Origin of the sequence: Bifidobacterium scaligerum, assembly GCF_002802865.1 — a bacterium.
GTDB classification, from domain to species: Bacteria; Actinomycetota; Actinomycetes; order Actinomycetales; family Bifidobacteriaceae; genus Bifidobacterium; species Bifidobacterium scaligerum.
On the sequence record NZ_PGLQ01000003.1, the window covers coordinates 115343 to 230685 of the forward strand.

A 115343-nucleotide genomic window follows, 5' to 3' on the forward strand; every position below is an offset into this window, starting at 1 on the left:
GCTCAGAAAGTGGCCGAATGTCTGGGAACGGAAATCCTGGAGACCACGTCATACGACTTTGCCAACGGGGAGATGTACGTACGGTTCACCGAACCGGTGCGCGGTGCAGATGTGTTTGTACTGCAATGCCACGCGGAAGACATCAACAAATGGATCATGGAACAGCTCATCATGATCGATGCCTTGAAGCGCGCTTCTGCACGCTCCATTACTGTGGTGGCACCGTTCCTCGGTTATTCCCGTCAAGACAAGAAGCACCGCGGCCGCGAGCCCATCACCGCCCGCCTGATCTTCGACCTGTTCCGAGCCGCGGGCGCGGACCGCATTATGACGGTTGATTTGCACGCCGCTCAGGAGCAGGGCTTCTTCGACGGCCCGGTCGATCATCTGACCGCCATGCCGGTGTTGCTCGATTACGTGCGCACCGCACTCGATCTGAACAACACCACTATCGTTTCCCCGGATGCCGGCCGCATCAAGGTATCCGAGCAGTGGGCTGCCAAGCTCGGCAATCTGCCGTTGGCCTTCATCCACAAGCAGCGTGACATCACCCGCCCGAACCATGCCGAGGCACATGGCATTATCGGCGACGTGAACGGACGCGACTGCGTGGTCATCGACGATATGGTCGACACCGCAGGCACCATCTGCGAGGCCGTGCGTACACTGAACGAGTCCGGTGCCAAGTCGGTGACGCTTGTGGCCACTCACGGTCTGCTCTCCGGTCCGGCCGTGGAGCGGCTCAAGGGATGCGGCGCACATGAAATCGTCTTCATGGATACGGTCCCGATTCCCGAATCCAAGCGTCTGCCGAACATGACGGTGCTGTCCGTGGCACCTCTGCTGGCCGCCGGCATTCGTTCCGTATTCGAGGAAGGATCCGTGGCCATTCTGCTGGAAGGCCTGCCAGAGGATATGCGTCCGCGCAACATCTACGCGTGATTGCACTTACGTGATCACATGCAATATGCGTTACAACAATGCCGCCAAGAGTTCAGCTTGGCGGCATTGTTGTATCTTATGGGCAGCACTCAGATAAACGCACGCGCGCCAAAAATAGCGGTGCCGACGCGCACAATGGTGGACCCTTCCTCGATGGCATAGGCCATGTCCTGAGTCATCCCCATCGACAGTTCCTTGCAATTGGCGGTACCCTCAGCGCCCGAGGCCAAAATCTGATCGCGCGTGCGGCGCAGATGGGCGAATCCCTCGCGGATGGTGCGCTCATCGTCCACATGGGCACCGATAGTCATGAGACCCTGCAATTCCAGACCGCCCATGGCACCAATGCGCTGGGCCAAATCGATGGCGTGGCTTGGCGCGCAGCCGGACTTGGATTCCTCTCCGGACTCGTTAACCTCCAGCAGCACGCCTACGGTGATGCCATGCATGGTGGCCCGGCGAGCGATCTTCTCCGCCAGTTCAATCGAATCCACGGATTCGATGGTGTTCACCACCGGCAGCACCTTGCCGATTTTATTGGACTGGAGCTGGCCGATGAGATGGAACGGGATATGATCCGCAGCTCCGGCAACCGCATGACCGGCCGCCGCCACTGCATCGTCGCCGCCGACGCCCAACGCAATGCCGCGATCGGCCAGCAGACGCATCAGCCCCGGTGCCTTCACCGTGACCTCTTGCGGACGATTCTCCCCGATCATATGAATGCCGGCGTCGATCGCGGCCATGATCTCGCCCACATCACGGGTTTTGGTGGCCGCCAGCAGTTTGACCGAACCGGGCTCGCGGCCAGCTGACGCCTCCGCCTGCGCGATGCGGTCCAGTACCTTATGAACGCCGTCTGCAATCTCCTGTGCGCGCGACTGATCAATGACCTCGTTTGCGAGATCCTTATGGTCCATATAAGCCGTCATAGTGTTCTCCCCGCTGAATCGAGACCCCATCTTACCCCGGAAATGCGAGAGCCTTCCGTGAACGTTCACGGAAGACTCCTATTTGTTTGTATCGCCTCGCTCAGGCTGCGCCTACGGAAAGCCCACCGGGCTTTCCGCTTAACGGCATTCCTCCGGCCCAGCAATCACCGACTCGCGCTCACGCGCGAGACCCAATCCGACCTTCACTCGGACTATCGCCTCGCTCAGGCTACGCCTACGAAAAGCCCACCGGGCTTTCCGCTTAACGGCATTCCTCCGGCCCAGCAATCACCGACTCGCACTCACGCGCGAGACTCAATCCAACCTTCACTCGGACTACCGCCTCGCTCAGGCTACGCCTACGAAAAGCCCACCGGGCTTTCCGCTTAACGGCGTAGCCACACACGCATCTGTCCTACTTCACGGTTTGCCCATGAATAGTATGGCACCAGCGTCAATGTGGCGGGCTCAGTGGCGGGCTCGTCATCGGCCGGAGCATATAACGGGGCATCCTCCGCGTCTTCACCCATATGCACGGCAGACAGCGCAATCGTCTCCACACCGCCCAGCAGGTCGGACTTGAACTCGGTCTTGGCATCGGCGGCACGTACGCCATCGGCCAGTCGATAGTTCCACAGGTCGCCGGGATTGTCCGCCTGCTCCGCGCAGTAGACCAGCGGACCACGCATCACGGCTACCTGACCAGCGTCAGAACGCACACGGGAGTTGGCGCGCACAAACTTCACGGACATGTCCAGATCAAGGGCGATCTCCAACGTGTCGCCGGCGTTGACCACCAGATACACGAATCCGTCCTCGACTTCGGCGGCGGCGGGCTTGCCGTTCACCGTCAGTGCATAGGAGCCCAGCGACCAACCGGGAATGCGCAAACCGAAACGTACCGAGCTCAGCGCCGCGGAAGTCGGCAGCCCCACCGTGTACTCCACATGGCCGCTCCACGGGAAGTCGGAACGCTGCTCAACGCTCAGGCCGGAATCGAACGATGCGGTGTTGGCGATGAACTGATGGCTCAGCACGGTCGCGCCGCCATCGCGCTCGGTGTAGATGTAACGATCCACGGAGGCGATGAGTCGTGCGATATTCGCCGGGCAGCAAGCGCAGCCGAACCAGTCCACGCGATGGGAGAGCACGTGGTGACGGTCCGGATTCGCCAGGCCGTCCGGAGTGGATTCCAAGGCGTTGACGTAGTAGTACTGCTTGCCGTCCAGGGAGATGCCGGCGATGGAGCCGTTGAACAGCTCCTTTTCCAGCACGTCGGCATATTCGCCCTTGGCTTCGATGTCAAGCATCTGCTGAGCGAACATGCTCATGGACACGGCGGCGCAGGTCTCGCCGTACATCGTGTCGTTCGGCAGATCGTAGTCGTAGGTGAACGACTCGCCCACGTGAGTGGAGCCGATGGCACCGGTCACGTACATACGCTTGGTGACGATGTTCTTCCAGAACCGCTTGGCCGTGGCGATGAGGTCCTCGTCGCCAAGCAGACGGCCGACATGCGCCACGCCGGTGCACAGGTAGCCGACGCGCACGGCATGGCCGTCAGCGGTCTGTTGATTGCGTACAGGCTGCGCAGCTTGGAAGTAGGTGGGCTTGTAGAAGCCGAGGTCCGGGAAGATGTTGTCGCCGTGCATGGCTTTGAGCTGCTTGGCGTAGAACTCGGGATCCTGGCCGCGCACGTCGATGAGGTAGAGGGCAAGCTTCAGATAGCGCTCCTCATGGGTCTCCTCATACAGCTTGGCGAGAGCCAGCTCGATCTCCGGATGGCCGTCGGCTCCGTGAATCTTGCCTTCCTCGGGACCGAAGTTCGCGTCGAGGCAGTCGGCCATACGACGGGCCACATCCAAAGCCTGCTCGTTGCCAGTGACCTGATGGTAGGCCACGGCAGCCTCGATGTAGTGACCCATCACATACATCTCATGGCTTTGCTGGATAAGGCTGAAGCGCGGACGATCGGCCCAGACGCCGGACTTGATCTGGTATGGGGTGTCCAGATAACCGTCTTCCTGCTGTGCACGTGCGATGAGATCCACGGTCTTGTCGCACAGGGCCCGCAGTTCCGGGTCCGGATGGTAGGCCAGCGCGTAGGCGGCCTCCTCCAGCCACTTATAGACATCGGAATCCTGGAAGACCATGCCGTGGAACTCGTCGTCAAGTTCGCCGGCCGCGACCTTCAGGTTGGCGACCGCATGGCTTTTGTTATCGGAGAGCTGGTTGCCGGCGGGATCGTCCGGAACGACGGTATCGATTTCGTCGTTCATCACGCCCCACTGATACGGAATCACCGATTCGACGATCTGGTCACGACGCTGCTTCCAGAACGGAGAGGTAATCGTTACTTTCATGATCATCCCTTCACCGCGCCCGCCATGAAGCCCTTGACGTAGTACTTCTGAAGTGCGAGGAAGAGGATGGCGCAGGGGATGAGCAGGACCACGACGCCGGCTTCGGTGGCACCGTAGTCGATGACGCCCATGGTCTGCTGACGCATGTTCACCATCGCGAGTGGCAGGGTGGACTTGGCGGAGGAGCTCAAGTACAGCGGAATCATGAAGTTGTTCCATGCTTCCAGGAAGGCCAGCAGACCAACGGTCACCATGGAGGGCTTGACCACCGGGACCAGGATCTTGAACAGCGCTTGGAAGGAGTTGCAGCCGTCCACCATGGCGGCCTCCTCCATATCCTTCGGGATGGCATCGAAGGCGTTGCGCATGATGAAGGTGCTCATCGGCAGCTGGAACAGCGTGATCACGAGGCCCACGCCGAGCAGCGTATCGTTCAGACCAATGTCCTTGAACCACACCATCAGCGGGATCAGCAGGGATGCGTACGGCACCATCAGGATGGACAGGGTCACCATGAAGCCGAGGTTGCGGCCCGGGTAATCAAAGCGGGAGAAGGAGTAGCCGGCCAAGGTGCACACCACCACGGAGAACACCACGGCGACCAGCGAAACGACGATGGAGTTGAACAGGTACTTCGGCAGACCTTCCTGATAGCCGAACAGCGTCAGGTAGTTGGCCACGCCCCAGCCCTTCGACTGGGCGGAACCGGGCTGCGGACTGAAGGAGCAGACCACGACCCAGATCAGCGGGCTGATGAAGATCAGGGCCAGCAGGCCTTCGAGCACACGAGCGATGACACGCTTCCACAATGGGGTAGTCATAATGAATTACCTCCCCTTTCTCACTTGGTGTTGTCGCGCATGCCGCGCATCTGGATGGAGTTGATAATCACCAGGGCGATGAGCACGATCAGCGAGAGCGCCGCGGCCATGCCGAGGTCCTTCTTGGAATCGAAGGCGAAGTTGTAGATGAGCTGCACCACGGTCATGGTGGAGTTGTTCGGGCCACCCTTGGTCAGAATGAAGAACTGATCGAAGGCGAGGATGGAGCCGGTGACGCAGTAGACCAGGCACATCACGATGGTGGGCTTCATCAGCGGCAGGGTGATGGAGCGGAAGATGCGCCAGGTGCCGGCACCGTCCATGCGGGCGGCTTCGTACAGATCGCCGGGGATGGCCTGCAGACCGATCATCATGAGCAGCATGTAATAGCCGGAGAAGCGCCAGACGATCACGATGATCGTGGCCCACAGCGCAGACTGTCCGGTGGCGAGCACGGAGCCGCCGTCTTGCATCAGTCCCAGCGCGGACAGCATCTTGGTCACAGGTCCGACCTGCGGCGAGTAGAGCGCGTAGAACAGCAGGGATGCGGAGGCCAGGCCGGTTGCGGAGGGCAGCAGGAAGCAGGTCCTCAGCACGTTGTTCCACTTGGTGGATTCCTGCACGATCAGCGCCATGCCGAGGCCCAACACCAGCAGGAAAATCGTCACGATCACGGTGTACTCAAGTGTGAACCCGATCGACGGCCAGAACAGCTTGTGCTGGAATACCTTGACGAAGTTGTCCGGGAAATTGGTGCCGCGGTTGCCGCCCAGCAGGCTCCAGCGGGAGCAGGCCATGATGACAAGCAAAACGATCGGCACGAAGAACAGCACGATGATCATCACCCAGTCAGGCAGCGCGTACATAATGCCGCGCCGGAATGCCTGGGCCTTTGCCGTGGACTTGTGCTCGGGCACGGCCGCGGCGGACTTGGAAACACTCGACATGTTTCACTCCTTTGTGGGGAAATAGTTGGAACCAAACGATCGGACACTGATCGATAATTCGGATGCGATTCGCGTGATGCAAGGATGAATGCAATCCGTTATCAAGGCCGATTCCTGTGAAGGAGAAAGGAAGGAGAGTACTACAGGAAACCGGAATCGACCTTGGCAGCAGACCACAGTCAGGAAAACCAACACTGGTGATTGCGGGTGACGGTTCCCCTCAATCTCGCCTGAAGTGGGTCGAGGGGAACCGTTGTTCAGCTATCGATGATTATTGGACGCGATTCAGCCGAATCACTGGGCGGACAGAACGTCGGTCACAGCCTGGTTGTCGGACTTCAGGTCACCGTTGCCCCAAACGGCGTTCTGGACGAGCAGCTGCCACGGGGAGCCGGCGGCGTTGAAGGCCTCATTGAAGGCTGGGGACTTCGGGGTCTTGCCGTTGCCGTCGATGATCACGGAGTTGATAGTCTGGACGCGAGGATCGGCGTCGTTGTAGGCGGTCTTCAGGGTCTCGACGTTGGAGGCGGTGTCGCCCTGATCGGCGAAGACTTCCTTCTGGGTGTCGGACTGCATCAGCCAGTAGAGGAAGTTCCAGGCCTGAGCGACATGCTTGGAGTCCTTGGAGATGCCCATGGCGTCGCCACCGAGGAACGTGGAGGACGAGCCTTCCTTGGTGCCCGGGATCGGGGCCACGCCGACCTCGAAACCGCCATCCTTCTCAGCCTCGAACAGCGCGGTGGTGGCGGTGTTCGGGTAAGGCATCACACCGATCTTGCCGTTGGCGAACGGAGCGGTCCAAGTGGCACCGGTCTCCTCCTTGGAGCCTGCGCCGAGGCCGTTGGTGGTGTTGGCCAGCTCCTTGTAGGCGTCCAGAACGGCCTTCATGGAGTCGTTGTTCAGGGTGGCCTCGGTGCCGTCATCGTTCATGACGGACTCACCATCGGCCCAGACGGACGGGAAGAGGTCGAACACCAATGCACCACCGGACTGGCCGGCAAGGTAGGAACCAGCGACGTCGGTCTTGTTCAGAGCGGCGACCTTCTTGGCTTGCTCTACGAACTCATCAATGGACTTCGGGCCCTGCTCCGGGTCGAGACCAGCCTCCTTGTAGAGGTTCTTGTTCCAGACCATCACGGAAACATCAGTGATGAACGGCAGCGTGTGCTTGGCGCCGTCCACCGTACCGGCCTCGATGTGGCCCTGCTGAAGATCCTTGAGGTTGTCGAGTCCGTCGATCTGCTTGGTGAGATCAGCGAAAATGCCTTCGGAGGACCAGTACGGAATACGGACCACGTCGCCGGCGAGGAGGTCAGGCAGGGAGTCGGTCTGCGAAGCGCCACCGACCTTGCCTTCCATATCGTCGTTCGGGATGATCTCCAGCTTGACCTGGTTCTTGTGGCTCTTGTTGTAGGCCTCAACCACGTTCTTGGCCTGGCGTTCCAGCGGGGAACGGGTCCACAGGGTGATTTCGGTGCCGTCGTCGGTGCCCTTGGCCGGGATGCCTTCGGTGGAGGCGGTACCACTGCTGCCAGAACCGCCGCAGGCGGCCAGCGGGATCAGCATTGCGGCGGCTGCGATGCCGGCGAGTGCACGAGTGACCTTGTTGAAGGACATAATCGCTTCTTTCTCTAAAATGTTCCGCTCATCTCTGAGAGGCGGTGGCGGAGTTTCCGCCTCCGGTCCTTCGCTCGTCCGCCCCATCCTCCTCGGTAGAACGAAACTCTGCGAAAGCCTTTTCTCAATATAAACGAACTTCGCCGTTTTTGCAAAAGCGCTTTCGCATTTTCTCTTTCTTTCGCACATCGAACAGGTTCGATACATCAAGCCCGCAAATAATCACCACTAAAATCGGCCTATTTTCAACGTTTTATCGGCGTGTCTCACAAGACAAACAAAACCTTACAGAAACCAAACGTTTTCACTCGTTTCTTGAAAAATCAAACATTTCTGTTATCATTTCGTTATAAACAACAACACACAAACACACTTTGCGAAAAGTTTTCGCACTCTGCGCTACAATGCGATATAGCACAGCGATGTACTTGAATGGCAACCTCGCCACGCAACTGGCTTTCCGCAGCACATCCGGTATTCTTGGAGTGCCCCGAACCAGTGCGCAGCGATAACCTACGCACACACTGGAATTACAGCAGTACAACGAGGAATCGAGGCATGATGATGGCTCAGGCACCTACCGGACGTTCGGCGCGACTTGAGGATGTTGCAGCGCTGGCCGGCGTTTCACTGGCCACTGCCTCCAAAGCATTGCACAATAAGCCCCGCATCAGCGAAGAGACCAAACAGCGCGTGCTGGACGCCGCCCGTCAACTCAACTACTCCCCCAACAAACTGGCCCAATCGCTGGTCCGCGGCACATCCGGGCTCATCGGCCTGGTCACCTCCGACCTGCAAGGCCGATTTTCCACACCTATTCTCATTGGCGCGGAAAACGAGCTGCGCGCACAATCCACATCCGTACTGCTGGCCAACGCCCGCGGCGATGCCGCCCTCGAACGCCAGCATGTGGAGAAGCTGCTCTCACTGAAGGTAGACGGACTGCTGATCGTACAGCGAGAAACCAACCCCCGACCTTCGCTCGGCCGAGACTGGGGTGTGCCACTGGTCTATGTCTACGGTCCCTCCACCGATGCCGACGATTGTTCCGTGACCTGTGACAACGTGGACGCCGGGCGTATGGCCGTCAACCATCTCATCTCCTGCGGCCGCCGGCATATCGCCATTATCGGTGGCGACGAAACCTACACCGCCGCCACCGACCGCACCAAAGGCGCGCTTGAGGCGCTGTCCGAACTGGGCATCGAGCCTGCCGGGCCGATTCGCTACGGCAAGTGGGACGAAAGCTGGGGCCGCGCCGCCACCCGTCTGCTACTCGATCAGGGCGTCAAGTTCGATGCCGTGGTCTGCCAGAGCGATCAGTTGGCCCGCGGCTGCATTGACGTACTCAAGCAGCATGGGCTGCATATCCCGGACGACGTAGCCGTCATCGGCCACGACAACTGGGACGTACTCACCAAAAGCTCACGCCCGGCACTGACCTCGATCGACAACGAAACCGAACTCATCGGCCGCCGCGCCGCCCGCTACCTGATGGATGCCATCGACGGCAATCCCCATCACGGTACGGACTACATGCCCTGCCGTCTCATCCAGCGCGAGTCCACGCTGCCGCTGGACTGAGCCGTTGAACTTCGCCGCCGGACCAACGGAGCGTTACATCCGTGGAGCAGCGGCAGAGCTGCGCACGACGAGCTCGCCCTGTAGCTCCACGAAGCGGGGAGGCAGCTCCTCGCCCTGCTCGCGTGCCTCAAGACGGGACAGCAGCAGTTCCACGGCTTTGCGGCCCGCGGCGGGGAAATCCTGCCGGTAGGTGGTCAACGGCGGCGTCCACACGCAGGCAAGCGGATGATCGTCGAAACCGATCACGCTGATATCGTCCGGCACGCTTTTGCCTTCGTCCTCCAAACCGCGGATAAGACCCATCGCGATCTCGTCATTGCCGGCGAAAATCGCGCTCAGCCCCTCGATGCCAGCCATGGTACGCCCGAGCTCTCGGGCGTCGCTAGGAAGCCACGAGCAGTGACGCATATCCGGAATGGGCTTGTCATTGGCGCGCAGGGCGGCCTCCCAACCGGCGGTACGGCTGTAACCGCCGCCCCCGCCCGGAATGGTCACGTGGTAGACGTTCGAATGCCCAAGCGACAGCAGGTACTCGGTGATCTCACGACCGGACTGATTCTCACGCAGATCGACCTGGTCGAGATCGGGTTCGCGGTCGCCGGCGATGACCACCTTGGTGACCGTATCCGGCAGCATGTGCAGGGCCTTGGCGGCGAGTTCGTCGTATTTCATCACGATCACGCCGCTGGGATTCTGGTCCATCACCATGGTGATGGACGCCCGCAGACCCTCGGCCGAATCGTCGTCGAGCTTCGAGATGCTGACCGGGTAGTTGCTCGCGCGGGCCTCATCTTCGATGCCCTGGATCGTCATGGCGGAGCCGTAGAGCGTGGTATCGCTGGTCATCACGGCGATGGACTTCATCGCGGCGTTCACCAAACCGCGAGCCACACGGCTCGGGTGATAGTCCAACAGTTTGATGGCGTGGGCGATGCGCTCCCGGCTTTCGTCGCTGATGCGGGGCGAATCGTTGAGGTATCGGGACACTGTTGACACCGATACGTTGGCGAGCGCGGCGACGTCCTTGATCACCGGCGCACGCTTTTCCTTAGGCCTTGGCATATGTACCTGTCTATCTTCCATCACGGCCCAGTATAACTGTATGCGCGATAGACGAGTGGGAAAGTGAACACCCCGGCCTCCCATAGGGAAGGAGAGGAACCTTATGGGGGCCGGGGTGTCTTTTCAGGAGGAAGGGATGGGATGGATTGAATTGTGCGCTGTTTACTTAACGGCTCCGCCCGTGATACCAGAAATGATCTTGCGCTGGCCGATGACGAAGACGATCAGGAGCGGGAGGGTCATCAGGATGATGTAGGCGAAGATGAGGTGCCAGTTGTTGAGGTACAGGCCCGCGCTCGCCACATTGTAGAGGTTGAGCGGCAGGGTGCTCATCTTGCCGGAGAGGATGAACAGCGAGTAGAAGATGTCGTTCCAGATGTAAAGCACCACCAGAATCGTGGAGGATGCGAGCGTCGGAGCGAGCAGCGGGAAGATGATCGTGAAGAAGATCCTCATCGGGCTGGCGCCGTCGATACGGGCCGCTTCCTCAAGCGAGGGCGGGATCGTGCGGATGAAGCCGGTGATGAAGAAGATCACCACGGACAGGTAGATGCCCACGTACACGCAGATCATGCCGGGTGCGGTACCGGACAGGCCGATCATCTTGAGCAGCATCATGATGGTCACCACGGACGGCGGCAGGATGACGCCGGAGATGAACAGCGCATAGAGCATGGCCGTGCCCTTGGAGGTGCGGCGACCGAAGATCCATGCGGCCATCGAGCCGAACAGCAGGCAGACGAACACGGAGGGGACCGTGACGATGAGCGAGCCGAGCAGGGCGGGGAACACCTTGCCCTCCACGATGACTTCCTTGATATTGTCGATGAGGTGCCATTGGCTCGGCAGCGCCATGCTCGGCACCACGGCCTCGGCTTGGGTCTTGCCGGCGGTGACGATGAGAATCCAGAACGGGATCGCCAAGAACACCAGCATCAGCAGGATGACGATCGCGGCGTGGATGATGTCGCCGGCCTTGGACTTTTTGCGTACGACGGTGAGGTTGTTGGTCTTGACGCCGGATTCGCTGTAGGTTGCGCTACTCATAGGATCTTCTCCTCACGCTTACGCAGGTAGATGACAAGCGGGATGGCGATAACCATCACCATCACGAAGAGCACGAGGCTCATGGTCGTGGACTGCGAGTACAGGCCCTTGCCGAAGGTACGCCAGATGAACAGGTTCAGGATTTCGGTGGAACCGCCGGGGCCGCCATTGGTGGTGGCCTGGACGATATCGAAGGAGTTCATCGAACCGAGCAGTGCGGTGGCCACGTTGAAGGTCATGGCCGGGGCGATCAGCGGGAACTTGACCTGCCAGAAGGTCTGCCATGCGCTGGCGCCATCGATGGAGGCCGCCTCAAGCACCTCGGAGTCGATAGTCTTCAGGCCGGCGAGGTAGGTGAGCATTGCGAAGCCCATCCATTTCCAGCCATGGATGATGGTGACGATCACGATGGTCCATGTAGTAGAGCCGAGCCACTGGATGTCCACGGTGTGGCCGGCGAAGAAGCCGAGGATCTGGTTCAGCACGCCGTCGGTCTTCAGAATGGCCTGCCAAATGTAGCCGGCGCCGAGGGCGGACATGATCACGGGGATGAAGAACATCGTGCGGGCGAAGCGGTTGAGCGGCGTGTCCTTTTCCAGAAGCACGGCAAGCGCCAGGCCAAAAGTATTTTGGAAGAAGGCCACCAGAACGGCGTAGATGAGGGTGACCTTGATATCGGACATCAAGGTGCCGCTCTCGAAGAGCTGCTGCAGATTCTCCAGGCCATTGAAGTTGATGGTTTTCTTGAATGCGGACCAATCGGTGAACGCATAGATGAAGTTCATTACCGTAGGCAGGAAGAAGAACACCAACAGCATTGCGCCCGCGGGAACGACGTAGCGCAACGGATAATTCTTGCGCTCCAACGTCCGTGTGCCCTTGATCGGCTTGACGGACTTCGAGACATGAGTCGTCGTCATTGTTTCGTTTCCTTATGTTTTTATGGCTGAACGGCCGGGCCCGGGATGGCGGATGACTTGCGACATACTGCGCGCATCCCGGGTGCCGCCCGGCCGAAAGCCGGTATTGGAAGCTCGGGACCGTTCGACCCGGCGGGGAAGAGGAGAGATTCTCGCCGGGGCGGACGGTCAGCCGATCAGAATCCTTCGACGCCCTGAGCCTTGGCGATCTGCGCGAACTGGTCCTGGGTGGTCTTGGCGACCTGCTCCGGGGTCATGGTGCCGTTGACCATGTTGGCGAGGTTCAGGTAGAGATCCGGGTTCGCCACGGCCTGGGACTGCATGGAGCCGACGGCGTCCTTCAGAGCGGCGAAGGCATCGAGCTGAGCCTGCGGCACAGTGTCCGGGGTCTCAACGTCCTTCATGATGGACACGTAGTTCTGATCCTTGATGAAGGTCTCATATTCGGAGCCAAGCCAGAAGCTCATGAACTGACGGGTGGCGGCCTCCTTCTTGGAGTCGCCGGTCTTGAAGGCCACGATGCAGTTGCCCTGCTGCGGGATGGAGGTAGCGACGTTGCCTTCCTTGGAGATCGGGAAGAAACCGACGGTGTCGTCCAAAGTGGACTTGTCGTTGTTGGCCAGTGCGGCGATGGCGCTGAACATCGAGTTGGTCTGGATGATCATGCCGGCCTTGCCGTCGAGCAGGGCCTGGGCCTGATCGGTGTCCTTGGCGGAACCGGCGTCCTTGTTGTATAGGCCGTCATCGAGCATCTGCTTGTATTCCTTGATGGCACCGAGGATGTCCTTGCCCTCGAAGCTGTCCTTGTTGGAGTTGACGTTGTCCCACAGACCATTCTTGGCGGCTTCGGCGAGCTGGACGTTCACGGCCCACTGGGTGCCCCACTGGGAGCCGGCCATCTCGAAGAATGCGGAATCGGCGGCACCGGAGTCCTTAATCTTGTTGGCGGCCTCGATCAGACCATCCCAACCCTTCGGAGTATCGGTGATGCCAGCCTTCTCGAAGACCTTCTTGTTGTACCAGACGCCTTCGGTGTCCGGGGCGGAGACAAGAGCGCCGTAGTAGGTGCCGTCGTACTTGCCGCCAGCGTCGGCGATGCCGTCGGCGTAGTTGTCGAGCCACGGGGCGTTGTCGAGCTTCTGCAGCTTGCCCTGAGCTACAAAACCGGCCAGGGTGGACGGCACGGCTTGCCAGAACATGAGATCCGGGGAGTCACCGGTGGTGATCTTGGTCTGGACGTTGGACTCGTAGTTGTCCGGGATGGTCTGCAGGTCGATGGTTGCACCGGTCTTGGATTCGAAGTCCTTGATGACCTTGACCGGAATCTTGTTGGAGTTCTGGGCGGCCCAGAAGGTGAGTTTGACACCGTCCAGCTTGGTGTCTTCGGCCGGCCAGTAGTCGGCAGAAGAGGTGTCCGTGTTGTCGTCGCTGCCTGCGGCGGCGGGGTTACCGCATCCTGCGAACATCATGCCCAGGGCCGCGATGCCGGCGATGGCTGCGGTGGTCTTCTTCCAGTTCCTCATCATTGAGCCTTTCCTTTGATGATTCCTCGCCCCGCCCTCCAGCGGGCCGATTACCGTCGGGTTCACGTAGTTCCGGTGCCCTCCACTGCGGCATCGCAGCTGTTGAAATCCGATGCCATCAATCATATGTGGTATCGATTCCACGTCAACCACTCACGGCGTGTCGCTATCCATAAAGTTCAATTCAACATAACCGAACAAAAGTTATCAAATGGCTCTATTTCAACGTTTATCCGCCACAAATCTTCCCTCAAAGCACCTGTTTGTCTATAAACGCGATTTTGTGGTATCGATTCCACGATGTATGCTGTTTGGTATCGATTCCCCTTGAGATACGACGAGGTATTGCCATGCGTATGAACGCTGTCTCCATCATCCAACCGACTGCACGGGAGGCGGAGGACGGACGGGTCGTCCGGCTTACCGTAGGCCTGTGCGAGGGCCGTCTGCCGCATATCGTGTCCATCACCACAGCAGCTCGGCAAACTCCTGGAACATCGACATCGGACATGCAGAAAGGATGCACAACAGACGCGCAACCGGACGTCTCCCCCGCATCCCCCGGCACCCACGGCGATGCGGACGCCATGGTCGATCCGCAATTCCCGCAGACCCTCGACGCAGGACTGTCCATCAGCGAGTTCCCGACCATCCTGCCCACGCAGGCGGAAGGCTGGACCGGCACCCCGTCCATCCAAGTCAGCCGTGACGGACGGACCGTTTTCCCCAAGCTCACCGTGGTTTCCTCCTCGCATACCGGCGATTCGTTTACGTTCGAGGCACGGGACAAGTCGGCCGGACTGACGCTGAACGGCACGCTCGCCATCGGCCCGGAAGGCCTTATCCGCATCGATACGGCCTTGACCAATACCGCGGAAAACGCGCTCACGGTGTCCCGGCTCACCCCGGTCATTCCCCTGCCGCCGCAAATCGCCGAAATCGAAACCTGCACCGGACACCACCTGCGCGAGCGCGCATTGCAGCGGCAGCCGCTCACCGAGGGACTGTTCGCCAAGAACTCCCGGATGGGCCGCCCCGATTTCAACTCGGCGACGCTGATGACCGCCGGCGAGCGCGGCTTCGGTTTCGAACACGGCCTGGTGTTCTGCGCGCATGTGGCGTTCAGCGGCAACAGCACGGTCTTCGCCGAACGCACGCCGTATACACATGGGGTGATCGGCGGCGGCGAACTGCCCTATGAAGGCGAGCTGACGCTGAAGACGGGCGAGACCTACCATGCACCCAGGCTGCTGGTGTCCGTAGGCTACGGCCTCAACGAGGCATCCGCCCGGTTCCATGCCTATCTACGTTCCTTCCATCCCGAACTCGCCAAGCCGCGCCCGGTTACGCTGAACACCTGGGAGGCCATGTATTTCGGTCAGAGCGAGGAAAAGGTGCTGGCCTTGGCGGACCGGGCCGCCTCTATAGGCGTCGAACGGTTCGTCATCGACGATGGCTGGTTCACCGGCCGGCGGGACGACACCAAGGGACTCGGCGACTGGCAGGTGGACGCCGATATCTGGCCAAACGGGCTCACCCACGTGGCCGACCATGTACACGAGCTGGGCATGGAGTTCGGGCTGTGGTTCGAACCAGAGATGATCAGCCCGGATTCCCATGTGGCGCGGGAGCATCCCGAATGGATGCTGGCCCCGAACGCCGAACGACTCCCGGTCGAGGCGCGCAGCCAGCAGGTCATCGACCTAACAAATCCCCAAGCCGCGCGATATGTCGAGGATTGCATCGATACGCTCGTCGGGCGGTACCGCATCGACTACATCAAGTGGGATCACAACCGGTTTCTCACCGAGCCCATGTCGCCGACGTCCGGTCTGCCCGCGGTGCACGGCCAGACCGAAGCGTTCTACGGCATCGTGGACCGGCTGCGCGAACGGCACCCCGGCCTGGAAATCGAATCGTGCTCCTCGGGCGGCGGACGCATAGACGCCGGCGTGCTCACCCGTTGCAGTCGCGTGTGGGCCTCGGACTGCACGGATCCCATCGAGCGCGCCGACATCCAGCGCGGAACCTCGCTGCTGGTGCCCCCGGAGATGATCGGCGAGCATATCTCCGAATCCCCGAATCACGCCACGAAACGCGCCACCACGCTGACCACGCGCGCGGCCACGGCGTTCTTCGGCCATCTGGGCATCGAGTGGAACATCATGAAGCTTGACGACGCCGGACTGGATCGTCTGAAGCGATGGATAGACCTGTACAAGGCGCGTCGCACGGACATTCCCCAGGGCGATGCGGTGCATGCAGATTGCCCCGATCCGGCGATCCGGATCGACGGACTGCTGGCACCGGACCGGTCGCATGCGGTGTTCCGGTTCGCGGCCGTGTCCACGTCCCGCGAATATCCGTATGGACTGGTGCGGTTCCCCGGTCTGGACGAATCAGCGACATACCGGGTGCATCCGTTGGGCGGCACCGCGCCATATGACGACGAGCTGAGCCCCGCCTGCCGCACCAGCCTCGATTGGTGGAGCGACGAGGGCATCACGGCAAACGGCGCCCTGCTGACGCAATGGGGCATCCGTCTGCCGCAGCTTGCCCCCGAGCATTGCCTGCTGATCGAATTCGAGCGGATCTGAGGCTTCGTTTGCGCCCCCGCATCGGTTTCGGGATTGATTCGGCTTCCCTTGTGAGGGGAAGCCGTTTTCATATGCGCATCTCATATGAGAAGAGGGGCTTCAGCCGGGCTCAGTGCAACTGAACCTGTCCGAAGCCCCTCTTGCTGGCCATGCGGCGTGCGCCGACGCGGTGCTATGCCTCGCGGAACTCGAAGGTGCGGGAGATGTATCCGCCGCCGTTCGGCACGCTTACGGTCGCCGTACCGTCATCGGCGTTCCAGGAAACCGGCCATTCGACGAAACCGTCACCCACCGGCAGCAGCGTCTCCGTCTCGACGGACTTTCCGCGCAACTGCGGCAGGGCGAGCGTCACGTCCCCGCCTTCGCCGTCACGGGACCAGACGGTCACGAACGAGCGGTCACCGGCCTTGAGGCCCAATGCCAGCACCGTATCGTTCCAGCCGGGCAGGCCGAGCGGCCAGAACGGCACGGAGGAGCCGATGACCGGCTGCACATGCCGCTTGTACGCCTCGACCGCGCGCACGATGAGCTCTCGCTGTTCGGCACTCATCCGGTTGATGTATCCGGACAGGAAGAACCGGCCCAGGAACGTGGTGTTGAGATTGAAGACGAATTCCTCCGGGTTGTCGTTCGCGTTCGGGTACGCCCAGTTGCCGGCCTGCTCGGGGGTCATGAGCATGGGCGCCGCGGCGGCGATGGCCGGGTAGAGACGGAAGTCCTGCTGGTCGGACGTGGACTGCACCTGGAATCGCGAGGTCTGCGCGAAGTCCATGCGCATGCCGCCGGAGGAGCAGTTCTCGATGATGAGCTCCGGATGACGCTGATGCAGACCCTCGACCCATGCGCTGTAGGCACGGTTGTGACCCAACAGCCCATCGCCGGCGCTGTCGGCGTTGAGGTCCGTGCCGGTGTCCGGCGAGACGTTGTAGTCGAACTTGAAGTAGCCCACACCGTAATCGTTCACCAGACGGTCCACGGTGTCGTCGAGGTGCTTGCGGGCAGCGGGGTCGCGCAGATCCAGCAGGTACCGTTCCTGTTCGACCACGCGACGGCCGTAGCGGTGGAAGAACGCCGTTTCGGGAAGGCTCTTGGCCATGGGGCTTTTGACGCCGATTACCTCGGGCTCCAGCCACAGGCCGGCGATCATGCCGGCGCCGCGGATGGCATCGATAACCTCGGTGATGCCGCCCGGGAAGCGCTTCTTCGAGGGCATCCATTCGCCCACGGATGGCCACCAGTCGCCGGTGTCGTCGTACCAGCCGGCGTCGATGCAGAAGATCTCAGCGCCGGATTCGGCGGCGCCTTTGACCAGCGGCAGCAGCTTGTCGGTGGTCGGGTCGCCGTTGATGGTGTTCATGTAGTCGTTGAAGATCACGCGCGGGCGCGCGTTGTCGGCCTTGGCCAGGCGCATCGCACGGCGGTAGGCGGTGACGTTGGCGATGGCGCCGTCGAAATCGGGGGCGATCGTGGCGGAGGCCGGAACCGTGTCGAACGATTCGCCGGGGGCCAGACGCTTCACCCAATCGTGATCGACGTTGGTGGGGCCGGCGAGCGCCAGATAACCATCTTCGCTATCGCGGCCAACCTCCCAGCGCCAGGCGGCGTTGTGCTCGATCTGGAACAGCCAGGCCAACCCCAGCGTCTTCGATTCGAGCAGGGCGAGCGGCGTATGGCGTCCGGTGGACCAGGTGCCCGTGTTCACCACGGAATGCGCGCCACGAGGGTTGTGGCCGGTCATCTGCTGGGCCAGCCGCGGGAACAGGTCGGAGGTGGGCGTGGCGTGCCAGCGGCCTTCACCGAGCCATTCGTTCTCGCATTCAAGCAATCGCCAGGCGTCGCAGTCGGCGGATTTTCCTGACGGGGCGCCGAATGCGGAGACGAGGCTGGTCACGGATTCCAGCACGATCGTATCGTCCGCGCCAAGCACCGGGGATGCGGCATCGGCGGGATCGCCGGTGTTTGCGACCGTGACCCAGGTACGGAACATCGGCACGCCCTGCGGCAGCTCGTAATGGACGGTGACGGTCAGTCCGAGCGCGGCTTCGGCAAGTGTGACGTCAAGCCTGTGGACGCTCCCGTTCACGGACTCCTGATGGGAGACATACCGCAGCGACCGGCCGATGTCGGTGTGGACCAGGCGATCGTTGGCCAGCCAGTGGCCGGTACCGGTGGCGAGAATCTCCGTCAACGGCATCCGATGGTCGAAGCACACATCCAGATCCGTCGTGCGCAGGCCCGCAACGGCGGCCGGCCCGTCGTCCGGCGTCTCGAATGTCAGGGCCAATGCGTCATTGCCCCAAGTGAAGGTACCCATGCCACTCCTTACATCGCAATCGGGCGGCCACTGACGCCTTTGTCGCCGCGCCGCCCGCCAACAGCAGTCCCGCCACATAGTGTGGTATCGATACCACATCTTACAAGCAGAAGGTTAATGCAACAAATCAGACACACTGGATGCCACTTATCTGCACAGTGGAATCGATACCACATAATACGCACTACCCCGGGGACAAGCAGATTGAAGCGCAACTGACGATGGTGCAATCCTGACGAACCAATATGCGTTGTCGCCATCCGCATTGCAACAGTATGCCCAAATTCCTGCATACAGGAAGTTCATGCCCGGATTAAGACGTATTTCTTGTATACACGAAACACAAACTGGCAATATACTCACCCAGCCGAAGCCGCATGGCTATCCGGCCGGCCGCCGCTACCGCTTCTTGGACTTACGGCCCTTGAAGTAGATATCAAACACAATCCATACGCCGAGCACGAAGGCCACCACATAGCCCATGAAACCCACGATGGGGATGCCGAAGATAATCGGCTTCATGCCGGCGTAGTACACAATGGACGAACCGATGAACAGGCCCACAACGATCAGAGCCATGGTCAGACGGTTCACCATGTCGGAAAGCAGTTGGAAGGGCTCCTGCGAACCGACGAGCTCCATGTTCATCCGCAACTGGCCGCGTGTAAGCATGCGGGCGGCCACATTGAGCTCGCTCATCGCATCCAACGCACTGTGCATCGCCGCATGGCTTTCCAATCCCAGCGATTTCAGCTCATCCTTAACGGCCTGCTTGGCGCTTTTGGACGTGGCGATGTGCTGGGAGATGATCTCGATCATGTTCACATCCGGAATGAACTCGTCCAGCAGTCCTTCCAATGTCACCAACGCACGCCCCACCGTGGTGACGGTACTCGGCACCTCGATGCCGTGACGTTGCGCCAGCGAAGTGAGTGCAGTGATGAACGCCGCAAGATCGAGATCCGCAAGATCGACGGTACCGTATTCCTTGACGATGACGTCCAGATCCGCCAGTAGCGACGGATAGTCGGCAGGATCGGCTTCCGCACCGGCGAAACGTAGCAGGCCGTCCGCAAGTTGCGGCGAATCCTGCTTGGCCACGGCGAAGATCATGTCCTTCATCACCGAGCGGGTTTTGGCATCGAGCCGGCCGGTCATGCCAAGGTCGATGAGTACGATCTGGCCGCCGCGGATGATGATGTTGCCCGGATGCGGGTCGGCGTGGAAGAAACCGTCGTCCAGAATCTGCGTGGCGTAGTTGTCCACAAGCTTGGTGCCAATGTCTTTGAGATCGTAACCGGCGGCAACCAGTTCACCGGCATGCGAAACGGATATGCCGTCCACGTAGTTCATCACCACTACATGCTCGGTGCAGAGGTCCGGGTACGGCGTGGGGCAATCCATGTATTTGAAGCGGGATGCGAACCGCTTGAATTCGGAAAGGTTGCGAGCCTCGATAAGGAAGTCCGTCTCTGATTCGAAGGTGTCCCACAGTTCCTCGACCACGCCTTTGAGGTCCACGATCTGCGAGGTGCGAATCACCTTGGTGGCCACTTTGGCGATGGAGCGCATGATCGACACATCCTGTGCCATGGTTTCGCGCACGCCGGGGCGCTGCACCTTGATGGCTACATCCTCACCGGTTTTCAGCGTGGCGCGATGCACTTGCGCCAACGATGCGGAGCCGAGCGGCTTGGGATCGATATGCGCGAACACTTCTTCCGCGGGACGGCCGTATTCGGCGGCGAGCACGTCCAGCACAGTGGCATACAGCATGGGATCGGCGTCGGCGCGCAGTTTGGCGAGTTCGTCGCAGAAGCTTTGCGGCAGAATCTCGGAGCGCATCGAAAGAATCTGGCCCACTTTGACGAACGTGGGCCCCAGCGCCTCGAACATGAGACGCATTTTGACCGGCGTCAGGCCCTTCAACGCATCAAACTGATTGACGATACGCGTAATCTGAGCGAGTCGTTTTACCTTGCCGCGACGCGTCAGGTGATAGCGCGTGGAAAAATCATCGCGCCGGCCGCCGAACAGGCCGATGGTTTCGGTATCGGCCGGATTCCAAGCGTACGACGACCAGCCGGGCTCTCCGAACTCCGTTGCGGACTGCCGGACCCGTTGGCCGGACTGCTCGGACTGCCCTGAATGAGCCGACTCGGACTTGGTGGTCGATCCGGTCTTCTTGGCCTTTTCCCGAGCCTGCGGCGAGGGCGATGCGGGCATAGACGACCTGCCGTCCTGCTGCTCGGACGAGGACGGCTGGTCGTTTGCGGTATCGTTCAATGTCGTCGAAGACTGAGTCACGAATCAACCTATGGTTGTGAGCGGCTTTCCGGTTTCAGGCTTCGGCAGAGTCGCCGGAGTCCTTGGCTTCGGTCGTATCCACAGGTTCGGCCTTGGCGGCGCTCTTATCGGCATCGTTGACCAGAGCCTCGCCGACCTTGCGCTTGAGTTCGGTGTTCAGGCTTTTGCCCTGCTCGACGGTCAGTTCGCCCTTCTTGACGAGATCATCAACGATCTCACTGCTCTTCTCGTAACCGGTGGCCAGGGCGCCGATGCCCGCCAGCAGAACCTTACGCAGGCCGTCACCCAGATCGAAATCTGCCATAATAACCCCTCCTTCGAGGTTCGCCCGTGGCCGTATGCCACGGTTCCGTACTTGTTAGCCTAGCGCAACCAGAGGCCGTGCGCGCTAGGCCTTGCGAACGATTCTGTCGCATCTGCCGCGAATATGTTCCACTGATCGCCGGCCAGTGGAACATATTCGCGGAGAAAGGTGACGTCAGCGAGGACGGGCGGCGGCGGCTTTACGGGCGGCGGCGGCCACGGCATCGAGTCGTGCCAGCTCGGCGGCCTGTTCCGGAGTCTGATCGCCCATATCGAAAGTGCCATAACGCCGCGTTACGGCGGTTTCGATCAGAAAATCGCTGATGGCGGGATTCTTGGGCAGCAGCGAACCATGCATATAGGTGCCGATCACGTTATGCACGCGCGCCCCTTCGGTATGATCCTCACCGTTGTTGCCGCAACCATCCTGGTCCACATGGCCTAACGGCTGTACATCCTTGTTGAGGAAGGTCTGGCCGGAATGGTTTTCATAGCCGATGATGTCGCCGAACTGGTCGGAATGTTCCACCAGATTGCCGATCATACGAATATCCTGCCCCACGGTATGCGCGCCGATAATGCCGATGCCTTCCAGACGGGTACCGTCTACAGTCTCGAAATACTCGCCGAACAGCTGGTATAGGCCGCAGATCATCAACATCGGCACGCCGTCAGCAGCCAGCGAGCGAAACAGATCCGCCCGTTTGAAGAAATCGTCGATGATTTTCTTCTGACCGGTGTCCTGACCGCCACCGCCCAGAATCATATCGATATGGTCCGGCCATTCGTCGCCTTGATTGTACTGGTGGATGCGCGGCTCGTAACCGTATAGTTCCAGTCTGCGGCGAATGGTCAACACGTTGCCGGAATCGCCGTAGATGTTCATATCCTTGGGATACAGGGACATTACATCGATTGTCTTGCCCATGATGCGTTCTCCTTGGAATCCTTGCGTCGTCTGCCGGCTTACTTGCCCACGCCGGCGTCCGCGACGTTCGCCACTTGCGCGAGGGCGGAGCGGACCTTGAGCATGGAGGTGTACGTGCAGTAGATGTGCTTCGGTTTGCCCGGATTACCTCCGACGAATGCGGCAAGCGCGGACTCGATGCTCGTATCCGTGGCGTCAACGGGAACCTGATCATAGCCGAGACGCAATGCCATATCCCATGCGCGCACGCCGGAGACCATGGCCACGCCCGAGGAACGCAGGGAGGTGAAGTCCACATCCCACAGCCAGCTCATGTCGCGGCCGTCGGCGTATTCGTCGTTGATAACGATCATCGTATCCGCGCCGGCCGGGTCGAAGCTGGCCAGCGAGAGACGGAAGCCCATCGGGTTTTTGACGAGTAGCAGCTCGACAGGCGAGCCGTTGACCTCAATAATCTCGCCACGACCGAATGCCGGCGTCACTTGAGAGACCGCGGCGATGAGTTTGGCGTTGTCCGCATCGGCGAACGCGCGCTCGCGAGCCGCAAGCGAACCGATGCGTATGGTGGTCTGCGGAGACAGCGCGAGGTTTTTCGCATCCTTCTGCACCGCGCGCACCACGGCGAGCGCGGCGGCGGCATTGTAAAGGTTATAGACGCCTTCCAGCTTGACACCGGTGGCATAATCGGCATCGTCCATGCGGAATGTGGCGCGATGGTCGCCCACAGCCATAAGCGTCACGTCGGCGGATATGTTCTTCGACAAAGCACCATCCTTGTCGACTCCGGTAAGCGGCTCCTGCGATTCGTTTGCCGGCCCGACGCTCTCCTCCGACTCCCCTGCCAAATTCGATTCCACGGACACGGTGGTGGCCATGTCGTCATCGGAAGGGAAATAGCGTTTAAGCTCGTCGGCCAGACCAAAGTACCCCACTTCGGTACCGATCGGCACCTTGGAGGCGAGGGCAGCGATGCGCGGGTCCTCGCGATTCAGCACCACAGTGCCGGTGGTCACTTCGGCTACATGACTGAGCAGACGCGCGGTAGTGTCGATTTCACCGAAACGGTCCAGCTGATCGCGCATCACGTTGAGCAACAGCGCATAACGCGGCTTGACCTGACGCACGAAATGCACTGCGTAGGCTTCATCCAGCTCCAGCACAGCGATATCCGCATCCAACTTGCCGGCGAGGTTCACCTCGGTGAGCAGCGCGGAGACCACGCCGCGAGTGAAGTTGGAACCGGTGGGGTTGGTGAACACCTTGAGTCCTAGATCGGCGAGCATCGAGGCCACCATGCGCGTGGTGGTGGTCTTGCCGTTGGTGCCGGATACCAGCACCACGCCTAACGGCAGCTGGCCGAGCGTACGGGCCAGAAAGGTGGGATCGAGGCGTTCAATCACTTTGCCGGGGAACGCCGAACCGCCATGTTTGGTCACGCGGGCCGCCCAACGCACTCCTTTGCCGATCAGCGGCGTGGCAAATGAGTTCCACGGCATGCGGATCGTCGGCACGTTCGCCGCCAGCGGCTGTGAAACATTTCGTGAAACACTCTTTGAGCTTTGCGAAACATCCCGTGAAACATCACTCGCATTACGCGACGAGTTATTCGTATGCTGCCGCTCACTGCTCAAATCCTGCGAATCCTTCCGTGAAACACCCCGTGAAACGGATTTTGCTTCCTGTGGAACATTCCGTGAAACATCGTCAGCCATAATCACACCCCCTGGTTGTAATCCTGTGGCATGTCCTTGAACTTGGACGTGGCGCCGAGGAAGGCGAGATGGAAGGTTTCGGTAGGACCGTTACGATGCTTGGCCATGATGATATCAGCCTCGCCCGGGCGGTCCTCCTTGTCGTAGAAGTCCGGTCGATGCACCAAAAACACCACGTCGGCGTCCTGTTCGATCGAACCGGATTCTCGCAGATCAGACAGTTGCGGCTTCTTGTCGTTGCGCATTTCCGGACCACGGTTCAGCTGGGACAGCGCCACCACCGGCACCTCCAGCTCCTTGGCCAACAGCTTCAACGCACGAGAGAACTCGGAGACCTCCTGCTGACGAGACTCCACCGCCTTGCCGGAGGTCATCAGCTGCAGGTAGTCGATCACCACCAGCTTCAGATCATTGGTTTGTTTGAGCCGACGGCATTTGGCACGAATCTCCATCAGCGACATATTCGGGCTGTCGTCGATGAACAGCGGCGCGTTCTGCATTTTGGTCCAGAACTGGTTCAGCGTATTCCACCGCTCAGGCGTAATGTCGTCCGCACGGCGAAGCGCCGCCATCGGAATATTGGTTTCGGCGGAGATGATGCGCTGAGCGAGCTCCACCTTGCTCATCTCCAAGCTGAACACCACCGAAGTCATATTGTGATGCAACGCTGCCGCGCGCGCGAAATCAATGCCAAGCGTGGACTTACCCATGGCCGGACGTCCTGCGACGACGACCATCTGACCGGGCTGCAAACCCTGCGTCACATCATCAATATCCCTGAAGCCAGTGGGCACGCCCTTATTGACCAATCCCTGCTGAAGCTTGTCGAGCTGATCGAGCGCATCATGAACCACCGGCCCGATGGCGGAATAATCCTGACGCACCTTGCCCATCGACATCTCGTAAATCTCGGATTGGGCGAGGTTCACCACGTCTTCGGCCTGCGAACCCTCAGCCGAATAACCCAACTGGGCGATTTTGGTACCCGCCGCAATCACATTGCGCAAAATGGCGCGCTGATGCACGATTTCCGCGTAGTACAAAGCGTTGGCGGCCGTAGGCACCGAAGCCACCAAGGAGTGCAGGTAGTCTGCACCGCCCACCTTGTCCAGATTGCCGTCAGAGAGCAACTGGTTGGCCACCAGCACCACATCCACCGGCTGGCTGGCGGAGAACAGGTCGATGATTGCGTTATAGATGGTCTGATGCTTCGGCTGATAGAAATCGGCCGAGTCAATGGTCTGCGACACCTCACCAATGGCGTCCTTGCTCATCAGCATGCCGCCGAGTACCGCCATTTCGGCGTCGTCATCATGCGGCGGCACACGATCGAACAGCGCATCGCCTACCGCTGCGTTCGCGCCGCCGGCCGCATCCCGGCCGCGCGAGGCGGCCGAGGCACTTGCCCCGCCGCCCGAGTACTGATATGAGGTGTCGCTTCCTTCTGCCATAGCTCAACAGTATAGAAGGCGTTGTTTCGGTCGGTAAAAATTTACCGACTGCACATGCTCCCTCTGCGACAATCCCGATCGGCGACGCCAGCACTGGCTTCGTGCCCCCCCGAATCCCGTAAACATTCACCTCCTGTTCATCGCGCAGACAATTCCACGACACGCTGAGGATGCAAATGTGGATAGAAAAATAAGTTATCCACATTTCGGGGATAACCACGTGGATAATCCACCAAGTTATCCACAATATGGGGATAACTTGGTGGATAGTCTGGGGATAACTTCAATCGCACTTGCTAACCGGTTGCGCGACGCAGCCAATCATGATATGCAATCGGACGTGCATACGGACCATACCCCGCAACGTGATTCGGTTGAGCCAAACAGCCCGGCCAATCATCGAGATACCAACCCGAGTTCCATCAACCGAACGATGCTGTCACTGGCGCTGCCGACTTTCGTGCAGCTGATTGCCGAACCGGCCTTCATCCTTATCGACACGGCGATCGTCGGACACATCGGCGACGAGGCGCTGGCGGGACTATCCATCGGCTCAACCATCATCCTCACGGCAGTCGGACTGTGCATCTTCCTCGCATATTCGACCACCGCACAGGTAGCCCACCTGCTAGGCGCGGGCCGCAGACGTGAGGGGCTTCAAGCCGGCATCGACGGACTGTGGCTGGCACTCGGCATCGGCATCGCGCTGGTAATCGGGCTGTTTGCCGGTGCCGAACCGTTATGCCGTGCGCTGGGAGGCGAGGGCGAAGTGCTGCAACAGGCCGTGACCTATACCCACGCAGTAGTGCTGGGCGCGCCCGGCATGCTGCTGGTGTATGCGGCCAACGGTATTTTCCGCGGATTGCAGAAAGTGCGCATCACACTGGTGGCGGCTGTCAGCGGCGCGGCACTCAATACCGTGCTGGAAGTGCTGTTCGTCATGGTGTTCCGCTGGGGCATCGCCGGTTCGGGCGCGGCGACAATGATCGCGCAATGGTATATGGGACTGTTTCTGACGATTCCCGCAATCCTATGGTCACGAGCGGATGGCGCAAGCCTCAGGCCCCGACTGGACGGCATCCGAGCCGCCGGCAGCGACGGCATACCGCTGTTCATTCGAACGCTGGCGATTCGCGCGGCGATGGTGGCCACAGTGGCCAGCGCGGCGCATATGGGCACCAGTGTGCTGGCCGGGTTCCAAGCCGTGAATTCGTCATGGAATTTCGCGATGAACATGCTCGATGCGGTGGGCATCGCAGGGCAGACGCTGGTGGCCGCGGCATTGGGTGCAGGCAATGCCGATCAGGCAAGGCGATTGACACGCGCTGCCGGCCGCGCAGGACTGGTCACGGGAGCGGCAATCGGGCTGGCCTTTGCAACTGTAGGCCTGTTCGCCGGTCATTTCTTCTCCCCAACGCCGCATATTCAAACGTTGATCGCCGCCGGCATGGTGACCATGGGCGTGTTCTTCCCTCTGCAAGGCTGGATGATGGCGATCGACGGCATTCTCATCGGCTCTCGCGACTACCGTTATCTGGCCGCGACCTGCACAGCGACGGCTGCGGCATATATTGCAGTCCTCACGCTGTTGGACGGCGCAATCATGAACAGTGGGGCGCCGACTGGTACAGCGACGACGCTTGCCAGCGGCGGACTGTCAAACGACACCATGCGCACAGTCGCGCTCTGGACGGTATTCAACGTCGTGCTTATGGGCGGGCGCGGCCTGTGCAACGGACTGCGCATCCGCACGGATCGATGGATGCGGTAAAAAGCGAGCATCACATGGCAGCACGCACGGCGGCATACATGGTGTGCACAATCGAGGCGCGCCACTTGGACCAGCCATACTGTTTGGTGATGGATTCCCCGGCGGTGGCACCAAGCGATGAGCCGTCGGCACGGGTCAGGTCGAACAGCATGTCCAGCAGCATCTTGTCATGCCCAAGGCGATCGGCAAGTTCCTGTGCGACAGCCGGATCATTGGGGTCACGGCCCGAGGCGAACTCCGACAACGTCAGATGCTCGCGCACCAGCGTCGTGGACCATTGCACGATCTCAGGCGCGAATCCCATACGTTTGAGAATCACCGGCACATGGCGAGCGCCTTCGGCGGCGTGATCTCGCACGAATGCGCGCTTGCCGATGTCATGCGTGATGCCGGCCAACAGCAGCGCAGTGTAATGCTCATCGTCATACCGTCCGCCGGAAGGTGTCTGACGGCCCAAACGCGAGGTGACCTCAACCATATGCCGGTCAATCGTGTACCGATGCGCCGCCGACGCGGACGGGCGATTGCGAATACCCAACCACTCCGGCATCCAACGGCCCGGAATATCCACGAAATCAATGCTTTCCCACACATCCATCAGTTCCGGACCGCATGCCAGCAGTCGGACGAACAGTTCGCGCGACTCCTCATCCCACTGGTTATCCCGAATCGGGCAGCGTTTGAGGTTCATCAACGTGGATGGATTGATCGGCAACCCGAATTCGCCGGACGCTACAGCCATGCGCAACGCCAGTTTGGCGTCGGCGGTCGGGTCCACACCGGGGGCCAGCACCAATTCGCCCTCATGCTTGGCCACCCCCGGAGCCACCACGTCGAACTGCGGCGCCTCACGCTTGCCTCCGGCACGCTGCGAGAACATCTGGAAGAACGCGAACCGGGGCTTTTCATGGGTCAACGAGTGTTCGGCACGAGAAGCGGTGGAATCGAGCGCAAAGGAAATACGACGGCCGACGCGGGCGAGCAATGTCTGCAGATCGTCAATCGAATACGCGGCCCTCTCGTCCGCAGGCCAAGTAGGATCGGCCAGACCGAGCATCGCAGCGACCTTGGCCTGATACGGCGTCAGCAGCAGGTTCGTATCCTTGCCGGCCACCAGATGAATGCAGTCGCGCACATCCAACAAGCGTTCCACGGCCTCGTCGTAACTGCCGTGAGGACGGTCCGCAAGCCAAGACGCGGCCAGCGCGGAAACCAGCACCGAGTCTCGCAGACCGCCTCGCGCCTCCTTGATATCCGGCTGATTGACATACTGCAAGCGGGCAAATTCATTGAGACGCGACGTGGCGGAATCCAGCAGTTCTGGCAAACGCTTGCGCGCAGCCTTGCGCCATCGCTCAAGAATTGAGCGGGAAGTCGCCACGATGAGATCGGTGTCTCCTGCGATCGGACGCACATCGAGCCAGCCCATTGCCGCCGGCAAGTCGTGATCCGTCACTTCTTCGCACTGGGCGCGCGTGCGAATGGAGTGGTCGAGGTCCAGGCCGCTGTCCCACAGCGGGTACCACAGTTTGTTCGCCAGTTCATTGAGCTGCTGATCGTTCAACGCGCGGGGCTCGTAGATGATCACCAGGTCGAGGTCGGAGCTGGGGCCGATCTGTCCCCGGGCCAGCGAGCCGACCGCCGCAAAACCAATGCCTGACTGCGGCACGTCGAAGGAGACGCTGGCACAGGCTTCATCCCACAACCGCGTGAGACATTGCATAGCCAATTCGGTGCGCGCCTTGCGCTTGGCCGAGCCGTTGCGGTACACGCCGTCATCGTCCGGCTGGCTCATCTCCATGAATCGTTGCTTCAAGCCGTCTACTGCGCTGGTCATTGCCTAGCCCTTCATACGAAATCACCGGTTTGACGCGTCACCGTCGCGTCTCCAGTCTCCACTGCGCTGCCAATGTGCTATTGATGCGTTACCGAGGCGGCATCCGCTGCAATAATCCACATCATCGCCTATGAAAATCCCCGCACGGCGAACAACGCAGCGTGCGGGGACCTTGTCTTATTGATTGCCCGAACCCTCAGGCCGAATGCCGAGGAGAATCGGACGCCTTATCAGATGGCGGCGGAACCGGTCTCACCGGTGCGCACACGGGTCACGGAGTCAAGCGGCGCAACCCAGACCTTGCCGTCGCCGATGGTGCCGGAACCAGCGGACTTGACGATCACACCGACCAGAGTCTCCGCATCCGCATCGTCGGACAGCACTTCGATGCGAATCTTCGGAATCAGGTCCACGGTGTATTCAGCGCCACGGTACACCTCGGTGTGGCCGCGCTGACGGCCGTAGCCGTTGGCCTCGGACACGGTCAGACCGTGCACACCGGCGGCTGCAAGAGCCTCCTTGACGTCGTCGAGCTTATGGGGCTGGATGATAGCGGTGATCAGCTTCATCTCACTTCACCTCCTTGAGGACGGAGCTGGCAGTACCAGCAAAATCGTAAGCACGTTCGCCCTGATCGGCAAGATCGATGCCGCCGACTTCCTGAGCCTCGGTGACGCGCCAACCGATCGTCTTCTCCAGAGCGAAGGCGATGATCGCGGTGATCACGGCGGAGTACAGGATGGCCACCAGAGCGATGACAATCTGAACAACCAGCTGCTTCCAGTCGCCTCCGGCCAACAGGCCGGTGCCTTCGCCGAAGAAGCCGATCAGCACGGTGCCGGTGAAACCACCAACGCCGTGGACGCCAACCACATCAAGGGAGTCGTCGTAGCCGAACTTGAACTTCAGACCGCAGGCGAGGCAGGTGAGCACACCGGCGATGGCACCCATGACGATGGCCCACAGCGGGGAAACCACATCGGCGGCCGGAGTGATGGCGACCAGACCGGCGACCATACCGGAGGCAGCGCCCATGGCGGTGTAGTGGCCGGAACGAATCTTTTCAGTGAAGCCCCAGGAGAGCATGGCGGCGGCGGTAGCGGCGGAGGTGGAAACCCAAGCGTAGCCAGCGGTGCCGTTGGCGGCGAAGGCGGAACCTGCGTTGAAGCCGAACCAGCCGAACCACAGCAGGAAGGCGCCGAGCATTACGAACGGAACGTTGTGCGGACGGAACGGCTGAGTGCCGAAGCCCTTACGCTTGCCGATGATGAGCACGATGATCAGGGCGGCGACTGCGGCGTTGATGTGGACCACGGTACCACCTGCGAAATCGTGGGCTTGTGCGCCGATGGCGGTGGAGATCGCGCCGTCACCGGAGAGCAGACCGCCATTCCAGACCATGTGGGCCATCGGAGCGTAATCGAAGGTGATCCACAGAGCTACGAAGATCATCCAAGTGCTGTACTTGACACGCTCGGCGATGGCACCGCAGATCAGGCCCACGGTAATCATCGCGAAGGCGACCTGGAAGGCCACATCCACGGAAACCGGGTAGTTGTTGTCGTTCAGACCGGTGGCGGTGAAGATGCCGTCATCGCCGGCGACCATCGAATCCTTGAGCAGGAAGCCGGAAGCCGGATCGCCGAAGATGCCGGCGACATCGGAACCAGCGTACGCGATGGACCAGCCCCACAGGGTCCAGATAATCATGGTGACCGACAGCGCGGCCGCCTCAAGCATCAGCATGTTCAGAACGGCCTTGGCACGAACCATACCGCCATAGAAGAACGCCACACCCGGCGTCATGAGGAAAACCAGGGACGCGGATGTCAGAATCCATGCGGTATTTCCGGAATCAAGCGCTTCCATGTCTACCTCCCTCTCTCTTTGTTCGTGGCGCCGAAGCCGTAGCCGGCCGGCGTCGAAATACTCACTTGTGCCGTCCCCCGTTGCGGGGGCTAACAGTTCGTCAGTAAAAGCCCGGCTCGTTTTGATTTCGTTACGGCAAGTTACGCGATTGTTAAGCATGATCGGGCTGCGTACGCGCGATTGATACCCACGCACGGCCGGTTTTCCGGGAAAACAACAGGGCCTCGACCCATGTTTCGAATATGAGTCGAGGCCCTGTTTTGTGGGTTGGGACGGCGTTTGCACGTCCACGTTGTGAACGTGCAAATATGTGATTCATCAGGATAGAATGCCGTCCACAAAGCCTTCCGGATCGAACGGTGCCAGATCGTCCGGACCTTCGCCGAGTCCTACGAGTTTGACCGGCACGCCGAGTTCCTTCTGCACGGAGATCACGATGCCGCCCTTGGCGGAGCCATCGAGCTTGGACAGCACCACGCCGGTGATGCCGATAGCCTCGGCGAACACCTTGGCTTGAGTCATGCCGTTCTGTCCGGTAGTGGCGTCAAGTACCAGCAACACTTCGTCCACCGGAAGATTCTTCTCGGTGACGCGGCGAATCTTGCCGAGCTCATCCATCAGGTTGGCTTTGTTCTGCAGTCGTCCGGCAGTGTCGATGATCAACACATCCACGTTCGACTCCTTGGCCTTTGCGGAAGCCTCAAACGCCACGGAGGCGGGGTCGGCCCCGTCTTTGTCGGAGCGGACCACAGGCACGTTGACGCGCGCACCCCACGTTTCCAGCTGGTCGGCGGCCGCTGCGCGGAAGGTGTCGGCCGCGCCCATCATCACCTGCTTGCCTTCGGCCACGAACAGACGGGCCAGCTTGCCGGCGGTGGTGGTTTTGCCGGTGCCGTTGACACCCACCATGATGATCACGGACGGCTTGTTCGCATCCGGTTTCTCGGCGTTGAGACGACGGTCCGTATCCCGGCCGACCAGATCAAGCAGCTTCTCCTTCAGCGTGGCACGCACCGCCTCAGGGTCAGTTTTGCCGGTGATGCGAGCGTCGGTACGCAAGTCGTCCACCAGCTGGGCCGAAGCATCGGCACCGACGTCGGCCAGCAGCAGCGTATCTTCGACGTCCTCCCAGTCGGATTCGGAAAGGTTGTCTTTGGCCAGAATGTTGAACAGGGCCTTGCCGAACGGATTGCCGGATTTGGCCAGTTTCGCTTTGAGTCGAGTCAATCGAGAACCGACCGACTCCGGAGTTTCAGCGGCAGACGGCTGAGCTGCCGGCTGGGCCTCGGACCGCGACGCCGACTGGGCAGGAGTCTGTTCCGCTACTTTGTCATGCTCTTCAACGGCGACGGCATCATCCGCTGAGACGGATGCGGCTGCCGCCTCAGCCGCCAGCCGCGCATCCGCGGCGGCCTTGGCCTCGCGGGTTTTGCGATCATCGGGAGCCACTTGTCCCAAAGCACGGTCCAGATCGCGCTTGCGCGACTTGGACCACCACACACCGGCGGCGATCAGCACGACCGCCACCACAATCACGCCGATAACGGCCAACACAGTGTTTGTATCCACGTTTGCCAAGTCTAGTCCGCGCCTCGAATCGTGCGGCATTACTTGGCTCATCCACCCTGATTCCCGGCGGCGGCTAAGCTGGCATACATGGCACATTCTTCACGTATGACATCGCTGCAGCGACGCGAGCAGCTCATTGAAGTAGGACGCGCACTGTTCGCGTCCAAGGGCTTCGAAGCAGCGAGCGTGGAGGAAATTGCCGCGCACGCCAAGGTGTCCAAGCCGATCGTATACGAGCATTTCGGCGGCAAAGAGGGACTGTACGCGGTAATCGTGGATCGCGAGATGCGCGCGCTGACCGCCACGCTGGCCGCCGCGCTCGATGACCCGACCGTGCATCCGAGGCAGATCGTCGAGCGTACGGCACTGGCCCTGCTCACGTATATCGAGGAGAACGCGGAGGGCTTTCAGGTCTTGGTGCGCGACTCCCCCAGCACGGACCCATCCGGTTCGTTCAGCTCGCTGTTGGGCGATATTTCGATGCGCGTGGAGGATATTCTCTCCGCCGCATTCAAACGGCAGAAACTTTCCGTCAAAGGTGTGCCGTACTACGCGCAGATGCTGGTGGGCATGACCGTGTTCACCGGCCAGTACTGGGCGGATCGCCCGAAGGTCAGTAAGGAGCAGCTGGCTGCGTACATCGTGGATCTGGCATGGCATGGATTGAGCCGACTCGATTCCAAACCGCAGCTGCTGTTCGAGGGAGAGAAAGCGCGCAAAGAGGCGGAACGCCGAAGCAGAGAGGATGCGCGTCAGGAGCCCGAGCAATCGGCCGCGGCGTTCCCCGCCGACGTCATCTCTGATGCATCAGAGACATCAGACGGCGAACGCTAAAGTCCAACCCAAGTCCGGTCCGGGAAAAATCACATGCAAAACGTGCGCTCAAGGGCGCAGACTACGCAAGTTTCCGGCAAGTCGGGCACCCAAGTGCTACGGTTTGAGCAGGAAAACGAACACGACGAATGATACGTGAGGACGACAAACGGCTATGGTCAACCCGGCGAAAACAGCGAAGACGCTCACTTTCGTAATTCCCGCCTACAACATGGAGTCCTATCTGGACCGGTGCGTGAACTCCATTCTCTCCGCGTCCGACACGCGCGACGTCGAAGTGCTGATCGTCGATGACGGTTCCAAAGACGGCACGCTTGCCTACGCGCAGAAGCTAGAGCGCACGAATCCGGGCGTCGTACGCGCGATCCATCAGGAGAACAAGGGCCACGGCGGTGCCGTGAACACCGGCATTGCGGCGGCGAACGGCATGTACGTCAAGGTGGTGGACGCCGACGATTGGGTGGACCCGCAGGCCATCAACACCGTGCTGGATACGCTGCGAGCGCAGCAGGGTATCACCGAGCCGATTGACATGCTGGTAACCAACTATGTCTATGACAAAGTGGCCAAGCGGCATAAGCACACCGTGAACTTCCGTCGTGTCATGCAATCTGACCGCGTGCTCGGATGGGATGATCTGGGACATTTCGGCCTGGCGCAATACATCATCATGCATGCGCTCACCTTCCGCACCCAAGTGGTGCGCGATTCCGGCCTGACGCTGCCGGAGCACACGTTCTATGTGGACTTCTACTACTCCTATCAGCCGTTCCCCTGGGTACATCGCATTCAGTACTTGGATGTGCCGTTCTACCACTACTTCATCGGGCGTGAGGGCCAGAGCGTGCAGACCGATGTGATGATCCGTCGCGTGGACCAGCTGCGACTCGTCAATCGTCTGATGACCGAGGCCACGCCCGAGCGCGGCACGGTGCCCGAGGGCCTATACCGGTATATGATTCACTTCTTGGCAATCGAGTCCTCAGTGACGTCCGTGTTCCTTATTCTTTCGCGCGATCAGGCCAATTACGCCAAGAAACGAGAGCTGTGGGAGGCCATCGACGCCTATTCGCCAGCCATCGGACATGATGTGCGGTCCAAGCTGATGTCTCGCGCCATCAACCTTCCCGGCTCGGCCGGCCGCTGGCTGGTGCGCAACGGCTATGTCATAGCCGAAAAGGTTGTGGGCTTCAACTGATTGCCCTATTCCCGGCTCAACATCGGTTCCAGTTCAGCCCGGTTCAGGTCGGCCTGGCTCTGTTCAGCCCCGTCCTGTTCACCCCTGTCCTGCCCGGGTTGGGCCTGTTCAGCCCGGCCCTGCCCGGCTGAACCAGTCCTGCCCAACCTAACCCGGCTGAGCCCTGCCCGGCTCAGCCTAGCCCTTTCAGCCTAGCCTTGTCCCATCCTGCTCAATCCGGCTCAACCTTGCCCAGCCTAACCCGGCTCAGTCCTGCCTGACTCAGTCCTACCCCAGTTCCAAAGTTCTGGGCATCCACCCACCACAAAGCCACGCCCAAAAATCATTCTGGGCATATACGTATCAACAGGAGCCATTTTTTGGCCATTCAGCGTACGTATATGCCCAGAATCTCGTAATTGTACCGTTGATGCCCAGAATAACTGGTACTGGTATGCCCAGAACTCAGCAGCGTACAGAACTCAGCTATGCCCAGAACTCAGCTATGCCCAGAACTCAATGACGTAGCGGCTTTGTGCCTGTCATACCCAGCGATCGGACATGGCGAAACTGTTATGCATCAGGTTGCTGGCCGTGTAGACCACGTCATTGAGCAGCTTAGCGGTGTGTACGCGCAGGTAGTCGGCCATCTGCTGGTTGGCTGATTCCAGAGCGGACTGCACAGCCGGCCTCGCATCGGCCGAACCTGCGACGGCGGCTGCGCCACCGGCCTTACCTGCATCCACATCAGTCTCGGCCCCCGCTGCAGACTCGGAAGCAGATTCCTCCGCCGCAGCATCCTCCAGCTGAATATCGGTCTGCTCCACCAGCCGATGTCCGAACGCGCGCACGCCTTCCGCATAGCCGGCGATCGCATTATGCGTCTCAAACCAATGCGCATCCGCCACCACAGCAATCAGCCGGTTCGTCCAGTACAGATTGTCCGTCGAGACCTCAGGCGTCGTGTCCCGCAGATAGGCGGGCGTATCGTTCACATTCGCAAAGAACGGCGCGGCCGTGGTGAATGGGCCTGAGCCGAACGACACCCACATCACCGCACGATTAGCGGCCGGAACATATGGACGCAACTGAATCGCCACCATATGTCCGGTGCGATTGACGCCGATCGGACGATACCGGTGACGCGATTCCGCAGTGCCCTTGGTTCCATACGGATCGTACGGCGTGCCTTCATAATGGCTGGCCAACAGGAAATCCACATCCTCGATGGTCACCTTGTCTTCCGGCACACGGCACCACGGAATATCGTCGGATTCGGGCGTATACCGGGCGGCCGGGGAATCCCAATCCTCGCTCGGATTGAGGTAGCGCTGCATGTACCAGGCGCGCGGCGTGTTGTAGATGTGGTCCTTCGGCGTGGAGACACCGAACACCTTACGCGGGTTAAAGCGGTTCGGCAGAGCGGCGGCACGGGCTGCAATACCCGCGGCTCGGGCTGCGGCGGCCGAATCGGAGGACGCACCGGACGTTGCAACCGATGCGCTGGCAGCGGCACGGCGGGCATGCGAACCATTGTGAGGTTCAACGCCGAAACCGGCACCATGCGCGTGACGGCCACCGGTCGGCGACGACGCTCCCATCGTACGGTCCAGATGATGCTCGGCGATGAACTCGCGCAGGTCGGCGCTGCACAGGTACTCGCGCTGCCGCCCGAACGCATCCGCCAGATTGAAATCGTCGATACCCAGCTGATTGGGAATCGTGGCATAGCAGTCGTCCGGCACACGACGAGCGATCCAATGATGGCCGCCGATCGTCTCGACATACCAGATCTCGTCCACGTCCGAAATAATCACGCCGTTCGACTCGTACGTACCGTACTGTTCCAGCAACGCACCAAGCCGGGCAACGCCCTCGCGCGCAGTGGTGACGTACGGCAGCACCAGCGTGATAATGTCTTCCTCGCCGATGCCGCCGGGCTGCTCAGGCAGGTAGTCCGGCGCTCCGGGATTACCTTGGGCGGCACGGAATTCGACGAGGGGATCGGCCGCCAGCACACGCTCGTTGACGGCGATGGTTTCGGTGGCGCTCATCGCCACGTTATGTTCGTTGGCGCCCGCTTCCGCCAGCACACCACGATTGTGCAGCACGTTCGGGGCGATGGTGTAGCGGCAGGGGTTATCGGGCAGATCGATTGCAACATGGCTCAGCACACTGGTGTAATGCCGGGGCTGATCGTGAGGAGCCACTGCGATCAGACGTTTGGGATCATACCGACCGGAACCGGAGTCGTCATCGCGGGCGATGATGGTGGAACCGTCATAACTGGCGTTTTTACCGATGAGGATGGTAGTGCATGACATGCCGTCCCACTCTAGGCGCTTCGGGAGGTGGAGGCAGGCTCCGGCGCGATATTCTCATGAAATTCTCAGCCAACGTACACATCGCACTGAGACTCGTGCGGTTATATGGAATCAGGCCGCAAGCCTGATAACTGAAACTTCTTCTCTCTCTTCCTCTTCTCTTTCTTGCAAAGCCCGGTTTCCGCCGGGCTTTGTTTGTTTGGTTTGATTTGGTTTGCGGGCCGCTATGGGTCTGTCATGCGCTGCTACGCCGTTGGCGACGTTTGTGGCACGACGACGAATTGGCTAGGAGACAAGGCTCCGCGTGCGGAACGCAACGCCGATTTGGATTGTCCGGCACTCGCGTGTATTTTAGAAACGTTGCCCCTCTAGCTCAACGGTTAGAGCAGCGTCCTTTTAAGTCGTGGGTTTTTCGGGGATTAAACGTACTGCCCCGACCCGCTTCACGGATTAAATTTGAACGGTTCCCGGTCATGGAAAGCGTGTTTCCATGTCTCGGACCAGTGCCTCCGCCGCGTGCGCGTTGCCGCCGGTGTTTGCCGTTGACGGCTTCGCCGATGCCTCGCGCGTCCTGTTCGGGCGTGGTGTCGTTCCTCAATCCCATGATACCCGTTTTCTGCTGGTTCCCGCCTCGAACCGTGGCATAAGCGTGCCTGACGGGCAGGGTGCGGCAAGCGAACGCGAGTTGCGTCGTGACGGCGTGACCACGCGCCGCGTGCGCATGCTGATGGGCGAGCCGAATTATGTGAGCTACGCGGCGCTGGCTCGTATCATGCGGCTGTCGAAGTCGTCGGTGACGGGCAAGCTTAACGGCGACATCAACTGGACGTTGCCCGACATTCGGCGCATCGCGTCGCATTTCCGCGTTTCCAGCGACTGGCTGCTCGGCCTGTCTGACGATCCCGTTCCTTCGACGGCGAAGGAGGTGGTCGCCTTCACATAGAAGAAGCCCTCTCCTTGCGGGAGAGGGCCAGGTCCGTTCGGGATCCGTGGAGGCGGCCGGTCAAAACCGTTTCCCGGATTCCAATCAAGGTAACCAAGAAAGCCCGAATTTTGTGAAGAGAAAGGAAGGCTTTCGCGGTGCAGACAGAGATTGGATTCTTATGTCTTACAAGCAGGATTGTATACCCGCGCGCGTGACCGTCATCGTGTGCGGAAGCCCGGAAACCCACGGTTTTGAGGGAAAGTCTTATATCACGGTTTCACCGTATCTCGACGAATCGGTCAGCCGCGCTGACCGGTTGCGGCGTGCCGTGGCCGCGCATCCGGCGGGAGGTGAGCGCCGATGAGCATCCAGGCATTGAGCCGCGTGTTCACGCTCAAGCGGCTGATCGAGGACCCGTACGCCCAGCTCGTGCTCATCAACCTCGCCGACAACGCCGACGAGCACGGGCGCAACTCCTTCCCCGGCATCAAAAAGATGGCCAGGAACTCGTGCATGTGCGAACGGTCGGTGCAGCGCAAGCTGCGCTGGCTGGAGGAGAACGGCTTCATCCGCAAGTCGGAAGCCACTGAGGTGATCCAGTACCTGCCCGAGTATAAGCGGCCGACCGTGTGGGAAATCTGCATGGATCGCGACGAGACGCTGCCCGCATCATCCGATCGCAAACCACGCGGGTCCCGAAAGGGCGAAGACCCGACGCGAGACGGTGCAACGGGCGATGATACCGCGCAGGAGTTCAATACCGGCGGCTCAGATGACGAACCCGGCGTATCACAGACACCCGGTGCATCACAGTCACCGGGTGCAGGAGAAGCACCGGGCGGCAGCAAGACGCCCGATGCATTGAGGGTCACCAGCCCGGTGACCGTGCAGTCATCCAAACCATCCTATGAACCTATTACCCCTCTGTCCCCTAAAGGGGACATCTCCCCACGGGGAGATTCGACCGAGAAGGTCACACCAACCACCAGTCAATCATCCGACGCATCGAACCGCGATTTTGGTGACGACAACGTTTCCGCATTCGATTGCGATGCGCTGTTGCACGGTTTCGCCGAACTGCTCGCCAGCGAACAAGTGATGGCCAAGCCAGTGCGGGCACGAGATCAACGCGCTGCGGCGAAACTGCTTACGGAACACTCTCAGATGGAAATTCTGGAGCTGGTGCTGTGGACCGTCAAGAATCCGTTCTGGCGTGCGAAAACGCTGAGCATGACCGAGTTCGCGCGTCATTGGGAACGCCTGCGGCAGGAGCGACGCGGCGAGATCGAACAGCGACAGATCAGGGCCAAACGCATCAAAGCCGGGACCATGCCGGCGAAAGACGAGGAGGAGAAAGACCCGCATGCCGCGGTGCTGGTCTCGTGCGAAACCGCCACACGGTGCCCGGTGTTCGGCTACTCGTCGTTCCAGCACGGCAGATCGAACAGTCGAATCGCGTTCGCGCAGAACCATCTCAACGGCTCCATTCGCCGGGACAAGTGCCCGGTATGCGCGTACGACGAACGCAACCTGGCGCTGCACGGCAACGCGCGCACCACGGAAGCCGTCAAGCGGGCGCGAATCGAGGCCGACGAACAGACGAAACGCTGGAAGGAACACCTGCGGCGGAAGGAAGAGCAGCCGGCCGAGTTCGACAGGATGCTGAGCATGGAACGGAACGCATGATGAACGGGTTCCGTCCCACCGGCAAGCCGGCCGGCAAACCGGCACGCGACCCGGGCGGCGACGAGTGGATACACACGTCGATGCTGCCGCCCGGCGGCCTGTGCGCGCAGGCGCAGCTCGACCTGTACGACATGATCTGGATGGAACTCGACGCCGCCGGCAACTCACGTCCCGACCAGATGCTGCGCGGCGCGGCCAAACGCCTGTGTGCGCAATGCCCGATGCTCATGCCGTGCCTGGCCCGCAGTCTGCTGCGCCCGGTCACGCACGGCATCCTCGGCGGCATGACCTACAAGGAACGCCAGTACGCGATGCGTGTCGTCATCGTCCACGACGTCCTGCCCGGCCGCAAGGCCGCGGACATCACCCAACCGTACCGGCTGCTGCTCGACTGGCTCGACGCGCACCCCGAAATCCACAGCATCGTACGCAACCGGCGACGCAACGAACGCGCACGCAAAACCGGCAACGGCGAACCGCTCGGACGGCCACGCAGGCTCACCCGGCTCAAACCAGGCGAACGCGATCCACCGGACACGTCCGACGAACAGGCGCAGCCGGACACATCCGCAAAGAAATAAAGAAATAAAGAAAAACACAAAAACATACACAAAGGGAGACCACCATGAGAATCGCCATCGCCAACGCAAAGGGCGGGGTCGGCAAGACCACCATCGCGCAATACCTGTGCCACGCGCTCGTCCGCGACGGGAAGAGGGTCACACTTCTGGATGCCGACCCGCAGTACTCCGCGACCCTGTGGGACAGGATCGCCAACCTCAGCAACGAAACGCTGCCGTTCAACGTGCGGGCCGCTTCCGGTGACGAACTCGCCGCAATCCGCACCACGCCGGGAGAATGGCTCGTCATCGACGCGCCGCCCACGCACGCGGGCCTCAAGACCGCGCTCGACATGGCCGACTTCGTGATCGTGCCCACCACCGAATCGCCCGTCGATCTGCAGCAGGCATGGGCGACCGTCAACGCGGCCGGACGCACGCCCGCCGCCGTACTGCTCAACCGCGTCGAAACGAACACGGTCGCGTTCCGGCAGGCCATGCACGCGCTCGAAACGCAGGATACGCCGCGATTCGACACAATCGTGCCCAAACGGCAGGAGATCAAGACCAGTTTCGGACACCGGCCGACCAAACTCTGGGAATACGGCCTCGTCCTGCACGAGCTGAGACGGGCGGTCGGACGATGAAGGGGAACCTGAGCTATCTGCCCGCCGAACGCGAGATCACGTCGGTCGACGACATCTACCGCGAGGAACCGGCCAACGACCCCTACATGGTCACCAGCATCAAGATCCGCACCTCGCTGCGCAACCGCATCAAAGCGGCCGCCGGCATCAAGGGCATCCGCATGCAGGACCTCGTCGCCCAAGCCCTCGCCGAATACCTCGACCGGCACGAGTGAAGTTATTGCTGGTGCGCCGCAGCGGAGACATTCCTTGCAGTCGTACCAGCAATACAGCCAATCGTGATGGATCAGCGTCTCGCCCATAGGTTGAACACGAAGCCGTGACGATCCTTCTCATATGTGCGGATGAGCTGGTATCCGAACGAGGCGAACAAATGAGCGCTGGCACGGTTGTTTTCATCAATAGTGGCGATGAACACCGGGTTTAAGTCACGTTGGACGGCATCGCGGGTCGCAACCGCCATCGCGTCGCGTAAGGCCTGCGTACCTAATCCCAGGCCTCGGAGCCTGCGGGATACAGCGATCACCGCGATTTCGTACACCCCGTTACCCTTATGCGCTACCGCACAGTATGAAGCCAGATTGCCGGTCTCATCGTCCACGCCCACGCGAATCCAGCAATCCTTGTCGTGATATATCGGACTGTTATGGATGAGACGTTGCACCAAAAGCGCCCACGGTTCCGGATGAAGCTGTGATCCTTTGACCCATCGTCCGTCAATCTGACGGTTGGCCGGTACGGGATCAGTGCAAGAGAAACTAGTGAACCGCGACTGATCGGACTTGTCGGCGAAACGAAAACGAACCGGCACTCTGCTGCTCCGTCAACGGCTCAAGCGTAAACCTGTTCACGAGGAGACGGGACAGCGCCCGGCTCCGCTTCAGAGGATTTGCCGAGAAATTCCAACACATCCTGCGGCAGGGGCGCATCGCACAAACGCAGATAGTCGCATTCGGCACTGTCCTTATCCACCGTGTACAAATCAACGAGTTTTACCATGACACGCCTCCTTTCGTAAAGATATGCTACCGCACGTCATGGTCCGGCATCAAGGGATTTTTCCTGAAAGGAAGTCATGCCAGATCCACATAAACAAAGAAATACGAACATAAAGAAATGCTACGAAACTACCGGCTGATGGGTGGTATCGGGGACGGTGACGATTATCGTGGTGGGACCACGAAGCCGTGGCGGGCGGCGACAGGATGAGGGGTGTGCGGTCGGGCCAAGGGTGGTTCGGGTAAACGTTCCGCACCTTCCCTCTCATGACATGGCCGCGCCGTCGGGTTCTCTTCCTTTCTCTTCCCCGTCGGCGCGGTTCGTGCCTTGGTCTCGGGGGATGCGGATAGTGAAGGATTCCGATCATGTTCTCTTCCCGCAGGTTCGGCCGGCTGCTGCGCGTGACGATGGCGGCCGCGCTGCTGCTGGCCACAGTGTCGGCCGGAGGCATCGCCCATGCCGATGAAACCGGCGAGACGACGCCCGTATTGGGTGATTCGATCACGCTGAACGCCGGTCCGGGCTCGTCGCTGAATGGCGCGAACTTCAAAGTGGTCAAACTCGCCGGGTTCGCGATCCAGGGGTCCGCTGTGACGGTGCGCACCGAGGATACAGTGCGCGGCGATGTGATCGCCTCGCTGCCGAAAGTCGGCGACAGCGAGTACCCGGCCGGCGCAGGCGATGCCGACGGCGAAACGGCCAGCGGGACGACACGGGGCAACGGTGGCGCGGCGGACACGGGTTCCGGCGGCGAGGATCCGATCGTGTGGCTGGCACGGCAGGGCGATGCGAAGGATTCCCCGGTTTGGCGGCTGTTCGCCGATCGCATGGCGGCCACCGTTTCCGTCACGGATGCGCCGGTCATGTCCGGCACGACGACGCCCGCCGACGACGGCACGATTTCCTCGGTCATATTCGCCGGATTGCAGCCCGGCCTGTACCTGCTGGAGGATGCGAACACCGCGTTGACCGGTACCACGCGTTCGGCGCCGATACTGGTCGGCACGGCGATCACCGCCGCGAAACCACCGATCGGCAACGCCGACGGCACAGCCGAGATCAAGAACCAGCGCGTCACGATCGGCAAGAACATCATCAACGGCGATGATGCGACGCTGACGGACGACCGCAATGTGGGCGATATCGTGGACTATCGTATTGAAACCCTCATCCCCGATACCACGAAATACACGAATGATGCGGCCAACCCGTACGTGTTCCGCCTGGCGGACACCCTGTCGAAAGGCCAGCGGTTCAACGATGACCTGTCCGTCACGGCCAGCAAGGACGGACAGGCATGGCGTCCACTCGACGGTGACGATTACACGTTGCAGGCAAGCGAGTCCGATGGCGGCACGGCAACCACGATCGATCTCGATCTGAGCGCATGGGTTTACACGAATGGCCGTGACGGCATGGCGGGCGGTTTGCTGCGCGTCGACTATTCGGCCACGCTCACCGAGCATGCGACGATCGACGGCGACGGCAACACAAACACGGTCATGCTCACGTACTCGAACGATCCGAAAACCAACCAGACCGGAGAGCTCACGCCTCCGGACACCACCGTGTACACGCACGGCTTCCAATTCGACAAGATCGGCGAAGACGGCAAGACGCCGCTTGCCGGCGCGACGTTCACGCTCTACACGGCGGACACGTTCGCGGACGACGCCAAGTACCGTCGCGCCGACCGTCCCGACGAGGACGTGACCGCCACGTCCGACCGCAACGGCCTCGTGAGGTTCGACGGTCTGGCCGCCGGCACGTACTGGGTGCGCGAAACCGGAGTGCCGGACGGCTACCGTGACCTCGACGTGCGGTTCAAGGTCACGATCACCGCAGATCCCGGTAAAGCGGCGCTGGTCGTGTTCGAGCGCGTGCCCTCACTGGCTGATTCGCTCGTGCAGATCGAGAAGAACGGCCTGCTGTTCGTGCTCAACGTCACCACGATCACGAATCTGCCCTTGACCGGCAGCGGCGGCATTGTCCTGTTTCTCGTCATCGGCGGCCTGCTCGCCGCCGGCGGCGCGGCCATCGCCGTCATGACCCATCGCAAGGGACGTCTGCTCAAATAAACGCTCCACGACCGCCCCCGTTGCGCAACCCTACGGAATCGCGCGACGGGGGCTTTCGTGTTTTCTCAAGGCATACGGCACTCCAATATCCGCTCGGGACCACGGGCGACGGATGCGGGGCCGGATACTGGCTGGCGTGCGGTGGGGCGCCAATGGTGGGCTCCGGTCAAATGATCCGCACGGGCTTTCCGGTTCGTCGTTCGCCGTCGCGGGTTTCTCTCTCCCTTTTTCTCGCGGCGGCGGCCTTCGGCCGGGGCTGGCTCCTCGTGAAAGGGAGTGTTCCATATGGGCGTGTTGGGAAGGAAATGCTGTGTCTCGGCGGCCATCGCCGCGGCGGTGTGCCTGCTGGTGTCGCCGATGCTGGCGTTGGGGTCGCCGGACGGCACAGCCGGCGCCGGAAGCGGCGGCGTGGTCGGCGGTACGGCCGGCGGGCGTGGCAATACGGCGGATACGGCGTCGCTGGGCTGGTATCTGCCGAACAAGGCATGGGTGCGCATGGACGACGACGGCGTCTGGCAGATGGTTTCCGATCCCGAGCGGGATAATCACGTCGGCGCGGACGGCATGTCGTTCCTTGACGGCGACGTGGTCGCGGCGGCGGTGAATTTCACGGTGCCGTGGTGGGATGAGCCCACCCGGTTGGAGCTGGTGGACGATTGGACGCTGGTGGACCGGTATCTCGATGTGCGGGACGTGTCCGAGGTACGCGTGTACGTGGCCGAAATGGACGAATACGATGCTCCCTCGCTGGATGGCATCAACGTGACCGGCGAGGATGTGACCGACCGTTTCGACATCGTCTCGGAGGGCATGACGGTCACGGCGAAGGCGACGGCCGAGTATCTGGCGTCGCTGGACCTGAGGGAACGTCGCAAGTCGTTGCAGTTCTCGATGCTGGTGCCGTTCGACGTGAGGTTCGACGTGCGCGAGGATCTGCAGCGGGACATCGACGCGATGCGCACGCGCAGCGGGTCGATCGACAATACGTGCAGCGATGGCAAACACGAGCTGGTCAACCGCGGCGGCGTGTTCTGGGCCGATCACGAGTATTGGGAAACGAACGAGCCTCGCCTGTGCATCGTGCGCCCGGAGTTCGACAAGGATGTGACCGCGAGCGAAACGGAGGGCGGCGACGGGTCGAGCATTGACGGACGCAGCGTGCTGCCCGGCCAGACGGTCACCTATGAGCTGGAATTGCAGGTGGGGGCCGCATCCGACTACACGCTGCGCACGCTGGAGTTCGTGGACGAGTACGACGTGCGCACGACGCCGGTCAAGGAGAGCCTGACGGTCATCGATGCGCGTGATGGTGTGACGGTGCCGGCCGAAGCGTACGACGTGGAGTGGGACGACGCCGGGCACAAACTGTCGGTCTCGTTCCGGCGCGACTGGCTGGACGAGCATTGGGATCCGTACACGGGTCATCGGTATCGGTTGGAGTTCGACGCGACAGTGTCCGAGGATGCGGCCACGGACACGGTGATCTCGAACCGCGGCTGGGTGACGTTGAACAATTCCGGATTGGAGTCGAACGAGGTGACGAACCGGCCGGTCGACCCGCAGCCGGTCAAGCAGGACACGCAGGCGGACGCGTCGGTGGACATCGACGGCAGGACCGTACTGGTCGGCGACCGCCTGTACTACCGGATCACAATCGACGCGGCAGGTTTGGCCGACCCGGCGTATCCGGTGCGCCGGCTGGGCGTGATCGACGACTACGACGAAACCGTGCTGGACGTGGACGAGGCCGGCATCCAGATGCTTGGCGAGCAGGGCGCGGACGTGACCGACCTGGTGAACGTGCAGGTCGCCGATGGCGTCGTCTACGCGTTCTTCAAGACCGTGGACACCACGCTTGCCGACGGAACGGTGCTGCCGGGCGATCCGCAGCCCGCCGATCTGGCCGAATACGCGCGGCGTGAACTGTCCGCGGAACGTGACGCGGGCATCGACCAGTCGCTGCTCGGCAAGACGTACCAGCTGGTACTGCCGATGACGGCCATCGCGGCGGCGGACGGCGGCTCGGTCGAGAACACGGCCGTGCAGGTCACGAACAAGCGCCGCGCGGTGTCGAACACGGTCACGAACGTGCTCGCACAACTCGACCCGTTCAAGGACGTGACGGTCGACGTCGGCGCGGACAGCGCGGACGGCATGAGCATCTACAAGGATCAGCTGTTCCTCTACCGGCTGGACTCCTCCCTGCTGCCCGCGAACCGCGCCTACCCGCAGGTGACGCAGTGGCGCATCGACGACGATTACGACGAGTCGGGCGATGAATACGCCGGCCAGTGGGCCGTGTACGCGGCCGAGGACCTGCACGACGCGGCCGGCAGTGTGATCGCGGCGAAGGGCTCGCGCATCGCGGGCAGCGGCTTCGATTCCGCAAGGTTCGGCGGCGACCTGTTCTCTCTGGACATGCGCGACGGCTCGTTCACGGTCGCAGCCACGCAGCGCTATCTCGACCTGGTGTCGGCCGACGGCGCGCATGCGCAGGCATGGCGCGCGTACGTGCAGTTCCGACGGGTGAAGGCCGGCGAGTTCTCCAATACGTTCACGGAGACGCTGAACGGCGTGGAACGCCCGTCGAACACGGTGACCACGCGCACGTCCGAACGCTCCCCGTCCGTGGGCGTGGAGAAGTTCGACGAAGCGTCCGGCCTAGAGGCGGGCGACCGCGACGACACGAAGGACGCGTTGGAGATCACGGGCGACGGCACGGTGATCGTGTTCCGCATCACGAACACCGGCGACGTGCCCCTGACCGGTCTCGAACTGTCCGACGAGACGATCGCCGGCGACGGCACGGTCACCGACCTGAAATACCCGGACGGTTGGGCGACGCTCGTATTGCAGCCGGGCGAATCCGTGGACGTGACCGGCATATTGACCGGCGTCACCGACCTGCACACCGATCGCGCGACCGTGCAGGCCGCGCCGGTCATCGAATGCGTGCCGAAGGACGACGACCCGTTCGACGACCAGCCCGCGCAGCCGGTCGAACCCGGCACGGTGTGCACGGACACGCCGATCACGAGCGAACCGGACGACTGGAGCGCCTACATGAAACGCATGCTGCCGCACACCGGCGTCGATCTGACCGGCATCATGGCGGCCAGCATGCTCGTCCTGCTGATCGGGTTCGCCATGCTGCGCATCGCCCACGCGCATCGCCGGAACCCGGTTTCCGACAGCTGACTTCCGCTGCGGCCACGGCATCATCCGCATGACCGCAACGGTTCCTACGGGGATGCCGTCGACCGTCAGACAGGGTCGGCGGCATCCCGTCGCCAAGGCCGTCCGGCTTTCGACAACACCGAACGGCCGTCCACTCACCGTTGAGTCCCATCACCGCAAAGGAGCCGTCATGGACACGATCACCACGATTCTCGAACTGCTGCAGAAGGCCGCGCTGCTGGGCGGCGGCATCTGGAGCGTATGGGGTGCGATCACCCTGGCCGGAGGTTTGAAGGACCATTCCGGCCCGCAAACCCAGTCCGGCATATGGCAGCTGGTCGGCGGCGCGGTCATCATCGCCGCGGCCGCCCTGTTCGCCAACCTCAGCTTCTGAACCTTCATTGTTCATCGAACACCCAATCGGCAGCGGATGACCGTATGGAACGGGAGGTTTGATCATGGCGGACTTGGTGGAACCGTGCGTGAACATGCTCAACGCGATCGGCGGCGGCATTGACGGCAGCATACTCGACCGGCTCGCATTGGGGCCGGCCGAGTTCAACGCGAGTCTGTACGGCATGGCGGGATCGGTGCATACGAGCGCGGTCAAACCGGTGTCCGCCACCATCGCCAGCATCGTGTTCACGCTGGAACTGGCCCGCGCGGCGACCCGCGCGGACGGCGACCGCGAACTGGGCGTGAAGATCATCGGCGGCGTGCTGCTCAAATGCGCGCTCGTGCTCCTGTTCGCGTCCAATGCGGCGCTGATCCTGCAGGGCATCGACGCGGTCGTCTCGCAGATCGTGTCCGCCGCGTCGGGCGTGCTCGCTGCCGCGCCCGGCAGCGAGACGCAACTGCTGGGCGATCAGATGCGCTCCGCGATCGAGGATGCCGGCCTCATCGGCCAGAGCGGGCTCATGGTGCTGGTATTGATCCCGTTCATCGCCTCGCAGATCGCCGGCGTGGTGCTGCTGGCGGTCGTGTACATGCGGTTCATGCAGATCTACATGCTGACCTGTTTCGCGTCGCTGCCGATCGTGTTCATGGCCTCGGAGCATACGCGCATGATGGGCGTCGGCTATCTGAAACGCTACGGGCAGGTCTCGTTCCAGGCGATCACCCTGACGGTCGGCGTGATCCTGTACCGCACGTTCGTCGGCGAGGCGCTGCGGCTCGACGGCTATGTGGACGGCGGCGACCTGTGGCAGTACATCATCGCGAACTTCGGCACGCTGCTGTTGGGGGCGATCATGCTCGGCTGTCTGGTCATAGTGTCCTCGGCCACCGCCAAGGCCGTGTTCGGCGAATAGACGCGAGATCAGGGAAGGCGGCGGCGATGGCGTTGGAGATCAGGATCTACAAGGAGATCACGGCCACCGAGGCGCGGGTCATGTGGGGCATGAGCTGGCGGCAGCTCGCCGCGGCCGCGATGATGGGCTGCCTGTCGACGGGCGTGTGGCTCGTGTTCTGGCGCCTGCTCGGGCTCCCCGACATAGGCCAGTACGTGGTGTTCCTCGTGAACCTGCCGTTGGCCGCATGGGGTTGGCTGCGCCCGAAGGGGCTGAAACCGGAGGTCTGGTTCGGATACGTGATCGCATGCCGGTTCGGACAGCAACGGTATTTCATCGACGGGCCCGCACGGCCTCGCCGACGGGAGCGAAAACGAGGCAGGAAGGCCATACGCGAACGAAAGGACGGATGATCATGGCACGACGCAAACCGGCAGACAGGCAGGGGCGCAGGATTCGCCGGCGGCGGGAGCGAGGGTATCGCACGGCGAAGGAGCTGATCGGCTACGAGGCGATGCTCTCCAACGGGATCGCGTATCTGGGCGACGACCGGTGGAGCGTGACCGTGCGCATGTCCGACATCAACTATGAGACGGCCACGCGCGAACGGCAGGCGCAGCTCATCAACGCGTGGGCGGAGTTCCTGAACACGTTCGACGGCTCCACCCGGCTGCAGGTCACCTGCGTGACGCGCACGCTCGACGCCCATGACGTGATGTCGATGGTCGGTATGCGATTGGACGGCGGCCCGTTCGACGCGCTGCGCGCGGAATCGAACCGGATCATGCTCGCCAAGCTCGGAGAACGCTCCCGCAACGCGGTCACCGACAAATACCTGACGATCACGATCACGGAAGAGGACCCGGAACGCGCGCAGGCCACGCTGAACCGACTTGTCAAAACGTCCGAAAGCCAGCTTTCCACGTTGGACGGATGCAAGATCACGCCGCTCGGCCGAGGCGAACGACTGCGCCTGCTGGCCCTGCTGCTGCGTCCGGGCGAACCGTTCCGCTACGACGACAAGCTGGTCGAATCCGGCCGCGCCACGTCGAAGGACTTCGTCACGCCGTGGTGCGTGGACGCGACGGACGCGCGCGTATTGCGACTGTCGAACGCCGCGGGCGACACGCTGCGCTCGACGTTGTGGATACGCGACTTCCCGCCGATCATGTCCGACCGGCTGATCGCCGAACTGACCGGTTTGAAGACCGAAGGCACGGTGTCGATTCATCTCGCGCCGTACGATCGCAGCGTCGGCGCGGAACTGGTGGACCGCAAGATCGCCGAAATGGACATGCAACGCCTGGAGGAGCGCCGCAGGAACATGCGCCGGCACATTCCCGCCGACGAACTGCCCGCCGACCTGCGCGACTCGTTGGAGGAGGCGCATAATCTTCGCGACGAGATGCGCCGGTCGAACGAACGGCTCGTGGAGGCGCTGGCGGCGGTCACGGTCTCGGCCCCCACACGCCCGCTGCTTGACCAGCGGGTCAAGGACGTGCTCGCCGCCTGCCGCAAGCTCTCCTGCACGGCCGAAACCCTCGCCTGCATGCAGCTCGACGGGTTGAACGCAAGCCTGCCGTTGGGCGTGAACCCGCTGCCGATGCGACGCACGCTGACCACGAGCAGCGCAGCGATCATGATGCCTTTCACGAATCAGGAGATCATGGACGAGCAAGGCGTGTTCTATGGGGTCAACGCGCGCAGCGGCAACGCGCTCATGGTCGACCGCACCCGCACCACGATCAACGCGAACGGGTTCGTGCTCGGCACCACCGGAAGCGGCAAATCGCAGGCCGCGAAGGCCGAAATGACCGCCTTGTTCCTGTCACGGCCCGACGACGATCTGATCATCGTCGACCCCGAACATGAGTACGCGCCCCTGTGCGAGGCGCTGCACGGCGCGAGGGTGATCGTCAGCGCCGGTTCCGCCGACCGCATCAACCCGATGGACATCACGCTCGACGCCACACTGGACGGCGACCCGATCCGCACGAAGGCGAACGCGGTCATCTCCATGATCGGCGCGCTCATCGGCGGCTCCGACGGGCTGAACGCCGCGGAACGCTCCATCGTGGACCGGTGCACACTGGGGCTGTACCGCGAATACCGCAACAATCCCTCCCTGCCGCAACCCACCTTGGCCGACCTGCATCGCAGGCTCGTGGCCAGCAGCGAGCCGGAGGCGCGGGGGCTGGCGCTGAGCCTCGAATCGTATACGCTCGGCAGCCTGTCGGGCTTCGCCGGCCAGACCACCGTGGACACGTCCAACCGGTTCACCGTGTTCGACGTGGCCGCGTTGGAAGGCGAATTGAAGACGTTCGGGATGATGGTCGTTCTCGACCATCTGTGGAACCAGGTCGCCCGCAACCGGAAAGCGGACCGGCGCACCTGGATCTATGTGGACGAGTTCCACCGCATGTTCTCCAACAGGTACGCGTCCGAACAGTTCCTCGACATGTTCAAACGCGCCCGCAAATGGGGTCTCGGCATGACCGGCGTCACCCAGAACATCGAGGAACTGCTCGCCAGCAAGGAGGCGCGGTTCATGCTCGCCAACTCCGCGTTCCTGCTGCTCATGAACCAGACGCCCACCGACGCGGCGAAACTGGCCGACATGTGGCATCTGTCGCCCGAACTGAAGGAACGGTTGGGCGGCGCACGCCCCGGCGAGGGCCTGCTCAAGGCCGGTGAGGCGTTCATCCCGTTCGACGGGCGCATCCCGACCGATTCCACGCTCTACCGGCTGTTCACCACGAAATTCGGGGAGACCTGATGGTCGAACTCATGGACCCTCGGACCGGCACCGCCGGCAAGCTCACCTCATACACCGGCCGCATCCGCGAAGGCGAAGGACTGACGGGCCGACTGCGCTCGACCACGGTCAGGCTCGCCGGCGACGCCGCCGCGCTCGGCCGCAACACCATGCAAACCGCGACAGAGACAACGGACGAGCATGAGGAAAACGGTATCGACCCGGCTGACGCGATCCTTGATGTCGGGCAAGGGCTGCGTTCCGCCGGCCGACTTGTACCAAACACCGGCAGACGCGGCGGGCAACATGTTCGGCGACCGACGACCACGACGGAGCCATTGAACGATATCGCCGATGCCGAACCGACCTTGGATGTCTTCGCGGAACCGGCAGACGGCGGGCCGATCATGAACGGTCCGGCTCGTCATACGCCTGTCACGTCGTCATCCGGCACGGCTCCGAGCCCCACTGCCACGCTGAGCACGCCGCCCGGCAGCACCCGCGGCGTCGCACGCCGGCTCGCGCAATCCGGAACAACAGGCGGGATGCGCCGTGCGGGGAACACGGCGCACGGAACGGCCGGAGGCATACGTTTCGCGTCGCCATTGTCCAGATTCACGCCCGGCTCCACGGGTTCCGCGACGCGTGGCACCAGAAATACCGCCAAGGGAGTGGCGAAGGCGGCGGACGGCTTGTCCAATCTCATGCGGGCGGCCGTCGACGGCGCGCGCAGGATCATGGCATCCGTCGTTTCGGCCGTGACGGGCGCGGTCGGCATGCCGGTGTTCCTATTGGCGACGGCCGCGATCATGGTGCTCGCGACGCTCATGGCGCTCCTGTCATGGCTGCCCGGCTTCAACGCCACGCAGCAGGGCTGCGCCGGCGGCGACTGTTCCGTCACCGGCAGCGTGATCGGCTCGCTGGAACCGCCATTGGTCATGAACGGCGACGATTCGGCCGTGAACGTGGACGCGATGAACCTGCCCGAAATCGTCTCGTACGAGCGCTGGCAGTGCACATGGTGGGGCGCGTCCCGACGCGAGCAGATCGGCAAGCCCGTCGACCCGTGGATGGGCGACGGGCACATGTGGCGTGCCAGCGCCGAACGGTTCGGTTATCCGATCGACAAGGCTCCCCGCCCCGGAGACGTCATGGTCTTCCAAGCGGGCACGCTCGGCGCCGACGACTACTACGGGCACGTCGCCATCGTCGAGGAAGTCAACGAAGACGGCGACATCATCATCTCCGAAAGCGGCGCCGCAGCAGCCCGCGTCACCCTGCGCACGCTCACCGCGCAGCAGCTCGCGGACAACCGGGCGAACATCGACTTCATCCACTGACCGAACCACATCATGCAAAGGAGCATCCATGAACAATCGAGACCCCAAACGCAATCTGATCATCATTGTCACGGTCGCGCTCATTCCAGTCATCCTGCTCGGAGCGGCATGTCTGCGCACGCTCATGCCCGCACGGCATACGGTCGCCCCGATCGTCGTGCGCAACGATCAAAACCGGACGGTCGAACCGAAATCGGATACGACGGTCAACGGGCAGAGGATCGACGTCTACCGCACGGACGAAGCGTGCGTGCTGATGGCGCCGCTCGCCGTGCAGGCGTACGTTTCCGACCGGGACGACCGCGACCGGAACCTGAGCGACCTGTTCACCGAGGACGCGGAAGGCCTGCAGATACCGGTCGAACGCATACGCCACGACGACGCCGGTTCGCTTGGCAACGGCTACGTGAAGGTCGCCATCAACGACGACGCGGCCGCATGCGTGGTCGAGACCGAGTCCGGCGTGATCTGGGAGGTCTACTACGCGGACTTCGACCGTGACGGCTACAAGGCCAGCAAGATCATCAGCCACGACAGGGAACGCGCCTACGTTCCCGACACCGACGCCCTGTAACCGGCCACGCGTCACGGAAAGGAACAAGATCATGACCGACGTACCGTTTAATCTCGGCCCGTCCAGCTTCCCCGCCATCGATGACGAAGATCCGGGCGCGACCCAAGTCCTCGGTATGGATGCTCCGCCGCGACGATGCGAAGGCTCCACGGCCAACATCGCTCATAATGCCGCCGATGCCATGCCTCTGAACCTCGGACCGGACGGATGCCATGACCGCAACGATGACGAGAACGATGACGGGTATCCCGGTGCCGACAGCGGTCGGTTCGCGCCACGATTGCCGGAAAACGCCGTCAAACCGGCGGTGGTCGGATTGGCCGCGCTGCTGCTGGTCGGCGGCATGATCGCGGGCGTTCGCGTCATCACCGCGACGAATCATGTCGCACCGACTATCCAACAACCGACGCAGGCGGACAACGAACGTAGGCAAGCAGAACGTCTGCATGATGCAATGACGGTCGCAAAGGCGCTGCTCGAACGCATCAGGCGCAGTCCCATCGCCGATCGAATCGACCCCAGCCAGCTTGAACAGGCTATGGACGATCAGGACATCGAACACATGGAAGCGCTCACCAAACAGCTGGAAGCCTCATACGCTACGGCGCTAGACGACACGACCAGTCAGACGTCCGAGACCCTCGGCGAGGCGATCGGCCGAGCCGACAAGCTGCGCGAAGCGCCGGAATCCGACGAACATGCACGGCTCAATCAGCTTGCCGACACATGGCGCGACAAAACCGTCACCGAGGAGAACCTGGCCGATGCCATCGCAGCCGTACGCCAAATCGCCGACCTTGCCGCGACGGTCGAATCGCAGCAGGCAAAAGCTGAGGAAGCGGAACGGCAGCGGGAACAACGCGAGCAAGAGGAACGCGAACGACAGTCCGCACAGCAACAGTCCACGCAGCAACAGGCGACGGCACCGACGCAGCCACAGCAGCCGCAGTACCAGCCGTCCACGCCGCAGCCAGCACCCTCGTGGAACGTTCCCGGCCAGCAAACAGATCGCCTACCCAACCGGGATGGCAGCCTCTGACAGCAGGCACGGGATCACATGCAAACGCGAACGCAACCCCGCGTCCCGACCCGGCACCAACCGTCACGTTTCATGCAAACGCAAGCGGCCATTCCCGACCCCACGCCAACGCAAGTTAATCCATCCAGACCGTCGGCATATCCCCGATATGCCGACGGTTTACCTTTGCCCAGCGGATCGTCACAATATCTGGACATGGCAGGAGGCGCCGAAGGTGACGCTATCCTTGATATTTATCATCACATCGAATCTGGAGGTCAGATATGGTCAGGTCCGACGCAATAGATAATGCGCAAAGTAGTGATGGCTCCAGCCATACCTCTTCAGGAACGGATCTGGAGCGCCGCAATCGGGCTGATGAGGGAGCGGCACTGCTTGGTCAGGCTCGTTTTGGACGTTATCTTGATGATGCCGCCGGCGATGTTGATCTTGCCATAGCCTTATGCCAGTGGAACCAACGATTCGCCGGCATACTCCATTCGCAGCTTGGCTATGTGGAGCTTGCTGTGCGCAACACACTGGATCGCCAACTACGCGAACTGTCCTTCCGGGAAAAAGGATCACAGGACTGGTGTCTTCCGGGCAACGCCCCGGATCTGGTCAACAGACTCATCCGAGGAACACTTCATGATGCCAATGATCGTGCACGAGCCGATGCTCGTCAGCGAGTACGCCGTGGTAGTCACCGTGCTAATGCGGAAGTCATCCATGACGACGTGCTCTCCCAGTTGATGTGGGGCACTTGGGTTAAGCTGATAGGCAACCCGGAAACCAGCGAAAAGACTTTGGACCAGCAAGAGCTGTGGATGACAGCCACTCGGAATGCTTTTCCTTATGCGTCTGATGGGGAAACTGGACGCATCAAAACCTCTCTTGGGCTGCAGTACATCCGTAGGGTACGAAACAACGAAGCGCATTACGACAACCTGTACAAGGAAGCGCGCAATGTCAACAAAATCATCGGTACGTCCATGTCCCTGTTGAACTCAATCAACCCCGCGTTCACACAAAACTGGATAGATACGGCGGCGCTACGTCGCGCTGCCAGAGAATTGAACACGATCCTTTCTGCCAAGTGACAAAGCCACCCGCTCAGAGGTTTCTTCAAGACAGTTTTTCTGGTACGATTAAATATGCCTGGACGGGGTGAGTCCCGTCTGTGACTTCGGAATGCCGGCTCCTTGAGCCGGCATTCTTGCTTTCAATGAGTCGTGCAGAAACAGAAAAACCCTTGGAAACATTGGCTTCCAAGGGTTGAACTGTGCCCCCTGTGGGATTCGAACCCACAACCCACAACTTAAAAGGATGCTGCTCTAACCGTTGAGCTAAAGGGGCAACAGCACTAAGATACACACCTCCGCCAGACAATCCAAAAATCGGCGTGGCGGGACGAATTCACTGGGGAGACACTGGAACCTAACCTGTCAGCGTTCTTTGAAGTAGGTGAAAAGGTGTCGTTCTTTGATGTGGAGGGTGGTGATGGTGGTGGCGAGTAGGTAGGCGGTGTTGGTGGTGATGGTGGTTTGTATGGCGTTGAGGGTGATGGCGGTTCGGTCGGTGGCGTCGATGAGGAGTCTGGCGGCGGTCATGTCGATGGGCAGGCTGATGGCGGTGGCGAGCAGGATGGTGATGCCGGTTTCGATGATGATTTGCGTGGCGAGTGCGGGTTTGGGAACGCCGCAGTGCAGTGCGGAGGCGATTTCGAGCCGGCGGCCGCGTATGAGCAGGTATCCGATAATGAGGGCGATGAGCGCGCCGCAGGCGGGCAGGATGCGTGTGGAGCGTTGCCGGTAGAGGGTTTGTCCGTCGAAGCCGTCGCCTTTGGTGGTGTTGAGCTGGCCGAGGGTGGGCGCGTCGTCGCCGGTGGTTTTCGCGTTCGGGGTGAGGGTGGACCAGAGGGCGTTGCGGGTCTGGCTGGTTTGCGGCCAGGTCTTGGCCCAGCAGGCGTCGAACGTGCCGGTGGCGGGTGTTTCCTCCATGAGCGCGTACGCGTATCCGGGGGTGCGTCCGTCGTCGGGGTATTGGTAGACGCCCTTGACGTGTGCGGTGCGTCCGTCCGCGAGGCCGATCGTGCCGCCGGTGGTGGTGCCGAGCGTGTCGGCGACTTGCTGGGAGGCGATCAGCCCGGTCGTGTTCGCGTCCTGTTTCGTGTCGAGGAGTTTGGCCAGTCCGGGGGTGATCTGGTAGAGGGGCGTGGTGGTGTCGGGCAGGGCCGCGAGGGTGAGCGGGTCGGTCGCGCGGATCGCTCCGGCGGCCTGGACGCCCGTGAGGCTGGTGAGGCGTTCGCAGGATGCCGCGTCGATGCCGTCGGGCGCGTTGAGCACGAGGATGTTGGCCCCGGATTGCCGGTATGCGTTTGCCTGGTCGAGGATGGCCGAGCCGGCGGCGATGTCCATGACGCCCATGCCGGCGGCGGTCAGGGCCAGGGCGAGGACGGCCGGGGCGAGGCGGGCGGCGCCGCTGGTGATGGAGCGCCATGCCTCGGAGATGACGGAGGTTGCTTTCATCGTGGTGTGGTTCATTGGTAGTTCTTCAGATCGATGATGTCGGTGCATGCGTCGCGCGTGTTCGGGTCGTGGGTGGAGACCACGACGATCGTGTCGTTGCGGGCGATGCGGGAGAGTGATTCGCTGACCTTGGCCGCGGTGTGCATGTCGAGCTGGGCGGTGGGTTCGTCCACGAGCATGAGCGAGGGTTGGGCGGCGAACGCGCGGGCGAGCATGAGGCGCTGGGCCTCGCCGCCGGACAGTTCCGCGAACCGGCGGTCGGCGACCCGGGTCAGGTTGAACCGGTCCATGAGCGTGCGCGCCTGTTCCTCGGCGTCGCGGCGCGGGAGTCCTTGGGCGAGCAGGGGCAGGCTGACGTGGTCGATTGCGGTGCGTTGGGCCACGCCGTGCGGGTTCTGGAAGATCCAGCGCATCGAGTCGATGCCCTGTCGGGTCACTTGGCCTTCGGCGGGCGTGGTCCAGCCGGCGATGATGCCGAGCAGCGTGGACTTGCCCGCGCCGCTCGGCCCGGTCAACGCGTACACGTGCCCGGGCACGAGGCTCGCGGTCAGATCGTGGAACAGGATCGGGCCGTCGGCGTACCGGTGGCCGACGTGGTCGAGGTCAACGCGCATCGCACGCCGCCTGTCCCGGATCGGCCTTGATGCGCGCGGGCGCCTTGCCGTCGATCGTGACCAGCGTGCGTCCCAACGAGCTGCCGGCCACGTGCGCCTTGACGCTCGTGCCGTCGGTCGCCACCACGCACCCGTCGCTGCCCTTGAGCCCGGTGAGTGCGGACGCGGGCACCGAGTACACGCCGATCGGCTTTTTGAGCTTGTAGGTCACGGTCACGCTTGTAGTGTCCTCGCCGTCCTTGCGCGCGCCCGTGTACGTGGACCATCCGGCCATCGCCTGCAACGCGGCCGTATCCGACACGATGCCGTCGTCGCCGATGGGATAGTCCTTGCCGTTGATCTCGACCACGCGATCGCCCTGGATGCGGCCGTCCGGCAGGGACGCGGCCTTGACCGACGCGACCCCGGCCAGGCTGCGGAACGCGGGCGAATCCGTCGAATCGCCGGTCACGGTCGAACCCAGCGACGCCGCGCACGACACGCTCATCGCCTGCGCGGGCAGCCACACCGCCAACGCGCGGGAGAACGCGCCCTGCTGGACTTTGACCGTCGCCGCGGCCGTGCCGGCGTTCGCCGCGTACAGGCGACGCCACGCGTCCCACGTGGCCCAGTCGAACACGCCCGACCGGGAGCCCCCGTAGCCGAGCACGGCCAGCTCGTTTTGCAACGCCGTCACGTCGTCGCCCTTGTCCCCGTACGCCAGATCACGATACAAGGGCGTGTCCGTGTGCAGGCTCACCAGAGGAGTGCCGTCCACGTCGTACTCGTGCGAGCCCGAACGCACCACGCCGTCCGCGGGACACGACGCGAACGTGACCCTGCCCGACACCGGGAACGCGACCCCGCCGGCCGGCGACGCCGTCACGTCCACGTTCAGGGAACGCGCGTCGTCGAAATCCTCAGACCCCAACGCGAGACTCCCCGCATCCGGGGAAGCCGACAGGGACGGCGGCGTCGCCATCCGCTCCAACCCCACGGCCAATCCCATGCCGGCCGCCAGACACGCGACCATGCACGCCGCCACGAACCCCACGCCGTTCACCCGACGACGTGTGCGGGCACTACTATTCTTTCCGGATCGAAACACGAGCATCATCCCCTCTCTACTTGCTCGGGTTCGCCAGGCACTGGGAGAACGCGTCCGACGACGTGTCCAGCTTCGACGACCCCTCGGGCTTGCCCATCTCGGTCAGGTAATCCTGCTTCGTGAACGAGTCCGGCACCAGCTTGCGCCGCTTGAGGCAGCCCACGACCAGTTCGATCTCGTCCGCGTTCGACGGGTTCTGCACCATACGCTCGTACAGGTCGCGGATCTGCAGGTTCGTGCCCTTCGCGCACGCCATGCTGTCCTCGTTCGCCTTGGCCGAATCATAGTTGTCGTCCGTGTTCATGTGCTCCTGCATCAACCCGGTGGACTGGTCCGTGTCGAACTCCACGTCATCGCCCTTGGCGGCCATGCACTCCTGGTACTTCTCGTTCGCCTCCCGGTAATCCGACTCGCTGATCCTGCCCGCCTTGACCGCGCGCTCCAACACCCCGCGCTCGAAATCGCTCGACGCCGACTGCAACGCCTGCTTCAACTCCGCCTCATACGACGACGATCCGGAAGACGACGAAGACGAGGAGGAAGCCCCGTCCGACGCGCCGGCATTCCCGGAACCCGGCATCGAACACGCCCCCAAACCCAACACCACCGACAACACGTCGGCAGCCGCAACCACGCGCAGCATCCGCTTCGACAGCATGATGATGTGCTCCTTTCGTTTGAACATTGACTTGACGGGAACACACCGTAGAAGCCGGTTCGATGGGATTTGGCGGTTCCGACCCGGTTCCGACCGTTTTTGACCGATTTCCGACCTCGTTCGCCACGGCCGATATGATGTGCCGCAACCAACCAACCGGAAAGGAGACGTCGATGCGCGTGCTGGTCGTCGAAGACAACGTGAACCTCGCCGACGTGGTCGGCATGGGCTTGCGCATGAAGGGCTTCGACACGACGGTCATCTACGACGGACGTGACGCGATCGACGAACTGGACGACAGCCGGTGGGATCTGCTGATCCTCGACCGTGACCTGCCCGGCGTGCACGGCGACGAGATCTGCCGGCGGCTGCGGGCGCGACATGACCCCGTCCACATCCTCATGCTCACCGCCGCTTCCCGCACCAACGACATCGTGCAAGGCCTGGGACTGGGCGCGGACGACTACCTGACCAAGCCGTTCGCGTACGCGGAACTGCTCGCCCGCGTCGAAGCCGTCCAACGCCGACTCGGTCTGGCCGATACGGGACCGTTCGTGCGGGGCGGCTTCCGGGCCGATTTCCACACCGGCGACATCAGCATGAACGGCGAACCACTGCGATTCGGCCAACGCGAGCTCGCCGTGCTGCGCATGCTGGTGGAGGCGCACGGCGCGGTGGTCGGCGTCGACCGGCTGTACGACGAGGTCTGGCAGGACGACCACGCGCATGCGAAAAGCATCGTCAAAAGCACCGTGTACACGCTACGGTCCAAGATCGGCGACCCGAACCTCATCGAGACCGTACCCGGACAGGGATACCGCATACCATGAGCCGGCAGCACACCACACGCAAGCCGCGGCCGCGCATTCTCCGCCCCTCGCAATGGTCGACGCGAAGCCGTCTGACCGCCACGATCATCATCGCGTTCCTGCTGCTGACGGCCGCCGTCACCACCGGCACATTCCTCATCGTGGACCGGCAGCTGTCCACCATAACGGTCGGCGGCATCGACACGAGCATGGACTCCGACACCGCGGACGAGTCGCTCCGCCAGCCGTCATCGCACGATCCCGACGGCGACGATTCCGGCTACACGTCCATTCACGTCAACCAGGACAGGGGAGACGGACTGTCGCTCAAGGCGACGGCGGGCGACAACCGGACGCGTGATCTCATGCTCGCCACGACCATCGCGCCGATCCTCACGTTCGGCGTGCTGGCGGCCATCCTCACCTGGACCATAGCCACCAACAGCCAGAAGCGCATCAACACGGTGGCCAAGCAGATCACGAACGCGGACGGGCCACTATCCGCACGCCACGCCGTCAGCATCCCGGAACGCAACGACGAGGCCACGACCATAGTCCACGCCTATAACGCCATGCTCCACGATCTGAACGATGCCATCGAACGGGAGCAACAGTTCATCGCCAACGCATCCCACGAACTGAAGAACCCGCTCGCCGCCACCTCGGCCGCCCTCGAAATACCACTCGACGCGGGACTGTTCGACGACGCGACCCGCCCATTCGTGCAAAAGGCGCTCGATGCCAACCGCAGCGGAACGGCGCTCGTGCTCCGACTGCTCGAACTCGCCCGCATCCAACACCTCGACCACACGGACCTCACCAGCATCGATCTCGCCGACATCGTCTTGGATGTTCTCGGCAAGGAGCATGACGCCCTTGCCCCACTGACGGTAACGACATCGCTCATGCCCGCAACACTATCGGCGGACCGCATGCTCATCAACCAACTGGCCACGAACCTCATCCTCAACGCCGCGCAACACAACATACCCGGCGGCAGCATCGGCATCACCACCGCAACCAACCATGACGACGGCAACGGCAACGACTACGCGACGCTCACCATCGCCAACACCGGCAAAGACCTCACCCAGATCGACCCGACGGAACTGCTCGCCACATTCAACCGCGGACCGGACAGCAGAATCAGCAACCGACACGGCACACCCAACCACGGGCTCGGCCTATCCATCTGCGACGAAATCGTCCGACTCCACCACGGCACCATGAACCTGCACGCCAACCCGCACGGAGGCTTGACCGTCACCGTACGACTGCCGATAGAGTGTGCCGGCCAGTAGTTTTTCTGTATTTATGTATGTAAAGAAACAAAGAATCAAAGAAACACTGCTGACGTGGCCGCTTGCCATGTTGCGACGAGGGCGCATTACATCGGTATCTTGCGGCTGCGGAACGGGCGGACGCCGCGCAGGATGTAGATGCACTCGTCGGTGGGCAGCAGGCCGAGCTCGTCGGGCTGCATGAGCTCGCGCTTGGTGCGCCGCCAGCTCACGCTGTACGAGCCGTTGACGCCCTTGCTTTCACTGTCGTCCATGACGTCGATGGTCTGGGAGCCCAATCGTTTGGACACCCATTCGAGCGTGCTGGTTTCAGTACCGCCAAGGAAGAGCATCGAGTCGCAGTTGCCGACGATGGTCTCCCAATCATCGCGGTACATGGCCTTGCCCTGCGCGTAGTTCTGGATGATGACCGAGCAGGAGATGTTCCGGCTGCGGATGGTGGCGATGAGCCGCTGGAAGTTCGGGATACGACCGACGTTCGCAAACTCGTCGAGGAAGCAGTGCACCGGCAATCGCCGCGCCGAACAGTCGGAGATGTTCGCATGATCGGCCTGATACACGTTGGACTCGAACAGGCATTGGTAGAGGATCGCCGCGAGGAACGAGAACGTGTTCTCCGTATCCGGCAGGGCGAGGAACACGGCGGTCGGTCGCAAAGCGATCTCATCCAGCCGCATGTCGTCGCCGGACAGGATGCGTCGCACGCTACCGACCTGCAATGGGGCGAGTCTGACGCCCAGGGAGATGATGATTGACTTCTTCGTCTCGCCGGCTCCCTGCTGGAATTTGCGGTACTGGCGTGCGGCGAAGTCCAGGCCTTCCAGCGTCTGCCGTGATTCGGCGTCATGCCGGCCGGGGTTTGCATGGTATTCGGCGACGAGTTCACGCGCCGCGTCGAACATGAGATCCACATCGGATTGCATGGTTTCGTCCGCTTCGCTGGCTTCCATCCGGTCGAGCATGTCCGTGACCCGGTTCAGATCCGGCTCGTCCTCGGAGAACCGCACCCATGCGATGAGCGCGTTCAACAGGTTGCGTTCGGCGCGTTCCCAGAACCCGTCGCCGTTGCCGGGCTGCCGGTTGTTTCCGGCCGTGTTCGTGATGATGTTTTCCGTCAGACGCAGGATGCCGGCTTCTGGGTCGGCCGGGTTGAGGTAGCGCATCGGATTGAACCGGTCGGAACGTTCAAGATCGATGAGATTCAGACAATGGATCGCGTATCCTTTGCCGCGCAGCAGCTCGCCGACCTCATTCTGTATTTCGCCTTTGGGATCGGTGATCGCATACGACATGTTCGCCTGCCGCAGGTTCGGCAGCACATACCGTCGGGTCTTGCCGGAACCGGACGAGCCGATCGCCAGCACGTTCAGGTTGCGTTTCGTCACCCGCCCATCAATGCCCAGTGATTCCGTTGCGGTCATCAGCAGATCTCGCCGGCCGCCTTGCCTGAACGGTTTGATGTCGGCCGGCGTGCCCCACTTGGCCGAGCCGTGCTCCTCACCCTCGCGGAGATCACGTCGCATCGACCACCGATACAGCCATGCCAATCCGACGGCGGCGACCGCGCCCAGTCCGGCAAGAAGATCGACCTGGTGCAGGGACAGAAACAGCGGGCGTTCCGTTATCCCGATGAACATCCGGTCGATGATTTCGCTGATGGACAGGCCGGCCGTCATGTCGCCGCGCACTTGCAGGCACACGCGATTGCCGAGGTAGAGCAGCAGGCAGGCGGACAATATCGTCAGACAGATTACGGGGAAACGCTTCATCGCACCGCGCCTTCCATTAGTCGCGCACGCTGCTCCGACTGTTTGCGTTGTAACCGTTCATTGGTGCGACGCCTTAGTGATTCCAGCACCATCTCACGGGTAAGTGATGCAGCATCCTGGTTCGGTTGGGACGTGGCCTGAGACTCCGTCGCATTCGGCAGCAGTTCGGCGGCGAGTGGTGTGACTGAGATCCGACGGCCGCCGTTCGATGAGCCGGCGCCCGTATTTTCCGTCATTGTTTCGCCTGACGCAGATGCCACCCCACAAAGGTTATCCACAGAGTTATCCACAGAGTTATCCACACAATCGATGACGAGCATGTTCGTTCCGTGCCATTCAATGCTGGATGCCTCGTGCTCCCCGCACATCAGTCGGTCAAGCCGTGTGAGCGTCATTGACATGTTCCGCTCGATCATGACGGTTCCTTCCAGTTCATTGACGTGGAAGCGGCGATCATGTCCGCGTTCACCCGAACTTCAGTGTGGACGATGTCGTGGGATGTGTTGCCGGCGTCGGTCCAGCCGCTTGCCACGATCAGGTCGCCTTGTTCCAGTTGTTGCGCCTTACAGTACGAGGGCATTACGGAGCCGCCTTGTATGATTACTGGCTCGGCCAAACCGCTCGGCATGCGCACGCCGACCCTCAGCTGCACCAGTTCGCTGCCCGTGGCGGAGATCGTGAACACCGGGTCGGCGAGGAGTTCGCCGCGTACGATCATGTATCGTTTCGTTCCCATCCTGAAAACCCCTATCTGCTCTGAGAACGGTTAGGTTTCCGCGTCGCGACCGGTTGCACCGGCTTGCCGGTGAGCTTGCGTTCGATCCGTGCACGGAGTTCCGCGAGCGTGTCACGCCGGCTGACTTTCCGTTCCCCACATCGCACCGTCGGCTTCGGCGAAACCGGTGCACGCGGTTCCGATGGAGCATGTTCTGGCATGGTCCGGCGATTGGCCTCATCGGCGGTGGTCGTAGTCTCGCCATGTGCAGCCGGTGATGATACGACCGGGGTTTGCGGCGGCTGCTCATCGTCCGATATCGGCTGTGCGGATTGTTCCGCCACGACTGCCGGGGATGCTTCGTCGCGCCGCTCGGCCGTTGCGGTCGGGACACGCGATCCTGACTGAGCGGCATCGGAAAGCGTTGGTGATGATTGTTCGGGTTTCACCGGTGTAGGCTCCCGCGGTTCATCCCGGCCTGGGTCCGTTGCCGGCTGCACCTGCGTATCCTTGCTCCCGAGTTGTTCGACCGGCCTCCGGCCGTCGATCCGCAGCTCATAGCCGACATCCTGCAGTGCACGTCGTACCGCGTGCGTCACATGATCGAGATCACGCCCCTCGAAATGAATCCACGTTGACTGACTATCACGCTCCACCGAATACCGCACGCCCGCGCGACGTAGACTGCGTACCACTGCACGCACCTGATGCCGCTCCAACTCGATCGCATGAATATCGCCGCCGGTCAGGCGTTGCAATCGTTTCTCGCTCATCCGCCCGGTATCGCGGCCTCGCCGGATCACGCCGCGCATTGCCGACAAGCCGCGCCCGCCCAATCGCAGAAACCAGCCGGCGGTCTTCTCGCCGACCCACAGCGCGAGACCGCCGCCGGCGCGACCGACGCCCATAATAATCTGTCTGCCGGTGTCTTCCAATCGTTCCTCGATCATCGTTGATCCTTTCCGTGTATGAACCGTCGTCTATTCGGGTTGGCGGATATGCCGCCGCTGTTTGACATGCTGGGCCTGAGCGCGCACGCGACGCAACGTGTCCAGTTCGCGAGCCAACTCGTCGAGTCTGCGTTCACGCTCCCGCAGTTCAACAACCGCCTTGTCCGACGGCGGTTCGTCGCCGTCCGTTTCGGCCGTGTCGCAGACCGCGACCAACTCCGCCTGAAACGCTTCCCGCTCGGCCTCGATGCGCCGCATCGTTCCGGCGATCGCATCGTCCACTGTGGTGCCATCGGCGACGAGACGACTGGCCGTATTCAGCTCATTTGCCAGCTGGTGCAGTTCATCGAGTCGACGTGCCTGCATCGCGTACCAGCGGCGCTGCGCATCCGATTTGCCGACCGTGACCGGCATCCGCTCGCGTACGACTGGCTCCAGCAGCATGGGCGGACGGGAGAAGTACCCGTACAGGTCTTCCGCACGCATCTGCTTGACGTAACGGCCTCGCCGGCCCGTGACGACCTGCTGCGATGCCGCCGGCAGGTACGCGCGATACGTGTCCCCGTCGCGCACGATCCGCGTCAACGGAATCGTAATCAGCAGTCGTCGTCTCGTGCCGGGCAGCCATACGCGTACCGCGTTGTCGGTTTGTTCGGCGATCATCCGACGGTTGAAGCTGATCGGCATAACCGTATGCCGGCCGATGCGGGCCATAACGTTCGGCTCGTCGTAGGCGCGTCCCAGTTTCACGTCGCGTACACGCAGCCCGCTCGCCATGTCCGTGAACGTCAAGTGCCGGCCGCGCACGACGACCGTCACGCCGGCGCTGTTCAACTCGCGTGCGAACGAATCGAAATCGGTGGAGGCGCCTGCGGCCGTGTCGATCGCGGCGCGAATACGATCCTTGATCGCGTCGCCTTTCGCCGACGCATACAGTTCCGCGAAGCTCACGCCATGACGGCGTCGCTCTCGCGCCGGTTTCAGTTCGGGCAGCACGTTCAGTCCGGTTTCCCGGCACAGCCGGTCGCTGATCTCGCGCAGTCTGCGTATCGTCGCTCCCGGTTTGGTGCGCATCTTATGGAATGTCACGTCACTGGTTGCACAGATGATGATGTGGTTATGCGTGTGTCCGCGATCGACGTGCGTGGCGATCACGTACCGGTATTCGCCGCCGGTGAACGCATCGGCGAACCGCACACCCAATTCGTGCAGTTCCCGCGCGGTCATGCGTCGACTGTCCTCTGGACTGAACGATTGGATCACATGATGCGCAATCACGCCGTTGGCTCGATTCCCGCCGACCGACTGTTCGACCGTGTCCATCATGCGCCGCGCCAACTCCGCGGGGTTCGTTGCATCGTCGCTGAAGTTCGCCGAGACCAAAGCGCCATGCTCGGTCTTATCGGGATTGGCGATATAGGCGATCGCCTTGTGCAGAGTGACGGTGATCTGACTCATGTTGACGACCGCCATCGCGCCGCCTCCACCGCTTCGTCACGCTCCCGGCACATGCGCAGCAGCAACGCCGTCAGTTCGCGCTGGCTGTCCAGCACGCGCGTCATATCGCCGCTCGTGATCAGCCCTGTCGCGTTCGCCACATGGGCGATCTGGTTGATGTTGTTGCCTATACGCGCCATGTCCGCGCGAACCATGCCGGGGTCCAGCGCGACCGTGACCACGACCGTATGCGCGTCGATCAGCAGCGCACGGGCATGGGCCGAGAACGACAGGACTCCGCCGCGTGATCGTTTCACCCGCTGGTAGAAACGGTTCGCCTCGGCCCACTCGTCGGGAGTGAACGTGACCGTCTTGCGACGGCAGCGATTGGGGTGCGAGTCTTGCCAGCTCATGGCCATCGCCTATCGGGTCGCGGGTGTCCCGCGGCGGATGACCGACAGGGAATCCGCGCAACCGTACGTACGGTTGCAATGCTTGCTATTCCCTGACCTGACTCAAAAAACAATCCGGGACCACCACCTGAACATGCCATGACTAACCTCGATTCCTAACGCCGATACCGGCGATTGAACCGCATCATCACAGCGCTGATGGTCACGCAAGGATAATCACGCTGCGACATCGAGCACACAGCCAAAGGAGGCGAGAATGGCCGTCGGAAACCGTCGCAAGGAACGCGCCGACTGGGTACGCAAATCACTTGAAGAATACAAGGCACAGCTCAAGGAACGGGAGAATCGCACCGCGGCGCTGTACGACGCGCTCACCGATTTCACCAGAGCATTGGACACCGCACGACCGTTAGTCCAGGACTACACCCGCGACTACGGGGTATCGCGCCGTGGGATCGGCGAGCAGTTCGGGCTCACACAGCGGCAACTCAGCGCATTGTTTGAACCATTGACCGATGCCGGTGCGACGGTAGATGACGCTAGGCCACAAACATCCGAGACGGCTGTGATCCCGATTGAACCGGAATCACAGCCCGAGTCTGTTGCCGTTATTGTTACGGAGTCAGTTGCATCGACAGACCATATCGCCGACTATGAGCAGCCGCCAAATTCAGGAATCCTTGATCGTCTTATTGATCACTCCAATGCTGGAGATTCGAGCAGACGTTATGAGCCTTCCGAAGATAGATCCTTCATGTATTGATGCGGCCATCTGCATCAAAGATGCTAGAGATATGTGCCATTCGCTCATAGCTCTATGCTTGATGACTCTTACAGTTCCACCAGAACTTGTCAGTAGTTAATCATTTCGAGTTCCGGTCCCATGTCCTCGGTCTGGGTGCGGCCGGTCTCGTGGAATTCGATGTGCCGGTAGAAGCCCTGCGCGTTGTCGTTGAACCCGGCAATCCACAGCGCGAGTCGGTCGTTGCCGATGGATTGTTTGCCGGCCTCGACCAGCATGCGCCCGACGCCGTGCCGATGCCGGTCGGCCAGCACGGACAATGAGGCCAGTTCCACCGCTTCGGGACGGTTGATCGGCGGGCGTGGAGTGCGCAACAGTTCCGCGAACCCGATCACGCTGTCGTCTAAAGATGACGGATTCCGCTTCGATTGGCGTGAATCGCCAGCATATGGTCATCATGGAATCCGTCCGGCATGGTGCCGGTCGCGGAATCCTGTGGTGGTTTGTCATGAATCCGTATCCGAATGATCACGTTAACCGGTCGTGTCAAGGTCGAACGCCGGTCATCGTTCTTGTGCTGGTGCTGTTGTGCGGAGTGCTGGGCATCGTGACCGTGCCTCCGGGGTCGACGCCGGACGTGTGGGCGCACGTGTACCGGGTGGACGCGATGCTCAACGGCGACGTAATCGCCCGCCCGGTACGGGCGATGTCCGACTATCATCCCAACGCGGCGCACAACACAGGCGGCTGGGTCAATGATGACGTAATCGCGTTCTCGCTGGCCAATGACCGTCATTATGTATCCGGCTTGGTTGATGCTGCGTCCATCACCGTTAATGATGGGCATCGCAGCGAGGTGCCGTTTGATAACACCGCCGTGTACCCGCCGATCGCGTACCTGCCTCAGCTGTCCGCCTTCGTTGTCGGACGGCTGCTGCATCTGAATGTGACATGGCAGTTCTATCTCGCCGAAGTATTTCAGTTGGCCGTCTATCTCATGGCCGTGTGGATCGGTTTGCGTGTGCTGGCCGGGATTCCTTCGTCGCGTTGGTTTCGGATGTTGGCCGGGTTGTTGGCTGTGTGTTTGGCGTTGCCTGATTCGTTCATGTTCTCTCCCGACTCGACAGTGGTCGCACTGTCTCTGCCGTTGACCTGCATGCTGATCCGCTGCCTGCAAGCCGACCGGCTCGAAGCCGGCGACTGCGTGCTGCTGATCGGCCTGACCGGGATATTGGCGTTGTCGAAGTTCGCATATGCACCGTGCCTGCTCATGGCTTTGATGCCGATAATCACTCATCGCCGCATGCCCATGCGTTCACGGCTTATCCTCGTCGCCGGGTGCGTGTTGTCGGTTATGTTGTTGCTGACATGGTTAAAGTTTGGGACCGGGTTCGCTACGAACCCGTCTCGTGTTCCGTACAACGAGGTGCTGCGACGGCAACGGGAACTGCTGGCTGCCCCGCACAGGTTCCTGCCGCGGATGTTCTACAGTATCGTCCGTTTGCAGGGCTGGTCATGGTGGGAGCCGCCACTGCTATTCCTGTTCTGGATGCTCGCGCTTGCGGCCTTGATGTTGACCGTCATCGTATGGAGACGTGATCGGCAACGTCTGCTGTTCTGGCTGATGTCGTGGACGACGATCATGGGATGCGTGACGCTGGTGTATGTAGCGATATGGACGCAGTTCACGCTGACCGGGCAGGCCGGCGTCGTCGGCATCAACAGCCGATACTTCCTGCCGCTGGTGCCGCCGCTGGCCATGCAGTGTGCTGACGCATTACACGCGATCAGAGAGAACCTCGCACGGTAATTGGTTGCCATCGTTCGAGGGGTCGCCGGTATCGGTATGAATCGGCTTCATCAGCTGCGATTCAATCGTGTTGCAATCAGATTTTTGGCTTGGCTGTCGGATCGCCGACTTCGTTCTCATCCAAACCGACGGCGGTGAGGAAGCTGCCTTTCAGATCACTGCCGTCCATCTGCCAGCGACGATCGTTGATCGTGACGGTGGGCGTGGAGAAGCCGCTCTTGCCCGGCGCATAGAGTTCCGGCCGAAGGATCGTATAGTCGTCCGCCGCCTTCAGCCATGCCCGGTACCGGTTTGGCCATCGAAAGCTTTGTCCACTGTTGCCTTGTCTACGCCGGCGTCGAGCGCCTGCTGTTTGAGCCGGTCGTCGGTCACGCTGCGGTATTCGCCGAGTTCGCCGGGCTGAAAGTCTTGCGCGTAGATGTTCATCAGATATCCGAGCAGATGGTCGGGGTTCGGATCCTGCTGCGCGATCGTGACGGCCGCGTTGAACGCGCGGGTCGAATACTCGTCGCTGCTTTTGTAGTCCTGGAACGTCATGAAATGCAGGTCGAGATTGATCTGCCCCGCGTCCAGCATGCTCTTGATCGTCGGATCGAGCGTACGGCTCACCAGCGCGCAACCCGGGCACAACGGTTCCAGATACATGCCGACGGTCGGCACGTCGTCGATCCTGCTGCCGTACCCGTTCTTGGAGATCAGGATGCCGCCCTGGTCGTCCGCGAGCGACGGCTTGACCTTGACCCTGCGCAGGGCGTCATGTGCGGCCTGTTCCGATTGTGGGGCGTCCTCCGTCGCGGAGCGATTGACCGACATGCTGCGATACAACGCAACACCGCACACGACCAGCAGAACGGCGATGATCGCGACGATCACGCCAATCGGAGAAGTATTCGTCAACCAAAGACGACACGAGACGGCGGTAATCACTGCTTGTTGGGGTTACTCATCACAAAAACAAGCAGCTTCGCGTCGGCATCAGAGTCCTGCTCCTATGACTGCGATTCCAGGTAGTGTTTCCTAGCGTCGAGATTCGCGATGATTCCGCAGATGACGAGCCAAGCGACGAGGAGGACGGCAAGGCCGAGGAGTATCCACCACCAGATCATGCTCATGGTATTGACGTCACGGGTCGCGATCATGCCGATCAGCAGTCTGCCGGCATCAGAGAGACCAATACGCCACTGCCGAGGAACACGAACGCATACTTGCGGTGTACGTACTCCCACGTCTTGTTCGAGGCGATGGTCCAACGGGTCTTGATACCCATCTGGTAATTCCTCTCCAATCGATCGTTCTTCGCGAACCCATACAGGGAGAAACACCACCGGGCTATCGGCAGGAATAAACCAATCAGGCAAAGGAGCATGGTCTGGAATCCTTTCTGGCACTACACCATTTCAGAGATAGCTGGGCAACGGGCGTTGGCATCGTTTGTTTGGCTCACCAGCTGCGCGGCATCGGGTTGTGAGCAGCTCAGGGCGACGGCTGTATTCTTGGAGACGCTTGTCTGGGCGAAGGCGGACATGGCACGTGCTTTGCTCCTCATAGGAGATCAGTTGACGATATCGTCAGCTAATCCAGTGTTGAACGTACGCGACGATACCCAGCAATGCGCCCGCGCCCACTCCAAGGAAGACGGGTCCCCATCCCCTCAGCCAATCCGCGAAACGGTTGGATGAGGACTTTGTATGGTCATCCGTCGCAGGATTCGTTCCGGTTGAGTCCTTCTGCTGGTTCATGGCTTCTCCTGTATATTTCGGTAATGGGTTTTGACGACGATTGAAATCACCACATACAGCATGCAGGCCAAGGCCAAGCCCAACGCCAGATATGTCAGCCATGTAATGCCGAACACCAAGGCGATGGTGAACATGTTGACGCACAGGTTGATGCAGATGAGGAATGTTATCTTCGCGGCAGTGGCTTCGGATCTATCGGCGAGTAACCGGTCATGGGCATCCGGCTCCAGCCGTTCGGCCACTTTGCCGCGATATGCGAATCCTCCCGCGGCAAGCGAGCCGGCGCCCAGCAGGAGAAACACGATCGCCATTGATCCGGAACTCCAGAACCACTTCACAGTCCATCCGTACCGGATAAGACCGCATGCGGCCAATACGATGGCATACAGCGCGCAGGTTCCGGCCGCCGCGAACAGACGCCATCGCCCCTCGCCCGCGCCCGTATGCCTCTTGATGGGGTCTTGCACAGTGTCACCGATCATGGTCATTCTCCTCTTCGAGGCCCGGCATCTTACCCATACCATCCATGATGGCCGAAAAAGAGGAATCAGGCCAGTCAGACAGGAATCGTGTCGTCCAAAGACGACACGAAGTGAATAGATTCGCAGCTCATTGGATCCCAAACCGTCTTTGACGGCAAATCTTTCACTGCTGTTCCTTAGAAGATACTTCGTGTGATTCCCCGTTCGTATCTCTACCGCCGGATGCCCATACGAGCAGGGCTCCGGCGAGGGAGACGACGATGACGCCGAACACAGCCGTGAGCGTGATGGTCTGCCGCAGGATCACAGCGGCGATGATCACGCTCATGGCCGGGTCGGTGGAAAACAGAGTGCCGACCACACGCGCCGACGTGATGCGCCCGGACAGCGTGTCCATCGTGTAGGGAATCGCCACGCCCAGCACTGCCGACGCTGCGATGACGCCCCATTGGGAGGGCGTCGCATGCGTGGCATGGCTAACCGATACCGGCAGCATGACGAGCGCGGCCACCGTGACCGACAGGGCAAGCCCGTCCAGTCCGGTGCCCGCCTTGCCGACCTTGTCCGCGAACAACGTGTACAGGCCGAAGCAGAAGGCCGAGCCCACTGCGAACAAGTAGCCGGTCGGGTTGAAGTAGCCTCCCGGCGTGAATGAGATCAATCCCACACCCACCAGCGCGACCACCGCGCACAGTCCCTCGCGCCAGTGACGAGATCCGGCTAGGGCGACCACGCATGGGCCGAGGAATTCCAGGGTGACGGCCACGCCCATCGGGATGCGGTCGATGGCCGAGTACAGGCAGATGTTCATCGCCGCCATCGCCAGCCCGTAGACCACGATGCCCAGCCATTCGTCTTTCGGCCGGCCGGTCAGTTTCGGACGGATGAGCGCGAGCATGACGGTCGCGGCGACGAGCATGCGCATCGAACTGACCGGAATCGGCCCCAACGCATCGAACAACGACGCCGACAGGGACGACGAGATCTGAATGCCCAACGAACCGACCATCACCATGCCGGCCGCGGCCGCCACGCGGCCACGCTTAGAATGCAGTATGCAATGCTTTTCCAATCGCGATTCCCCCAATACGACCATCCCGCACAGCCCATACGCCGTCAATGGTAATGATCGTCGGGAAAGCATAATATCTGGCGTCAACCATGGATGACATGGATATCGGGGCAGCAGGATCACTCCGACGACAGAACGTACGGCAGGGTCGCGTGCAGTATCCAGGTGCCGTCTTCGGCGGATGTGCTGATCGAGCCGCCGAGGGATGTAAACCGCGTGCGGTGCAATGCCAGTCCTTTGCCGGAGTGGGGTTTGTCCGGCAGGAGGGAGTGTTCGGCGATGTCGTTGACCTGATCGACGGACAGACCGTCACGGTTGCGGCGCACGACTACACGGTATTCGCCGGATGGGTCGCCGTGCACGGCGATGTTGGTGTACAGCTCACGCAGAAGGTCGATCACGGCAGACTCACGTTCGCGAGTGACGTCGTCCGTATCCGTCAGCTTGTGTTCGGGCAGGTTGTCGATCATCGTGGAGTCGCCGGTGAAGCCGAGCTGTGCGAGATACCGGTCGCCGTGTCCCAATACGTCACGGACACGATCGGGGAACGTGATGCAAGACGAAGACGTCGCGGCCGAGCTTCCGATTTCGGTATCGTCGTCGCCGGTACGTTCAGCGTCACCGTCGTCAATGTTGCTTCGCGGAGAGACGCCGCTGCTGCCTTTTCCGATGGAATCATGTCCCTTTCCGGTATCAATGTCATCATCGTTCCCGTCGAGCATGTTGATGACCGTGCGCACCTCGCCGAGCGTGTCAATCGTACGCCGGTACAGGTCATCGAGCAACGCAGCATGTTGTTCATCATCATCCGTCGAACGTGACCGTTCGTAGTCCAGGCGCATGGCCATGTACGCGAGATCGCTCGTCACCGCGTCGTGGATCCGGCTCGCCGCTCGCGCGTCGCGGCGCATGGCATCCACCCGTTCACGTTCCCGCTCGTAGCGCAGCCGGTCCCGTTCCGCCTGTATGGCCGTCGCCCTCCACGACATCGCACGGCCGAACATGTACACGACGAAGAACGACAGCAGCAGCGTCGCGTAATCGCCGAACGGGATGCCGGCGCGGGCCGCGACCATCCACCGCACCGCGGCGATCAACGGCGGCATCAGCCACCACCAGCGCGACCTGCCGTACCGGCCGACCGCCGCCAACGCAACCCACATCCCATAGAACAGGCTCGCACCGCTCATATCCGGCAGGAACGCGCACGCCACATACGTGACCGCGACCGCCACACTCATCGGCAACGGATAGAACGGCAACACCAGCAGACACAGGATATGCACGACCGTGAGCACCGTGGTGGCCACGAGCTGCGCGGGATACTCGAACATCTCCAACACCGTCAGCCCGGCGGACAACAGCACGACGCACCACATGACCGGCCCCACGCCGGCGGCACGGATACGAGCGCCCGCGCGGCGAACTAATTCTGCAACATCAGCCATTCAGCCACCGCCTGCGTCCGATTCCGCGCACCGAGCTTTTTCGCCGCACGCATCACATACGTCTTCACCGACGACTCGCCAACGCCAAGCAACTCGCCGATCTCACGCGAACTCCGACCCTGCGCACACAAGCGCATGACCTCACGCTCGCGATCCGTTAGAGAGGCGACAGTCTCAGCAGTCGCCGGTCGCGTTGGAAGACCATCGGTAACGTCGGTTGTGTTGCACGCCGCAAGCAACACATGCGACTGTTTGGCAGTCGAATCGGACACGTACTGGGTCTGTGGCGTCCGCCCGTTGACCAGTGCGACCGCCGCATCGCAGATGTCCGATACCTGTGCCTTGTCCATCACGCATTGCGCGCCCGCGGCCAGTGCGTCGGCTGCATAATGCTCCAGCGAAAACGACGTGACTCCAATCAGAACGATATCGGCCGTCGCCGTGCGCACCTGCCGGCACACCTCGACGCCGCTCAACCCCTCCAACGACATGTCCACTAGCAGCACGTCCGGTCGGGAATCGGCCGACAGGCAACGGGCGACCGCATCATGACCTCGGCGGCATGCCCATTTCACGTCCGCTTTAGGCAACGATTTCCGAATCAACAGCATCAGCATCTTCAGCGTCAACTGGTCGTTGTCCACTATCGCAAGGCTGAATCGCTCTCGGTCGTACATATGCCATCACCTCGGAACAGACTGGTTAACGGACATCATATCGACGGCGATACACATCGTCTGGCGCATCGCCGTCCAATCTCCTTAATGCCTATCCGTCGCCCGTTCCTCGCGCCTCGTATCCGCGGGCCTGTTCGATGACGGTGCGCAGCATGCGGCCGCTGACGGTGATGTAGCCCTGCGTGGTGGCGAGGCTTTCGTGGCCGAGCAGTTCCTTGATGGCCATGACATTGCCGTTGGAGGTGATGTACGCGGCCGTGGCGAACCTGCGACGCAGGGAGTGTGGCGGGTACCCGGTGGCGTCCTTGACGAGGCGGTATACGGTGTCGCCGCAGATGTGGTCGCAGCCCTTTTCGCCGGGGAATAGCCAGCCGGGGCCGCGGCGGCGGATCTCCCTGGCGAGTTCGTCGCTTAGCGGCACGATGCGGTCCTTGCCTCCTTTGCCGTGGACAATCAGGCTCCAGCCGAGTTCGTCATCGATCAGGTCGTCACCGCGCACTTGGGCGATTTCGGCGCGGCGTAGGCCGGCGTCGGCGGCGAGCATGATGATCAGCCGGGTGCGCGGGTCGCTGCTGTCGCGGCCGATGAGGACGGCCTGTTCTGGTGCGGCTCGTTTCTTGCGCTGTTCGCGTTTGATGGTCGGCATGCCCTCCACGGGGTTGTCGAGACGCTTCCCGTTGCGTTGCGCCCAGCCGTAGAACATGGAGAACATGCATCGGTCGCCGCGTTTGGCCGCATTGCCCAGTCCCTTGCGGCCGAGCCATTTGCGGATGTCGCTGGCCGTGACCTCGCCGGGATGCTTGCCGGTGTGCCGGGCGAACGCGCCGATCTGGTAGCGGCGCAGATTGATGGTGTTCTCGCTCAAGCTGCGCAGTCGCATATCCGCGGACCATTCGTCGACCCAGTCGTTCCACGGTTCGGGCATCATGTTCTTCTTGCTCATCGGGTTCTCTCGTCTTGCTTTCCGATACGCCGACGTGGTCAGGGAGAGACGTGCGGGTATCTGGTCGTCGCCGGCGGTGCGGCGCGTATGGGTTGGTTCGTCCTTGAAGCGGGCCGGCCATCGCTGGCCATACTCGTCCCTTTCCGTCAAGCCCGAAGCACAAGACGGTAGCGTAGAACCGCGTTTATGACAACGTTAACAATCATTCCAGCCGCACACCTGCACAGGAAGTTCAGACTGCGTTTACCGTTCATTTACGGTATCGGTAAATCTAATCGTTTAACGAAACGACGGTCTCTCCAAGCCTCTTTTGGTAACTTGGAGAGATCGTTTGTGCTTACGTTGTCACTCCGTAGCCGGCATTGTTCCGCCATTGGTGGACACGACCTGCCCGACGTTCATGCCCTCGCCGTACTCCCTGACGGAGTTGACCACGGAACGCAGGTTGAGCGGGGTGACGGTCACGTAAGCCTGCGTGGTGGCGAGGCTTTCATGGCCGAGAAGTTCCTGCACGGCGCGAATGTCGCCGCCGGAGCTGATGTACGCGGCGGTCGCGAACCGGTGGCGCAGCGTGTGCGGAGAACAACCGGTCGCGTGCTGTATCCTGCGGTACACGGTATCGCCGCACACCGGCCCCTTGCCGCTGACGTGCGGAAACAGCCAGCCCTTGGGCGAGGCGAGGATCGCGTCGGCCAGCTCGTCGGTCAGCGGCACGATCCTGTCCTTCGCGCCCTTGCCGTGCACGATCAGACTGCGGCCGGACAGATCCTCGGTCACGTCCTCGCGGCGCACGATCGCGATCTCCGCGCGGCGCAGACCGGCCTCGGCGGCGAGCATGACCATGAGCCGGGTCTGCCGGTCGGCGTCATGCAGCCCCTGACCGACGGCCGTCTCCGGCGCCGGCACCTTGTGACGGGTCTCGCGCTTGATGGCCGGCAGGTCCTCGGCCGGATTGTCGGCGCGCAGGCCGGCCTTCTTGGCCCAGCCGAAGAAGTTGCGCACCGCGTTCATCGTCGAGCGGCGGGCCGCGTTCGACGGCGGGCGCACGATGTACGACTTGAGATCCGCCTGGACGATCTGCCACGGCGGCTTGTTCGTCAGCCTGGCCAGATCGGTGATCTTGTACCAGTAGTATCCGATGCTCCGCTCGCTCAGATTGCGGAAGCGCATGTCCGCGACCCACTGGTCGAGCCACGGTATCCAACTGTCCGGCGGTTGCCGGCGATCCTTGAACTCCATGATCGCGTTCTCCCTTTTGCGACCCCGGCAAACCGCGCCGGACGCGGGGAACGGCGCCATGCCGGACCGCCCGCAGAAGGCGCCGCCGGCGACCCCTCGTCCAATCCGCTTAAATAAAAGCTTAAAAGGACGGGCGTGTCGCCTACGGCCGTATGGGCTTTCAAGGGACCGGTCAGTCCCGCTGAAACCCCAACGGTTCCAAGTGCTGTACACTGGTCTCACAACATAAGAAAGCCCCTATCGAATGACCGGAATCCGATTCGTTTAATTCGTGGGTTGTGGGTTCGAATCCCACGGGGGGCACGGAAGATAAGCCTCGAAACCAATGTTTTCAATGGTTTCGAGGCTTTTTCACATCAGCGTCAATCGGATAAATAGGACGAAACCCAGCAGATACCCAGCATATTCATTGCTAAAGCCTGCTTGCTGCACTCTCAGGATGCTGCACCGGAATAGGCCGCATCGATAAGCGCAGCCGCCTCGCTGCTTTTCCGATTGCGCTGGATATAGACGCGCTCTGTTATCTCGGCTTTCGAATGCCCCAGATAGTCGGCTATGTCCATGCTGGACATGCCGGCATCGGCAAGCATAGTTGCCACCGTCTTGCGGAACGAATGGCTTGTGATATACGAAAAACCCAGCCCTTTGCGCACTTTGCGCAAGTGCCTATCCAGTAGGTTCACGTCCATAATGGCACCGTCAGGCGTGGGGAACACCAGACCCTGAGGGGTCGCTATCACCGTGGAACGCCTGCGTTTGAGCATGTCCATGATGAACAATGGCGCGGAGATGGTACGCCGGGACTTTTCCGTTTTGGGGTGATCCTGTAGGAACATGCCCTTGCCGGGCTGTCGCTTCGATATTCGTTCCACGCTTATCTTCCCGTTTTGGAAATCGACCATATCCCAGCACAAGCCCAGCGCTTCGCCGGCGCGGAACCCGACGCCCAGCAGGAACCTCAGCAAGTCCACTTCATCCCGTTCCCGAAGGAACGTGCAGCCCTCCACCGCATCGAGGAACGACGGCACGTCTTCAAGCGGTATGGCGTCGGAGCCGACCTTGCCTTTTTTGCGTATGCCTTCCAGCTCGCGCACCGGGTTGCGGGGTATGGCACCGTTCCTTACGGCCATGCCAAACATGCCCGACAGGACGGTGCGCACACTTTTCGCGGCACCCGCCCCATGCTTCTTCTGCACCCGCCTCACATACGCTTGCAGGCGTTCCGGCGAATCCGCCTCACCTATGGTCAGGTTCTTGAACTCGGGTTTGATATGCTTCTCCACTACGCTCTCATAGACGGTGAGCGTACCCACGGATCGCAGTTCACGCTTCTCGGCAAGATACCTGTCAGCCAAGTTCGTCATGCGCATATCGGAAGACAAGGTGCCTAGCTGCTTCGAACCTAGTTCCGTGGCTGCCTGCTCGCACGCGATACTCGCCTTGATTTTCGACGTCCGAGTGCGTTCTATCTGCTTGAATGACCCATCCTGCAATCTCACCCGACAATAGACAGTCCATTTGCCGGGGGACTTTTCCACAGGTTCGGACAGCTTGCCGTGTGAGCCAATAGGAATACGAGGCCTAGCCATCATCTCACCCGCTTAGCAGGAGCCAAAAGCCCCATTTTTCTTGCACGAGTAATCCATCCTTGAACAGTAGATTTGGCAGTCGGATGATTAATCCCCACCATTAAATCAACGACATTTTCACTTGATTTCAAGTCGTAAAGTGCATCAAACTGTAGTCCAACCAAAGAATAAAACCAAGGTCTTCGGGAATAACGAGAAGGCAACGGTGCTAGAACATTAAACCCACGTATATTATCTGGCGATAAATAAGGACGCACACCATCAAGCCGGTATTTATCTGGGACAGATGCATCACACAACAGAGAAGACCTATTTAAACTTATTCTTGTATCATTAAATGAATATGCTGCACAAATAGAACTCAGCGGCAAATCACGCAAATCAGTCCCACTAATCGATGAAAAACGGTTTTCCGACCAGAACAAAATCACATCCGGAGAACCAGCAGGTACAGCTACTCCACCATGTGAATCACGAGAAACATTGCTACTCAACCGAATTATCACATAGACACCGGTTGATTTATTTCTCATTCTATGCCATGTGGAAATACGAGCCCCACCAGTCCAATTATCAAAAAGTTTTTCGTCAATAAAGCGCAATTCATTTAGCTCATGCGGAACGCCGCCATCTGACCACGGAGCATCCTCCCAAGGTTCCGGCAACTGCACTAATGATTTCGTCATAACCGCATCTTAACCCACGACACGCCACATAAGTCATGTTTTTGCCAACATATGAAGTTCGGCGTATGGTGCGATATATCAGATGTTGGCAAACATTTGAGATATATCATCGAGAAATGAGGCAATCATGGCAAACACTCCCCGCCCGCTACTCAAGGTTTCTGACCTCGCGCAGCGTTACGGAAAGTCGGAGAGTTCCATCTACAGGCTCCGGTGCTATCACCCCGAGCAGCTGCCCCCAGCTGTGAAAATTGGGAACACGGTCCGGTGGCGTCCCGAGGACGTCGAGAAATGGGAAGCCGCTCAGACCGACAAGGTGGTGGCGGCATGACCTACATGGATACGGAAAAGGCCGCAGGTGTTGCAGCACCCACGGCCCCGGAAATGATTCAAGCCCCTTGCAATGAGCCGAATCGTGAGGCCAGTCTACCGCGTTTCACGCGCGACACGTTGACCGAGGTCCTAGCCATGCCCCATACGGCTGCTGAGTCGGTGGCCGCCTCGGTGCTCAACGTGTCGGTTGCCCAGCTCAGGGAATGGCGGAAGGCCGGAGTCGGTCCCGAGTATGAGACCACGGTCAGCGGCCTGACCATCTACACGCGCCGCGCGTTGCTTCGTTACGTCTACCGACACATGGAAGAGGGTCGGTCATGACCAACCCCGAGAAGATTTTCTACCGGCTCGCGGCCTTGCTGCTGACCATTTCCATGCTCGCAGGGTGCGGTGGCGCATGGCTGTTGTCGATCACATGCGCCGCCGCCTCATACGGCATCGTCAGGCTCGGGGAGTGCGTCTCATGTCCAGCGTCGAAGCCCTCGGACGTTATTACTCGTATCTTCGCCAACTCAATCAAACTCAGGCGCTGCTGCTTGCGGGCTATCAGCCGCGCGGCGAACACACAGGCGACGGCGTCCCGCGCGACTTGTCCGGCCGTCCGTTCGAGCCGTTGTCTTCATGGAGGGGAGTGAGCTTATGGGACATCTGACCATCGCGGCGTCACCGCAGACACGGCGCATGACGGACGAAACGTTGTCGAACGTGGAGACCGTGGTGAAGGCCACCTACGACTCGCCTATAGACAAGGCCCTGAAGCATGACCCGGAATGGCGTCGGCGCTACGAACAGGCGGGAAGGCGCAAGCGTCCTTCTATGTCTCCCGTCCAGAGCATGACGCCTTCTCGGGATGTTCAGACTTTTCAGACTTCACGTCAGACTTTAGACGCGGGAGCCGTTGGAAACACTCAGACTTCACAGACTTTTCAGACTTTAGGCGTTTCCGAGGGAAAAACCGGGAACACTCAGGTATCCACGCACACCGAGGCCAACCGCTCGCCTTGGTTGGTGAAGGCCGCGGACGTACAGAAGAAGGCTCCACGGTTCCTTGACAATCCCATGCTGCCGGTCGGTGTGCTTACCCTGATCGCGGGGCGCGCCGGGGTCAGCAAAAGCACGCTCAGCCTCTACCGTGCGGCGTTGGCCACCAAGGGCCAGCTTGAGGGCGATTGGAAGGGCGAGCCGGTCAACGTGGCCGTGAGCGGTATCGAGGATAACGACTCGATGCAGCGCATGAGGCTGGAAGCCGAAGACGCGGACCTTGATCGCGTGTTCTTCCTGAGCATGAGCGACAAGGGCGCGGACACGGGCGTGAGGCTGCCGGACGATATCGACACGATCAAGGGCGTGTTCGTCCAGAACGATATCCGATTGTGGATCATCGACCCCATCACCAGCGCCATGAGTGGCGATACGAACAAGCGCGACGACGTGCGCGCCGCGCTCGACCCGTTGGCGAAGATGGCTCAGGAGCTGGATATCAGCATTCTCGGTATCCTGCATTTCAACAAGGGCGGCGGGTATGCCAGCGACAAGATCAGCGGCTCCCATGCGTTCCGCGACGCGGTTCGCTCGCTGCTGCTCGTGGCGCGCGATGACAATAACGGTGATTGCATCGTGACCATCGACAAGTCCAGCTACACGCAGGCCCAAGGCACTTCGTACTCGTATGGGCTTATCTCCCATGACGTGACCGACGACGACGGCCACGTGTTCGGAGTGCCGAAGATCACCGGTTTCATGCCCACCGAACGCAACGTGAATGAGGTCATCAACTCTAATGTGAGTGTCACCGGCCAAGATCAGGAGCGAGCGAGCGGTAACGAGGTCATCGATTGGCTTGTCGAATACCTGTCACGGAACGGACCTACCCGTTTCGCGGATATCGAGAAGGCGGCGGAGGCCGAAGGCTACGAGAAAAAGCAGCTCAGCAACGCCCGCCAACGCTCCAAGGCCCCGTGGGTGGTCAGCGTGCCAGACCCCGATTGGAAAGGGAAGGGCGTGAGGCGCGTGTGGTCGGTATCGGAGATCGACCCCTCAAGTGAGAAGTTCTCACCCCCTATTGCTTCAGGTGAGAAGTAATCAGAGAAGTAATCTAAGCCCTACTCCCATAAGGGTTTTGAATACTTCTCACATTACTTCTCACTTTCACACCCCCGCGCGCGAAGCGCGAGTGGAAGACACCTTGTCAAGTTGTCTTCTACTCACTACACTCCCGTCGGCTTGTAGACACCATGTAGACACTCAAAGCCCAATGATTCCAACGTGTAGACACTGTAGACACTTTTTCGGCAAGACATCCAAGGAAGGACACATGACCATGGAAACGAAAACCGGGGACACTCAGAGGATCAACGTCACGGTACACAGGTTCGACGGGTGGGCGGACCACGAGGGCGGCACGGCGCGCACCATGTGCGGCCGCGAGGTCGAGATAGGCGCATCCCAACGGGCCATCGACCGGAGCGAGGTGGCCAGCGAGGTTAGCTGCCCATTATGCGAACTCGCGGAACTGTGCAGGGACGTGGAACTACCCGAATACGAACAACCCTCATTGTTCGATTAACCAGAAAGGAAACACGAATGGATACCCGGCTTTATGCGAACACGGACGGCACGATCAGCGAAGAGAAGGACATGGGCGAAGTGCGTATGCCGGACGGCCGCACCGCCGCCCTGACCTTGGAGACCGTGCATGGCAGCCGCCAACAGATCGCCCAAGCGCTGAGGAGCATGGGCCGTGAAGACGTTGCCAAGCAATACGGCATCGAGAAATAACAGGAAAACGGCGGCGCTCAAGTCTTCCACAACACAGCGCCGCCACCCAGACAGCACTCACGGAGTGCGGAAAGGAAGGCAATCAACATGACTGCCGCAACCATTGAACCACCGGACCACGCCGAGAGGCCCGACCCGACCGCCATCGACCCGGCGGCCGCCACGTCGTTCCCGCTGTGGGCGTCCGACGCGGACGTTTGGACATGCAACGGGAACGACGATTGGGCGCGCGCCGTGAGCGTGACCGGGGGTGTGAGCGTGCTCGACCCGCCCGGAGGCCCCGCGCTCGGGGTCATGCTCACGGAGAACGTCTACCGGTTCACGGACGGCCGCGATCCCGAGGCTTACGCCTATCTCGAAATCGTGAACGACCCCGGACACGAGGGAATCCCCGTATCGGCCGGATACCGGACCGCCGCCGCCATCGTCCTGATGTCCTACGCCTACGAGCACGGTCAGCCGGAACCGTCCACGGATCAGGTGACGGAACTCGAAACCAAGATCATGCAGCTTCTGGGGGACGCCCATGATGCTCGCTGACGACCCGGAAGCCGCCGCATCATTGGCCGAGGCGAAGGCCCACGCGCAGGCCGAAACGCTGCGAGCCGAGATCAGGAACCTGACCGGCCAGCTCAACCGGACGCGCCGCAGGCTCAAGGCGGAACGCGGCCGCACCAGACGACTCGAACGCAAGCTCAACACCGTCAACCAGCGAAACAGACCACGGAGGAGTGAAACCATGATTACGGAAATCTTCAAGGATATCGCGCTGAGCGTCCGCACGCTCGACGCGCACGCCACGGGCCCCCCTCATCGGACAGGCCCGCCATCTCGAAACCATCGCCAAGCAGTCGCGGCGCATCGCGGACGAACTGCACGAACTCAACCGCACCATGAAGGAGTCCAAGCAATGAACGAACAGGGCAATGAGACCGATATGAGTCAAGGCCGCATCACCGAAAGCAAGGACACCGCCCAGACCGGCGAAGCCGGCACGCGGGGGGACAGGAACCCGACCGACCCGGAACTCGCGTTGAAATCGGCGCGAAGCGAGGCCGCGAAGCTCAGGACGCGCGCGCAGGAGGCCGAAAGCCAACGCGACCAGCTCGCGCAGCAGCTCGCAGCCATGCAAGGCCGTCTCGACGCGGCAAGGCGTCTCAGCCTTCGCCACGAGAGCGTTTTCGACCGTGTGCAGAAGAGCGCCATTGACGACGTGATCGACATGCTCGATGTAGAAAGCATGTATGACGACCAAGGCAATCTCGACCACGACAAGCTCGATGCCGATGTGCGCGGCCTTCTCAAGACCAAACCATATCTCGGCGCGGGACTGCCGGACTCGGTAAAGGAAATCCTGAGCCAGTCCGCCCCGCATCCCATCGGCCGCACCGGAGGCGACAGGCTGCAAAACGCACTGATCCGGCACTGACCGCAGTCACCGAGAAGTGTTATCATTATCAATTAGGAGAGCCGCTTGAGGCGGACTCCGCGAGCCGCCCGGCGCGGACGCACCAACACTAACCACAGCCTTAGTGTGCGTCCGCGCCTTTCTCATATCCGCGCAAGGACGCACGGAAAGAGGAAACACATGACCACAACCACACTCGCAGCCGCCAACGCCTTCCGCCCCGACAGCATCGTGCCAGTGCAGGAGGCAGTGCCCGAAGCCCTCGCGCTCGACACGCGCGTATGCACGCTCGCGGGCACCATCGAAGGCGACGCGCCGGCCATCCGCCTCCCCATCATCGGCAAGGATCCCGAAGCCACCGTCACCGGCGAGGGCCAGACCATCCCCGAAAGCGCACCCGCACTCTCCGAAGTGGTGGTGCGCACCGTCAAAGTCGGCATGGTATGCGAGGTGAGCCGCGAGGCCTACACCAACGCGCAAACATCCGGCAGCATCACCGACGCCTCGCGCCGCGCCGTCACCCGCAAGCTCGACAGCCTGCTCATCGACAAGAAGACCGAGACCACCAGCGGCCCCGGCATCGCGCACACGCACGGCCTGACCGAAATCACCGGAGCATACGGCACCGACCCGATACTCGACGGCATCGCCGGCGTGGCCGACCACAACGCCAGCCCGACCGCCATCATCATGAACTTCTCCACCTGGGCAAAACTCCTCAAGGTCAAGGGAACGGACGGACGCGGCCTCATCGCACCGGAGGTAGCCAACACACCCGCATCGGGACTGTTCGGTATCCCGGTAGTCGTCAACAGCGCGGCACCCGCAGACACCGCAATCATCGTGGATTCCTCCACGATCCTCGTGGCCATGAGCGACATACGCGCCGACGTGGGAGACGGAGACGCCTTCCGCCGCGACAGCCTCATCATCCGCGTCACCGGACGCATCGGCATGGGATACACCGACCCCGCCAAAATCGCCAAGATCACCTTCACCACCAAGTAGGCCGACACCCTCCCCCCCGGGGGAGGGTACCCCGGCAAAACGCGGGGGCCGCGGCGACTCTAGTTCTGACGCTGGATCGTTCCGCAGCCTTTTTGGAAAAAACGTCCGCGTGTAAGTAAGACCGGTTTCCCGTTGGTTTCACACCGGCCGTGGCGCAGGACGCCGCGAAGGGCTTTCACCCTCCTTCCCCTTCGCGGCGGCACCCGCCAACCATCACAGCCAACGCCACGGCTGCAATACCATCACCACTACTGACGGAACACCACCCAACTATTGTGATTGCCACAACAACAAGGATAGGCACAATACGCCACCGACAAGCATGAAGGCCGCCGACTCACGAACCAGCCCGAAACCCAAACAAAAAGAAAACGGACAAACGACGGCCTAAACCAAGATTAGCCCGAACCCAGCAATTACCCAGCACATTTAATGGCAAACGCAACTACTCGAAGTCGCCTAATGCATTGGAATTATTCAGGTTTGATATACATCGATACCCAGCAATAACCAGTGATATAGGACGTTTTAAACGTCGTGGGTTGTGGGTTCGAATCCCACGGGGGGCACAAGTAAACCCTTGGAATCTCAACGATTCCAAGGGTTTTTGCATGTCAGTCGACCGCCACATCAAGCACCGCGAGACAACATAAGCGCCGATACCCGCCACCGCACGTCTACCGTTTCACCAATCATCCGGCCCGCCTCTCAATGTGACACATCTCGCATCATCCAGCGGTCTCGGACGGCCCATATCGTATATCGCCTCTAGCGAATCATGGGCCCTACAGACTAGGCTGGGCACCATGAGTGAATCCAACGCATGGAGCAATCCACTACGCGACTCGCGCGATCTGCGATTGCCTCGCATCGCCGGCCCGTGCAGCCTCGTCATCTTTGGCGTCACGGGTGATCTGGCGCAGAAAAAGCTACTTCCGGCCGTTTACGACCTCGCCAACCGCGGCCTGTTGCCGCCGAGCTTCGGCCTGACCGGCTTCGCCCGCCGCGACTGGACGCAGGAGCATTTCATCGACTTCGTGAAAACCGCCGTCAAAGCCCGCTGCCGTACGCCGTTCAAGGAATCGACATGGGAAAACCTCGCCAAAGGCATCCGCTTCGTGCAGGGCACCTTTGACGATCCCGAAGCCTTCGAGCGGCTGAGCGCCACCGTGCAGGAGCTTGATCGCGACCGCGGCACGCGCGGCAACCACGCCTTCTACATGTCGGTACCGCCGCGCGCCTTCCCGGTCGTTTCCAAGCAGTTGGCGGCCTCCGGCCTGTCTCGTTCGAGCGAAGGCGCATGGCGTCGCGTGATCATCGAAAAGCCGTTCGGTCACGATCTGGCCAGCGCCAAGGAGCTCGACAGCGTGGTTTCCGAGGTGTTCGACCCGAATTCGGTGTTCCGCATCGACCATTACCTCGGCAAGGAAACCGTGCAGAATCTGCTGGCCCTGCGATTCGCGAACGCGATGTACGAGCCGATCTGGAATGCCAACTACGTGGACCACGTGCAGATCACCATGGCCGAGGACATCGGCATCGGCGGCCGCGCCGGATACTACGACGGTATCGGTGCCGCACGCGATGTCATCCAGAACCACTTGTTGCAGCTGATGGCACTCACGGCCATGGAAGAGCCGGTAAGCTTCACTGCCAAGGATCTGACGGCCGAAAAAACCAAGGTGCTCTCCGCCGTCCGCTTGCCGAAAGACCTCGCCGCCAATACCGCGCGAGGCCAGTATGCCAAAGGCTGGCAAGGCTCGCATGAGGTCGTCGGCTATCTGGAGGAAAAGGGCATCGACCCCAAGTCCACCACTGAAACGTACGCCGCAATTCGCCTTGACATCGACACCCGCCGTTGGGCCGGTGTGCCATTCTACCTGCGCTGCGGCAAACGTCTGGGCAAGCGCGTAACCGAAATCGCCGTGGTCTTCAAGCGCGCCCCTCACCTGCCGTTCGAACAGACCGCCGTACGTGAGCTCGGCAAGAACGCCATCGTGATTCGCGTGCAGCCGGACGAGGGCGTAACCATGCGATTCGGTGCCAAAGTGCCGGGCGGCTCGACGATGGAGGTCCGTGATGTCAACATGGACTTCAGTTACGGCCGTTCATTCACCGAGAACTCGCCGGAAGCATATGAGCGACTGATTCTGGACGTACTGTTGGGCGATCCGCCGCTGTTCCCGACCACTGAGGAAGTGAACCTCAGCTGGGAGATTCTCGACCCGATCGAAGAGTTCTGGTCCACACTCGGCCAGCCACAGCCTTACCGCGCCGGCACTTGGGGACCGGCCGAAGCCGATGAGATGCTGGCGCGTGAAGGACGCCACTGGAGGATGCCATGATCATCGATATGCCCAATACGCGCACCCGTGAGATCGCGCACAAAATCGAGCAGCTGCACGAGGAGCGCGGCGAATCAGCCACCGGACGAGTGCTGACGCTGCTCATCGCCACGGATGACGACAATCTTGAGCATGCGCTGGAAGTCGCCAATTCGGCAAGCCGCGAGCATCCGTGCCGCGTAATCGCCATCGTGCCGAATCGTGAGTACCGTCCGGCGGACGGCGCAAACGGCACCGCCGGCAACGAGCCGAACGCGGCCGAAGTCGCCGCCGAAGTCGCCGCGAATCGCGACAACCCGGCAGTCGATCTGACCGATGGTCCCACCGATCCGAACGATTCCAATCTGGACGCACAGGTCCGATTCGGCGCGGATGCCGGTGCCGGCGAGATCATCATCCTGCGCCCGCGCGGTGGACTCATCAACCATCCTGATACGCTTGTCATCCCGCTGCTGGTACCGGATGCACCAGTTGTGGCTTGGTGGCCGACGACTCCGCCGTCGAACCCGGCCAAGGATCTGATGGGTGCGATGGCCCGTAGCCGCATCACCGACGCCCTGCATTCCACGAATCCCGAGGCTACGATCGAGCGACTGCGCCGCAACTGGACTCCGGAAGACATCGATCTTTCTTGGACGCGACTGACCGTCTGGCGTGCCATGCTCGCCGCGATGCTCGACCAGCCGCCGCACCTGCCAATCACTGCGGTCAAGGTAACTGGCAAGGCGGAATTCCTGCCGATGGAGATGCTGTGCGCGTGGCTGCGACTGAAGCTTAACGTGCCGGTTGAAACCGAATTCGAGCCGGACGCCGAAGCGGTGACCGGCGTGTACCTGACACGCGCGGACGGTGTGGTATCGCTGGAACGCCCGTACGAGGATCAGGCTCTGATTTCGATGCCGGGACAGGCACCGCAGACGATTTCCGTACCGATGCGCACCATCGAAGACTGCTTGACCGAGGAGTTGCGCCGCATCGACCCGGATGAGATCTACGCCGAAGTCATCAATGAGGGCTGGGATCTGATCCGTCACTAAGCCATTTTCAGCAAATGCAACTGGATTGCCGCACTATTCGTCGATTGCTCTTATAACGGCGAATAGTGCGGCACATTTGCATCCACAGTCACAACACCACACAACAAAAATGGCTTATTGCCAACGTTTTGATTGATGCAGCAGACCGCACGACAGTGCAGAATCGGCATAATCGCTGATTTGGGCTCGCACAAAATCGAAAACCATTGATTTCATTACCGTTGTGCGTAGGACATCTCCGCCGACACCAGCAATCGGATGAAATCGACGCCACAAACCAAGGATATTGCTATGGCAAATCGCACACTGATTGTTTACCCTGATAAAGATTTGATGATTCGTGCCGGCGCGCAGCGTCTGGTTTTGGCGCTGCTCGACGCGCTGAACGAGCGTCAAGCAGATGGCAACCGTCGCGATCGCGTCGACGTGGCGCTTTCCGGCGGTTCGGCCGCACAGCCGCTGGGTTTGGTGCTTGCCGACCCGCTGAGTGCCTCCATTGATTGGAGTCGCGTGCACTTCTGGTTCAGCGACGAACGGTTTGTGCCGGCTTATGACACCGATCGCAATGCCTTGGAAGCACGCCGCCTGCTGCTCGACCAGCTGGTGGCAGACGGCAGGATGCCGGAATCGAACATCCATGAGATGCCCGCCGATACCCGCTCCGCCGAGGAAATCGCCACAGTGATGGCGAATACGGAAAGCACGGATGCCGACGTACGAGCTGCCGCCGACGCTGACAATGCCGCGCTGCTGGACGCCGCCGCCCACCGCTATGCCGATGAGCTGACCCGCGAGATGAGTGCGGAGCCGGTATTTGACTTGATGATTCTGGGCATGGGACCAGATGGCCACTACGCCTCGCTGTTCCCGGCCTCCTCAGGCCATCACGAAGTGTCTGTGACCGACCGCCTGACTGTGGGCGTGAGCCACTCCCCCAAGATGCCGCCGTTGCGCATTTCGCTGACCGCGCCGCTGATCGCCCGATCCTGCCATACGTGGTTCTTCGCGGCCGGGGCAGGTAAGGCCGATTCGCTGGCACACGTGTTCGCCACATCGACCGACGGCAGCGGTTTGACCGGCGATCCGGAGTATCCGTCCTCCTACGCCGGCGGCACTGAAGAATTCGTCTGGTTCACCACCGAGGAGACAATAGTTAAGCTGTAGTGCTCGCACTCGTTGCCGTGTTGTTTGGGGAAGGGCTACTTTGCCTTTGTATGTGCGCGTGAAAAACCAGACCCGCGCGCACATACGAATGTTTTTGGGGCCCAAATCCTTTGTATGTGCGCGCGGGTATCTAGAAATGCGCGGACATACAAAGGATTTCGGATGCACTGAAGAAGGTTTAGGCGAGCCCACCGGGCTGACCCGGCTCGCCTTCGGCCCCTGCAATTACGGACTCGCTCTACGAGCGAGACTCAGTGTTGGCTCGGCGGCATAGCCGCCTCGCACTGAAGAAGGCCGGAGAGCCCACCGGGCTCTCCTAAGCCTGAGATTGAGGAGTTTTACTCCTCAATCTCAGGCTTGCCTTCTTCAGCCCACAACGTGTGGAACACGCCGGGCTTGTCTACGCGGCCGTAGGTGTGGGCGCCGAAGAGGTCGCGCTGGGACTGGGTCAGGGCGGTGGGCAGACGCTTGGAGCGCAGACCGTCGTAGTAGGCCAGAGAGCTGGAGAACACCGGGGTCGGAATGCCAGCTTCCACGGCGCGAACGATCACACGACGCCATGCATCCTGGGACTCGCCGATGATCTTCTCGAAATACGGGTCGAACAGCAGGGATGCTGGCGGGTTATCGCCCTTGAAGGCCTCGGTGATGCGGTCGAGCAGGAACTGGGCACGAATAATGCAACCGCCGCGCCAAATGCGGGCTACCTCGGACAGGTTGATATCCCAACCATATTCCTTGGCTCCATCCTGAATCTCGTTCAGGCCCTGAGCGTAGGCAACCACCTTGGAAGCGAACAGCGCCTTGCGCACGTCCTCGACGAACGCTGCGCGATCCTCACCGGCCAGATCGATGGTCTTGTTCGGACCAGCCAGACCTTCCTGCTGAGCGGCTTCACGCAGCTCACCATGAGAAGACAGTGCGCGAGCGAACACAGCTTCACCAATGGAGGCCACCGGGGAGCCGAACTCCAGACCAGTCTGCACGGTCCAAGTGCCGGTACCCTTCATACCGGCGTGATCGACGACCACGTCCACGAACGGCTTGCCGGTCTCGGCGTCCTTGTGGTGCAGAATCTCGGCGGTGATCTCAATCAGGTAGGAGTCAAGGTCGCCCTTGTTCCACTCCTCGAACACGTCGCCGATCTCCTCGGCGTCCATGCCCAGGCCGCGGCGCAGAATGTCGTACGCCTCACCAATCACCTGCATATCAGCATACTCGATGCCGTTGTGCACCATCTTGACGAAGTGGCCGGCACCATCGGTGCCAATGTGGGTCACGCACGGCTCGCCGTTCACCTTGGCGGCGATGGATTCGAGAATCGGACCGAGGGTCTTCCAAGATTCCGCAGTGCCGCCGGGCATCAGAGACGGACCATTCAGCGCGCCTTCCTCGCCACCGGACACACCGCAGCCCACGAAGTGGAAGCCCTTGGCACGCACTTCCTTCTCACGCTTGATGGTGTCCTTGAAGAAGGAGTTGCCACCGTCCACAATAATGTCGCCCGGCTCGAACACCTCTTCGAGCTGCTCGATCACAGCGTCGGTCGGAGCACCGGCCTTGACCATAATGATGGCGGTGCGCGGGCGCTTCAGGGAAGCCGCGAACTCTTCCAGCGTCTGGGCCGGCACGAAGTTGCCCTCAGTGCCGTGCTCGGCAATCAGCTTCTCGGTGCGGGAGTAGTGACGGTTGAACAGGGCCACCGTGTTGCCGTGGTGCGCCAGGTTGCGCGCCAGGTTGGAGCCCATCGCCGCCAGTCCGATTACGCCGATATTTGCAGTAGCTTCGGCCATTTGCCTTGCCTTTCTGTGAAGCTCATCGTTCAAACACTGCCAGTCTATCGTCCACGTTGACGGCATGCGAGACTCGTCTTACGCCGACAGCTGACCGACCGCTGAACGGCTGCCGACGAATCGCCCCTTGGATATCCGCTGCCGCAACCCGCAGCTGAGGTGGTTGAATAGGGAGATATCGGTGTCGAACGAACGGCAAGGAGTCTTTCATGATCAATGAGGCATATAAGGCGATGCTGGGCGGCAAGTCCGTCATCCGCGAATTGAGCGAATACGCCACCGCCCGAGGCAAGGAAATCGGCTACGACAATGTGTTCGACTATTCCCTCGGCAATCCGAGCGTGCCGGCCCCGCCCGACTTCGCCAGAACCATGGTCGACCTGTATACGAACGGCGATCCGGTCGCCATCCACGGCTACTCCCCCTCGCTTGGCATCCCGTCGGTCAAGGAGGCCATCGCCGATTCGCTCAATCGTCGATTCGGCACCGCCTACACCGGCAACCACATCTTCCCGACCACGGGTGCCGCCGGCGCACTGGCCCACGCGATGCGCGCAGTGACCAAGCCGGGCGACGAAATCATCACCTTTGCCCCCTTCTTCCCTGAGTACATGCCGTACGTGAACGGCACAGGCGCGCATCTGACCGTGATTCCCGCGGACACGGCGAACTTCCAGATCAACTTCGAGGCATTTGAAGCGGCGCTCAACCCGAACGTGCAGGCCGTGCTGATCAATACGCCGAACAACCCCTCCGGTGCCGTCTACTCGGCCGAGACGCTGACCAAACTTGCCGCCCTGCTCACCGCCAAGCAGACCGAATACGGTCATGACATCTTCCTGATCAGCGACGAACCATACCGCGAAATCGTCTTCGACGGCAACACTCAGCCATATCCGGCGAACTTCTACGCGAATACGCTCACCTGCTACTCATGGTCGAAGTCGCTGTCCCTGCCCGGCGAGCGCATCGGCTACGTGGCGGTGAATCCGGCGGCCACCGACGCCGATCTGCTGGAGCCGATCATGGGGCAGATTTCCCGCGGCACCGGACACAACTGCCCGCCGAGCTCGATTCAACTGGGCGTAGCGAAGGTACTTGATGAGACCAGCGACCTCTCCGTTTACGAGACGAACATGAACCTGCTGTACGACGCCCTCACGTCCATCGGATTCGACGTGGTACGCCCCGGCGGCACGTTCTACATCTTCCCGAAGGCCTTGGAGGAGGACGCGACCGCGTTCTGCCTCAAGGCGAAGGAATACGACCTGATTCTGGTGCCGTCCGAAAGCTTCGGCGTTCCCGGATACTTCCGTATGGCGTACTGCATCGACACGGAGAAGGTCAAGCGCTCGATTCCGGCGCTCGAAAAGTTCGCACACGAACAGTACGGACTGTAATCGTCGGCTGGCGATCCGTACAGCGAGCTGTGATCGCCGACTGGCGATCTGCGCAGCGGACTGTGATCGCCGGCCGATTCGCTGTTGCCGTCGGGGTGCGGCGTATGCGACGCCCGACACGCTCAAGGCCGCTCGGCCTCGCTTCGGTGCATGCTCGCAAAGCGTAGCATGCACCTGCGCTGCTTACGGTCGGGCATCGCATACGCCGCACCCCGACGTTCCGTTCCTTGCTGAGGTTATCGGAATCAGGCTACGACAGAGCCAATAGAAACTACATGCGGCCGGCCTTGGACGGGTCGATAGTCATGGTCTGGAACCGATCGGCCATGGTCGAGTCGCCGAAGTGCTCGGCGAACCACATGGCCACCGGCGAATCCGGTATTTGTCCGGCCATGCGCCCGTACCAGCAGTCCAGCGCCATCAGTGTGAAGACAATGTCAACCACCATGAGCACGGCACATGCTGCGGTCAGCGAATACCGTACTTTCCACGGAATCCGATTGATAAGCGCGAGCATGCGTGGCAGCAGGAACCTCACCCATACCACGCCGATGAGCCCCCAGAAGAACATGTACTTGCCGGACGTGCGCCCGTCGATAGACAGCCACTGGCCGGTGTAATCCCATGCGGTGATGCCGAACGCCACTTCCATGAACCAGCTCGTGACGTATTCGAATGCGCCGCCGATCACCGCTGAGGCGCAGAAGATCAGGAACGGATTCGATTTCCACAATCGGTTCAGGCATACGGTCACCAGCACGGCACCGCAACCGTAGATCGGCGAGAACGGCCCCCACAACAATCCCGCACGGTCCTGTAGCTCACCGTGGTACAGCGCGAAATGGTAGATGGTCTCGATGATGAGACCGCCCACTGATGCGATGGTGAACAGCCAGAAAATATTGAAGAAGTCCAACGCGATATAGCCTTTGCCGCTCTGGTCGCGCCCGAGCATGCCGGCGGCCAGCGCGGATTCATAATCGTCGCGTTCGTCCATTCTGCGCAACGCCCATTGCAGTCGGCGTTCTTCACGCAGCGCCGGATCCGCGGTGACCGAAATCACGATAAGGATGATCATCTGGATGCCGGGCAGAAGAATGTTCCAGCTCAGTCCTTCCAACGCCAACGACAGCATACCGTCGGCCAGAGTGAGCGGCATGAGCACGTACGCCCAGCGCGCGGCATATCGACGTCGGTTGCGTAGCAGCAGAACGCCGAAAATCGTCAAGCAGACAGCGTTGACGATCAGCACCACCGCATGAAGCGCCGTAAGCATGAATGTCAGGCTCAGCGCATCCACATGTACACGGCCGGCCGCGATCTCACGGACCGCATAGATGCAGGAGAGCACCAGAATGGGTAGCGTGGATATGCCGTCGAGTACGACCAGCACGCCGTAGACGCGCGCCAGTATCGGAAGACGCTGCGCATCCACGTCCGATTGGGTATCGTCCAGTTCGGCAGCAGCCAGGTCCGCCGCGACAGCCGATTCCATCGATTGCGCTTTCCTCATGGCTCACCTTCCTCACGTCACAGCCGGTTCGGCATGTCTTTCTTTATAGCATTATCGGCACTGTCCGAGCGCCGCAGCGCTTTCAGGAAACGTCCAAGAACCACTCAGAAACCCTTGCCGCAGATTACAGCCGTCCTTTCGCCTGGCTAAAGGCAACGTTACGCAAGCGGCGGTGTACTTGAATCATCACAGCGCAACACAATTCCACCGCAAGCGCGGAAAGCTGTTGACGCAATAATGAAAGGAAACAATCATGACCAATGCGATTTCGTCCGGCAAGCGGCGGACGTCCGCACGCGGCCCGCATACCGTCAAGAACGCCGATCACCTGGCAGACCGTAACGACCGCTCGGCCACAGCCCGTCGGTTCGCGCAACTGCCACTGGGCAAGGCAGCAGCGGCAGCGGCAGCGATCTCCCTGATCACCGGATTCGGCTACGGCATGGCCGGAGCGGCGCTCGCCGGCACGCTCGGCTGGGGCTCCAGCTCCAACGTCAACAACGCCACCGTGCAAGGTCAGCCGGGAGGCGGCGGTGCCGACACCATGAGCTACGACTACACCGGCACTTACTCCGGCGCGCTCACCGCCGACGGCAAAGAGGTCACTTCCGACGGAGAAACCACCGAAGCCAGCAAATCCGACCAGAATGTGGCATTGGCACAGAACGGCGGCACGCTGACCATCACCAACGGCACGTTGAACAAATCCGGTGACTCGGACAACGCCGACAACAACAACTTCTACGGCACCAACTCCGTGGCGCTTACGGTCGGCGAGGAATCGAAAACCATCATCTCCGATTCCTCGCTCAGCGCCTCCAGCTCCGGCTCGAACGCTATTTTTGCCACCGATTCAGGCACCGTGCTGGCCAACAACGTGACCATCAACACCACGGCCGACAATTCACGCGGCCTTGACGCCACCTATGGCGGCACGATTCTGGCGAGCGCCGTCAACGCCTCCACCAAGGGCGACCATTCGGCCACCATCGCCACCGATCGCGGCGGCGGCTCGATCTCCGTCACCGATTCCCAGCTCGCCACCGCCGGCTCCGGCTCACCGCTGTTGTATTCGACCGGCAACGTGCAGGTTTCCGGCGTCACCGGCACCGCCACCGGCTCGCAGATCGCCGGCATGGAGGGTCTGAACACCATCCTGATCAAGGATTCGGAGCTGACCAGCACCATCACCGACAAAACGGCCAGCGACCCGATCGCCAACGGTGTGATTATCTACCAGTCCACTTCAGGCGACGCCGAATCCACAACCGGCGAACACGCGACCTTCCAGGCCGCCGACTCCACACTGAAGTCCTCCATCCAGTCCGGTTCGATGTTCTACTTCACGAACACCACCGCGGACGTGGTCCTGTCGAACACCACGCTTGATTTCGACTCATCCAAGGCGGCGCTGATCACGGCCGCCGGCAACGACTCGAACAACTGGGGCTCGGCTGGCTCCAACGGCGCGACCGTCGTATTCACCGGCCGCAACCAGACGCTGACCGGTACGGTAAGCGCCGATACGATCTCGTCCGTCACGCTGAACCTGCTGGAAGGCTCGACTTGGACCGGCAGCGCGTCGATCACCAAGAACGCGAACGCCACTGATTCGTCCACCACCGATGCGCCGATCACGGTGAACGTCGACGGCACTTCAACGTGGGTGGTCAGCGAAGATACGACCGTGTCTGCGCTGAACGTCGCGTCCGGCGGCAAGGTGGTTGACGCCGACGGCAACACCGTGACCATCGTGGCCGGCGGCACAACCGTCGTCAAGGGCACCGGGTCCGTCACCGTGACCGTTACCGGTGATTACGGTACGTCACTGCCCGATTCGGCCACCGGCGATGACATCACGCTCAGCGACGATCTCATCGATCGCTCCGATTTCGATACGCAGTTCGGCACCTCCACCACGTGGAGCATGTAGGACCGCGACGAATCATCTGCTTTCCCTATTTACAACCACAACACTTCGATTCCATCCCACGGATTCACGACTTTTCGAAAGGACCGATCATGAGCAACAACGACACCACCAATGTCTTCCCGCAGCCGACCACCGATCAGCAGAAAGCCAGCGAGGCGGCCACCACCGCACTGCCGACGACGGGCGCCAACGCTGAAACCGCCTTCGCTTCCACCACACAGAACGGTTACACGCAGACCAGCAATGGCTACACCGGTCAGAACGCAAACACAGGCAACCCGGCATGGACCGCGCCGACGGGGCCGGCCACCCCTGTGCCACCTGCACACAATGCGGCATTCGGCACCTCACACATCCCAGACGCACCGCACGGCCCGGAAGCGGCGGCACGCACCTTCTCCGGTAAGGCGATTGCACTGCTGGTAGGCATCAGCTTGGCCTGCGGCCTGGTGGGAGGCCTCGGCGGCGGCGTGCTGTATGGAGCCATCGCCGGCAACGGCGGTTCATCCAGCCAGCAGCAGATGCAGATGCCCGGCGGCTCCAGCCAGGGCGGGCAGAGCGGCCAAGGCGGCATGGGCGGCGGCCAAGGCGGCAACAGCCAGAACGGCGGGGCGCCAAGCCTGCCCGGTTCCGACAATCAGGAATCCGATGGCGATTCCTCCGGCTCCAATTCCGGCAACTCCGGCTCCAGCTCCGGTAGCACCTCCGGCTCCGCCGACTCCTCCAGTCAGCAGAACGCCTCCGGCACTATCGCCAGCTGAGCGTAACGAAGCACCAAAACTAGACAACACGTCCAGCGGCGCACCATTGCACCACTCATCTCCCAACAAGGTATTACGCTACGTTCTCCGTAGCGCTACGCTAAACGTAGCGCTACGGAGAACGTAGCTTTTTGTAAACCAGCCAATCGGGGGTATTGAGTGCGCAACATCGCAAAGGTCCTCAAGCGCGACTTCCTGCGCCTGTTCAGGGTGCCGACCGCCTGGGTGATTCTCTTCGGCATGGTATTCATCCCACCGCTGTACTCGTGGTACAACATCGTGGGCTTCTGGAACCCGTACGGCAATACCGGCGGCATCACCGTGGCTATCGCCAACAACGACACCGGCACCGACAACGAACTGATCGGCAAGCAGAACCTCGGCAATCAGATCGTCGACCAGATGAAGCAGAACACCCAGCTGGGCTGGACCTTCGTCGATCAAGACGAAGCGATGGATATGGTGAAATCCGGCGAGGCATACGCCGCCATCATCATCCCGAAAGACTTCTCCGACAACCTCGCCGGCGTCGTGACCGGCGGCGAGGACCGTCCCACACTGGAGTACTACGTCAACGAAAAAGCCAACGCCGTAGCCCCGAAAGTCACCGACGTTGGCGCCTCCACGCTGGACCGCACAGTCAACTCCACGTTCGTTTCCACCGTTTCCAAAGTACTGACGAACGTCATCAACGAAACCGGCGACAAGGTCATCGGACGTACCGATCAGGCCAAAGCCAAAACCGTAGCCGCACTGGACGAAGCGTCCGACGACATCCAATCCACCCGCCAAGCCATCAGCAAGCTCAACGACAAACTGGACGACACCCCGTCGAAAACGCGCACCGCACGGCAGGCGCTTGACGAAGCACGCCAGCTCGGCATCGACGTGGCACTGGGCCTGTCCGGCACCTCCCAGCTCATCGGCACCACACAGACCAGCGTGACCAGCTTCATCACCAACACGTCCGGCACCATCGACCAAGGCTCCAGCCTGCTCAGCCAAGCCGTGAACAAAGCCGACCAAAGCGTGGGTACGGTGACAGGAGCCATCAACTCAGCCAACCAGCGAGTCAACGGACTCATCGGCACCGCCATGGACATCAACGACGCAAACGCCGAAATCATCACACAGCTGGGTAGCCTGCCGAACGCCGATCAGGAGCCGCTGAAGTCGGCCATCGCCAAGCTCTCGCATCGCAACAGCCAACTATCGAGCACACTGACCAACCTGAACACGCTCAACACCTCCATCGGCAGCGCAGCCACCGATACGCAGGGGTTGGCCGACAACCTCAACAGTTCCACGCAAACCACCATCACCGCTGTGGGCGACGCCCGCAAAACGCTGGTTTCCGGAGCACTGCCGCAACTCAACAACGGTTTGAGCACGCTGAGTTCCACCGCTAACGCGTTGTCGAACGGCCTGACTTCGCAAACCTCGCTGATCGACCAGTCGAAGCAGGCGCTCAACCAGCTCGACGAAGCCGCCTCCTCCACGAAAACCGCGCTGTCCGACACCGACAAGGCGTTGGCCAGTGTGCAAGACAAACTCGCCACTCTGTCCACAGACATCAAGGCCCTTTCCGTATCCAGCACCCTGAGCGCGCTGATGGACACAGACGGCAAGCTGGATGCGGCCAAGATCTCCGACTTCATGCTCTCCCCCACCGTGATCAGCGAGAAGACGCTGTACCCGGTGAGCTCATACGGCTCCGGCATGGCACCGCTGTTCACCGCGCTGGCACTATGGGTGGGCGCATTCGTGCTGGTGGTGATTCCGAAAATCGAAACCGATGACGAAGGCATCGAGGGGCTCACCCCCACGCAAGGGTATCTGGGACGTCTCGCGCTGCTTTCCACGCTGGCCGCCACACAGGGTCTGGTCACCGGCATCGGCAACCTGATTCTGGGTATGCAGTGCGTGAACATCCCCGTGTTCCTGCTCACCTGCATCATCACTTCGCTGGTGTATATGGCATTCATTTTCGCGATGGCCACCACGTTCATGCATGTGGGCAAAGGCCTGTGCGTGGCGCTGGTGATCCTGCAGGTGCCGGGCGCCTCCGGCCTGTACCCGATCGAGATGATGCCCGGATTCTTCCGCGTCATCTACCCGCTGCTGCCGTTCACCTATTCGATCGACGCGATGCGCGAGGCCATCGCCGGATTCTACGACGGCAACTGGTTCCACTACATCGGCAAGCTGCTGATCTTCGCGGTGCTTGCCTTCCTGCTGGGACTGGTGGCCCGACCGCGTCTCGCGAACCTCAACCGATTGTTCGCACGCGAGATCGAGGAAAGCGACATCATTATCGGCGAGCAGGTGCATCTGCCGGGCAACGAATACCGCATCACGCAGGCGATCGCCGCGCTGGCCAACCATGAGGACTACCGCCGTGGCATCGAACGTCGCGCCGCCAGCTTCCAGCGCCGCTATCCGCAGTTGCTGACCGGCGCGCTCATCGCCGGATTCGTGGTGCCCGCCGCGCTGATCATCGTCTTCTCGCTGACCACCAGTGAAAAGATCGTGGTCATGGCCACCTGGCTGGCTTGGGTGGTGATCATCATCGGATTCCTGATGGTCGTGGAATTCATGCGTGATTCGATCCGCCGTCAGACCGAGCTCGGCAATCTGTCCGACGAATCGATTCGCTCGCTGATCTACGGTCGCAGGGGCGCCGCTGCGCATGCCGGCACCCACACTGCGGCCCACAACACGGACGGTGGTGCGGGTGGTGCCGCTGGTGCCACCGTCGCCGCCGACACCACCGTTGACGCCCCAAGCGCCGACGACACCCCAACCATACGATTCATGACCGGTCTGTTCGACACCAAGGAAGGCAAGCACGCACGATGAAAACAATCTGGAAGCTGTTCATCGGCGACGTCAAGCGCATCACCAGCAATGTGGTCTCCATCATCATCGTGATCGGATTGGTGATGATTCCCGGCCTGTTCACCTGGTTCAACGTGGCCGCCTGTTGGGATCCGTTCTCCAACATGAAGAACCTGAAGTTCGCCGTGGCGAACGTGGATGACGGGTACAAATCCGATCTGGTGCCGATCAAGATCACCGTGGGCGATCAGGTGGTCAACGCCCTGCGCGCCAACAGTCAGCTCGACTGGACCATCACCACCAAGACGGACGCCATCGAAGGCGCGAAATCCGGCAAATACTATGCGGCCATCGTCATCCCGAAGTCGTTCAGCAAGGACATGATGACCTTCTTCTCTGACGATGCCCATAACGCCAAACTCACGTATTACCGCAACGAGAAGAAGAACGCGCTGGCACCGAACCTGCTCAACGAGGGCGCGGACGAAGTGGCGGCCGAAATTAACACCACCTTCGCCCAGACCATCACCTCTTCGGCGTTGGAAATCGCCTCCTCGCTGGCCGACCAGCTGGAGAAGCCCGAAGCGAAAGACAAACTGGTCAGTTTCAACAGCAACATCGCCGATTTCGCCACCCGCCTGACGGACACGGCCGACATGCTCGGCGCCTACGGTTCGCTCACCCAATCCGCCCAACTCCTGCTGGACACCTCGAACAGTCTCATCGATCAGGCATCCGTTTCGGCCAAACGGGCGAACACAGACCTGTCCGGTGCCAAAAGCGGCGTGGACTCGGTGGCCGGAGCGCTGAAAACCACCACCTCCACGATGAATCAGGCGCTCAGCAGCAGCGCCGACAGCTTCGACGCCGTGGCGACCTCCATCGATTCGCTGTACAGCGACGCCGATTCCGGAGCCAATTCCGTGGCGAGCGAGCTGGATTCGCAGGCGGCGAATGTAGGCGAACAGATCTCGTATTACAACGAGATCCGCACCACCATGGCTTCGATCCTGGGCGAGGATTCATTAACCGTACGCATGCTGGACCGCTCCATCGCGCGGCAAACCGCGTTGCAGAACGCATTGACCTCAGCGGCGAACGATGTACGCACCGGCAATCAGAAGGCGCAGGGGCAGCATGACGAGGTCAAGCAGCTGGCCACCCAAGCCAAAGACAGCATCACCGGCATACAGTCGGACTTCACGAACAATGTCCAGCCGCAGATCGAATCGCTGTCAGCTTCGGTCTCGGACGCCGCCACGCTGCTCAGCTCCAATTCCGATCAGCTCAAGACCTCGATGGACGAGCTGAAGGCTTCCTCGTCCGACGCCTCCGCGATGCTCTCCGACGCCCGCACCACACTGAGCAAGGTATCGTCCAAACTGCGCAGCGCCTCTACGGAGCTGTCCACGTTCAACGCCAAGCTCGGTGCGGCGTTGAACACCGGAGATATGAGCATGGTGAAGGATCTGCTCAGTTCCGATCCTGAAACGTTGGCGGCCACACTGGCGGCACCGGTGCAACTCAAGCGCAAGGCCGTGTTCCCGGTGGCCAACTTCGGCTCTTCGATGGCACCGTTCTATACGCTGATTCCGTTGTGGGTGGGCTCGCTGCTCATGGTGGTCACCCTGAAGACCACGGTTTCGCGCAGGATTCGACGCGAACTGGGAGATCCCAGACCCCACCAGCTGTATCTCGGCCATTACGGGGTGTTCGCATTGATCGCACTGATACAGGCCACAGTGTCGCTGGGCGGCGATCTGCTGTTCCTCGACGTGCAAGCCGTGCACCCGATGCTGTTCATGCTTTCCGGCTGGCTTTCGGCGCTATTGTTCTCGCTGTTCATGTACACGATGGTGGTGAGCTTCGGCAATGTGGGCAAGGCGATTGGTGTGCTGATGCTGATCGTGCAGATCACGGGCGCGAACGCCGCATACCCGGTGCAGATGCTGCCCGATTTCATCGCGAAGATTTCGCCGGTGCTGCCGTTGACCCATTCAGTGACGATGATGCGCGCCGCCATCGCCGGCATCTACAACCTGGATTATTGGAAGGCCGCCGGCTGGCTGGTGGCGTTCATTCCGCCGCTGCTGTTGCTGGGATTGCTGCTGAGGAAGCCGCTGGTGCGTTTCAACCAGTGGTATGTGGCCAAGGTGGAAAGCACAAAGGTGTTGAGCTGAGGGGTTTCACCCATTGCCCACATATATACCGCCGAAACCTACAACGGCCTGCATCGGCCTACAGCGGCCCAAAGCAGCAGCCCACAACAATGAGAGAAGAAGCATGATGACAACAACAATCGAGGACATCCCAGCTGTCGATACAGCCGGTGCCGATGCCGCCGCATCCGACAAATCGTCCGCCTCGCCGCGCGGCGAGCGCCGACGGGTGGCGACTGACCGCAAGCTGATGAAGGCCACGCTGCAGGTGGCGGTGGAGCGCGGCATCAGCGGCGTGACCATCGAGGAGGTGGCCCGCCGCTCCGGCGTGGCCAAAACCACCATCTACCGCCGTTACCGCAACGCCAACGAGCTGATACGCGGAATTCGCGCCATGTATGTGGCCGACGGGGATATGATCGAGCCGTTAAGCCCCACCAAAGAGCATTTCGCACAGATGCTGCGCTGCATCCTCGATTGGGTGGCCGACAACGATATCGACGTAGACAGTGTGGGCATCGTGCTGTCCAGTGATGCGGAATTCTTCCGGCATATCGTGGATCAGGTCATTACGCCATGGCTCAGTCGGCTGCACGATTTTCTGGAGTCCGGCATGGCTCAGGGTTTGTTCCGGCGCGGTCTTGACGAGCGGCTCTTGTTGTCCACTATTCTCGGTTCGCTGGTGGCTGTCGAAGCCATTGAGAATCGGTCGGCCACCGCCGACAGCTCTTGGCCGGAGCGTCTGACCGACCTGCTGTGGCCAGCCCTGTTGGCATAGAGGAAAGCCGGTTGTCGCTACCCTACCGACAACCGGCTTTCTCGTTTGCAATGGGCTGATTCCCGGCTAGCAAGAAAAGGCACCTACCGCATCACAAGCATCACTAGGAGACCGCTATTCCTGAATGGAAGCTTCCTGTCGAGCCACTTCAAGGGCCTTGTTGAACGCTTCGGAGGTCCAGCTGGCACCGGCCACCTTGTCTACCTTGAGGTCTTTCAGAGGCTTGCCGTCCACTACGCCGTTGATGGCCTTGGCGAAGGCGTCCTGATGGTTCTTGGAGATGGTGGTGAACGGGTGGCCGACGATCTCCACGTTTTCGACGTTCTGGTCCTTGACGGTCACATGAACGTCGATGGTGTCTTCGCCCACCGGCCCGTACTGGCCATTGACCGAGTAGGTGCCATCGGCATAGTTGCCAGTGTCTTTCTTGTCGCTCGTCGTGCTGGACGTATCCGCCTTGTCCGAAGAGTCAGAGGAAGAACCGGATGAGCCGCCCGACTCCGACTGCTGTTCTTGGGATTGGGCGGTTTCGCCGGAATTGCCGGCGTATTCGTCGTTCATCGGCGTAGCGGTGGGCTCCCCGCAGCCGGACAGCAGCGCGCCGGCGACCACCAGACCGGCGGCGGCAAGCGTGGCGGATTTCTTCAATGCCTGTGTGTCAGTCATGTCTTCTCCTTGGATCCCGAATCTCATGTCACCACGATAGGCCGAGATCCGTTTTACTCCTCGCCACCTGTTTTGGCGGCCTTGGTGGGATCGTCGAAGCCGATCGGCACGTCTCCGGACTGTGCGCCTTCAGCGGTGGAACCGGTGGATGCGGGACGTCCGCCGGCGGCCTCATACGCCTTACGCGCTTCCTCGTCGTTCCACTTCTCTCCCACGAGCACGCCATGGTTGAGCATGATCTCGCGCTGGGCGCAGCTTGCCACCAGCGCGTCATGCGTGACCACGATAATCGTGGTGCCTTGCTCGTGCAGCTGGCGGAACAGATCGAGCACGATCTTCTCGTTTTTCTCATCCAAGTTGCCGGTGGGCTCATCGGCCAGAATCAGCTTCGGGCAGTTGATCAGCGCACGGGCGATGCATACACGCTGCTGTTCGCCGCCCGAAAGCTGTCCGGGCAGATGATGCGCGCGCTCCTTCAATCCCACGCGGTCGAGTGCAGCCAGCGCTTCCTTCTCGTCCACGACGGAATGGTAGTACTGCGCGACCATCACGTTCTCCACAGCCGTCAGATGCGGTACGAGATAGAACTTCTGGAACACCAGACCGATCATGTTCTTACGCACGTCGGCGAGCTGGGCTGCATTCAGGTCCTCCAGGCGACGGCCTTCAAGGGTCACCGAACCTTTGGACGGCGTATCCATGCAGCCGATCATGTTCATCAGCGTGGTTTTGCCGGAGCCGGAGGAACCCACGATGGCGAGCCACTGCCCTTCCGGCACGGTGAGGCTCAGATCGTCCACGGCATGCAGATCGCCGTAGATCTTGGAAATATGGTCGAGTTCAAGCTGCATGGGTTACTCCTCCCTCAGCACGATGGCGGGATCGATACGGGTGGCGCGTCGAACCGGCGGAATCGACGCGATGATGGCAAGCACGACGGACAGCAGCACCGAGGCCACGCCGAGCGCCCAACTAAAGTCAAGCGTGCGTTCAAACACTTGGGCGCACAGCACACGGGCCAGCGCATAGCCGAGCCCCATGCCGATCAGACCGCCCAACAGGCCGTAGAGCGCGGATTCCACGAAGAATTCCGCCGCCACGGACAGCGACGAGGCACCGAGCGCCTTCCTCAGGCCGATCTCGTTGCGACGCTGGGAGACGATCGAGGCCATCGTGGTGGAAACGCCCACCAGCGTCAGCACGAGGACCACCAGCGAGACGATCCAGAACAGGGTTTTGAGCATGGTGATGATGCGCTGGTTCGATGCGGTCATTTTGGTGACCTGCTGCGCCTGATAGGTGACAGCATCCGCCGCGCCGGTCGAGCCGGTCGAGCCAGCCGAAGCCGCAGCGCCCTGCTTATTCAGCTTGCTCACCAAACCGCTCAGCTGGTCCTCGCTGGCCTCGGACGAGAACTCGATGACGTCCGGCCCGCGCTTGCCGGCCAGCGTGGTCAGATCCGAACCGACCGCATACACGATTTCGTCTTCGGAGCCACCGGTGTCCACAATGCCGGCGACCTGGAACTTGGTGCCGGAGGTGTCGAGAATATCGGTGGAGACGCGGCCGTCTCGGGTCTGCTGCCCGGTTTCGCCGGCGGCTTTATCTTCGGAAGAGCCGCTCGCCGCCGAACCACTCGAAGCCCCAGCTCCCCCGGCAACGTCGCCGTTGGGCTGCCCGGAATCCTCGCCACGATAGCCGATCGTAACGGTCGAGCCGATGCTCACGCCGAGCGCGTCGGCCACGTCACGGCCGACCAGCACGCGGCCTTCGCTCGGCCAGGAGCCGTCCACATTCCAGTGGCGATTCAGGTTGCGCACCTCGTTCACGTCAATGCCAGCCATAACGTAGGGGGCCGAGTTGATGCGCACCGACTCGTACCGGTAGGCGGCGGCCTTCGCGTCGGCCACGCCGGTCACGGTCGATTCGATGGTCGACACGGTCTCGTCCGACATGCCACCGGTGGCGGTGACGATGAGATTGGCACCGTACGAACGCAGTTCCTCGTTCATCTGCTGCGGCACGGCAATCGAAATGGCGGCCAGGCAGAACAGCGTCATCGCGCCGACCATCGAGGCGATAACGGCCATGATCGCGCGCGAACGGCGGCGGAACACCGCGCCCACAATCATCGCCCAGAACATCTTGCGATTGGTCATATCAGCGGCCATGAAGCACCTCCGCAGGGCGAAGCTTAAGAATCGAACGAATCGAAGAAACCGATGCCAGCAGCACGGTCAGCGTGAGCAGCACGAACACGAGCACGAACACCATCGGACGCATCGTGATGCCCGAACCGAACACCACCTGCCCCACGATCTGCGCCACACCCGAGCCGAGGCCCGCGCCCACGATCGCACCGGCAAGCGAAATCACGGCGGTTTCGGCGAGCATCAGTCGGCTCACCGCACCATCCGTAGCACCGATGGCCTTGAGCAGCGCCAGTTCGGCGGATCGTTCGCCGATCGAAGCGGCCATCAGATTGGCCACGGCGATCGCGGCGGCGACCAGCGAAAGAACCGTCATCACAATCATCACCGCACGGGTTTTGTTCATCACGTCACCCTGCAGGGCGGAGACCTGACGCACCTGCTTGGCCACGGCACCCGGAATGACTTCTTCGATCTGGTAGGCGATGGACGAGGCGTATGCCGTGCAGTACCAGGTCTCCCAATCCTCCTGGCTCAGGGCGGCCGGATTCTTGGCCGCGCGACGGGCCAGATCGTTTTCCGGCGTGGTCAGGGCCTTAACTTCGATCTTGTCGATCTTGTCCGTCAGTCCGGACAGTTCCTGCAGTTTGGAGGAGGAGACGTACATCGACGAATTTTCGTCGTCACCGGAGTCGTAGATGCCCACGATCTTGAAGTCCATGGACTTGTCTCCACGGGTCAAGGTGACCGTGCCGCCGATCTGTACGGCGGCTTCATCGTCGTGTCCGGTGTTCCTGACACCCAGCGATTTGGCGAGGTCCGTGCCGATCATGGCCTCGTTCGTATCGTCCTTGGCCCATTTTCCGGTGACTTTCCACCACGAACGCATGCCGTTGACGCCGGCGACTGTGGACTCCCCGGTTTCCAAATGCAGGGTTTTGCTGAACCATGTACCCACCACCGGCACGTTCTTTTGGGTCGGGTAGTCGGTCAGGCTCACGGACCAGCCGTTGCCTTCCGTAACCGGGTCCACGTTGGTGGCTTCGGCGTGCAGGTTGAGCTGCGGCGCGAAGTTGGTGATGTTGAACGCCCAGAAGATGGTCTTGATTTTGGCCGCGTCCGATTCGTTGAGGAATGCGGTCGGATCGGCGGTGGAGTTGCCGGCGGTGGAGTACAGATCGTTCACCACGGCGTCCGACTTGGGCTGGACGGTGATGTTCGAGCCGTATGTGGACAGCTCGGCGTTGAGCTTGTCACCCACGTCGAACACGACGCCGAGCATGGCCACGGATACGGTGGCCGACAGGCATACCGTGAGCGCGATGAGCAGACGGCGGCGCAGCTGACGGCTGAACGAGCGGAAAATCATGCGCAGGAAGAACATCGGCTCACCTCCTTACTTGAAGTTCTGACTGAGCGGATCAAGGTCCGAGGTCTGAATGGTGATCTTGCCTTGGGAGACCTTGTACGGGAACGGGATCGGGTTGCAGCCGCCCTTGAAACCGATAGTGGCCAGGTTGATGGCCACATCGCAGCGCTTGCAGATGATCTTGCCGTCCTTTTCGTAGTAGCCGGCGTCACCGCAGGTTTCGCATGCGTCCAGGCCGATGCCGTACGCGCCGCCGTTCTTCTTGATCACGATGAAACGCATGACGGTGCCGTCTTTGGCCTTGTATTCGAAGCGATGCAGGTGGCCGTCCGCGACCTGGGCAAAGGTGATCGTGGCTACGCCGTCCTTCAGCGAGTAGGCTTCCGGAGGCGTCAGTTCGGGGGTTTTGTTGGCTTCGGCGGTGCCCCAGATCAGGGAGACGCCTACCGCGGCAATGACCAGTACGCTCCAGAACGCTGTGAATTTGGAACGACGTTTGAAGGCGATATGGCTGCGTGCGATGGCTTCGTTCGCGCCGGTGCGCGGCATACGGAAGCCGGCGACGACGGAGGCGACGGCCGGAATCACGAACACGGCAGCCTGGGCGATCGCCATCTCCAGCATGTGGTTGTGGAACAGGATCAGTGTGCGGAACGCCGGGCCGTGCAGCACCAGAATCAGCATGTTCATCATCAGGGAGAACAGCTCGGTGGCGTGACGAATCAGGCCGATGATCACAACCAGCAGTGCGGCCAGCGTAAACGACCAGCGTACGGCGGTGGAGCGCAGGGTGCGGAAGATGGCCGCCACGACGACTGCCGTGCCGATGCCCAGCAGGAAGCCGAGCGCACGCAGGAGCATGTCGGAGGTGAAGGGGGAATCGCCGGGTTCCACGAAGTTGGTGAGCTGCAGAATCACGTCCGGCGTGGCATAGAACGTGGTGGTCGCGATGGCCAGCGCGGCGACGGCGTTGCCGATGTGCAAGGCCGCGCGATGGTGATGCCAGTCGCGCGTGAGTCTGCGGGCGGCTAGCACCACCACGATGGCGAGCACGTCGAAGATCACGCAGGCGATCAGGGCCGGGAGGTTCACCGTGGAGCGACGGTCCACGATGGCGGTGGCGCGAAGGCCGGCGAAGACGAACGCTCCGGCGAGGCCGGCGAGCAAGCCGTAGAGCCGCCAGTTGGCGCTGATGGGTTTGTCGCGTCCTTCTCCCACGGTGAGCAGCACGCTCATGCTCATCACCAGAAGGCAGGGTCCGAGCATTCCGGGCAGTGCCTGTATGTATTGGCCCAGCATTCGTTCTCCTTACGTGCGCCGGCAAGCCGGATATGCATGCCGGCCGCAAAACGCGATGAGGGCATTCCGCGCCTTCACGGCGGCGGAATGCCCGTTGTTATTCAATCCGATTCGTCTGCTGTGCGGCAGGCGATGGCATCACCACTGGTGGACGGTGTAATCCCAGTCGAAGGTGGCCTCAAGCGGCTCGGTCCAGAAGCGACCGGTCACGCCGGTCTCCTTGTCCACGTGCAGCATCCAGCCGTTCTCCTCCGGGGAGTGGATCTTGAAGGTCAGCGTGTACTCGCCGTCCTTGTCGAGCTTCAGGTTGGCACCGTAGTGCGGGCCGTCGGAGGCGTTCATCTCCATGAACGTACCCTCCTGCTTGTTGTTGGCGTCGTTCTTGTCCTGAATGACGTAGTCAACGGTCAGCTTCGGGATGAAGTCGCCCTCGGCGTAGCCCAGCTGGTTGTCCTTGAGAGCGTGGATATCGGCCTCAAGGTGCAGGTTGGACTCGGCGGCGGACAGGCCCATGCCGGCCGGCTCCATATCGACCGGCTGGAAGTAGACGGCGGCCACGTTCAGCGGGCCGACCTTCTGATCTTCCTTGCCGTCGGCACCCGGGATCGGGATCTCCTCGAAGCCGGCGGAATCGCCGGAGTCCGAGGAATCGGACTTGCTGGAGTCAGCGGTCTTGGAGGAGTCGGTGGACTTGGTGTCGCTGGAGGCGGAGTTGGTGTTGCCGCAAGCGGAGAGGGTGAAGGCCATGGCACCGGAGGCGATGAGGGCCAGCAGGGTAGCCAGCTTGTTCTTCTTCATAACTGTTCCTTTATCTCTATTGTTGGGTTGTTGAGTAGTCAACAAATCTTGTGTTTGGTACGCTCGGTCGGCTTATTCGCCGGACTTGGCGACGCTGCCGGCGGCGAGCGCGGCCTTGGCCTTGCGCTGCTTGACGAAGCCGACCACGAACAGGCCGATCACGGCCACGGCGGCCAGGGCCTGAGCCACCAGCGTTTCGACGTACGGATAGATGCCGAGCCAATCGTTGGTAGGCACGCCTTCCAGATACATGCCGGAGAGCGCGTCGCCTTCGATCAGCGAATGCACGCCGCCGCCCGCGAAGATCACGACCAGCACGGACATGAGGATCGAGGTGACCAGGAAGAACGGGCCGATCGGAATCTTGACGGACGTGAATCGGATGATCAGGAAGATGATCACCAGGAACACGGCCGCGGCGATGCCGCCGATCCACATGCCCTGCGAATCGCGGGTCATCGAATAGATGGACTCGTAGAAGATCACGGTTTCGGCGCCCTCGCGGAAGACGGCGAGGAAGCTCAGCAGGGCCAGCGAAATCACGGTGCCGGAGGTCGTCTTCGTAGCGTCTTCGGCATGCGTGGAGGCTGCGGCCACGGCGGCTTCGGCCTTCGTGCGAATGTAACGGTTCCAGGCTTCTACGGAACTCTTGTTGAGCATCCAGTTGCTGGTCCACAGCAGCATGGCCATGGCCACCAGCGCGCAGACGCCTTCCATGATCTCCTGCAGCGGGCCGGAACCGCCGAAGGCCACCATGAAGATCGCGGCCACCACGCCGGCACCGGCGATACCCGCCAGCACACCGATGTAGATCCACTTGACGAAGCGCTTGTTGCCGGACTTGATGAGGTAGGCGATGATGGCGGCCACCACGAGCAGTGCCTCAAGACCCTCGCGAATGAGGACCAGGAAGGCCTGACCGATGGAGCTGGTCACGAACTTGATGAAGCCGTTGACGTTGTCCGCCGCGCCGCCGTCGAGCTTGCCCGCGTCTTCGACGAGCATGGATTTGAGAGTGTCGATTTCCTGGGCTGCGGTTTTGTTGTCGCCGTCCACCATGGCGTAGCGGGCCTTCTTGAAGGTGGATTCCACCTTGGAGACGCGGTCGCCGCCGATGGCGTTCATCACGTTCTTCTCGAAGCCGAGCTTCTCGTAGTACTGGTAGTAGGCGTTGTTCACACCGTCGGCACCCTTGCGGCCGTTACCGGCCTGGGAATCCTTAAGCGCCTGATCGAGGATGGGCGTCATCTCGTTCGCCACGTCGGTCCAGGTCTTGTCTCCCTTACCGGTGTTCTTGTTGACCTTGTTGGCGTCAAGCGTCTTGCGTTCGCTTTCGGTCTTCTCGGTGCGGGCCTTGGCGTAATCGCGCGGCTTGGCGAGGTTGGCGGTGGAGTCGAGCGTGGTGCCGGATGCGGTGATGTCCGCGGTGAGCGCGGTTACGGTCGAGTCGATGTCGGCCTGATGGTCCGGCTGGTAGGCAAGGCGCGTGAGCTGCTGGAACTGCTGGAGTTGCGCGGTGTACTTATCCTGGCCGAGCGTATCGGAGACGACTTTGGAGAAGTTCGAGGCGTTCCAGGTCGAATTCTGGGCCTTGGAGAAGCCGGACGCGGCACCGGAGCGGTTGCCGTCGGCGTACTGCTTCTGGGCATCCGTGAGCTGGCCGTTAATGGCGTCGGCGATGGCGGTCCAGGTGTCGTAATCGGTGGCGCTGGACGTGCCGGAGGCCGTATCGTCGGCAAAGGCTGCGGACGGGCCGAGAGCCGCGAACGTACCGGACTGCGCAACAGTCGTGCCGGAGGCAGCCGGCGCACAGGCCAGCGCAATCACGGTAATCAACGCCAGAACCAGTGCGACAACCGACATCAGGACGCGGCGGATCACAGATGACGCGCGTGAAACCATCCTCTTCTTCTTTCCTCTCGTAAGGTTTCTTACCGTTCAGGGCACGCTAACGCGCGCGGACGAAAAACCTTCCCTAAAGATAGGAAGAAAAAAGTTGGAACAACAGTCTTGATTTTTTCGGCTCTGCGAGGTATTGAGAACGGCAAACGGCCTGCATTAAGGGCGAAAATGTCTCACCATACGGACTGCAAGCGAACCTGAGCGAGACCTGCGGGGCCTCCGGTCATCATTCGGACAGTGGCGCGGCAGGGTTCGGAGATGACGCGGCGGACTCCGGCATCCCCACGTGAGCCGAGCCGTCCGCCCGACCGGCCACAAACGGCAACGCCACGAACAGCGGCAGCGTGAAGTACACCGGAATCGGATACCAGAACAGCGCTTCCGGCGAGGCGTACAGCGAGAGCACGGTGAAGAACAGCAGTCCGTATGCGGCGAGCGCCGGGGCGACGGGATCGACGGGATGACGATCGCGACGGTTACGGTCGCCGACGGACCGGGAGGCGCCGACGGACCGGCAGATGACGTGCGGACGATCGACGTTGGCGTTATGAGGAATACTTACGTTTCGCTCGTCTCCCTTGGAGCATTCGTCGCCCGCATTGTTTCGTCTCGTACGCCGTGCCACGGCCTGTGTCAGCAACGCAAGGCCGCCGATCAGCGGAATCCATGTGACGTACAGGGCCATCGCCGTCAACGGATTGTTATTACGCACCCATTGACGCACTGATTGCAATACGTTGCATTGCCACTGCGGCCGACGCGACGTGCCCATCAGGGGTGAGAGTGCGCGTTCAGTGGCGGCGATGCGTTCGGCAGCGGCCACGTCGGCGTCTTGATCGGCGCTGCCTTGGACGGCGCTACTTTGGGCGGAGGCTTTCCCATCGTTTGGGATCCCGGCTTGTTCTTCGCCGGCTTTGCTTTCCTCTTGCGCGCCCTTTGCTTCGGCCTCTGACTTCCCGGTCGCCTCCTGTCCCGCTCTTCCCGACGGCGTTGCTTCCCCTGCACCTTGCGGCAGGAATGTGGACCACTGTTGCAGGTAGCCGGGTGTGAACAAGTAGTCGGAATCGGTGGGGTATGCGAAGTTGAGCGACGGATCCCACCACGCGCGAATCGGCCCGGCATAAGCCTTGACGTATTCAGCCGGGTGGGACAGTCCCAGTTCCGTCCACGTGCGGAGGGCCGCGAGTTTCTGCCCGACGGTCGGTGCCGGGTGCTCCCGCAGGGTGGCGAACGTCTCGTTGGTGCGGTGCGGATTGATGTCCGCCGCGGCTCGGTCGAGGTCCATGACGGCGTTCAATCGGGCGCGCTGCGGCTCAGTGATGGCGTTGGGATCATTGGGATGATCGTGCGCCACCTGGGCGACCGGCTGGGTGATAAGGCCCCAGACCTCACGGCCGGGCGACGGATTCGCGTGCGTCGCGGCGGCGGCAAGCGGCGACCAGACACCCTGAGCGAGCAGCAACGCGACGGCGAGGCATGCGAACGTGCGGAATCGCGGTTTTCCTTTTCGGCACACAGCCAACAGACCGCAGCCGGCGCACAGTACGATCACCAAAGCCGTACGTTTGGAGACGACGGCAGCGAACAGCAGAGCCACGAATGCCGCTGCGACTGGGCGACGTTCCAGAATCCGACCGCGAGTGAGGCAGATTTCAGCGAACACTACGGCGAGCGGCAGGAAAAAGACGGTGTGCAGGGAGTCCTTGCCCATCGTGGTCACCGAGCCGACCACCACATAGCTGGTGGCGAGATAGATCAAAGAGAGGCCGATGAGCCAGCGCGGGGCACCAAGTTTGCGGATATAGCAGAGCAGCAGGGCCGCACCGGAGGCGAGCGTGACGGATTGGAACGCAGTGTAAACGGCCTGACCTACGAGCGGCGAGCCGCCGCCGAACGTTTCGCCGAGTCGCCAGAACAGGCCGAATGTCAAGGTGTCGAACAGCGGATGCTGGGTGTAGTAGCGGTGGATTCCCGAAGCTTGGAGGTATTGGGCCACGGTGTCGTCACGCATGGAGCCGGGCCAGGTGAGCGCGATCCAAGGCAGCCAGCAGACGAGGAGCGCCAGGAGGTATGGGAGGAAGCGGGATTTGACGGTTTCGGACAATGCGGAGGGGTGGCGGGCGGCAAGGTAGGCGACGAGGGTGTGGCGGGTGGCGAGGGTGTGGCGGGTGCTTTGAGCACTGAGGGTGTGACGAGAGGTAAGACCGTAACGATCGGAGCGGCAATCGGCAAGACGGGCGGCAAGATGAACGATGCGGCGGGTGCTTTGGCGCGAGCGTCTTACGAGTTCGAATCTCGTATCCTCCGCTACGTTCGCCACAAACGCCACTACATTCCACATGATTTCACAGCGTAAGGCGCGTGATGATGCGCCAGGCGACGGGGCACCGAAAATTCACTGCTGCGGGATGGTCCGTTCATGTTCGGATGTTCGGATGTTCGGATGTTTCGGGCGTCCCGATACCCGAACGACCGTCTGATCCAACGTCCCGCCGCATCAGACGTTCCGCCGCGCAATTCAAGTGCGACACGCCGAAGTCATCTCAACCGTGCGCTTTTCCAAAACCTGTGGTACTTTATTCAAGTTGCCTACGGAGCTTGCTTCAAGCAAACACCGCAAGCATGGAGGATTCGCCTAGTGGTCTATGGCGCACGCTTGGAAAGCGTGTTGGTGTAACAGCCTCACGAGTTCGAATCTCGTATCCTCCGCCAGAAGGTCCCGAAAACCGTTACGAGAGAACGGTTTTCGGGCTTTTTCGTTTTGTCGGCAAAATGCCGACAAAACCGCCGACGGAATCGCGCCGGCATCATCTCCGGAAAATCCCCAAAACCCGTTCGCAGGAACGAACGAATCGGCCTTACCTTGAAACCAATGGGAACGACGACAGGGACGTCACTTCCGCAGACAATCGTTTCAGGGGAATGGCATGGGATACCAAGAGGACTACGAGATGACCATCAAGACCATGATGAGCGAGGACCCCGCCATCGTGCTCGGCTCGCCGCACGGCGAGGTGCACGTGCAGCAGCTGCGCGGCAAAGACGTGTACGTGTGCAACTGGAAACAAGTGAGCGGCGGGAAGATGCGCAGGTGCCGCGTCTACGCGCACACCAAGCGCGACGCGCTGCGCCGCAAGGTGGAACGCATCCGGGAAATCGCAATCGAGGAACACAACCCGGAACCGCAGCCGCAGACCGAGAAGACGCGGACGCGCGGCACGAAGGGCACGCGCAGCAACCCGACCGTGTCGATGTTTCTGGAGACGTGGCTCAAGGGCGACAAGAACGCCGGCGGCGACTCGAAGCGCAAGTACCGCAACAACATCGAGGCGCACGTGCTCCCGATAATCGGCAACCGCTTCGTCAAACGACTCACATCAGGCGACATCGACAACATGAAGAAGCGCTGGGACAAGGACAGCTTGGGGCACTCGGCCCAGTGGCACACGTGGACGACGCTGAACACGATGCTGAACTACGCCGTGCGCAAGAACATCATCGTGCGCAACCCGATGCTCGGCTGCGACGAGAAACCCAGGAAGGCCAATCCGACGGCGGCGCGCGACAATCTCACCATCGACAAACGCACCGACATCATGTGGGGCGTGCTGTCATGGCTCGCGAACCCGGATTGCCCGATGCACAGGCATTGGCCGTTGATACAGCTGATGCTCCTCGGCCTGCGCCGCTCCGAACTGCTGGGCTTGCCGTGCGACGTCATCGACGGGAAGAACGGCGTCCCCCAGTTCGTCATCCGCCAGCAGCTCAAGCAGAAGGAAGGCGGCGGCTGGTACGTCTGCAATCATCTGAAATCGCACCACGAGGAACGCCGCTTCCAGATGCACCACCCGTACGACGCAGCCGTGCATGAGGCCATACGGCAGCGCAACGAAATCACGGAACGACTGCGCGAACAAGGCAGGGATGATGTCTACATCGACATCATGGACGAGAACAGCAAGGAAGTCATCGGCCAGTGCCGCCTGTTGTTCGTCCGCGAGGACGGCACCAACTACACATACAACGACTACTACCAGATTTGGCACGACGTGCTGCTGGCGTTCTACCGGCGCGGCGGCGGCCATCCATCCGACAAGCTGACCCGGGACGAATACTGGCGACCGCATGCGAACCGGCATATCACGGCGTCACTGCTGCTGCGGCTGGGCGTTCCCATCGAGGTGACGCAGACCATCATCGGACACATGAGTCCGGAAATGACCGCGCACTACCAACACGTGTACGCGGCCAGCAAGGAGAACGCCACGAGCGGCCTCGGCGATTTCGTGTACGAGCAGATGAAGGCGCACACCCTGCGCAAGGACTTCACTGTTTCCAGCAGGTCGCGTCAACGTTCCGCAACGCAGTCACGCTCTGCTTCCGCAAACGCGCCGACCGCTCCGACAGGTCTCAGCGTGACGGCTTCCTCAATGGATGCGGTTTCGTAAGGTCGATGCCGGCCGATGCATAGACGGAGATGATTTGCTCTTCGTTGAGCTCGCTCATCCTGTGATGCGTCAGTATGCACCGGCCGGGATTGACGCAGAACTCGGCCGTCTCGGGTCCGAAAATGTGGATTATCGCGGGGTCTTTGGCGCTTGGCATGGCTGCTCCTTTTTCGGAATGATGTTGTCGGGAACATATCGTCGAAAAAAAAGAAAAAGCCGCTCGCGTTTTCGCTCCGCCGCCGCGCTTCATTATTGCCGCATCGCCTGCCGGCACCGGCGGGGTCGTTCTCCCGTTCCAGCGGCTCTAAGCGTATGCGGCGACCAAGAGCTGGCCCAATATCTCAGACCACGACGGCTCTCCAATGGAATGACCATGCCCCGACGCCGGATGTGCGAACCGCATTCTTGCCGTCTTTGTTGTCTTTCTGACGACGGTATGCGTGATTTGCTCACCGACACTGTCATGGCGAAAATCCCGTTCCACTGGCGTTATCGGCGTCAGGCGTTTTCTGGCCCCATCGAACATGGCATCTGATGCGCATTCTGTGATATTGGCTGGCAAGCCGTCATACATCGCGTCTGACGGCCTCGTACCACCCTCTGTACTAATGGGAAGGACATCAAAATGACCAGCACTTTGCGAGCGACCAAAGGCGACCGAAGGGTACTGGAGGCGTTGCTAAGGTTCCGTTGCCTCAGCATTCTGAGCGCCGTCCGGTTCTCCGGACTGGCATTGTCCAGTCGTTACCGGATTAGCCGACGATTACATGCCTATGCGGAACGTGGTTATGCGCGCGTCATCACCGGCCCGAGTGCGCACGTCGTGTTCACGCCAACGCCCAAACTCATCCCGCTGCTGGAATTGGAAACACCACCATTGAGAGCCGCAGATGCTTCGGCGCATGCGTTGGCCGTGTCGAGCATCGCATCGCAACTTGCGCACGGCGACAACGTGC

At 61.3% G+C, this 115343-nt stretch carries 97 protein-coding genes, 2 tRNA genes and 3 pseudogenes (2 of these 102 running past the window's edge); 47 read left to right on the forward strand and 55 right to left on the reverse strand.

Features of this window, described 5'->3' with window-relative positions:
* A protein-coding gene (locus tag CUU80_RS06325) for a ribose-phosphate diphosphokinase (RefSeq protein WP_100496501.1) crosses the window boundary here: on the forward strand, positions 1-942 show its 3' portion. It extends 72 nt beyond the left edge of the window; 942 of the gene's 1014 nt are visible here — the last part of the coding sequence; its start codon lies off the left edge, out of view; it ends in the stop codon at positions 940-942.
* A gap of 89 nt (positions 943-1031) precedes the next feature.
* Here the strand turns inward: CUU80_RS06325 and CUU80_RS06330 are convergent, their stop codons facing one another.
* The 5 genes from CUU80_RS06330 to CUU80_RS06350 all read right to left on the reverse strand — a co-directional run bounded on the left by CUU80_RS06330 (position 1032) and on the right by CUU80_RS06350 (position 7625).
* Entirely contained in the window at positions 1032-1874 is an 843-nt protein-coding gene (locus tag CUU80_RS06330) for a YggS family pyridoxal phosphate-dependent enzyme (RefSeq protein WP_100496502.1), read from the reverse strand.
* A 386-nt stretch (positions 1875-2260) separates the two neighbouring features.
* Entirely contained in the window at positions 2261-4237 is a 1977-nt protein-coding gene (locus CUU80_RS06335) for a glycoside hydrolase family 127 protein (protein WP_100496503.1), read from the reverse strand.
* A gap of 2 nt (positions 4238-4239) precedes the next feature.
* On the reverse strand, positions 4240-5058 hold the full coding sequence (locus CUU80_RS06340) for a carbohydrate ABC transporter permease (RefSeq protein ID WP_100496504.1): 819 nt from the start codon (positions 5056-5058) through the stop codon (positions 4240-4242).
* Positions 5059-5078: 20 nt separating this feature from the next.
* Positions 5079-6005, reverse strand: a complete 927-nt coding sequence (locus tag CUU80_RS06345; RefSeq protein WP_100496505.1) for a carbohydrate ABC transporter permease — start codon at positions 6003-6005, stop codon at positions 5079-5081.
* 294 nt (positions 6006-6299) lie between these two features.
* The gene (locus tag CUU80_RS06350; RefSeq protein WP_100496601.1) at positions 6300-7625 is read right to left on the reverse strand and encodes an ABC transporter substrate-binding protein; all 1326 of its coding nucleotides are present in this window, start codon (positions 7623-7625) and stop codon (positions 6300-6302) included.
* Between the two features lie 558 nt (positions 7626-8183).
* Here CUU80_RS06350 and CUU80_RS06355 point away from each other — a divergent pair.
* Positions 8184-9206: a LacI family DNA-binding transcriptional regulator gene (locus CUU80_RS06355; RefSeq protein WP_100496602.1), complete on the forward strand. Its 1023-nt coding sequence runs from the start codon at positions 8184-8186 to the stop codon at positions 9204-9206.
* A gap of 33 nt (positions 9207-9239) precedes the next feature.
* On the opposite strand, the gene CUU80_RS06360 is transcribed toward CUU80_RS06355, so the two are convergent.
* The 4 genes from CUU80_RS06360 to CUU80_RS06375 form a co-directional block, all read right to left on the reverse strand.
* On the reverse strand, positions 9240-10268 hold the full coding sequence (locus CUU80_RS06360; RefSeq protein WP_165775867.1) for a LacI family DNA-binding transcriptional regulator: 1029 nt from the start codon (positions 10266-10268) through the stop codon (positions 9240-9242).
* Positions 10269-10430: 162 nt separating this feature from the next.
* Positions 10431-11315: a carbohydrate ABC transporter permease gene (locus tag CUU80_RS06365; protein WP_100496507.1), complete on the reverse strand. Its 885-nt coding sequence runs from the start codon at positions 11313-11315 to the stop codon at positions 10431-10433.
* Positions 11312-12235, reverse strand: a complete 924-nt coding sequence (locus CUU80_RS06370) for a carbohydrate ABC transporter permease (protein WP_100496508.1) — start codon at positions 12233-12235, stop codon at positions 11312-11314. Before CUU80_RS06370 ends, CUU80_RS06365 begins: the two co-directional genes overlap by 4 nt.
* 176 nt (positions 12236-12411) lie before the next feature.
* Positions 12412-13761, reverse strand: coding sequence for an ABC transporter substrate-binding protein (locus CUU80_RS06375; RefSeq protein ID WP_243388673.1), 1350 nt, complete (start codon positions 13759-13761; stop codon positions 12412-12414).
* Positions 13762-14108: 347 nt separating this feature from the next.
* Here CUU80_RS06375 and CUU80_RS06380 point away from each other — a divergent pair, with 347 nt between their 5' ends.
* The gene (locus CUU80_RS06380; RefSeq protein WP_100496509.1) at positions 14109-16355 is read left to right on the forward strand and encodes an alpha-galactosidase; all 2247 of its coding nucleotides are present in this window, start codon (positions 14109-14111) and stop codon (positions 16353-16355) included.
* A 172-nt stretch (positions 16356-16527) separates the two neighbouring features.
* Here CUU80_RS06380 and CUU80_RS06385 read toward each other — a convergent pair whose 3' ends face one another.
* From CUU80_RS06385 to dnaB, 6 genes are all read right to left on the reverse strand, one after another.
* The gene (locus CUU80_RS06385) at positions 16528-18669 is read right to left on the reverse strand and encodes an alpha-galactosidase (protein ID WP_100496510.1); all 2142 of its coding nucleotides are present in this window, start codon (positions 18667-18669) and stop codon (positions 16528-16530) included.
* Between the two features lie 399 nt (positions 18670-19068).
* Positions 19069-20895, reverse strand: a complete 1827-nt coding sequence (locus CUU80_RS06390) for an ABC1 kinase family protein (protein WP_100496511.1) — start codon at positions 20893-20895, stop codon at positions 19069-19071.
* 115 nt (positions 20896-21010) lie between these two features.
* Positions 21011-21280 carry a phasin family protein gene (locus CUU80_RS06395; protein WP_100496512.1) on the reverse strand — a complete coding sequence of 90 codons (270 nt, stop codon included), beginning with the start codon at positions 21278-21280 and terminating at the stop codon, positions 21011-21013.
* A 174-nt stretch (positions 21281-21454) separates the two neighbouring features.
* Entirely contained in the window at positions 21455-22207 is a 753-nt protein-coding gene (locus CUU80_RS06400) for a type 1 glutamine amidotransferase (protein WP_100496513.1), read from the reverse strand.
* A 38-nt stretch (positions 22208-22245) separates the two neighbouring features.
* Positions 22246-23703 carry a Mur ligase family protein gene (locus CUU80_RS06405; protein ID WP_243388674.1) on the reverse strand — a complete coding sequence of 486 codons (1458 nt, stop codon included), beginning with the start codon at positions 23701-23703 and terminating at the stop codon, positions 22246-22248.
* Positions 23704-23921: 218 nt separating this feature from the next.
* On the reverse strand, positions 23922-25370 hold the full coding sequence (gene dnaB / locus CUU80_RS06410; protein WP_207760094.1) for a replicative DNA helicase: 1449 nt from the start codon (positions 25368-25370) through the stop codon (positions 23922-23924).
* Between the two features lie 433 nt (positions 25371-25803).
* Between dnaB and CUU80_RS06415 the strand changes: the two genes are divergently transcribed.
* Positions 25804-27141: an MATE family efflux transporter gene (locus tag CUU80_RS06415; RefSeq protein WP_439329975.1), complete on the forward strand. Its 1338-nt coding sequence runs from the start codon at positions 25804-25806 to the stop codon at positions 27139-27141.
* Between the two features lie 10 nt (positions 27142-27151).
* Here CUU80_RS06415 and CUU80_RS06420 read toward each other — a convergent pair whose 3' ends face one another.
* The 4 genes from CUU80_RS06420 to ftsY all read right to left on the reverse strand — a co-directional run bounded on the left by CUU80_RS06420 (position 27152) and on the right by ftsY (position 32416).
* A complete protein-coding gene (locus CUU80_RS06420; protein WP_100496516.1) occupies positions 27152-28978 on the reverse strand; it encodes a [protein-PII] uridylyltransferase family protein in 1827 nt (608 codons plus the stop codon).
* A 230-nt stretch (positions 28979-29208) separates the two neighbouring features.
* Entirely contained in the window at positions 29209-29547 is a 339-nt protein-coding gene (locus tag CUU80_RS06425) for a P-II family nitrogen regulator (RefSeq protein WP_003807443.1), read from the reverse strand.
* Position 29548: 1 nt separating this feature from the next.
* Positions 29549-30847, reverse strand: a complete 1299-nt coding sequence (locus tag CUU80_RS06430; RefSeq protein ID WP_100496517.1) for an ammonium transporter — start codon at positions 30845-30847, stop codon at positions 29549-29551.
* 318 nt (positions 30848-31165) lie between these two features.
* Positions 31166-32416, reverse strand: coding sequence for a signal recognition particle-docking protein FtsY (gene ftsY / locus CUU80_RS06435; RefSeq protein WP_165775868.1), 1251 nt, complete (start codon positions 32414-32416; stop codon positions 31166-31168).
* A gap of 105 nt (positions 32417-32521) precedes the next feature.
* On the opposite strand from ftsY, the gene CUU80_RS06440 reads away from it, so the two are divergent.
* Both CUU80_RS06440 and CUU80_RS06445 read left to right on the forward strand, forming a co-directional pair.
* The gene (locus CUU80_RS06440; protein ID WP_207760100.1) at positions 32522-33250 is read left to right on the forward strand and encodes a TetR/AcrR family transcriptional regulator; all 729 of its coding nucleotides are present in this window, start codon (positions 32522-32524) and stop codon (positions 33248-33250) included.
* Between the two features lie 154 nt (positions 33251-33404).
* Complete coding sequence (locus CUU80_RS06445; RefSeq protein WP_100496519.1) at positions 33405-34448, forward strand: glycosyltransferase family 2 protein; 1044 nt, start codon at positions 33405-33407, stop codon at positions 34446-34448.
* Positions 34449-35053: 605 nt separating this feature from the next.
* Here the strand turns inward: CUU80_RS06445 and CUU80_RS06450 are convergent.
* Positions 35054-36751, reverse strand: a pseudogene (locus tag CUU80_RS06450) (C69 family dipeptidase); the annotation flags it as partial.
* A gap of 490 nt (positions 36752-37241) precedes the next feature.
* On the opposite strand from CUU80_RS06450, the gene CUU80_RS06455 reads away from it, so the two are divergent.
* From CUU80_RS06455 to CUU80_RS06475, 5 genes are all read left to right on the forward strand, one after another.
* Positions 37242-37694 (forward strand): helix-turn-helix domain-containing protein, encoded by a 453-nt coding sequence (locus CUU80_RS06455; protein ID WP_051923822.1) that lies wholly within the window; start codon positions 37242-37244, stop codon positions 37692-37694.
* Between the two features lie 342 nt (positions 37695-38036).
* Positions 38037-39362 (forward strand): helix-turn-helix domain-containing protein, encoded by a 1326-nt coding sequence (locus CUU80_RS10855; RefSeq protein WP_033494385.1) that lies wholly within the window; start codon positions 38037-38039, stop codon positions 39360-39362.
* Positions 39359-39943: a WhiB family transcriptional regulator gene (locus CUU80_RS06465; protein WP_051923823.1), complete on the forward strand. Its 585-nt coding sequence runs from the start codon at positions 39359-39361 to the stop codon at positions 39941-39943. The genes CUU80_RS10855 and CUU80_RS06465 overlap by 4 nt, the downstream gene beginning before the upstream one ends.
* Before the next feature lie 44 nt (positions 39944-39987).
* The gene (locus tag CUU80_RS06470) at positions 39988-40569 is read left to right on the forward strand and encodes a nucleotide-binding protein (protein WP_033494384.1); all 582 of its coding nucleotides are present in this window, start codon (positions 39988-39990) and stop codon (positions 40567-40569) included.
* Positions 40566-40784, forward strand: coding sequence for a hypothetical protein (locus CUU80_RS06475; protein WP_033494383.1), 219 nt, complete (start codon positions 40566-40568; stop codon positions 40782-40784). The genes CUU80_RS06470 and CUU80_RS06475 overlap by 4 nt, the downstream gene beginning before the upstream one ends.
* Positions 40785-40855: 71 nt before the next feature.
* On the opposite strand, the gene CUU80_RS06480 is transcribed toward CUU80_RS06475, so the two are convergent.
* Entirely contained in the window at positions 40856-41380 is a 525-nt protein-coding gene (locus tag CUU80_RS06480) for a GNAT family N-acetyltransferase (RefSeq protein WP_081892078.1), read from the reverse strand.
* A 20-nt stretch (positions 41381-41400) separates the two neighbouring features.
* Entirely contained in the window at positions 41401-41568 is a 168-nt protein-coding gene (locus CUU80_RS10780) for a hypothetical protein (protein WP_156103674.1), read from the reverse strand.
* A gap of 365 nt (positions 41569-41933) precedes the next feature.
* Here CUU80_RS10780 and CUU80_RS06485 point away from each other — a divergent pair, with 365 nt between their 5' ends.
* The 10 genes from CUU80_RS06485 to CUU80_RS06525 all read left to right on the forward strand — a co-directional run bounded on the left by CUU80_RS06485 (position 41934) and on the right by CUU80_RS06525 (position 54899).
* Positions 41934-43646, forward strand: coding sequence for a SpaH/EbpB family LPXTG-anchored major pilin (locus CUU80_RS06485; protein WP_033494381.1), 1713 nt, complete (start codon positions 41934-41936; stop codon positions 43644-43646).
* A 285-nt stretch (positions 43647-43931) separates the two neighbouring features.
* Positions 43932-46844, forward strand: a complete 2913-nt coding sequence (locus CUU80_RS06490) for an LPXTG cell wall anchor domain-containing protein (protein WP_081892080.1) — start codon at positions 43932-43934, stop codon at positions 46842-46844.
* Between the two features lie 169 nt (positions 46845-47013).
* Positions 47014-47217, forward strand: a complete 204-nt coding sequence (locus CUU80_RS06495; RefSeq protein ID WP_033494380.1) for a hypothetical protein — start codon at positions 47014-47016, stop codon at positions 47215-47217.
* Positions 47218-47281: 64 nt separating this feature from the next.
* The gene (locus tag CUU80_RS10785) at positions 47282-48133 is read left to right on the forward strand and encodes a VirB6/TrbL-like conjugal transfer protein, CD1112 family (RefSeq protein ID WP_160268251.1); all 852 of its coding nucleotides are present in this window, start codon (positions 47282-47284) and stop codon (positions 48131-48133) included.
* Between the two features lie 26 nt (positions 48134-48159).
* Entirely contained in the window at positions 48160-48525 is a 366-nt protein-coding gene (locus tag CUU80_RS10790; protein WP_033494379.1) for a PrgI family protein, read from the forward strand.
* A gap of 2 nt (positions 48526-48527) precedes the next feature.
* The gene (locus CUU80_RS06505) at positions 48528-50888 is read left to right on the forward strand and encodes a VirB4-like conjugal transfer ATPase, CD1110 family (protein WP_033494423.1); all 2361 of its coding nucleotides are present in this window, start codon (positions 48528-48530) and stop codon (positions 50886-50888) included.
* Positions 50888-52207, forward strand: coding sequence for a CHAP domain-containing protein (locus CUU80_RS06510; RefSeq protein WP_051923826.1), 1320 nt, complete (start codon positions 50888-50890; stop codon positions 52205-52207). Before CUU80_RS06505 ends, CUU80_RS06510 begins: the two co-directional genes overlap by 1 nt.
* A 28-nt stretch (positions 52208-52235) precedes the next feature.
* Positions 52236-52781 carry a hypothetical protein gene (locus CUU80_RS06515; RefSeq protein WP_033494378.1) on the forward strand — a complete coding sequence of 182 codons (546 nt, stop codon included), beginning with the start codon at positions 52236-52238 and terminating at the stop codon, positions 52779-52781.
* Positions 52782-52812: 31 nt separating this feature from the next.
* On the forward strand, positions 52813-53820 hold the full coding sequence (locus tag CUU80_RS06520) for a hypothetical protein (RefSeq protein WP_033494377.1): 1008 nt from the start codon (positions 52813-52815) through the stop codon (positions 53818-53820).
* A gap of 263 nt (positions 53821-54083) precedes the next feature.
* A complete protein-coding gene (locus CUU80_RS06525; protein WP_100496521.1) occupies positions 54084-54899 on the forward strand; it encodes a hypothetical protein in 816 nt (271 codons plus the stop codon).
* Positions 54900-55082: 183 nt separating this feature from the next.
* Here CUU80_RS06525 and CUU80_RS06530 read toward each other — a convergent pair.
* The 5 genes from CUU80_RS06530 to CUU80_RS06550 form a co-directional block, all read right to left on the reverse strand.
* Positions 55083-55155, reverse strand: a tRNA-Lys gene (locus CUU80_RS06530).
* An 89-nt stretch (positions 55156-55244) separates the two neighbouring features.
* Positions 55245-56375: a hypothetical protein gene (locus CUU80_RS06535; RefSeq protein ID WP_243388675.1), complete on the reverse strand. Its 1131-nt coding sequence runs from the start codon at positions 56373-56375 to the stop codon at positions 55245-55247.
* Positions 56339-56941, reverse strand: coding sequence for an ATP-binding cassette domain-containing protein (locus CUU80_RS06540; RefSeq protein WP_100496523.1), 603 nt, complete (start codon positions 56939-56941; stop codon positions 56339-56341). The genes CUU80_RS06535 and CUU80_RS06540 overlap by 37 nt, the downstream gene beginning before the upstream one ends.
* On the reverse strand, positions 56931-58037 hold the full coding sequence (locus CUU80_RS10985; RefSeq protein WP_243388676.1) for a peptidoglycan-binding domain-containing protein: 1107 nt from the start codon (positions 58035-58037) through the stop codon (positions 56931-56933). The genes CUU80_RS06540 and CUU80_RS10985 overlap by 11 nt, the downstream gene beginning before the upstream one ends.
* A gap of 7 nt (positions 58038-58044) precedes the next feature.
* Positions 58045-58686, reverse strand: a complete 642-nt coding sequence (locus tag CUU80_RS06550; protein ID WP_243388677.1) for a hypothetical protein — start codon at positions 58684-58686, stop codon at positions 58045-58047.
* A 173-nt stretch (positions 58687-58859) separates the two neighbouring features.
* Between CUU80_RS06550 and CUU80_RS06555 the strand changes: the two genes are divergently transcribed.
* Positions 58860-59516: a response regulator transcription factor gene (locus tag CUU80_RS06555; protein ID WP_033494374.1), complete on the forward strand. Its 657-nt coding sequence runs from the start codon at positions 58860-58862 to the stop codon at positions 59514-59516.
* Positions 59513-60796 (forward strand): sensor histidine kinase, encoded by a 1284-nt coding sequence (locus CUU80_RS06560; protein ID WP_033494373.1) that lies wholly within the window; start codon positions 59513-59515, stop codon positions 60794-60796. Before CUU80_RS06555 ends, CUU80_RS06560 begins: the two co-directional genes overlap by 4 nt.
* Before the next feature lie 86 nt (positions 60797-60882).
* Here CUU80_RS06560 and CUU80_RS06565 read toward each other — a convergent pair whose 3' ends face one another.
* From CUU80_RS06565 to CUU80_RS06590, 6 genes are read right to left on the reverse strand one after another with little or no spacing between them, the layout of a single operon-like run.
* Positions 60883-62565, reverse strand: coding sequence for a VirD4-like conjugal transfer protein, CD1115 family (locus CUU80_RS06565; RefSeq protein WP_033494372.1), 1683 nt, complete (start codon positions 62563-62565; stop codon positions 60883-60885).
* A complete protein-coding gene (locus CUU80_RS06570) occupies positions 62562-62981 on the reverse strand; it encodes a hypothetical protein (RefSeq protein ID WP_033494371.1) in 420 nt (139 codons plus the stop codon). The genes CUU80_RS06565 and CUU80_RS06570 overlap by 4 nt, the downstream gene beginning before the upstream one ends.
* Entirely contained in the window at positions 62978-63301 is a 324-nt protein-coding gene (locus CUU80_RS06575) for a hypothetical protein (RefSeq protein WP_133119398.1), read from the reverse strand. The genes CUU80_RS06570 and CUU80_RS06575 overlap by 4 nt, the downstream gene beginning before the upstream one ends.
* Positions 63302-63312: 11 nt before the next feature.
* Positions 63313-64230 (reverse strand): DUF3801 domain-containing protein, encoded by a 918-nt coding sequence (locus CUU80_RS06580; RefSeq protein WP_033494369.1) that lies wholly within the window; start codon positions 64228-64230, stop codon positions 63313-63315.
* A 30-nt stretch (positions 64231-64260) separates the two neighbouring features.
* Complete coding sequence (locus CUU80_RS06585; protein ID WP_051923828.1) at positions 64261-65703, reverse strand: relaxase/mobilization nuclease domain-containing protein; 1443 nt, start codon at positions 65701-65703, stop codon at positions 64261-64263.
* Positions 65685-66080 carry a MobC family plasmid mobilization relaxosome protein gene (locus CUU80_RS06590; RefSeq protein WP_051923829.1) on the reverse strand — a complete coding sequence of 132 codons (396 nt, stop codon included), beginning with the start codon at positions 66078-66080 and terminating at the stop codon, positions 65685-65687. Before CUU80_RS06590 ends, CUU80_RS06585 begins: the two co-directional genes overlap by 19 nt.
* A gap of 256 nt (positions 66081-66336) precedes the next feature.
* Here CUU80_RS06590 and CUU80_RS06595 point away from each other — a divergent pair, with 256 nt between their 5' ends.
* The gene (locus tag CUU80_RS06595; RefSeq protein ID WP_033494368.1) at positions 66337-66843 is read left to right on the forward strand and encodes a hypothetical protein; all 507 of its coding nucleotides are present in this window, start codon (positions 66337-66339) and stop codon (positions 66841-66843) included.
* 89 nt (positions 66844-66932) lie between these two features.
* Here CUU80_RS06595 and CUU80_RS06600 read toward each other — a convergent pair.
* A pseudogene (locus CUU80_RS06600) lies at positions 66933-67226 on the reverse strand (GNAT family N-acetyltransferase); the annotation flags it as partial.
* 5 nt (positions 67227-67231) lie between these two features.
* Between CUU80_RS06600 and CUU80_RS06605 the strand changes: the two are divergent.
* Positions 67232-68632 carry a DUF2142 domain-containing protein gene (locus CUU80_RS06605; protein ID WP_100496524.1) on the forward strand — a complete coding sequence of 467 codons (1401 nt, stop codon included), beginning with the start codon at positions 67232-67234 and terminating at the stop codon, positions 68630-68632.
* 270 nt (positions 68633-68902) lie between these two features.
* Here the strand turns inward: CUU80_RS06605 and CUU80_RS06610 are convergent, their stop codons facing one another.
* From CUU80_RS06610 to CUU80_RS10670, 10 genes are all read right to left on the reverse strand, one after another.
* Positions 68903-69505: a DsbA family protein gene (locus CUU80_RS06610; RefSeq protein WP_133119399.1), complete on the reverse strand. Its 603-nt coding sequence runs from the start codon at positions 69503-69505 to the stop codon at positions 68903-68905.
* Between the two features lie 271 nt (positions 69506-69776).
* Positions 69777-69998, reverse strand: coding sequence for an SdpI family protein (locus CUU80_RS11105; RefSeq protein ID WP_100496526.1), 222 nt, complete (start codon positions 69996-69998; stop codon positions 69777-69779).
* Positions 69999-70367: 369 nt separating this feature from the next.
* On the reverse strand, positions 70368-70853 hold the full coding sequence (locus CUU80_RS06620) for a hypothetical protein (protein ID WP_100496527.1): 486 nt from the start codon (positions 70851-70853) through the stop codon (positions 70368-70370).
* Between the two features lie 163 nt (positions 70854-71016).
* Positions 71017-71925: an EamA family transporter gene (locus tag CUU80_RS06625; protein WP_243388678.1), complete on the reverse strand. Its 909-nt coding sequence runs from the start codon at positions 71923-71925 to the stop codon at positions 71017-71019.
* A 119-nt stretch (positions 71926-72044) separates the two neighbouring features.
* Entirely contained in the window at positions 72045-73373 is a 1329-nt protein-coding gene (locus CUU80_RS06630) for a hypothetical protein (protein WP_100496528.1), read from the reverse strand.
* The gene (locus tag CUU80_RS06635) at positions 73352-74050 is read right to left on the reverse strand and encodes a response regulator transcription factor (RefSeq protein ID WP_033494361.1); all 699 of its coding nucleotides are present in this window, start codon (positions 74048-74050) and stop codon (positions 73352-73354) included. The genes CUU80_RS06630 and CUU80_RS06635 overlap by 22 nt, the downstream gene beginning before the upstream one ends.
* A gap of 91 nt (positions 74051-74141) precedes the next feature.
* Positions 74142-74993 carry a tyrosine-type recombinase/integrase gene (locus tag CUU80_RS06640; protein ID WP_100496529.1) on the reverse strand — a complete coding sequence of 284 codons (852 nt, stop codon included), beginning with the start codon at positions 74991-74993 and terminating at the stop codon, positions 74142-74144.
* Between the two features lie 345 nt (positions 74994-75338).
* Complete coding sequence (locus CUU80_RS11110) at positions 75339-76232, reverse strand: tyrosine-type recombinase/integrase (RefSeq protein ID WP_165775870.1); 894 nt, start codon at positions 76230-76232, stop codon at positions 75339-75341.
* A 434-nt stretch (positions 76233-76666) separates the two neighbouring features.
* A complete protein-coding gene (locus CUU80_RS06650) occupies positions 76667-77596 on the reverse strand; it encodes a tyrosine-type recombinase/integrase (protein ID WP_207760095.1) in 930 nt (309 codons plus the stop codon).
* A gap of 224 nt (positions 77597-77820) precedes the next feature.
* A complete protein-coding gene (locus CUU80_RS10670; RefSeq protein WP_133119401.1) occupies positions 77821-78507 on the reverse strand; it encodes a hypothetical protein in 687 nt (228 codons plus the stop codon).
* 127 nt (positions 78508-78634) lie between these two features.
* On the opposite strand from CUU80_RS10670, the gene CUU80_RS06655 reads away from it, so the two are divergent.
* The 7 genes from CUU80_RS06655 (at position 78635) to CUU80_RS06685 (ending at position 82158) form a co-directional block, all read left to right on the forward strand.
* The gene (locus CUU80_RS06655; RefSeq protein ID WP_100496532.1) at positions 78635-78838 is read left to right on the forward strand and encodes a helix-turn-helix transcriptional regulator; all 204 of its coding nucleotides are present in this window, start codon (positions 78635-78637) and stop codon (positions 78836-78838) included.
* Entirely contained in the window at positions 78835-79161 is a 327-nt protein-coding gene (locus tag CUU80_RS06660) for a hypothetical protein (protein WP_100496533.1), read from the forward strand. Before CUU80_RS06655 ends, CUU80_RS06660 begins: the two co-directional genes overlap by 4 nt.
* Before the next feature lie 76 nt (positions 79162-79237).
* Positions 79238-79492 carry a hypothetical protein gene (locus tag CUU80_RS06665; RefSeq protein WP_133119402.1) on the forward strand — a complete coding sequence of 85 codons (255 nt, stop codon included), beginning with the start codon at positions 79238-79240 and terminating at the stop codon, positions 79490-79492.
* The gene (locus tag CUU80_RS06670; protein ID WP_243388679.1) at positions 79480-80922 is read left to right on the forward strand and encodes an AAA family ATPase; all 1443 of its coding nucleotides are present in this window, start codon (positions 79480-79482) and stop codon (positions 80920-80922) included. Before CUU80_RS06665 ends, CUU80_RS06670 begins: the two co-directional genes overlap by 13 nt.
* Before the next feature lie 232 nt (positions 80923-81154).
* On the forward strand, positions 81155-81406 hold the full coding sequence (locus tag CUU80_RS06675) for a hypothetical protein (protein ID WP_100496535.1): 252 nt from the start codon (positions 81155-81157) through the stop codon (positions 81404-81406).
* A 17-nt stretch (positions 81407-81423) separates the two neighbouring features.
* Positions 81424-81618: a hypothetical protein gene (locus CUU80_RS06680; RefSeq protein WP_100496536.1), complete on the forward strand. Its 195-nt coding sequence runs from the start codon at positions 81424-81426 to the stop codon at positions 81616-81618.
* Between the two features lie 87 nt (positions 81619-81705).
* Complete coding sequence (locus tag CUU80_RS06685; protein ID WP_100496537.1) at positions 81706-82158, forward strand: hypothetical protein; 453 nt, start codon at positions 81706-81708, stop codon at positions 82156-82158.
* Positions 82159-82177: 19 nt separating this feature from the next.
* Here the strand turns inward: CUU80_RS06685 and CUU80_RS06690 are convergent, their stop codons facing one another.
* Positions 82178-82432, reverse strand: a complete 255-nt coding sequence (locus tag CUU80_RS06690) for a hypothetical protein (protein WP_100496538.1) — start codon at positions 82430-82432, stop codon at positions 82178-82180.
* Between the two features lie 96 nt (positions 82433-82528).
* Here CUU80_RS06690 and CUU80_RS06695 point away from each other — a divergent pair, with 96 nt between their 5' ends.
* From CUU80_RS06695 to CUU80_RS06715, 5 genes are all read left to right on the forward strand, one after another.
* Complete coding sequence (locus tag CUU80_RS06695) at positions 82529-83047, forward strand: hypothetical protein (protein WP_100496539.1); 519 nt, start codon at positions 82529-82531, stop codon at positions 83045-83047.
* A gap of 159 nt (positions 83048-83206) precedes the next feature.
* Positions 83207-84034: a phage major capsid protein gene (locus CUU80_RS06700; RefSeq protein WP_100496540.1), complete on the forward strand. Its 828-nt coding sequence runs from the start codon at positions 83207-83209 to the stop codon at positions 84032-84034.
* A gap of 806 nt (positions 84035-84840) precedes the next feature.
* The gene (zwf, locus tag CUU80_RS06705) at positions 84841-86379 is read left to right on the forward strand and encodes a glucose-6-phosphate dehydrogenase (RefSeq protein WP_100496541.1); all 1539 of its coding nucleotides are present in this window, start codon (positions 84841-84843) and stop codon (positions 86377-86379) included.
* Positions 86376-87416 (forward strand): glucose-6-phosphate dehydrogenase assembly protein OpcA, encoded by a 1041-nt coding sequence (locus CUU80_RS06710; RefSeq protein WP_100496542.1) that lies wholly within the window; start codon positions 86376-86378, stop codon positions 87414-87416. Before zwf ends, CUU80_RS06710 begins: the two co-directional genes overlap by 4 nt.
* 291 nt (positions 87417-87707) lie before the next feature.
* Positions 87708-88580: a 6-phosphogluconolactonase gene (locus CUU80_RS06715; RefSeq protein ID WP_100496543.1), complete on the forward strand. Its 873-nt coding sequence runs from the start codon at positions 87708-87710 to the stop codon at positions 88578-88580.
* A gap of 338 nt (positions 88581-88918) precedes the next feature.
* On the opposite strand, the gene gnd is transcribed toward CUU80_RS06715, so the two are convergent.
* Entirely contained in the window at positions 88919-90373 is a 1455-nt protein-coding gene (gene gnd / locus CUU80_RS06720; protein WP_100496544.1) for an NADP-dependent phosphogluconate dehydrogenase, read from the reverse strand.
* A 209-nt stretch (positions 90374-90582) separates the two neighbouring features.
* Here gnd and CUU80_RS06725 point away from each other — a divergent pair, with 209 nt between their 5' ends.
* Entirely contained in the window at positions 90583-91773 is a 1191-nt protein-coding gene (locus CUU80_RS06725; protein WP_100496545.1) for a pyridoxal phosphate-dependent aminotransferase, read from the forward strand.
* 271 nt (positions 91774-92044) lie between these two features.
* On the opposite strand, the gene CUU80_RS06730 is transcribed toward CUU80_RS06725, so the two are convergent.
* Positions 92045-93286, reverse strand: a complete 1242-nt coding sequence (locus CUU80_RS06730) for a putative ABC transporter permease (protein ID WP_100496546.1) — start codon at positions 93284-93286, stop codon at positions 92045-92047.
* A gap of 253 nt (positions 93287-93539) precedes the next feature.
* Here CUU80_RS06730 and CUU80_RS06735 point away from each other — a divergent pair, with 253 nt between their 5' ends.
* The 5 genes and pseudogenes from CUU80_RS06735 (at position 93540) to CUU80_RS06755 (ending at position 101755) form a co-directional block, all read left to right on the forward strand.
* Positions 93540-95219 carry a beta strand repeat-containing protein gene (locus tag CUU80_RS06735; protein WP_243388680.1) on the forward strand — a complete coding sequence of 560 codons (1680 nt, stop codon included), beginning with the start codon at positions 93540-93542 and terminating at the stop codon, positions 95217-95219.
* A gap of 89 nt (positions 95220-95308) precedes the next feature.
* Positions 95309-95980 carry a hypothetical protein gene (locus tag CUU80_RS06740; protein ID WP_100496547.1) on the forward strand — a complete coding sequence of 224 codons (672 nt, stop codon included), beginning with the start codon at positions 95309-95311 and terminating at the stop codon, positions 95978-95980.
* A 159-nt stretch (positions 95981-96139) separates the two neighbouring features.
* A pseudogene (locus CUU80_RS06745) lies at positions 96140-98651 on the forward strand (YhgE/Pip family protein); the annotation flags it as partial.
* Positions 98652-98835: 184 nt separating this feature from the next.
* On the forward strand, positions 98836-100998 hold the full coding sequence (locus CUU80_RS06750) for a YhgE/Pip domain-containing protein (RefSeq protein ID WP_100496548.1): 2163 nt from the start codon (positions 98836-98838) through the stop codon (positions 100996-100998).
* A gap of 229 nt (positions 100999-101227) precedes the next feature.
* Positions 101228-101755: a TetR/AcrR family transcriptional regulator gene (locus CUU80_RS06755; protein ID WP_100496611.1), complete on the forward strand. Its 528-nt coding sequence runs from the start codon at positions 101228-101230 to the stop codon at positions 101753-101755.
* Between the two features lie 114 nt (positions 101756-101869).
* Here the strand turns inward: CUU80_RS06755 and CUU80_RS06760 are convergent, their stop codons facing one another.
* From CUU80_RS06760 to CUU80_RS06795, 8 genes are all read right to left on the reverse strand, one after another.
* Positions 101870-102421, reverse strand: coding sequence for an FMN-binding protein (locus tag CUU80_RS06760; protein ID WP_100496549.1), 552 nt, complete (start codon positions 102419-102421; stop codon positions 101870-101872).
* Between the two features lie 53 nt (positions 102422-102474).
* On the reverse strand, positions 102475-103272 hold the full coding sequence (locus CUU80_RS06765) for an ABC transporter ATP-binding protein (protein WP_100496550.1): 798 nt from the start codon (positions 103270-103272) through the stop codon (positions 102475-102477).
* 3 nt (positions 103273-103275) lie between these two features.
* Positions 103276-104580: an ABC transporter permease gene (locus CUU80_RS06770; RefSeq protein ID WP_100496612.1), complete on the reverse strand. Its 1305-nt coding sequence runs from the start codon at positions 104578-104580 to the stop codon at positions 103276-103278.
* 1 nt (position 104581) lies between these two features.
* Complete coding sequence (locus CUU80_RS06775; protein ID WP_100496551.1) at positions 104582-105955, reverse strand: ABC transporter permease; 1374 nt, start codon at positions 105953-105955, stop codon at positions 104582-104584.
* Positions 105956-105967: 12 nt separating this feature from the next.
* Positions 105968-107239 carry a Fe-S-containing protein gene (locus CUU80_RS06780; RefSeq protein WP_100496552.1) on the reverse strand — a complete coding sequence of 424 codons (1272 nt, stop codon included), beginning with the start codon at positions 107237-107239 and terminating at the stop codon, positions 105968-105970.
* Positions 107240-107377: 138 nt separating this feature from the next.
* The gene (locus CUU80_RS06785; protein ID WP_100496553.1) at positions 107378-108037 is read right to left on the reverse strand and encodes an iron transporter; all 660 of its coding nucleotides are present in this window, start codon (positions 108035-108037) and stop codon (positions 107378-107380) included.
* Between the two features lie 72 nt (positions 108038-108109).
* The gene (locus tag CUU80_RS06790) at positions 108110-109939 is read right to left on the reverse strand and encodes an FTR1 family iron permease (protein WP_100496554.1); all 1830 of its coding nucleotides are present in this window, start codon (positions 109937-109939) and stop codon (positions 108110-108112) included.
* A gap of 226 nt (positions 109940-110165) precedes the next feature.
* Positions 110166-112259, reverse strand: coding sequence for a DUF6020 family protein (locus tag CUU80_RS06795; RefSeq protein WP_133119403.1), 2094 nt, complete (start codon positions 112257-112259; stop codon positions 110166-110168).
* 304 nt (positions 112260-112563) lie between these two features.
* On the opposite strand from CUU80_RS06795, the gene CUU80_RS06800 reads away from it, so the two are divergent.
* From CUU80_RS06800 to CUU80_RS06810, 4 genes are all read left to right on the forward strand, one after another.
* A tRNA-Ser gene (locus tag CUU80_RS06800) sits at positions 112564-112651 on the forward strand.
* Positions 112652-112866: 215 nt separating this feature from the next.
* On the forward strand, positions 112867-114387 hold the full coding sequence (locus CUU80_RS06805; protein WP_100496556.1) for a tyrosine-type recombinase/integrase: 1521 nt from the start codon (positions 112867-112869) through the stop codon (positions 114385-114387).
* Positions 114388-114421: 34 nt separating this feature from the next.
* Positions 114422-114922 (forward strand): hypothetical protein, encoded by a 501-nt coding sequence (locus CUU80_RS10860; protein ID WP_207760097.1) that lies wholly within the window; start codon positions 114422-114424, stop codon positions 114920-114922.
* Positions 114923-115012: 90 nt separating this feature from the next.
* A protein-coding gene (locus CUU80_RS06810) for a hypothetical protein (RefSeq protein WP_100496557.1) crosses the window boundary here: on the forward strand, positions 115013-115343 show its start. Its footprint extends 614 nt past the window's final position; 331 of the gene's 945 nt are visible here — the first part of the coding sequence; the start codon lies at positions 115013-115015; its stop codon lies off the right edge, out of view.

Excerpts from the sequence above, each read along its gene's own strand:
- CUU80_RS06655 (WP_100496532.1), top strand. The coding sequence starts at position 78,635 with ATGGCAAACACTCCCCGCCCGCTACTCAAGGTTTCTGACCTCGCGCAG.
- CUU80_RS06665 (WP_133119402.1), top strand. The coding sequence starts at position 79,238 with ATGGCTGTTGTCGATCACATGCGCCGCCGCCTCATACGGCATCGTCAG.
- CUU80_RS06490 (WP_081892080.1), top strand. The coding sequence starts at position 43,932 with ATGGGCGTGTTGGGAAGGAAATGCTGTGTCTCGGCGGCCATCGCCGCG.
- CUU80_RS06340 (WP_100496504.1), bottom strand. The coding sequence starts at position 5,058 with ATGACTACCCCATTGTGGAAGCGTGTCATCGCTCGTGTGCTCGAAGGC.
- CUU80_RS10855 (WP_033494385.1), top strand. The coding sequence starts at position 38,037 with ATGAGCATCCAGGCATTGAGCCGCGTGTTCACGCTCAAGCGGCTGATC.
- zwf (WP_100496541.1), top strand. The coding sequence starts at position 84,841 with ATGAGTGAATCCAACGCATGGAGCAATCCACTACGCGACTCGCGCGAT.
- CUU80_RS06355 (WP_100496602.1), top strand. The coding sequence starts at position 8,184 with ATGATGGCTCAGGCACCTACCGGACGTTCGGCGCGACTTGAGGATGTT.
- CUU80_RS06510 (WP_051923826.1), top strand. The coding sequence starts at position 50,888 with ATGGTCGAACTCATGGACCCTCGGACCGGCACCGCCGGCAAGCTCACC.
- CUU80_RS06660 (WP_100496533.1), top strand. The coding sequence starts at position 78,835 with ATGACCTACATGGATACGGAAAAGGCCGCAGGTGTTGCAGCACCCACG.
- CUU80_RS06710 (WP_100496542.1), top strand. The coding sequence starts at position 86,376 with ATGATCATCGATATGCCCAATACGCGCACCCGTGAGATCGCGCACAAA.
- CUU80_RS06440 (WP_207760100.1), top strand. The coding sequence starts at position 32,522 with ATGACATCGCTGCAGCGACGCGAGCAGCTCATTGAAGTAGGACGCGCA.
- CUU80_RS06370 (WP_100496508.1), bottom strand. The coding sequence starts at position 12,235 with ATGACGACGACTCATGTCTCGAAGTCCGTCAAGCCGATCAAGGGCACA.
- CUU80_RS06605 (WP_100496524.1), top strand. The coding sequence starts at position 67,232 with ATGACGGATTCCGCTTCGATTGGCGTGAATCGCCAGCATATGGTCATC.
- CUU80_RS10780 (WP_156103674.1), bottom strand. The coding sequence starts at position 41,568 with ATGGTAAAACTCGTTGATTTGTACACGGTGGATAAGGACAGTGCCGAA.
- CUU80_RS06785 (WP_100496553.1), bottom strand. The coding sequence starts at position 108,037 with ATGAAGAAGAACAAGCTGGCTACCCTGCTGGCCCTCATCGCCTCCGGT.
- CUU80_RS06470 (WP_033494384.1), top strand. The coding sequence starts at position 39,988 with ATGAGAATCGCCATCGCCAACGCAAAGGGCGGGGTCGGCAAGACCACC.
- CUU80_RS06405 (WP_243388674.1), bottom strand. The coding sequence starts at position 23,703 with ATGCCGTGGAACTCATTTGCCACGCCGCTGATCGGCAAAGGAGTGCGT.
- CUU80_RS06415 (WP_439329975.1), top strand. The coding sequence starts at position 25,804 with ATGCTGTCACTGGCGCTGCCGACTTTCGTGCAGCTGATTGCCGAACCG.
- CUU80_RS06560 (WP_033494373.1), top strand. The coding sequence starts at position 59,513 with ATGAGCCGGCAGCACACCACACGCAAGCCGCGGCCGCGCATTCTCCGC.
- CUU80_RS06670 (WP_243388679.1), top strand. The coding sequence starts at position 79,480 with ATGGGACATCTGACCATCGCGGCGTCACCGCAGACACGGCGCATGACG.
- CUU80_RS06525 (WP_100496521.1), top strand. The coding sequence starts at position 54,084 with ATGGTCAGGTCCGACGCAATAGATAATGCGCAAAGTAGTGATGGCTCC.
- CUU80_RS06585 (WP_051923828.1), bottom strand. The coding sequence starts at position 65,703 with ATGGCGGTCGTCAACATGAGTCAGATCACCGTCACTCTGCACAAGGCG.
- CUU80_RS06535 (WP_243388675.1), bottom strand. The coding sequence starts at position 56,375 with ATGCACCGACATCATCGATCTGAAGAACTACCAATGAACCACACCACG.
- CUU80_RS06675 (WP_100496535.1), top strand. The coding sequence starts at position 81,155 with ATGACCATGGAAACGAAAACCGGGGACACTCAGAGGATCAACGTCACG.
- CUU80_RS06520 (WP_033494377.1), top strand. The coding sequence starts at position 52,813 with ATGACCGACGTACCGTTTAATCTCGGCCCGTCCAGCTTCCCCGCCATC.
- CUU80_RS06550 (WP_243388677.1), bottom strand. The coding sequence starts at position 58,686 with ATGCTGTCGAAGCGGATGCTGCGCGTGGTTGCGGCTGCCGACGTGTTG.
- CUU80_RS06400 (WP_100496513.1), bottom strand. The coding sequence starts at position 22,207 with ATGGGCAAGACAATCGATGTAATGTCCCTGTATCCCAAGGATATGAAC.
- CUU80_RS10790 (WP_033494379.1), top strand. The coding sequence starts at position 48,160 with ATGGCGTTGGAGATCAGGATCTACAAGGAGATCACGGCCACCGAGGCG.
- CUU80_RS06475 (WP_033494383.1), top strand. The coding sequence starts at position 40,566 with ATGAAGGGGAACCTGAGCTATCTGCCCGCCGAACGCGAGATCACGTCG.
- CUU80_RS06620 (WP_100496527.1), bottom strand. The coding sequence starts at position 70,853 with ATGATCGGTGACACTGTGCAAGACCCCATCAAGAGGCATACGGGCGCG.
- CUU80_RS06730 (WP_100496546.1), bottom strand. The coding sequence starts at position 93,286 with ATGAGGAAAGCGCAATCGATGGAATCGGCTGTCGCGGCGGACCTGGCT.
- gnd (WP_100496544.1), bottom strand. The coding sequence starts at position 90,373 with ATGGCCGAAGCTACTGCAAATATCGGCGTAATCGGACTGGCGGCGATG.
- CUU80_RS06760 (WP_100496549.1), bottom strand. The coding sequence starts at position 102,421 with ATGACTGACACACAGGCATTGAAGAAATCCGCCACGCTTGCCGCCGCC.
- CUU80_RS06695 (WP_100496539.1), top strand. The coding sequence starts at position 82,529 with ATGAACGAACAGGGCAATGAGACCGATATGAGTCAAGGCCGCATCACC.
- dnaB (WP_207760094.1), bottom strand. The coding sequence starts at position 25,370 with ATGGCAGAAGGAAGCGACACCTCATATCAGTACTCGGGCGGCGGGGCA.
- CUU80_RS06685 (WP_100496537.1), top strand. The coding sequence starts at position 81,706 with ATGACTGCCGCAACCATTGAACCACCGGACCACGCCGAGAGGCCCGAC.
- CUU80_RS06540 (WP_100496523.1), bottom strand. The coding sequence starts at position 56,941 with ATGCGCGTTGACCTCGACCACGTCGGCCACCGGTACGCCGACGGCCCG.
- CUU80_RS06775 (WP_100496551.1), bottom strand. The coding sequence starts at position 105,955 with ATGTTCTTCCTGCGCATGATTTTCCGCTCGTTCAGCCGTCAGCTGCGC.
- CUU80_RS06635 (WP_033494361.1), bottom strand. The coding sequence starts at position 74,050 with ATGTACGACCGAGAGCGATTCAGCCTTGCGATAGTGGACAACGACCAG.
- CUU80_RS06595 (WP_033494368.1), top strand. The coding sequence starts at position 66,337 with ATGGCCGTCGGAAACCGTCGCAAGGAACGCGCCGACTGGGTACGCAAA.
- CUU80_RS06565 (WP_033494372.1), bottom strand. The coding sequence starts at position 62,565 with ATGAAGCGTTTCCCCGTAATCTGTCTGACGATATTGTCCGCCTGCCTG.
- CUU80_RS06445 (WP_100496519.1), top strand. The coding sequence starts at position 33,405 with ATGGTCAACCCGGCGAAAACAGCGAAGACGCTCACTTTCGTAATTCCC.
- CUU80_RS06390 (WP_100496511.1), bottom strand. The coding sequence starts at position 20,895 with ATGCCCGCATCGCCCTCGCCGCAGGCTCGGGAAAAGGCCAAGAAGACC.
- CUU80_RS06750 (WP_100496548.1), top strand. The coding sequence starts at position 98,836 with ATGAAAACAATCTGGAAGCTGTTCATCGGCGACGTCAAGCGCATCACC.
- CUU80_RS06455 (WP_051923822.1), top strand. The coding sequence starts at position 37,242 with ATGTCTCGGACCAGTGCCTCCGCCGCGTGCGCGTTGCCGCCGGTGTTT.
- CUU80_RS06380 (WP_100496509.1), top strand. The coding sequence starts at position 14,109 with ATGCGTATGAACGCTGTCTCCATCATCCAACCGACTGCACGGGAGGCG.
- CUU80_RS06360 (WP_165775867.1), bottom strand. The coding sequence starts at position 10,268 with ATGCCAAGGCCTAAGGAAAAGCGTGCGCCGGTGATCAAGGACGTCGCC.
- CUU80_RS06590 (WP_051923829.1), bottom strand. The coding sequence starts at position 66,080 with ATGAGCTGGCAAGACTCGCACCCCAATCGCTGCCGTCGCAAGACGGTC.
- CUU80_RS11110 (WP_165775870.1), bottom strand. The coding sequence starts at position 76,232 with ATGGAGTTCAAGGATCGCCGGCAACCGCCGGACAGTTGGATACCGTGG.
- CUU80_RS06755 (WP_100496611.1), top strand. The coding sequence starts at position 101,228 with ATGAAGGCCACGCTGCAGGTGGCGGTGGAGCGCGGCATCAGCGGCGTG.
- CUU80_RS06345 (WP_100496505.1), bottom strand. The coding sequence starts at position 6,005 with ATGTCGAGTGTTTCCAAGTCCGCCGCGGCCGTGCCCGAGCACAAGTCC.
- CUU80_RS06495 (WP_033494380.1), top strand. The coding sequence starts at position 47,014 with ATGGACACGATCACCACGATTCTCGAACTGCTGCAGAAGGCCGCGCTG.
- CUU80_RS06700 (WP_100496540.1), top strand. The coding sequence starts at position 83,207 with ATGACCACAACCACACTCGCAGCCGCCAACGCCTTCCGCCCCGACAGC.
- CUU80_RS06555 (WP_033494374.1), top strand. The coding sequence starts at position 58,860 with ATGCGCGTGCTGGTCGTCGAAGACAACGTGAACCTCGCCGACGTGGTC.
- CUU80_RS06505 (WP_033494423.1), top strand. The coding sequence starts at position 48,528 with ATGGCACGACGCAAACCGGCAGACAGGCAGGGGCGCAGGATTCGCCGG.
- CUU80_RS10985 (WP_243388676.1), bottom strand. The coding sequence starts at position 58,037 with ATGATGCTCGTGTTTCGATCCGGAAAGAATAGTAGTGCCCGCACACGT.
- CUU80_RS06430 (WP_100496517.1), bottom strand. The coding sequence starts at position 30,847 with ATGGAAGCGCTTGATTCCGGAAATACCGCATGGATTCTGACATCCGCG.
- CUU80_RS06395 (WP_100496512.1), bottom strand. The coding sequence starts at position 21,280 with ATGGCAGATTTCGATCTGGGTGACGGCCTGCGTAAGGTTCTGCTGGCG.
- CUU80_RS11105 (WP_100496526.1), bottom strand. The coding sequence starts at position 69,998 with ATGCTCCTTTGCCTGATTGGTTTATTCCTGCCGATAGCCCGGTGGTGT.
- CUU80_RS06790 (WP_100496554.1), bottom strand. The coding sequence starts at position 109,939 with ATGGTTTCACGCGCGTCATCTGTGATCCGCCGCGTCCTGATGTCGGTT.
- CUU80_RS06570 (WP_033494371.1), bottom strand. The coding sequence starts at position 62,981 with ATGATCGAGCGGAACATGTCAATGACGCTCACACGGCTTGACCGACTG.
- CUU80_RS06580 (WP_033494369.1), bottom strand. The coding sequence starts at position 64,230 with ATGATCGAGGAACGATTGGAAGACACCGGCAGACAGATTATTATGGGC.
- CUU80_RS10785 (WP_160268251.1), top strand. The coding sequence starts at position 47,282 with ATGGCGGACTTGGTGGAACCGTGCGTGAACATGCTCAACGCGATCGGC.
- CUU80_RS06640 (WP_100496529.1), bottom strand. The coding sequence starts at position 74,993 with ATGAGCAAGAAGAACATGATGCCCGAACCGTGGAACGACTGGGTCGAC.
- CUU80_RS06365 (WP_100496507.1), bottom strand. The coding sequence starts at position 11,315 with ATGAGTAGCGCAACCTACAGCGAATCCGGCGTCAAGACCAACAACCTC.
- CUU80_RS06715 (WP_100496543.1), top strand. The coding sequence starts at position 87,708 with ATGGCAAATCGCACACTGATTGTTTACCCTGATAAAGATTTGATGATT.
- CUU80_RS06330 (WP_100496502.1), bottom strand. The coding sequence starts at position 1,874 with ATGACGGCTTATATGGACCATAAGGATCTCGCAAACGAGGTCATTGAT.
- CUU80_RS06515 (WP_033494378.1), top strand. The coding sequence starts at position 52,236 with ATGAACAATCGAGACCCCAAACGCAATCTGATCATCATTGTCACGGTC.
- CUU80_RS06485 (WP_033494381.1), top strand. The coding sequence starts at position 41,934 with ATGTTCTCTTCCCGCAGGTTCGGCCGGCTGCTGCGCGTGACGATGGCG.
- CUU80_RS06465 (WP_051923823.1), top strand. The coding sequence starts at position 39,359 with ATGATGAACGGGTTCCGTCCCACCGGCAAGCCGGCCGGCAAACCGGCA.
- CUU80_RS06385 (WP_100496510.1), bottom strand. The coding sequence starts at position 18,669 with ATGGGTACCTTCACTTGGGGCAATGACGCATTGGCCCTGACATTCGAG.
- CUU80_RS06690 (WP_100496538.1), bottom strand. The coding sequence starts at position 82,432 with ATGAGGGGGGCCCGTGGCGTGCGCGTCGAGCGTGCGGACGCTCAGCGC.
- CUU80_RS06735 (WP_243388680.1), top strand. The coding sequence starts at position 93,540 with ATGACCAATGCGATTTCGTCCGGCAAGCGGCGGACGTCCGCACGCGGC.
- CUU80_RS06335 (WP_100496503.1), bottom strand. The coding sequence starts at position 4,237 with ATGAAAGTAACGATTACCTCTCCGTTCTGGAAGCAGCGTCGTGACCAG.
- CUU80_RS06680 (WP_100496536.1), top strand. The coding sequence starts at position 81,424 with ATGGATACCCGGCTTTATGCGAACACGGACGGCACGATCAGCGAAGAG.
- CUU80_RS06650 (WP_207760095.1), bottom strand. The coding sequence starts at position 77,596 with ATGACGAACTTGGCTGACAGGTATCTTGCCGAGAAGCGTGAACTGCGA.
- CUU80_RS10670 (WP_133119401.1), bottom strand. The coding sequence starts at position 78,507 with ATGACGAAATCATTAGTGCAGTTGCCGGAACCTTGGGAGGATGCTCCG.
- CUU80_RS06725 (WP_100496545.1), top strand. The coding sequence starts at position 90,583 with ATGATCAATGAGGCATATAAGGCGATGCTGGGCGGCAAGTCCGTCATC.
- CUU80_RS06420 (WP_100496516.1), bottom strand. The coding sequence starts at position 28,978 with ATGACCAGCGCAGTAGACGGCTTGAAGCAACGATTCATGGAGATGAGC.
- CUU80_RS06770 (WP_100496612.1), bottom strand. The coding sequence starts at position 104,580 with ATGACCAATCGCAAGATGTTCTGGGCGATGATTGTGGGCGCGGTGTTC.
- CUU80_RS06805 (WP_100496556.1), top strand. The coding sequence starts at position 112,867 with ATGGGATACCAAGAGGACTACGAGATGACCATCAAGACCATGATGAGC.
- CUU80_RS06575 (WP_133119398.1), bottom strand. The coding sequence starts at position 63,301 with ATGGGAACGAAACGATACATGATCGTACGCGGCGAACTCCTCGCCGAC.
- CUU80_RS06375 (WP_243388673.1), bottom strand. The coding sequence starts at position 13,761 with ATGATGAGGAACTGGAAGAAGACCACCGCAGCCATCGCCGGCATCGCG.
- CUU80_RS06630 (WP_100496528.1), bottom strand. The coding sequence starts at position 73,373 with ATGGCTGATGTTGCAGAATTAGTTCGCCGCGCGGGCGCTCGTATCCGT.
- CUU80_RS06765 (WP_100496550.1), bottom strand. The coding sequence starts at position 103,272 with ATGCAGCTTGAACTCGACCATATTTCCAAGATCTACGGCGATCTGCAT.
- CUU80_RS06740 (WP_100496547.1), top strand. The coding sequence starts at position 95,309 with ATGAGCAACAACGACACCACCAATGTCTTCCCGCAGCCGACCACCGAT.
- CUU80_RS06425 (WP_003807443.1), bottom strand. The coding sequence starts at position 29,547 with ATGAAGCTGATCACCGCTATCATCCAGCCCCATAAGCTCGACGACGTC.
- CUU80_RS06780 (WP_100496552.1), bottom strand. The coding sequence starts at position 107,239 with ATGCTGGGCCAATACATACAGGCACTGCCCGGAATGCTCGGACCCTGC.